Here is a 112,615-nt window from a genome sequence, read left to right as displayed (position 1 = left end):
CGCGGTCTCCCGTGCCGGGGTGCTCGATACCCAGGCCGAGCGGCAGCTGGCCGAGCGGCAGATCGCTGCCATGCGCATCCGTAGCGCCAGCCCTGCTCAGCCGGTCGGCGAGCTGTCCGGCGGCAACCAGCAGAAGGTGGTGATAGGCCGCTGGCTGGAGCGCGACTGCCAGGTACTGATGTTCGACGAACCGACCCGCGGCATCGACGTCGGCGCCAAGTTCGACATTTACGGCCTGCTGGCCGAACTGGCGCGCCAGGGCAAGGCCCTCGTGGTGGTCTCCAGCGACCTGCGCGAATTGATGCTGATCTGCGACCGCATTGCGGTGCTGTCTGCCGGCCGCCTGATCGAAACCTTCGACCGCGACGGCTGGAGCCAGGACCAGATCCTCGCGGCCGCCTTCGCCGGTTACCAGAAACGTGACGCACTGCTGCACGATGCAGCTCCCAGGATGGACGCATGAAGACTCCCACCCTCGATCCCGTCGGCAACAAGCCGGCCCGCCGCTCCGGTACCTACTTCGGCCTGGGCACCTACCTGGGGCTGGCCGGGGCCTTGCTGGCGATGATCGTGCTGTTCTCATCGCTCAGCAGCCACTTTCTGTCCTACGCCACCTTCAGCACCTTGGCCAACCAGATTCCCGATCTGATGGTGCTGGCGGTGGGCATGACCTTCGTGCTGATCATTGGTGGCATCGATCTTTCGGTGGGCTCGGTACTGGCCCTGGCAGCGTCCACTGTCAGCGTGGCGATCCTCGGTTGGGGCTGGAGCGTGCTGCCGGCCGCCTTGCTGGGCATGGCCGTCGCCGCACTGGCCGGCAGTATCACCGGGGCAGTGACCGTGGCCTGGCGTATCCCGTCGTTCATCGTCTCGCTCGGCGTGCTGGAGATGGCCCGAGGCCTGGCGTACCAGTTCACCGACTCGCGCACCGCCTACATCGGCGACGCATTCGCCTGGTTCTCCGATCCCATTGCCTTCGGCATCTCGCCGGCATTCATCATCGCCTTGCTGGTGATCCTGATCGCGCAGCTGGTGCTCACCCGTACCGTCTTCGGCCGCTACCTGATCGGTATCGGCACCAACGAGGAAGCCGTGCGCCTTGCAGGCATAGATCCGCGCCCGTACAAGGTGCTGGTGTTCGCCCTCATGGGGCTGCTCGCCGGGCTGGCCGCGCTGTTCCAGATCTCGCGCCTGGAGGCTGCCGACCCGAACGCAGGTTCCGGGCTGGAACTGCAGGTGATCGCCGCCGTGGTGATTGGCGGCACCAGCCTGATGGGCGGGCGTGGCTCGATCATCAGTACGTTCTTCGGCGTGCTGATCATCTCGGTACTGGCCGCAGGCCTGGCCCAGATCGGGGCCTCCGAGCCGACCAAACGCATCATCACCGGCGCCGTGATCGTCGTCGCGGTGATCCTCGACACCTACCGTAGCCGGCGTGCGACGCGGCGGAACTGAACCATGGCTACCATCAAAGACGTCGCGGCGCTGGCAGGTATTTCCTACACCACCGTGTCCCATGTGCTGAACAAGACTCGCCCGGTCAGCGAGCCGGTGCGGCTGAAGGTGGAAGCGGCCATCGCCGAACTGGACTACGTGCCCAGCGCCGTGGCGCGCTCACTCAAGGCGCGCAGCACGGCGACCATCGGCCTGCTGGTGCCCAGCAGTGTCAACCCGTATTTCGCCGAGTTGGCCCGCGGTATCGAGGATGGCTGCGAGCGCAATGGTTACTGCGTGATCCTGTGCAACTCCGATGACGACCCCAGGAAGCAGCGCAATTACCTGCGCGTCCTGCTGGAGAAGCGCATCGACGGCCTGATCGTGGCCTCGGTGGGCGAGGAGCGCGACCTGCTGGAAAGCCTGGCCGCGGTACGCACGCCGATGGTCATGGTCGACCGTGCGCTGGCCGGTATCGATGCCGACCTGGTGCGTATCGATCACGAGTTGGGAGCGTTTCTGGCCACCCGCCACCTGCTGGAACTGGGCCACACCGACATCGCCTGCATTGGTGGCCCTGCCGATACGGGCGTCAGCCAGCTGCGCGTCAGCGGTTTTCGCCGGGCCATGGCCGAGGCCGGGCATGAAGTCGATGATCGACGCGTGGTGCACTGCGATTTCACCAGTCCGGGTGGCTACAGGGCGGCGGCGCAGGTGCTCGATGGCGAGCGCCCCACGGCGATCTTCGCCGGCAACGACATGATCGGTTTCGGCGTGCTGCGCGCGGCGGCCGAGCGGGCGGTCGACGTGCCGGGGCAGCTGTCGGTGATCGGTTTCGACGACATCGAGCTGAGCCGGTACGTGTATCCGCCTCTGACCACCGTCGGCCAGTCGATCCGTGAACTGGGCGACAGCGCCGCGCAGCTGCTGCTGTCGCGCATCGCCGTACCGCGCCGTGAAGGCTGCGAGCAACGCATCGTCGCGCCACGCATCGTGCCGCGCCAATCCACCGGGCCGTGCCCGGACCTGTTCAACGATTACCGCTAAGGAACACCCATGCAAGCCAAGGTCGTAGTGGTCGGCAGTCTCAACATGGACCTGGTGGCCCGTGCCGAACGGTTGCCGCGCGGCGGCGAGACGGTCGCCGGGAACGGGTTTTTCACGGCACCCGGAGGCAAGGGCGCCAATCAGGCGGTGGCCGCAGCACGTCTGGGCGCCAGCGTGGCGATGGTCGGCAATGTCGGCGGCGACGCCTACGGTGAACAGCTGCTTCAAGGGTTGCGGGACGAGGGCATCGACTGCCAGGCGGTGGGCGTTTGCGCGGGCGTGTCCAGCGGGCTGGCACTGATCGTGGTGGATGCGTCCAGCCAGAATGCCATCGTCATCATTCCTGGCGGCAATGGCCAGCTCGACATCGACGCCGTGCAGCGCTTCGATGCGCTGCTCGAGCAGGCTGAGGTGATCGTCTGCCAGCTCGAAGTGCCGCCGGCCACCGTGGCCTGGACCCTGGCCCGGGGCCGCGAGCTGGGCAAGACGGTGATTCTCAACCCTGCGCCTGCCACCGGCCAGTTGCCAGTGGACTGGTTCGCCCATATCGACTACCTGATCCCCAACGAGAGCGAGGCCCAGACGCTGACCGGCATCGCGGTGACCGATCAACCCACCGCGCGTCGCGCCGGCGAGCACTTGTGCGCGTTGGGCGCCAGGAACGTGATCGTCACGCTAGGCGCCGAAGGTGCGCTGTTGGTCAGTGCGCACGGTTCCCGTCACTTCCCGGCGAGCCAGGTGCACGCCGTGGACACCACGGCGGCAGGCGACACCTTCGTCGGTGGTTTCGCCGCCGGGCTGGCAGGCGGTCTGGAAGCGCTCGACGCCATCGTACTCGGCCAGCGCGCGGCGGCCATCTCGGTCACTCGCGCCGGTGCCCAGCCCTCGATTCCGCGCCTCACGGAGCTTGCGTCATGAAGAAAACCGCACTGCTCAATATCGCCCTGTCGCGCACCATCGCAGGCTTGGGGCATGGCGACATTCTGGTGATCGGCGACGCCGGCCTGCCCGTGCCTGCCGGGGTGGAGATCATCGACCTGGCGCTGACACCGGGTATTCCCGATTTCGCCAGTGTGCTGCGTGTGGTACTGACCGAGATGCAGGTCGAGCGCCACGTGCTGGCCGATGAGATGTTCCAGGCGTCACCGCCTGGACTGGTGGCGGTGGAGGAGCAGCATGCCCTGGGGCTGCTGGGAACGCGCGAGCGAATGAGTCACGAAGCCTTCAAGAGGCTGAGCCGGGGCGCGCGCGCCGTGATCCGCAGTGGCGAATGCAAGCCTTACAGCAATATCGCGCTGATTGCCGGTGTGACCTTCTGAGTCGCATCATTGCCTCGGCACGTCCTGTGGTCATGCGTTGTAGCGTGTTCGGTCGCCCGAAGCCGCCTGCACAGGCCATCGCAGAGTTGAGTATCGTGTCACACTCTACGAATCCATCCACCCGCTAATGGAGAGCTGCTGAATGTCATTCGCAAATGTCAGGCGTCTGCTACAGGGAGTCGTGCTCATGTCGACCTTGACCGGCGTCGCCACTGGCGCTGTCGCCACCCCTCGCGATCTGATCATCGACACCGACCCAGGCGCAGACGATGTGGTCGCGCTGTTCCTGGCCATGGCGTCGCCGGACGAATTGAAGATCCGCGCCATCACCACCGTCGCCGGCAACGTGCGCCTGGACAAGACCTCGCGAAACGCACGCCTGGCGCGCGAATGGGCCGGACGCGAGGACATCCCGGTGTATGCCGGCGCGGGGCGGCCGCTGGTGCGCACACCGATCTACGCGGCCAACGTGCATGGCGAAGAAGGGCTGACCGGCGTGCCGGTGCACGAGCCCCGGCAACCCCTGGCTGAGGGCAATGCGGTCCAGTACCTGATCGATACGCTCGACGCCGCGCCGCCCCACAGCATCACCCTGGCCATGCTTGGCCCGCAGACCAACCTGGCCCTGGCACTCATTCAGAAGCCGGAGATCGTCAAGGGCATCAAGGAAGTGGTGGTGATGGGCGGCGCCCACTTCAATGGCGGCAACATCACGCCAGTGGCCGAGTTCAACCTCTTCGCCGACCCCCATGCCGCCGAAGTGGTGCTGGCCAGCGGCGTCAAGCTCACCTACCTGCCGCTGGACGTGACCCACAAGATCATCACCAGCGATGCGCGTCTGAAGCAGCTGGCCGCGGTGGGCAATCAGGCCAGCGGCAAAGTGGTGGACATCCTCAATGCCTACATCCAGTACGACATCGACAAGTACGGCATGACGGGTGGCCCCGTCCACGACGCCACCGTCATCGCCTACCTGCTCAAGCCGGATCTGTTCAGCGGTCGGCAAATCCACATGAGCGTGAACAGCCGCGAAGGCCCCACCTTCGGCCAGACCGTCGCCGACTGGTATGGCGTGCTGGAACAGCCGGCGAATGTCATGTGGATCGAGAATGGCGACGCCCAGGGGTTCTTCGATCTGCTCAGCGCGCGTCTGGCTCGTTTGAAGTGAGCGGCTGCGGTGCGTAACGCTCGAACACCTGATCGATGAAGCTGCGCGCCGCTTCGCCGCCGCGCTCGCGTACCAGCAGGTCGACGGCGATCAGCAGCAGTTCCTCGGGCGTACCCGGGCTGTAGGCGCTCTGGCCCTCAGCCCATTTGACCTTTATGTCGGCGACGATGGTGTGGCTGTTCATGGATGTACTCGATGAAGGTGCGACTGCCGGGATTGAGCGGGGAGGCGGTACGCACCCCATATCGCGTCAGTAGATCATGCCTGTGCAGCACGCGCGCTGCGACCTAAGCATAAGCGCGGCGCACGCCCCGACCAAGCTCGCGATGCAAAATCTCGTCACGATTGCGTTCAGCCCCGGCAGGCTGGATGGGGCAGACTTGTACGGTTTTGCAACGAACTGGGTGCGCAACGGTCGCATGTGCAGTTCCCAAGATCGATTAGGAGGATTCATGTTCCGTATTCGCGCTTCCCTGGCGACTGTGCTGGTGGCTGCGGCTCTGGCCGGTTGCAGCACTGGTGGCTCGTCCGACGCCAGCGCCCCTGCGCCCGCAACAGGTGGCGATGGTCGCTGCAGCGCCGCCGGCGCCGACTTCACCCTCGGCAAACAGGGCACGCCCGAGCTGCTCGACCAGGCGCGCAAGGCGAGCGGGGCGCAGATCGCCCGAATTCTCAAGCCCCATGACGTAGTCACCCTGGAGTACCGCTCCGAACGGCTCAACCTGAACGTCGACGAACAGGGCAAGGTGGTGCGCGCCAATTGTGGCTGAGCCTGCCAGCGCCCATAAAAAAACCCGCCGATTAAGGCGGGTTTTTTTGCGCTGACCAGATTACTCAGGACGAACCTGAGCAGCCTGCATGCCCTTCTGGCCGCGTTCGGCGACGAAGGAAACAGTTTGACCTTCTTTCAGGCTCTTGAAGCCGTCGGATTCGATGGCCTTGAAGTGAACGAACAGGTCGTCGCCGCCGCCTTGTGGGGTGATGAAGCCGAAGCCTTTTTCATCATTGAACCATTTGACGGTGCCGGTTTGGCGGTTGGACATGAGGTGAATCTCCAGAACATTTGATTTTTTTCAGTAGTGCGGTGTGGCCGAAGCTACGAGGCACGTGCACATCATAGTCTAATTCTGCGCATCTAGCGCTGTTTACGATAGCCGGATGTTGATCTGGCGCAAGCGAGGCGCAATCAGGTCGGTGAGGTTATCTCGCCCTTCAGCGGGTGCAGGCCTTCTGGACCACCGTCTGGGCCTTTTGGAGCAGCTGCGGATTGACACCGTTCTTGCTGTCGAGCTCGGCAATTTCGTTGTCGTTGAAATTCTGTTTGATGGCTTGGGCGCCGCAATCGCAATGCTTTTTAGCGGTTGCCTGATCTAGGCCCTTGCCCTGAGCGACCTGCTGGCACTGGGCCGTATAGGCTTGTTCCGCGCCTTCAGGGAACTTGCCCTGCGCCTGCGCGGCCAGTGGCATGAGAAGGCTTGCCGCACAGGCGGCCAGAAGAGACTGAATTCGCATAACCAGACACTCCTTGGTTTGGGTCTCGTCAAGAGTAGAATGCTTCAGGTGGTCTGATAGGGTTTTTTCTGCACAAGTTCACCGCTGTCGCTGGATTTCCAAATATTTCCGCGCGAGGCAGAACCTCCGTGCTAGCATGGCCGGCTTGCAGTTGCCGAGTTCGGCCTGCATTTTTCCAGTCACTCTGGTTCGTCCCTGAATGGCCGAAAGGCTTCTGCCACTGTGAGGCAAGCTTTCCTACGGGAAAGTCAGGTCGGATCTTGTACTGGCTCATCCCAACCCACGTGACCTTTGGTAGGGGTCACCACTAGGAGAGGAGGCGCCATGCCCACCATTACTCTTCCCGATGGCAGTCAACGCTCGTTCGATCAATCCGTGAGCGTGGCCGATGTCGCTGCGTCCATCGGTGCAGGTCTGGCCAAGGCCACCCTGGCCGGCAAGGTCGACGGCAAGCTGGTCGATGCCAGCGACCTGATCGAACATGACGCCACTTTGCAGATCATCACCCCTAAAGACGAAGAGGGACTGGAGATCATCCGTCACTCGTGCGCCCACCTCATCGGCCACGCGGTGAAGCAGCTGTATCCGACCGCCCGCATGGTGATCGGCCCGGTGATCGACGAAGGCTTTTATTACGATATCGCCTACGAGCGGCCCTTCACGCCCGAAGACCTCGCCGCCATCGAACAGCGCATGCAGCAGTTGATCGAAAAGGACTATGACGTCATCAAGAAGATGACGCCGCGTGCCGAGGTTATCGAGGTGTTCACTCGCCGTGGCGAAGACTACAAGCTGCGTCTGGTCGAAGACATGCCGGATGAGCAGGCCATGGGCCTGTACTACCACGAAGAATACGTCGACATGTGCCGCGGCCCGCACGTGCCGAACACGCGTTTCCTCAAGGCGTTCAAGTTGACCAAGCTGTCGGGCGCCTATTGGCGTGGCGATGCCAAGAACGAGCAGCTGCAGCGGGTGTACGGCACTGCCTGGGCCGACAAGAAACAGCTGGCCGCCTACATTCAGCGTATCGAAGAAGCCGAAAAGCGTGACCACCGCAAGATCGGCAAGCAGCTCGACCTGTTCCACCTGCAGGAAGAAGCGCCGGGGATGGTGTTCTGGCACGCCAATGGCTGGACCGTGTACCAGGTGCTCGAGCAGTACATGCGTCAGGTCCAGCGCGAAAACGGCTATCAGGAAATCAAGACTCCGCAGGTCGTCGACCGTATTCTCTGGGAGCGTTCCGGCCACTGGTCGAACTACGCCGAGAACATGTTCACCACCTCATCGGAAAACCGCGACTACGCGGTCAAGCCGATGAACTGCCCTTGCCACGTGCAGGTGTTCAACCAGGGCCTGAAATCCTACCGGGATTTGCCGCTGCGCCTGGCCGAGTTTGGTGCGTGCCATCGCAACGAGCCTTCCGGCGCGCTGCACGGCATCATGCGTGTGCGCGGTTTCGTGCAGGACGATGCCCACATCTTCTGCACCGAAGAGCAGGTGAAGAAGGAGGCGGCCGACTTCATCAAGTTGACCCTGGACGTGTACAAGGACTTCGGTTTCACCGACGTGGCCATGAAGTTGTCCACGCGTCCGGCCAAGCGAGTCGGCTCCGAAGAATTGTGGGACCGCGCCGAAGGTGCACTGGCCGACGCCCTGAACGAGTCAGGCCTGGCCTGGGAGTACCAGCCGGGGGAGGGGGCCTTCTACGGTCCGAAGATCGAGTTCACCCTGCGTGATTGCCTCGGTCGCAACTGGCAGTGCGGCACCTTGCAGTACGATCCGAACCTGCCCGAGCGTCTGGACGCCAGCTATATCGCCGAAGACAACGCGCGCAAGCGTCCGGTCATGCTGCACCGTGCCATTCTCGGATCGTTCGAGCGCTTCATCGGCATGCTCATCGAGCACTATGCCGGTGTGTTCCCGGCCTGGCTCGCGCCGACCCAGGCGGTGATCATGAATATCACCGACAAACAGGCCGATTTCGCGCTCCAGGTCGAGAAATCACTGAACGGAAGCGGATTCCGTGCCAAGTCCGACTTGAGAAATGAGAAGATCGGCTTTAAAATCCGCGAGCATACTTTGCTCAAGGTCCCGTACCTGCTGGTCATAGGGGATCGCGAAGTCGAAACGCAAACCGTCGCTGTACGGACTCGCGATGGCGCAGATCTGGGCTCGATGCCCGTCGCCCAGTTCGCCGAGCTCCTGTCGCAAGCGGTTTCCCGGCGTGGTCGCCATGAAACGGAGTAATGACTATTAAGCGTGAAATGAGAAACGATAAACGAACTGCACCGAAGGCCCCGATCAACGAGAATATCTCGGCACGCGAGGTTCGGTTAATTGGCGCTGACGGCGAGCAGATTGGCATCGTCTCGATTGATGAAGCGCTTCGTATCGCTGATGAAGCGAAGCTGGATCTGGTGGAAATCTCCGCCGACGCGCAACCGCCCGTCTGCAAGGTCATGGACTACGGCAAGCATCTCTTCGAGAAGAAGAAGCAGGCCAACGAAGCCAAGAAGAACCAGAAACAGATCCAGATTAAAGAAATCAAGTTTCGTCCAGGGACGGAAGAAGGGGATTACCAGGTAAAACTACGCAACCTGGTACGTTTCCTTAGCGATGGGGACAAGGCCAAGATCTCTCTGAGATTCCGCGGCCGCGAGATGGCCCACCAGGAGCTGGGCATGGAGCTGTTGAAGCGGGTCGAAGCTGACCTCGTGGAATACGGCACCGTTGAGCAGCATCCGAAGATGGAAGGACGCCAGCTTATGATGGTCATCGCCCCCAAAAAGAAGAAGTAATCTCCCGGGCACGGCAGGCCTGATGATTATTGTGTAATTTTATCGAATGCGGAGTTCCAACATGCCAAAAATGAAAACCAAGAGCGGTGCAGCGAAGCGTTTCCTGAAAACCGCTTCCGGCTTCAAGCACAAGCACGCTTTCAAGAGCCACATCCTGACCAAAATGTCGACCAAGCGTAAGCGTCAACTGCGCGGTGCCAGCTTGCTGCACCCGTCTGACGTGGCAAAAGTCGAGCGCATGCTGCGCGTACGTTAATTTCGGTCAAAGATAGAGGAAGTTACTCATGGCTCGTGTAAAGCGTGGCGTCATCGCTCGTAAGCGTCACAAGAAAATTCTGAAGCTGGCTAAAGGCTATTACGGTGCGCGTTCGCGCGTATTCCGCGTCGCCAAGCAAGCGGTCATCAAGGCAGGCCAGTACGCCTACCGCGACCGTCGCCAGAAGAAGCGTCAGTTCCGCGCCCTGTGGATCGCTCGTATCAACGCCGGTGCCCGCACCAACGGTCTGTCGTACAGCCGTCTGATTGCTGGCCTGAAAAAGGCGTCGATCGAAATCGACCGCAAGGTTCTGGCCGACCTGGCAGTGAACGAAAAAGCGGCGTTTGCTGCGATTGTCGAGAAAGCTAAAGCCGTCCTGGCTTAAGTACCCGCGACAATCACTCGCCGACGCGCAGCGCCGGCGGGTGTAAAACGTCATCGATAGGGGAAGAGCCTTCAAAGCTCTTCCCCTATTTTCGTATCTGGAGTCTGTACATGGAAAACCTGGACGCGTTGGTCTCCCAAGCCCTCGAGGCGGTGGAACGCGCTGAAGACATCAATGCCCTGGAACAGATCCGGGTCCAATTTCTCGGCAAGAAGGGCGAGTTGACCCAGGTGATGAAGACCCTGGGCAACCTGCCGGCCGACGAGCGCCCCAAGGTCGGAGCGCTGATCAACGACGCCAAGGAACGCGTCACCGACGTGCTCAACGCACGCAAGGCCGCCTTCGAAGAGGCCGAGCTCAACGCTCGCCTGGCCGCCGAATGCATTGACGTCACCCTGCCAGGCCGTGGTCAGGCCACTGGGGGGCTGCACCCTATCACCCGTACGCTGGAGCGCATCGAACAGTTCTTCACCCATATTGGCTACGGCATCGCCGAAGGGCCCGAGGTCGAAGACGACTACCACAACTTCGAGGCGCTCAACATCCCCGGCCACCACCCGGCGCGGGCGATGCACGATACTTTCTATTTCAATGCCAACATGCTGCTGCGCACCCACACCTCGCCCGTGCAGGTGCGGACCATGGAAAGCAGCCAGCCGCCGATCCGCATCGTCTGCCCGGGTCGGGTCTACCGGTGCGACTCGGATATCACCCACTCACCGATGTTCCACCAGGTCGAAGGTCTGCTGATCGACCGCGACATCAACTTCGCCGACCTCAAGGGCACTATCGAGGAGTTTCTGCGGGTGTTCTTCGAAAAGCCGCTCGGCGTGCGTTTCCGCCCGTCCTTTTTCCCCTTCACCGAGCCTTCGGCCGAGGTCGACATGGAGTGCGTGATGTGCTCCGGCAAGGGCTGCCGCGTGTGCAAGCAGACTGGCTGGCTGGAAGTGATGGGCTGCGGCATGGTGCATCCCAACGTGCTGCGCATGTCCGGCATCGACCCGGAAGAATTCTCCGGCTTCGCCTTCGGCATGGGCGTGGAGCGCCTGGCCATGCTGCGTTACGGCGTCAACGATCTGCGTCTGTTCTTCGACAACGACCTGCGGTTCCTGGCGCAATTTCGCTAGGCCACACCTCGACGCAATCTTCAGGAGAACAGCATGAAATTCAGTGAACAGTGGCTGCGCGGTTGGGTAAACCCGCAGGTTTCCCGTGACGAACTGGTCGCCCGCCTGTCCATGGCCGGCCTGGAAGTCGACAGTGTCACGCCGGCTGCTGGCCAGTTCAGCGGCATCGTGGTGGGCGAGATTCTCACCACCGAGCAACATCCGGACGCCGACAAGTTGCGCGTCTGCCAGGTCAGCAATGGCCAGGACAGGTTTCAGGTCGTGTGTGGCGCCCCCAATGCGCGCCCGGGGATCAAGATTCCCTTCGCCATGATCGGCGCCGAACTGCCCGGCGACTTCAAGATCAAGAAAGCCAAACTGCGTGGCGTCGAGTCCTTCGGCATGCTGTGCTCGGCGGCCGAGCTGCAGATCAGCGAAGAGAACGACGGCCTTCTGGAACTGGCTGCCGACGCTCCGGTAGGTGAGGACGTGCGCCGCTACCTGGGCCTGGACGATGCCAGCATCGAGATCGGCCTGACTCCCAACCGCGGCGACTGCCTGTCGATAGCGGGCCTGGCACGGGACATAGGCGCGCTGTACGCCACGCCGGTCACCCGCCCGTTGGTGCCAGCGGTAGCTGCTGCCCATGACGAGGTGCGCAGCGTCGAAATCAGCGCGCCGGCCGCCTGCCCGCGCTACCTGGGCCGGGTGATCCGCAACGTCGACCTGAGCAAGCCGACGCCGCTGTGGATGGTCGAGCGCCTGCGCCGCAGTGACGTGCGCAGCATCGATGCTGCTGTGGACGTCACCAACTACGTGATGCTCGAGCTCGGCCAACCGATGCATGCGTTCGATCTCGCCGAGATCAACGGTGGCATTCGCGTGCGCATGGCCGAGGAGGGCGAGAAGCTGGTGCTGCTCGATGGTCAGGAAGTGGCCTTGCGCAGCGACACCCTGGTGATCGCCGACCATGCGCGAGCGCTGGCCATCGCTGGCGTGATGGGGGGCGAGCACAGCGGCGTCGATACCGGGAAGACCCGCGATGTGTTCCTGGAGAGTGCCTTCTTCGAGCCGGTTTCCGTGGCGGGCAAAGCTCGCTCCTATGGCCTGCACACCGATGCCTCGCACCGTTTCGAGCGTGGCGTCGATTCGCAATTGGCGCGCCAGGCCATGGAACGTGCCACTGGTCTGCTGTTGGACATCGTCGGCGGCGAAGCTGGGCCGATCGTGGAAGCGGTCAGTGAGCCGCACCTGCCGAAGGTCGCCCCAGTCACCCTGCGCGCCGAACGCGTGAGCCAGATGCTGGGCATGGACATGCCTGCCACCCAGATCGAGCAGTTGCTCAATGCTCTGGAGCTGAAAACCAGCGCTGCACAGGACGGACAGTGGACGGTCGAGATTCCCAGCCACCGCTTCGACATCAGCCTGGAGGTGGATCTGATCGAAGAGCTGGCGCGTCTGTATGGCTACAACAATCTGCCGGTTCGTTATCCGCAGGCCAGACTCGCGCCCAAGGCCCGCTCCGAAGCGCGTGGCGAGCTGCCGACTCTGCGTCGCCTGCTGGTGGCACGGGGTTACCAGGAAGCGATCACCTATAGCTTCATCGATCCCAAGCTGTTCGAGCTATTCACTCCGGGTGTGGAGCCTCTACTGCTGGCCAACCCGATCTCCAGCGACATGGCTGCGATGCGTGCTTCGCTGTGGCCAGGCCTGCTGAAGGCGCTGCAGCACAACCTCAACCGTCAGCAGGATCGCGTGCGCCTGTTCGAAAGCGGTCTGCGGTTCGTCGGCCAACTGGGCAACCTCGCCCAGCAGCCGATGATCGCCGGTGTCATCACCGGTAGCCGCTTGCCTGAAGGCTGGGCAAATGGACGTGACAGCGTCGACTTCTTCGACGTCAAGGCGGATGTCGAGGCGCTGCTTGGCTACTCGGGCGCGCTGGCCGATTTCACCTTCAGTGCAGGTCAGCATCCAGCCCTGCACCCAGGTCAGACAGCGCGCATCGAGCGTGACGGCAGGGAAGTCGGCTACCTGGGGGCACTGCATCCGGAGCTGGCCAAGACGCTTGGCCTGGATCGTCCGGTATTCGTCTTCGAACTGGTGCTGGCAGACGTGGTCGAAGGTAGGATGCCGGCGTTCAGCGAACTCTCCAAGTTCCCTGAAACCCGTCGTGACCTGGCATTGATCGCAGGGCGTGACGTGGCGGCGAGTGCGGTACTTGAAGTGATTCATGACAATGCAGGAGAGTGGCTCACAGACCTCAGGCTGTTTGACGTCTACCAGGGTAAAGGTATTGATCCTGATAGAAAAAGCCTGGCCGTCGGCTTGACCTGGCAACATCCATCGCGCACTCTTAACGACGATGAGGTGAACGCCAGCTTGCAGAACATCCTCACCTCGCTCGAACACAGGTTGAACACCACGTTAAGGAAATAACGGTATGGGTGCTCTGACGAAAGCTGAGATGGCCGAAAGGCTGTACGAGGAGCTGGGGCTGAACAAGCGCGAGGCCAAGGAGCTGGTCGAGCTGTTTTTCGAAGAAATTCGTCACGCGCTTGAAGAGAACGAGCAGGTCAAGTTGTCCGGATTCGGCAATTTCGATCTTCGCGACAAACGCCAGCGGCCGGGCCGTAACCCCAAAACCGGGGAAGAGATCCCGATCACCGCTCGCCGTGTCGTCACCTTTCGTCCAGGGCAGAAACTGAAAGCCCGGGTTGAGGCCTATGCTGGAACCAAGCCATAACGACGAGCTGCCTCCCATCCCGGGCAAGCGCTACTTCACCATTGGTGAAGTGAGCGAGCTCTGCGCCGTGAAACCACATGTGCTGCGCTACTGGGAGCAGGAGTTTCCGCAGCTGAACCCGGTCAAGCGTCGCGGCAACCGACGGTATTATCAGCGCCAGGACGTGTTGATGATCCGCCAGATCCGCGCCTTGTTGTACGACCAGGGCTTTACCATCGGCGGTGCGCGGTTGCGTCTGTCCAGTGATGAGGCCAAGGACGACACCACCCAGTACAAACAGCTGATCAAGCAGATGATTGTCGAGCTGGAAGATGTCCTGGTGGTGCTGAAGAAATGAGGCACGGTTTGAGTGATGGATTTTTTTGAAAAAAAGCTTCCATTATTCAAACGCTTAGGTTAAATTCTTCTTCGTTCTCAGCGGTATCGAGAATGATGTCGGGGCGTAGCGCAGCCCGGTAGCGCACTTGCATGGGGTGCAAGGGGTCGAGTGTTCGAATCACTCCGTCCCGACCAAAAATCCCTAAAAAATCCAGTCACTTAGCGGTGGCTGGATTTTTTTATGGGCGGTCGTGCGTAAAACCCGCGCGACAGTTTCAAGTGAGATTAGTGATACCGAGGCCTGCATCGACCTCTGATATAACCTCATCCACCTTCTTTCGATCACCTGGTTTGCGGTATGCCCAGACTCCAGCGTGATGCGCAGCCTGCGGCGACCTATCGCGGATCGCTTGCACTCTAGGCTGGCGTCGCTTCCCTTCGATTTCAGGCATCCTGTTGCACGCGTGCGCGTTGCAGTGGCCAGATGTGGTAAAAAAGTGGGTCGAAAGGAGGTCTACATGAGCAGAACAGCCAAACCCTTTTATCTGGCGGCCGCGCCACTCATCGCTACTGGAGCCACTTTCGCCGCTGTGGGTGCCTCCGGGCAACTTGCTTTCGGTTACACAGCCATTGGCCTGCTCGTGCCCGGCCTGGTATTGATTGTTGCCGGCTATCGCCGGCGGTTCGAGTAGATCGTCGGCAGGCGCACGTATTAAGGCGCTGCTGCTTCCAGCGTACCAGTCCATCACGCGCTGCTTACTCAGCCGCTCTATAACGTTCAGGATTGCCCGATGCCGGATCCAACTCTCGCCCGCCCGCTGCTCCGTCTTCACTGCACAGGCTGCAACTGGACCTTGGCGATTCTCGGGCCACATGACGCTGTGATTCGAAAGTGCCCTTGGTGCGGATGCAATGAGTTCGGTGATCATCCACCGATGGCTCGAGGTGCTGGGCAAGTGCTGCGGTGCGATACACATGGCGAGGTCGTGGTACAGGTGCTCGATGACAATATCGAATGCGATGATTTCATGGACAATCTGTATTGCCCGCTCTGTCCGTGAAGGTCACGCGCTGAAGTGGAGCCGCCATAACGGGCGGTCGTTTTCCTGCCATGCCACCAGCAGGTCCAGCTCTGCGGCCGCTCACTCCGGCGACCGTGACCCGCACCTCCGACGGTAGCGTTCGGTCGCAGTCGATGTATTCAATAAAAGCCAGTGGCCAAGCGGTGAAGGTATCGTTTTGGGCTGGCGACCGTAAGATCTGAAAAGTGAGTGTGTTCCATGGTCATGTTTTTGTTGATATCCGGCATGGGTCTTATGGTATCCATGCAGTTGGTCATCTTCGCCCTGGCATTGAAGAAGTCTCCCGGCCAGGCGCTGGTCTGCTTGTTGATTCCGTTTTACGTATACGTGTATGCCAGGAAGGACGCCCAGGCCAGGCCGTTTCTCTGGCTGTGGTACTTCGGCATAGCCTTGTTGGTGGCTGGCGTGATCGCGTCTTCCTGAGCGCGGTCAACCCTGCGCCTGAAAAGCCTGGCCGATTGCAGGCTGTTTCGTGATCGTGCAGTGGACACTGTCTAGTTCGATTCTGCCTGTTTCGATTCGCAAACCCTGCAAACCTTGTCTACGGTGATCTGACACGTCATGAATTCTTCATCACCCGAAAGGAGCAGTACCCATGATCAAACGGACATTGACCCTCGCTGCAGTGGCATTCAGTGCACTAATGGCTGCATCGCTCGTTCAAGCCGAAGGCGACGTCGCCAAGGACGTCAGGGATGGGGTCCGGGATGTCGACCGCGGCGTGGATCATGACGCCAAGGAAGTCGACAAGGGCGTGAAACACGACGACAAGGAGATCGATAAAGGTCTGAAGCATGACGACGAGGAGCGTCACAAGGCGGACAAGCGCATCGATAAAGACGCCAAGAAGCACCTTTGACTGTCCAACCCATTCCGCCAAAAGGGACTTTACATGAACAAGACAGTAGCTCTGCTGTTCTGCGCCATGCTGCTTCCAGGTATCGCCATGGCCGAGGAGGATCGCCACAAGTGCGAGGCCGCTCTGGACAAACTTAAGGATGCCACTGAAGCGAGTTTTACCAAGTCGGGTCATCACGAGCATCAGCAGGCAAAAGCGGCGCATGAGTCTGGTGATTACGAGAAATGCGTCCATCAGGCAGAAAAGGCGGCGTCGCATCAGAAGCAGGGTTGAGCCCTTATTCGCCACTGCTGGCGGATTTTCCCGTGTTTTACCGAAGAGGCTGCCTTGCAGCCTCTTCGCTCCTGTAGTCAGTCTCACTTCAAGATTCCCACCGCCCAGATGAAGAGACGTTCATCGGTCTGCGATGCGCCAGCCGTTGCCTTCGCCGATGACATCCCTATTTGTTGGGCAATGGGCATTTCAATGCTGCCCTCCAAACGTTGAGACGGCGTGGTTGGATTAAACCGCCTTTACCTGCCTTCTTTTGCTTTCGCGTTCGGCTATATTCAGCTTGCAAGAGCCAAAACATACACCCTTCTCAGGAAGTACTGACATGATCAAGAAAACGGTTGCTGCGATTGCGATTGCCCTGACCACCCTCATGACGGTGTCCATGGCACAGGCGGAAGGCGATGTAGCGAAGGGTGTGCGACATGATGTTCGCGAAGTGGACAAGGGTGCAAAACATGATGGCAAAGAAATCGACAAAGGCACTCAGCATCTGAACAAAGAACGCCATAAAGAAGGCAAGCACATCGACAAGACGGTGAAGAAAGACTTGTAGTCCTCAAGTCGAGTCAACCCACCGGGGCGTGACATCGGCCTAAAGGTTGCGCCGGAGTGGGACTGAGCGCGTAAACGGGGGCGGCCGCTCAGCCCCTTCGTTGGTCTGTCACCCCGCTGGCAGACCGACTGGATCTCAAACCTCGCCCACCCAGATTGAACGTTTCAGCTGCCTGTGCCGTCGGTATTTCCATGTGTTCAGCGATGGAGATACCCCTATGAAGTACCGTGCATTGGGCAATACTGGCCTGCTGGTTTCCGAACTGGTGGTCGGTACGGTTCCATTCGGTGGCCGCGGCGCATTCGAGAAAACCGGCAGCGTGGATGTCGAATTGGCCAGGCGGATGTTCGACCTGGCATTCGATGCAGGCGTCAACCTGGTCGACACGGCAGACCTGTATTCCCATGGCCTGGCTGAAGAGATCGTCGGCAAGGCGCTGAGCGACAAGCGTCAGTCGATCATCCTCGCCAGCAAAGCTCGCAGCCCGATGGGCGCAAATCCCAACGACAGTGGAGCATCCCGCTATCACCTGATCCGTGCCTGCGAGGCCAGCCTCAAGCGTCTGGGTACCGACCATATCGATCTTTACCAGATCCACAACTGGGACGGCGTTACGCCTGTCGAAGAGACCCTGGCCGCGCTGGATCATCTGGTGCAGAGCGGCAAGATCCGTTATTTCGGCACTTCCAACTATACCGCCTGGCAAATGATGAAGACGCTGGGCAGCGCCCGGCTCAACGGCTGGCAGCAGCCTGTGTCGCAGCAGATCTATTACACGCCCGAGGCCCGCGAGGCCGAGTACGAATTGCTGCCAATGGCGCTGGACCAAGGCTTCGCCACCCTGGTGTGGGGACCGCTGGGCGAGGGCCTGTTGACCGGCAAGGTGCGTCGCGGGCAGAAGACGCCACAAGGTACGCGCCAGGGCAACGACTGGCCAGAACCCTACGTGCATGACCGCGACCGCGCCTATGACATCATCGAAACCTTGATCGCGGTGGGCGAGCGCCACGGTTGTTCACCCGCACGCGTGTGTCTGGCGTGGCTCAAGGACCGCCCCGGCATCACCAGCGTGATTACCGCCGGTCGTTCGTTCGAGCAGTTGCAGGACAATTTGCAGGCCGCTGATCTGCTACTCGATAATGAGGATCTGGCGCAGATCGAGGAGGCCACCAGGATCGCTCCCCAGTATCCCTACTGGCACCGGATAGCGGCCGAAATGGATCGGATCGATCCGGCCGAGGCCCCCTTCATAGAGCTGTATCGCGAAACGATGAAGCAGCGCGGTGAATGAGTGAAGCGTAAACGGCAGTAGGCTTGCCGCTTGCGCTTCACCTCTCGACCGACACCACACCGACGTCGGCCGCAGCTAGGACGAGACGCCTTCGAACAATGATTCGAAGGCCGTCTTGAACGACGGCAGCGTTTCGATCACCACCTCTGATACTTGTTCCGTCTGCGACCGCACGCCAATCACGGTGCTATGGTCGCTCAAGCTTCGTATGAAAGCCGTATACCCGTTCTCCAGTGGGTGCAGGTACTCGTCGGACCTGTACCCCGGGTAGTTGGGTGTCTGGTGAAAGTCGCTCTTGAGCGCAATCACCGTGACCACCCCCTTGAACGTCGCGCCGAAGTCTTCTGTGGCATAGCCGTAGGCGGTCGTGAGCAGAAAGCAGGCATAAAGGGCGCCAAGGCCGTGAAAGATCATCATATTGCGTGACGGCACAGGCAGGGGCGTGCGCAGCAAGGGGTTGAGCAGCAGGGCCAGCTGCTGCCAGAGCGCTTCGAAGGGCAACGTCAGCAGGGCGATGAACATGATCAGGATTGCGGCGCAGGCCAGCAGAAGCCCCATGACTGCCAGCCATGCCGGGATGTAGAACAGCGCGACCAGGAAGCCCACGGTGAGATCGAAGCTCTGCGGGGGTAGGCCCAGACTGTCGGCGACGGCGAATCGCGCGCAGGCTGTGGCGATCAACAGCGCGAGCAGGTGCAACAGCAGGATCGGGATCTTGGCAAAAGGGCGATGCCAGACCGAGTGAATCCAGCGCATCAGCGGTAGACACCAGAGTGTGAACCCGCACAGGACGAGAAGGCTGGTGAGGCCAGTGAGCAGCGTCAGCGACGGAGAACCCCACCTGAGGCACGCCATCAAGCCAAGTAGATAGACCGTCATCGACGCGAGGTAGAAGCGATGCGGCACCGGGCATTCATGGTAGGCGTTGAGGACTTTGCTCTTGAACGCGTTCATGGGTGGATCAGATTCCCTTTCACTGCGGCCTTTGCATCAGGCAGCGACCTTGGCCATCGTTGGCAATGAATCACTCGGGCATTGTCGGGTAGGGAATCTGCTGCTTCAAGGTTCTGGCTTCCTGACAGGCTGTAGGTGGAATCGCATTGGGTCCTTGACCTCTACAGCGCATCAGTGGCCAGTCACGCTGTCAAGGCACAGTCAGTACACGGCGATGTGCGAGTCTGCCCTGGGCTCGGTACCGCCGCACAGCACGCCGGTGTGTGGATCGCGCACGATGATCTGGCCACGGCCGAAGTCGGTGAGGTCATGGGCAATCTCGATCTGATGGCCGCGTCGCGCCAAGGCGAACGCGAGATCGCGCGAGGCGCCCTGTTCGATTCCCACCTTCATGTCGCCCAGCCACTGCCAGCGCGGCGCATCCAGGGCGGCCTGGGGATTGAGACCGAAGTCCACCAGGTTCATGACCATCTGCACATGGCCCTGGGGCTGCATGTAGCCGCCCATCACGCCGAACGGTCCGATGGGGACGCCGCCTTTGCTCAGAAAGCCCGGAATGATGGTGTGGAAGGTCTGTTTGCCGGGCGCCAGGGCATTGGCGTGCTCGGCGTTCAGGCTGAACTCCGAGCCACGGTTCTGCAGGCCGATGCCGCTGTCCGGCAGCACCACCCCGGAGCCGAAGCCGTGATAGGCGCTCTGGATGAACGAGACCATGTTGCCTTCGCCGTCGGCGGTGGCGATGTACACCGTGCCGCTGGCATCGGGATCGCCGTGCAAGGGCGCCTCGGCGCGCTCGCCGATCTCGGCGCGGCGGCGTGCAGCATACGCCTCGCCCAGCAGTCGGTCGGTGGCCATGCGCATGTGTTCGGGGTCGGTGATGTAGTGCAGGCCGTCGGCGTAGGCCTTTTTCATGGCTTCGAGCTGGCGGTGCCAGGTGAGCTGGCTGTCGCGCTGGTCGAATGCATAGCCCTGGAGAATGTTGAGGGTCATCAGGGCGATCAGGCCCTGGCCGCTGGGCGGAATCTCCCACACGTCGTAGCCTCGGTAGTCGAGCTTGATCGGCTCGACCCACTTGGGGCGGTAGCCTGCCAGGTCCGCAGCGCTCAGGTGGCCGCCGCTGGCGCCGGCATGGGCGGCGATGCGCTGTGCCAGTGGGCCACGGTAGAAACTTTCGCAACGGGTCCGGGCCAGCTCGGCCAGGCTGCGGGCCTGTGCCGGGTTACGGAACAGTTGCCCGGCCTCGGGCGACCGGCCGTCGATCAGGAAAGTGTCGAACCAGGCCTGCAGGGCAGGCTCGCGCGCCAGGCTGGACTGGAACTCGTCCTGGGCGATGCGCCATTGATGGGCGACCACGGGGGAGACCGGAAAGCCTTCCTGGGCGAGGGCGATGGCCGGTTGCAGCAGGTCGGCAAAGGGCAGTGTGCCGAAGCGCTCGGACAGCGCCGCCCAGGCCGCGGGAATGCCAGGGACGGTCACTGGCAACCAGCCATGCACCGGCATCCGCTCGTGGCCGGCAGCCTTCACCGCGTCGATCGACAGCGAGGCCGGGGCGCGGCCACTGGCGTCCAGGCCGTGGAGCTTGTCCTTGACCCAGACCAGTGCGAAGGCGTCACCGCCGATGGCGCAGCCGGTAGGTTCGACCACCGTCAAGGCAGCGGCGGTGGCAATGGCCGCATCGATGGCATTGCCGCCGGCGCGCAGCATGGCAATACCAGCCTCGGCCGCCAGGGGTTGTGAGGTGGCGACCATGCCGTTGCGGGCGAAGACGCTCTGGCGCTGTGAGGGATAGGGGTATTCATGTGCAGAGAACTTCAGCATGTCGGGCTCTTCCTGAAGGGGCATCGGGGCCCGGCACCATGCCGAACCTGGTCTGCGTCACTGGCCGGTCTTGATCCGGGTCCACTCGCGGGTCATCACGCGCTGGATCTTCGGTGGCAGGTCGGTGGAGACGAACAACTTGTCGATCACCGCATCGCTCGGGTAGATGCCGGGGTTATCGCGCACCTTGGGATCAAGCAGGGCGGTAGCATCGCGGTTGGGGTTGGCGTAGCCGACGTAGTCGCTGACCTGGGCGATCACCTCGGGACGCAGCAGATAGTCGATCAGCGCCAAGGCGCCCTTGGAATTCTGCGCATCGCTGGGGATGGCCAGCATGTCGAACCACAGGTTGGCGCCTTCCTTGGGAATCGAATAGCGGATGTCGATGGCCTTGCCGGCCTCCTTGGCGTGGCTCCGGGCCTGCATCACATCGCCCGAGTAGCCGATCGCCACACAGATATCGCCGTTGGCCAGATCCGTGGTGTAACGCGACGAGTGGAAGTAGGTGACCGACGGCGCGAGCTTCTGCAGCAGCTCGGAGGCCTTGCGGTAGTCTTCGGGATTCTGGCTGTTGGGGTCCAGGCCGAGGTAGTGCAGGGCCTGAGGAATGATCTTCACCGGCGCGTCCAGGAAGGCGACGCCGCATTGATGCAGCTTGGCCAGGTTCTCGGGTTTGAACACCAGGTCCCAGGAATCGACCGGTGCATTGTCGCCCAGGACCGCCTTGACCTTGGCGACGTTGTAGCCGATGCCCACGGTTCCCCACATGTACGGCACGGCGAAGCGGTTGCCGGGATCGGCAGCTTCCAGGCGCTGCATCAGCCGCGGGTCCAGGTGGTTCCAGTTGGGCAGTCGCGAGCGGTCCAGCGGCTGGTAGATGCCGGCCTTGATCTGCTTGGTGAGGAACTGGCTGGACGGCACCACCAGGTCGTAGCCCGAGTGCCCCGAGAGCAACTTGGCCTCCAGCATCTCGTTGGTGTCGAAGACATCGTACTGGACCTTCATGCCACTGGCCTGATCGAACGCTTTGAGGGTGTCCCGGCCGATGTAGTCGGACCAGTTGTAGAACCGCACCAGCGGTTGCTCGGCCTGGACGTTGGCACCGCTCAGCAGGCCAAGGGCGGCGAGGGGCAGCAGGGATATGCGCATCGGGGCGACCTCTAGAGAACGCGGCTCAGAAATTCCCGCGTGCGCGGGTGGTGGGGGTTGCCGAACACCTGGTTCGGCGGGCCCTGTTCGATCAGTTCACCTTGGTGCAGTACCACCACACGGTCGGCCACTTCGCGAGCGAAGCCCATTTCGTGGGTCACCACCACCATGGTCATGCCGTCCTCGGCCAGCGCCTTCATCACCTGCAGCACCTCGCCGACGGTCTCCGGGTCCAGCGCGCTGGTCGGTTCGTCGAACAGCATCGCCTGGGGCTTCATGGCCAGGGCGCGGGCGATGGCTACACGTTGCTGCTGGCCACCGGAGAGCTGGGCAGGGTAGTGATCGGCCTTTTCACTCATGCGCACCCGCGCCAACAGAGCCCGGGCCTGCTCGATGGCCTGGCTGCGCGGGACGCCGAGCACGCCAATGGGGGCCTCGATGATGTTCTCCAGCACGGTCATGTGCGCGAACAGGTTGAAACGCTGGAACACCATGCCGATGTCGCGCCGCTGGCGGGCAATGTTCTTTTCCGAGTCACGCACGCGCGTGCCGTCGGCGCGCTCGCGGTAGCCCATCAGCTCGCCGTTGACGCGAATGGTGCCGCGCTGGATGTCCTCCAGCAGGTTGATGCAGCGAATGAAGGTGGTCTTGCCGGAGCCGGAGGCGCCGATCAGCACCACCACTTCGCCCTTGTGCACGTCCAGCGAAACGCCCTTGAGAATCTCTAGCTCGCCGAAGGCTTTGTGCACGTCGCTGGCCTGGATCACCACGGGGTTCAGGTTGGCTGTCATGTCATCGTCCCCTCAGCAATTTCATCGCTTGCAGACCGAACAACCGCCGCGGTGCCGAGGCTGCATGGCCGTCGGCGCGCCCGAAGCGCTTCTCCAGCCAGCGCTGGAACAGGCCCCACAAGGTCGTCAGCAGCAGGAAGTAGATCGCCACGACCAGGTACAGCTCGAACACCCGGAACGTCGCCGAGGTGACCATCTGCGTGCTCAGCAGTAGCTCCTGAACGCCGATCACGCTGACCAGCGTGGTGTTCTTGAGCATCACGTTGAACTCGTTGCCCAGCGGCGGCACGATCACCCTGAAAGCCTGGGGCAGGACGATGCGGCGCATCAGGCGGGGGAAGGTCATGCCCAGCGAGCGACCGGCTTCGTACTGGCCCTTGTCAACTGCGCCGATGCCGGCACGGATGATCTCGGCCATGTACGCGCCTTCGTTCAGACCCAGGGCTATGATCGCTGCCTGAATGTTGCCAGGCAGCACGAACAGGCCCAGGTCCAGGTCCTGGAAGCGGAACAGCCCTGCGGCGGCCAGCGCGGTGTAGAGAAACACGATCTGCACCAGCAGCGGCGTGCCGCGCATCAGCCAGACGTAGACACGTACCGGGTATTGCAGCAGGGGGTTGGACGACAGGCGCATCAAGGCTGCCAACAACCCCAGCAGGCAGCCCAGGAGCATTGCGCTGACGGCGATCACGCAGGTCAGCCACAGGCCGTACAGGTAGATGTCACTGGGGCGTAGCAGGTACTGCCAGAAGATATCCCAACTGAAATTCATGATCGTCGCCTCGGCTCAGTCCAGCTTGTCGCCTTCGATGTGCCACTTCGCTAGCAGCGCCTGGTAGCTGCCGTCGGCCTGCATGTCCTTGAAGATCTGGGCCACCGCTGCGCTCAACTGCGGGTCGTCCTTGCGAAAGCCGAAGCCGGTGAGAATGCGTGCGAAGGCCGGCACGCCGGTCTCGAACAGATCGGCCGCCATGCTCTGGTAATAGCCAGCGGTTTCCAGGGTGGTGCCGTAGGCGTCGGCCTGCTGGATGCGCAGGGCCTGGAAGGCATCGGTGTCGCTGTTGTAGACGACGATCTGCATGGGCGGTTTGCCGGCCTGCTGGAGCTGCGCGTTGTGGGCATCGAGCAGGGTGCGGATGGTCGAGCCGTTGAGTACCGCGACCTTCTTTCCGGACAGGTCGTCCAGGCTGTAGATGCCCTTGGGGTTGCCCTTGGTCACCACCACCGCCTGGCTGGAGTACATGTAGTTGACCATGTCGATCACCTGGCGGCGCTCGGGCTTGTCGAACAGCTGATCGGCGAGCATGTCGCATTGTCCGGCCAGCAGCGCCGGGATCAACCCCGAGAACGGCGTCACACGCCAGTCGATCGGCTTGTCGCCGAGGCGCTTGGCGATGGTCTGGGCCAGCTCGACGGTCACGCCGGCAGGCTTCTGCGCGGCGTCGAAGAAGCCCATCGGCGGGGAGTCCATGGCGCCGCAGAACACCAGTTTGTCAGCGTGCTGCAAACGGTCGGGAATTTTCAGGGTATCGGCCTGCGCGAGCGGCGCAACGAGGCATATGGCGATCAGACACTGCGCGATCCTGCGTACGAACATGGTCAGCTCCAGAAGGTGAGGTTGCCGGGCAGTTCAGTGGTACGTCCGAAGAGCGGGTCTCAGGTGCCCGTTGCTTCGAGGAATTCCAGCAGGGAGGGAACGGTGCCCTCGATGTGTTCGCAGAGCACGCGTTCGGCCACGGCGGCGTCGCCAGTGCGCAGCGCATCGAGGATGACGGCGTGCTCTTCGCGGGCGCTGAGGGGCTTGTCGACGTGTTGTAGCCACAGGCGCAGGTGCGGCTCGATCACCGAATACAAGGCACCGATCTGGCGCAGTAGTCGTGGGCGCTCGGCCAGGCTGCACAGGTAGAGGTGGAAGGCGCGGTGGCGGCCGATCCACTCGGCGCTGTCGTCACGGCATTCGTCCATCTCGTCGAGCAGGCGCTCCAGGCGATTGAGGTGGCGCTCGTTCAGGCGCGGTACCGCCAGACGGATGGCCAGGCCTTCGAGGGCGCTGCGCATCTCGAAGACCTCGCGCATTTCTTCCAGGTTCAGGCCGCTGACGATAGCGCCGCGATTGGGCCGCAGGTTCACCAGGCCTTCGGCTGCCAGCCGGCGAAAGGCTTCGCGCACGGGCATGCGGCTCATGCCGATGTCAGTGGCGATCTCCTCGGCGATCAGCCGGTCGCCGGTGCGAAAGCGGCCCGTGCAGATGGCGTCGAGCAGGAACGCATAGGCTTCTTCTTCGGCCGTGACCGGCGGGCGGGAGTAAGGCGTGGCCAAATGCATGATGGAGTGGCTCCTGGATTTTTGTATCCAATTATCCATGTAGATGCTCATGCAGAGGCCGTGCCACTTTTCTCGAAATTCGACAAGGTCTTGAGATGTCTGGGAAATACTTCCTGTGACAGATCCCATCCCTCGTGCCCGGTGGATGCTATCGTCACCTTCGCGCTCCAAAGTGGGGCGCTCGGAAACGCCTGTAACACCTATGGCGCCACCAGCGCAGTAAGGTGTCGCTCATGCCTGATTTCGACCAACTGCACATCTTCTTCACGATTGTGGGGAACATATGCAAGTGGCTGATTTCTTACGCTCAGACTCAACCGATAGTGCCGTAGACTCCTGATGGTCCGCCTGACATGAACCCACCCAAGGACAGCGATATCCAGTGCGCCAGCGCGCCTGCGCCTGGCTTCCTGATCAATGGCGGCATGATCGCGTCGCTCATCCAGCGCATGGACTGGAGTGCCTCGCCGCTGGGCCACCCACAAGCCTGGTCGCTGAGCCTCAAGACCCTGATGGGCACGCTGCTGCCGGCTCAGGCGCAGATCGTGCTGTTCTGGGGGCCAGAGTACGTGGCGCTGTACAACGATGCCTACGCGCCGACCATCGGTGCCAAGCATCCCCATGCCCTGGGACGTCCGGCCATCGAGTACTGGCGTGAGCTGTGGGACGACCTCGAGCCCCTGCTGCGGCGGGTGCGCGAGACTGGCGAGACCTATGCGGCCAAGGATCGTCCCTTCTATATCCAACGCAGCGGCGTCGGCGAAACGGTGTATTTCGACGTTTCCTATTCGGCCGTGCGCGAGGCCGATGGCAGCATCGGTGGTGTCCTGTGCATCGTCACCGAAACCACCGCGCGGGTGCAGTTCGAGCGGCGTCAGGCCTTCCTGCTGGCATTGGGCAAGGTGCTGCCGGACATCGCCGAGGCCGATGCCATCGAGGCGCATGTGATCGAGCGCTTGGGGGAGGAACTGGGCGCGTCACGGGTGTGGTTCGGCGAAGACCTTGGCGATGAGCAACGCTACCGCATCGCCAGGGACTGGGTCAGTCGCTTGCCGTCGGCCTGCGGCGAGCAGTGCTGGGCGAACGAGGCTCCAGGCCTGCGCGACGGGCTGCAGGCCGGGCATTCGCTGCTCGATGGCGAAATCCTTGGGGTGTTGCCAGCCCGCGGCGCCTGCCTGAAGGTGCCGCTGCTGCGCGGTGGGGCCCTCGAAGCGATGCTGTGCGTGGAGTTCGATCGCCTGCAGGTGTTCGCCGAGGATCACTGCCGCCTGGTCGAGGAGGCGGCCAAGGTGGCCTGGTCGGCGATTCTGCATGCGCGCGCTCAGCATGCGCTGCGCGCGAGTTCGGCGCATCTGGAGGCGACCCTTCAGGAGTTGATGACGCTCAATGCGACCCTGGAAGAGCGGGTCGCCAGCATACTGGCCGAGCGTGAGGCCGATCTCATGCAGTTGCACGAAGCGCGCAAGATGGAGACCGTCGGCCAGTTGACCGGCGGTATCGCCCATGACTTCAACAACATGCTCACGCCGATCATCGCCACGCTCGAACTGATCGCCCGACGACCTCACGACGCGGCACGCGCGACGCGCCTGATCGACGGTGCACTGCAGGCGGCGGACCGCGCGCGCAGTCTGGTCGGTCGGATGCTCAGTTTCGGCCGGCGTCAGACCCTCAAGCCGCAGGCCGTATCGCTGGCGGCGCTGGTCAGCGACATGCACGAGCTGATTACCCGCGCGCTGGGGCCGACCATTGATGTCCAGGTACAGATCGACCCAGGGTTGCCAGCGGTGCTGGTCGATCCGCATCAGCTGGAAGTGGCGCTGCTGAACCTGGTGGTCAATGCCCGTGATGCGATGTGCCAGGGCGGCAAGCTGAAAATCAGTGCCGGTGCCGGCGGCGAGCGCGAGGACCGTCCGGCGGCGCTGGGATCTGGTCCGGTGGTCTGGCTGGACGTCGCCGATACGGGTTGTGGCATGAGCCAGGAAGTCCTCGAGCACTGCTTCGAACCTTTCTATTCGACCAAGGGCATCGGCAAGGGCACTGGCTTGGGATTACCCATGGTGCAAGGGCTGTCGTTGCAATCGGGCGGCGATTTCGCCATCCGTTCGCAGCTGGGCGAGGGCACCGTAGCGACGCTCTGGCTGCCGCTCAGCGATGAGCGGGGTCAGGCGCCCCTGGGTGGCTCAGGAGATTCGCCGATCACGCAGCGTCCGCTGAAGGTACTGTTGGTGGATGACGAAGCGCTGGTTCGGCAGGTGACGGCCATGCAGTTGCGCGATCTGGGTTATCAGGTCACCGAAGCTGGCAGTGCCGCCCAGGCGCTGGAGCTGATCGCGCAGGGCCTGGCGCCGGAGCTGCTGGTCACCGACCAGGTGATGCCCGAACAGACCGGCGTGCAGCTGGCGCGCAGCCTGCGCAAGCGCCTGCCGCAGTTGCCGGTGCTGATCATCACCGGTTACGCCAACCTCACCCCGCGCGAGATCTCCGGTTTCGATATCTTGCGCAAGCCGTTTCGCCGGGCCGAGCTCGCCGAGAGTCTGGCCCGGCTGGCGCCGGTCGACCTGCCGGTGATCTGCGCAGAGGCGTGAGTCACGCCGGGCCCAGTACCGTGTCGAGCATCTGGCACACCTGCTCGGCCGAGTAAGGTTTGGCCAGGAAGGGGAAGCCTTGATGGGCACCCTCGGCGATCGCGTCGCTGTACCCGGACGTAAGGATGATCGGCAGTTGCGGACGGCTCTGGCGCAATTGTCCAGCCAGCGCCAGGCCGCCCATGCCAGGCATCACCACGTCGGAGAACACCACGTCGAAGCCGTCTTCGGTCATGTGCAATTGCGCCAGGGCATCCTCGGCGGAGGTCGCCCAGCTGACCCGATAGCCATTGTCCTTGAGAATCTGCGCAGTGAAGCTGCCCAGGTCACGGTTGTCCTCGACCACCAGGATCCGCCTCGGGCCGTGTTCCACCACCGGCGTCGGGCTGGGCTCGGCCGTCGCCAAGACGGCGCTGGCCGACTCCTGGGGTAGATACAAGGTGAAGGTCGTGCCCTTGCCCGGTTCGCTGGTCACCTGCACGTCGCCGCCAGACTGCTTGACGAAGCCGATCACCTGGGACAGACCGAGGCCGGTGCCATGGCCCGAAGCCTTGGTGGTGAAGAACGGGTCGAATATGCGCTCGAGCAGTGCCTGGGTGATGCCCACGCCATCATCGACCACCGAGATTGCCGCAAACCTCTTGCTCACGTCCGGCTGGCCCCGCTGCGCCGGTAGCGACTGATCGGCTGTCAGACGCAGGCACAGCACACCTTCGCCGTTCATGGCGTCGCGGCCATTGATCATCAGGTTGATGACCGCCGTTTCCAGCTGAGCGAGGTCGGCGCGGATGTAGCAGGGAGTGGCCGGCAGCTCCAGGGAGACTTCCACGCGTGCACCGGTGGCGGTATCGAGCATCTCGGCCATGGCCTGTAACCGCGGGCCCACTTCGAACACCTGCGGGCTGAGCGCCTGGCGACGGGCGAAGGCGAGTAACTGGCCGGTGAGCTTGGCGCCACGGTCGACGGTCTCGGCCACGGTTTTGAGATAGCGCTGGCGACGGTCGTCATCCAGGTTCGGACGCTGGAGAAAGTGCAGCGACGAGCGAATGATCGTCAGCAGGTTGTTGAAATCGTGGGCCACGCCACCGGTGAGCTGACCGATGGCCTCGAGCTTCTGGGTCTGACGCAGCAGTGCTTCGGTGTGCAGCAGCTGCGCGGTACGTTCTTCCACGCGCTGTTCCAGCGTGGCGTTGAGTGCTTCCAGGGCCTTCAAGGTCTCGCGGGCCTCGGTGCTGGCCTGGACCCTCTGGATATGCGCCCAGGAACGCTCGGTGACTTCGCTGATCAGGGCGTGATCGTAGGCGCTCCAGACCCGTGGCGAGCGATCGTTGATGGCCATCAGCGCGGTCAGTCGGCCCTCCTTGACCAGTGGCATGCAAATGGTGGCGCCGACACCCATGGACTGAAACGCGACCGCTTCGTGTGCCGGCACTTCGGCGTCCCGGTCGCTGATCGTCAGCGCCTCGCCGGCACGCAGGCGGCGGTGTGACAGCGCGCCGAAATCGCTCAGCCGATAGTCGCCCAGCAGCGCTGGCAGACCAGGCGCCACCCAGTTGCCGCAGACGGTGAAGCCGTCCTGGTCCGGATGCATGATGGCGTAGGCACAGCTGGAAAGGTTCAGGTGCTCACCCAGCCTGGCGGTGGTGATGGCCAGGATGTCATCGGGCTCGGTGACGTTGGCAACGGCGCGGCCCAGGTCGTCGAGAAACTTCAGACGCTGGTTGGCGACGACGCTGGCGGTGGTCTCGCTGACGGTATCAAGCATGCCGACCACCCGACCTTGATGGTTGCGGATGGGGCTGTAACAGAAGGTGAAGTAGGCGCGCTCCGGACCGTGACTACGGTCGATGATCAGCGGAAAATCCTCGATGTACACGGCCTCACCGTCCATGGCACGACTGGCCAAGACACTGATGTCGCTCCAGGCCTCCTGCCACACCTCGCTGAAAGGACGCCCGAGGGCCAGGGGTTTGTCGCCGAGGATTTCGCAGAACGCGTCATTGTAGAGGGTGATCAGCGCGTCGCCCCAGAGTACGGCCTGCGCGAAGCGCGAGGCCAGGCACAGGGCCACGGTGGTCTTGAGTTCGTCGGGCCAGGCGTGCAGTGGCCCCAGTGGCGTCGCCGCCCAGTCGTGGGCGCGAATGCGCTCGGCCATCTGCCCGCCGCCTTCTAGCCATTTCGCCATGTGTCAAGCCATCGGGATCGCGAGTAGATGCATAGGGTGCACTGCCACGGCAGCCCTGGCGAGCGATTTATACGTGACGCAGTGACGCCGGGGGCGTGCGGGCTGTGCCGCTTGGCCGAGACCGATCAACGGATGAAGTGCACCTTGCCGGTATCGTCGTTGCCCATGTAGATGCCGTACACGCCGGCCTGGCGTTCGAGGATGTAGCGTTCGAGAATCTGCCGGATGGCAGGGTAGTAGATGGCATCCCAGGGAATGTCCTGCGGGGCGAAGAAGCGATAGTCGAGGGTTTCGGCACCGAACTGCCCGGTTTCCTCGGTGGCGACGGCACGGAAGATGATGTACACCTCGCTGATGGTCGGCACGCTGAAGATCGAATAGGGCGACACGATATCGGCGCGCACGCCGGTTTCTTCCCACACCTCGCGCAGGGCTGCCTGCTCGGTGCTTTCGCCGGCTTCCATGAAGCCGGCCGGCAAGGTCCAGGTGCCGGGGCGTGGTGGAATGGCGCGTTGACACAGCAAGTACTGACCCTCGCGCTCGATGATGCACCCGGCGATGATCTTCGGATTGACATAATGCACGAAGCCGCAGGCACGACAGTGCAGGCGTGAGTGTGTATCGCCGCCAGGAACGCCCTGGTCCAGTGCCGTGGTGCAGTGCGGGCAGTAGCGCGGGGCGTTGGGCATGTCAGCGACCTATGCGAGGGTCCTTCAGGGCCAGGGGGGCGACGATGTCGCGCACTGGTGTGTCGTCGTCCTGCTTCTGGCGCAGATACTCCAGGGCTACCTTGGCGGCGGCGCGCACGTGATCGACAGAGGCTTGGTGCGCAGCCTGCGGGTCGCCGCTCTTGATCGCCTCGACCATCTTTTCCATTTCCCGGTTGCTGGCACCGCGACGATTGTGTTGCGACACCGAGGTCGCCCGCAGGTAGCTGATGCGCGCCTGCAACTGGCGTAGCTGGGTGGCGGCGACCTGGTTGCCGGAGCCTTCGAGCAGCACGTCGTAGAAGCCTTGCACCGAATCGATCACCTGTTGCAGCTCGCCTTCTTCAAGTGCCTCGCGGTTCACCTCCAGCGCGCGCTCCAGCGCCCGGATGTCCTTGGCCTTGGCGTTGAGGGTGAACAACTGCACGATCAGCCCCTCCAGCACACAGCGCAGCTCGTAGATGTCGCGCGCGTCCTCGAGGGTGATGATGGCCACGCGTGGCCCCTTGGCGTCGGCGAACTCCACCAGGCCTTCGGATTCCAGGTGGCGCAGCGCCTCGCGCACCGATGTGCGGCTGACCCCCAGGCGATCGCACAGGTCTCGCTCGACCAGCCGATCACCTGGCAGCAGATGGAAATTCATGATCGCGCCGCGCAGCTTGTCGAGCACGATTTCGCGGAGCGTGACGGGGTTGCGATTGACCTTGAAGCTGTCGTCCAGTGGCTGGCGTTTCATCGGGGGAGCTCTGTAGGGGGCCGTTGCACCAGGGGCGGAGCATCCCGAACCCAGGTGCTCCTTGCAGTAGTTCGAACGGCCCGCTGTTAACGGGTGGGCTCCGCGTCGGCTTCGGCGAACGCCTCGCGTGCCAGGCGGAAGCTGTCCACCGCCGCGGGTACGCCGCAATAGATGCCGACCTGGAGCAGGATTTCACGGATCTGTTCCCGGCTCAGCCCATTGCGCAAGGCGCCGCGGATGTGCAGCTTGAGCTCGTGGGGCCGGTTGAGGGCGGAAATCATCGCCAAGTTTATCATGCTGCGCTCTTTGAGCGACAAGCCGTCGCGGCCCCACACATGCCCCCAGCAGTACTCGGTCACCAGTTCCTGCAACGGCTTGGTGAAATCGTCGGCATTCTGTAGCGAGCGATTGACGTACTCCTCGCCGAGCACCTGGGTACGGATCTGCAGGCCTTTCTGATACTTCTCGTCGCTCATCGGCAGCTCTCCTGCTTGAAACGAATGGAAAAAGGGGGCCGAGACGAAGATGAGGGTGACGGCAGAGCCCCCGTAAAGCGGATACGGCCAGGTGGTTGCTCGACGACGCCAGGCTCAGCCCAGGGTCGGCAGAGCGCCCAGCTTGCCCTTGTGATAGACCATCGGCGTCAGCGGCTCGGCCGGCAGTACCAGGTTCTTCACCGCGCCGACGATGATCGCATGATCGCCACCGTCGTACTCGCGCCACAGCTCGCACTCGATGATCGCCGTGGCTCTGGGCAGCAGCGGGTTGCCCAGTTCGCTGAGGTGCCATTCGATGCCCTTGGCCTTGTCCTTGCCTTTGCCGGCGAAAGCATAAGCCTCGGCGGTCTGCCCGGCCGACAGCAAGTGGATCGCGAACTGCTTGCTGTCGCGCAGGATCGGGTAGGTATCGGACGCGTAATTGGGGCAGAACAGCACCAGCGCCGGGTCGATCGACAGCGCGCTGAAAGCGCTGGCGGTGATGCCCACGATACTGCCGGCAGGGTCCAGCGTGGTGACCACGGTCACACCGGAAGGGAAGGAGCCCATCACGTCTTTGTAGATGCCAGGTTCGATCATCGCGTGCTACCTCTTCAACGCATCACAAAAGGGTCGGGCATGGGCGCGGTGGACAGGTTGATCCACACGGTCTTGAGCTCGGTGTAGGCCAGTACCGAGTCGATGCCGCTCTCACGGCCGTAGCCACTGTTCTTGAATCCGCCGATCGGCGCCATGGCCGAGACCGCACGGTAGGTGTTGACCCAGATGATACCCGAGCGTACGTCGCGCGCCAGGCGGTGGGCACGGCCCAGGTCGCGGGTCCAGATACCGGCGGCCAGACCGAACTGTGAATCGTTGGCCATCGCCAGGGCCTGCTCTTCGGTCTTGAAGCGAATCACGGCCGCCACCGGTCCGAACACTTCTTCCTGCATGATGGTCAGCGCATGGCTGTCGCACTCGAACAGTGTGGGCTCGTAGAACCATCCATCGCCTGGAACCTCGGCGCGTTTGCCGCCCATGCGCAGGATGGCACCCTCGGCTTTGGCTGCGGCGACCAGGCCCTCGACCACGGCCAGTTGCTGGGCGGTGGCCATCGGGCCCATTTCGCTGGCGTCATCCTGCGGGTTGCCGATACGAATGCGCTTGGCCCGTTCGATCAAGCGCTCGACGAACTCATCGAAAATCTCGTCCTGCACCAGCAACCGGGAGCCGGCCACGCAGCTCTGCCCGGAAGCGGCATAGATCCCGGCGACCGCACCGTTGATGGCGCTGTCCAGGTCGGCGTCGGCGAAGATGATGTTCGGTGATTTGCCGCCCAGCTCCAGGGACAGCTTGGCGAAATTCTCGGCGCTGCTGCGCACCACGTGCCGCGCCGTGGCGGCGCCGCCGGTGAAGGCGATCTTGCGTACCAGCGGATGGCGGGTGAGGGCGGCACCGGTGCTCGGGCCGAAACCGGTCACCACGTTGACTACGCCGGCCGGGAAGCCGGCTTCGAGCGCCAGGCGCGCCAGTTCCAGGATGGTCGCCGATGCATGCTCGGACGGCTTGAGCACGATGGTATTACCGGCCGCCAGGGCTGGGGCCAGCTTGATCGCGGTCAGGTACAGCGGGCTGTTCCACGGAATGATCCCGGCGACCACGCCGATCGGCTCGTGCACGGTGTAGGCGAACAGGTCGGGCTTGTCCAAGGGCAGGGTGCCGCCTTCGAGCTTGTCGGCCAGCCCGGCGGTGTAATGGAAGAACTCTGGCAGGTAGCCGACCTGGCCACGGGTCTCGCGGATCAGCTTGCCGTTGTCACGGCTTTCCAGCTGCGCCAGGTGCTCCTTGTTCTCGGCGATCAGATCGCCCAGGCGGCGCAGCAACTTGCCCCGTGCGGTGGCGGTGAGGCCGCGCCAGGCCGTGGCCTCGAAAGCGCGTTGGGCCGCCTGCACGGCCAGTTCGACATCCTGCTCGTCGGCATCGGGCAGTCGCGCCCAGGGCTGGGCGGTCGCTGGATCAAGGCTGTCGAAGGTCTTGCCGCTGTGGGCATCGCGCCACTGGCCATCGATGCACATCTGGAAACGAACGAGGGTCATGCGACTATTCCCTTGGCGGATTCGGTGAGTGTGCGGGCTTCTCGCAGGAAGTCCAGCAGCAGGCGATTGACTTCGCGCGGGGCCTCCACGGGCATCATGTGCCGTTGCTCGGCGAGCACCACGCTGCGGGCACCGGGAATGCGCGAAGCGAGCTGGCGGGTCATGGCCGGCGTGGAGCCGGTATCGAGCTCGCCAGTGGCGATCAGCGTCGGCACCTGGATGCTGCCCAGGTCCTGGGCACGGTACATGTCCTGGGTGGCGAACAGTGAATAAGTGGTGTGGTAGCCCTGCGGGTCATTGCTGGCCAGTACCTGGCGGATGGCGGCGATCTGCGCAGGGTTGGCGGCCTTGTACTCGCGGCTGAACCATCGGTCCAGTGCCGCGTCGACGTTGGCATCGGGTCCCAATGCCGCGGCCTGGGCCGCTCGCGCGATCACCCCGGCGCTCTGTTCCGGGCTGCGGTTGAACACGCTGTTGAGCACCACCAGCCCCGACAGGCGCTGTGGATGGTGCAGGGCGAAGGCGCGAGCGACCAGGCCACCCATGGAAAAGCCGATGACCGTGGCCTGGGTGATCTGCAGGTGATCGAGCAGCTCGACCAGTTGCGTGGCATAACCTTGCAGGTCGGTATCGGGGGCCGGCAACGCACTCTGGCCATGGCCGAGCATGTCGTAGGCGATGACCCGATAGTCCGCGGCCAGGCCGACGAACTGCCCGCCCCACATTTCCTTGTTCAGGCCCACGCCGTGGATCAGCACCACGGGTTGGCCCTGGCCCAGGCTCAGGTAGCTGGTCCCGGCAGGTGTACGTTCAGCGACAGGCTGAATCATGGGTGGCGCTCCTTCGGGGCCGATGCGCGCACGCATTGCATCGGCCGCTGTAGGTGATGTTATTGAGCGCTGGCTTTCTCGGCTGCCAGCTCTTGCAGGTCGATGTAGCGGTTGCCGATGCGCGGGTGCAGGCGGCCCCCGTCGGCGGCGCCCAGGACCACGACGATTTCGTCGGCGCGCGGGGCGTCCTCGATCTGCATTTCGAGGGTGATGTAGTGCGAGCGCAGGCCTTCGTCGTCCTTTTGCATCATCGGAATCTGGATCGATGTGCCAGGGCCGCCGCGCTTGTTGGTGAAGCTCAGGTAGCTCTTGGCCTGTACGGCTTCGCGGTAATGGTTACCGAAACGCAGGGTGTGGATCACGGCCGAGGCATGTTCGATCTCACCGTCGGCGCCCACTACCGCAGCCTTGCCGTAGGCTTCGATCTTGTCGGCACCGCCAATGGCGGCGGTCAGGCGCTCGACCATCAGGGCACCGAGTTCGGAGCTGTGCGCGCGGATTTCCGGCTTGAGGTCTTCGACGAAGCCGCGACCGGCCCATGGGTTCTTGATCACCACGGCGAGGCCGACCATGGTCACCGGCTTGTCAGTGGCCTTGCCGCCTTCGATGAGGGTTTCTTCGGAGTAAGTGACGATCTTGCGGATTTCAAAGCTCATGGGGGCTCCTGATAATGGTTTCTGTCTTATGGTATACCATAATACTAGTCGTGTTCCTGCCTGGGCGCAATGAGGCTGCGGGTCTTTGCCAAGGCAGGCTGCAAGGGAACGGGCACACCCTCATCCGCTTGCAGCCCGTGGCTGCCTTCAGGCGAAGGCGGGCATGACTTCGTTGATGAACAGCTCCAGCGACTTGCGTTTCTCGGCATGGGGGAGGCTGTTGTCGCACCAGAAGCTGAACTCGTCCACGCCCAATTCCTGGTAGTAGCGGATGCGCGCGATGATTTCTTCCGGCGTACCGATCATGGTGTTCTTGCGGATATTGTCCAGCTCGAAGGCCGGGACTTCGGCGAACTTCGACTCCGGGCTCGGCTCCAGGAAGCCGTCGACCGGGGTGGTCTTGTTGCCGAACCAGGCATCGAAGGTGCGATAGAAGCGCGAGATGGCCTGGGCCCCCACTTTCCAGCCGTCCGGATCGGCCGGACTGTGCACGTGGGTGTGGCGCAGCACCATCAGTTGCGGCCGCGGCACCTCTGGGTTGTTGTCCAGTGCGGCCTGGAACTTGTTCTTCAGGTCCAGCACTTCTTCGTCACCCTTCATCAGCGGCGTGACCATGACATTGCAGCCATGCTTGACAGCGAAATTGTGCGAATCAGGATCGCGCGCAGCGATCCACATCGGCGGCATGCCCTGCTGAACCGGCTTGGGCACGCTGGTGGAGGTCGGGAAGTTGTAGACCTCGCCCTCATGGGCATAGTCGCCCTGCCACAGGGCTCGCACGGCCGGCACCATTTCGCGTAGCGCCTTGCCACCCTCGGTGGCAGGCATGCCAGCGGCCATGCGGTCGAATTCGAACTGATAGGCACCGCGCGCCAGGCCCACTTCCATACGTCCGTTGCTGATGACATCCAGTAGCGCGCACTCGCCGGCCACGCGGATCGGGTTCCAGAACGGCGCGATGATGGTGCCAGCGCCCAGGCGAATGGTCTCGGTGCGTGCCGCAAGGTAGGCCAGCAGAGGCATCGGGCTGGGAGAAATGGTGTATTCCATGGCGTGGTGTTCGCCGATCCACACGGTGCCGAAACCACCGCGTTCGGCCATCAGGGTCAGCTCGGTCAGATCCTCGAACAGCTGGCGATGGCTGACCTGGTCATCCCAACGTTCCATGTGCACGAACAGCGAAAATTTCATGGGTGTTCCTCGAAGCAGGTGATTGTCGTCTGCCGGCAGTGCGCTGCGCAGGCTGGCTGTGCGGCGACCTGCGTTGGCAGGGGCTCAGGCGAATGCAGGCAGGCTGGCCATCTTGCCGCGGCAATAGACCATGGGGCTGGGGGCGTCGTCGGGCACGATCAGGTTGTGCACCTTGCCGACCATGATGGCGTGATCACCTCCTTCGTATTCGCGCCATAGCTCGCACTCGATGATGGCGGTCGCACCGGCCAGCAATGGATTGCCCAGTGCACTGAGGCTCCACTGCAGGCCCTCGGCCTTGTCCTTGCCTTTTTTCGCGAAGGCATAAGCTTCGGCCTGCTGCTCACCGGACAACAGGTGGATGGCGAAGCGCTTCTGCTTGATCAGCACAGGGTAGGAATCAGAGCTGTAGTTGGGGCAGAACAGCACCAGAGGCGGTTCCATCGACAGGGAGGAAAAGGCGCTGGCAGTGAGGCCGACGACCGAACCGTCGTCGTCCAGGGTGGTGATGACGGTGACGCCGGAAGGGAAGGAGCCCAGGACGTGCTTGTAGAGGGTTGCGTCGATCATGGCGTTACCTCGATGGGGCGTGCGGTGGTCCGCGGTTTTTATCGTTGGTGTGTCTGATGGTATACCGTAATACATATATTGCAAGCGAATTTTTCTGGGTCATTGCCGTTGCGACGAATGGTGAAGGCCCCGGATTCATTGGCCTGGAAGTGACTTCACAAGGTTGGAACTGACGCACTGAGCAGATCAGATGACCCTTGAAAGGGCAGCGCAGAGTTGTCAAAAGCTTGGAATACCATAATATGGTCTTCAGCTGAGAGGCCGCCTCGAGCGGTTTCCTTACAACGATAAAAACGTCCTTTCGAGCTGAAATCCTATGTCCCAACCGTCTTCGCAACACCAGTTTGTCGAGAATCACACGGTCGATCATGTTCCCCCGTCCGAGCGCCATGGGAAGGCGCGCGACCTGTTCACCCTCTGGTTCAGCACCAACATCGCGCCACTGCCGATCGTCACCGGCGCGATGGTGGTCCAGGTGTTTCACCTGAACCTGGTGTGGGGGCTGGTCGCCATCGTGATGGGGCATCTGCTGGGCGGCATCGTCATCGCCCTGGCCTCGGCGCAGGGACCGCAGCTGGGCATTCCGCAAATGGTCCAGAGCAGGGGGCAGTTCGGGCGCTACGGTGCCTTGCTGATCGTGTTCTTCACGGCCTTGATCTATGTCGGCTTCTTCATTTCCAACATCGTGCTGGCGGGCAAGTCGATCCACGGCATCGCGCCGAGCGTGCCGATGCCCACGGCGATCATCATCGGCGCCCTGAGCGCCACGGCCATCGGGGTGATCGGCTATCGCTTCATTCACAGCCTGAACCGTCTCGGCACCTGGGTCATGGGTTCGGCGCTGCTGGCCGGGTTCATCATGATGTTCACCCAGCCGTTGCCGGCCGATTTCTTCGATCGCGGCGCGTTCAACCTGTCGGGCTTCATCGCGACGGTTTCGCTGGGCATCATCTGGCAGATCAGTTTCTCGCCCTACACCTCGGACTATTCGCGCTACCTGCCGAAGGAAATCGGTATCGCCAAGCCCTTCTGGGCCACCTACTTCGGTGCGACCCTGGGCACCATCCTGTGCTTCAGCTTCGGTGCGGTGGCCGTGCTGTGCGTACCTGAAGGCACCGATGCCATGGATGCGGTGAAGCAGGCGACCGGCTGGCTAGGCCCGATCCTGATGGTGCTGTTCCTGCTCAATATCGTCAGCCACAACGCCCTGAATCTGTATGGCGCAGTGCTGTCGATCGTCACCTCGATCCAGACATTCTTCGCCCACTGGACGCCGAGCGTGCGGGTGCGAGTGGTGCTGGCGTCGATCATCCTGCTGGGCTGCGCACTGGTCGCGCTCAATGCCTCTGCCGGATTCATCGGCCAGTTCATCGGCCTGATCCTGGCGCTGCTGCTGGTGCTGGTGCCCTGGGCATCGATCAACCTGGTGGACTTCTACCTGATCAAGAAAGGTGACTACGACATCGCCTCGTTCTTCCGCGCAGACGGCGGCATCTACGGGCGTTACAACCACCATGCCATCGTCGCCTATGTGTGCGGGATCCTGGTGCAACTGCCGTTCGCCAACACGGCGCTGTACGTCGGGCCGTATTCGAACCTCGTCGAAGGCGCCGACTTGTCCTGGCTGTTCGGCCTGATGGTCACGGTGCCGCTGTACTACTGCCTGGCGACACGTGGCCAGCCGGTGAAGGCGGGCAGGGCGGTTACCCTCAACGACTGACCCGGCGGCCCTGCTGCCGGGCGTGAATACGATCCAGGCACAAGGCCCCTCACCTCGCGGTGTCAGGCTAACTGCCGGCTCGCGCTGAGCCGGCCTGGGCCAGCAGGCCCCAGGTCCTGCTTGTTTACACCTTGAACTGCGCCACCATGCCATTGAGTTCCACGGCCAGACGCGACAGATCCTGGGCGGCTGCGCTGGTCTGGTTGGCACCCGCCGAGGTCTGCATGGCCAGGTCGCGGATGTTTACCAGGTTGCGGTCCACTTCCCGGGCCACCTGGGCTTGCTGTTCCGAGGCGCTGGCGATGACCAGGTTGCGCTGGTTGATCGCAGCGATGGCCTCGGCGATCAGCTCCAGGGCTTGACCGGCGGCCTGGGCCACTTCCAGCGTGCCGCTGGCGCGACCCTGGCTGGTGTGCATCGCACCGACCGCGCGCTCGGTGCCGGTCTGGATGCCCCCGATCATCTGTTCGATTTCCGCCGTGGACTGCTGGGTGCGGTGCGCCAATGCACGCACCTCGTCGGCCACCACGGCAAAACCGCGCCCGGCCTCGCCCGCGCGCGCCGCCTCGATGGCGGCGTTGAGGGCCAGCAGATTGGTTTGCCCGGCAATCGAGCCGATCACATCCAGCACCCGGCTGATCTCGTTGGCACTGCTGGCCAAGGCTTCGATCTCGGCGGACGTGCCGGTGACGTCCTCCACCAGATGCCGGATCGAACTCAAGGCCTGGTTGACCTGATCACGACCGTCGCGGGTGGTCTGGTCGGCACCCTTGGAGGCGTCGGCGGTACTGACCGCATTGTTCGCCACCTCCTCGACCGCTGCCGTCATCTGGTTGACGGCCGTGGCGGCCTGATCGATTTCGGCGCTTTGCTGGTGCAAGCCTCGGCTGGTGTCCTCGGTGACGGTATGCAGCTCTTCGGAAGCCGAGGCCAGTTGGTCCGAGGACGCCGCGATCTGACGAAGGGTGTCTCTCAGGCTCTGCTGCATGCGGCTGAGCGCCCTGAGCAGCAAGGCAGGCTCGTCGCGACCGACGATATGGATGTCCTGGGTCAGGTCGCCGGTGGCCACGCGTTCGGCGACCCGCACCGCTTCGCCCAACGGCATGACGATGCTGCGGGTGAGCAGTGCGGCGATCGCCGCCAGGGCGATGAGGATGATCATCAGGGAAGCGACGAGCAGCATGAAGGCTTCGTCATAGGTGTCGCTGCTGCGCTGGGAGGCTTCGTCCGCGCCGTTGGCGTTGTAGCTCATCAGCTCGCCCAGGGCCGTCATCATGCTGTCGGCATAGTCGGCCAGCGGCCCGTTGATTGCGCGCCTGGCGCCGTCGATATCGCCGGCACCAGCGGCCTCGCGCGTGGTTTTCTGCAGGCTGTGGTAGCGCTCGGCCGACTGGGTGAAGGCGGTGAACAGTGCGCGGTCTTTCTGCTCCACGATGGTGGCTTCGTAACGTTTGATCCCCTCTTCGAGCGTCTGGTTGATCTCGCCGATGCGCGACAGGGTAGCCTGGCGCTTGGCGGGGTCGTCCTCGAGAACGCTGCGCAGGGTGAGGGCGCGCGCGCGGCCCAGGTTCGTGCTGATTTCGTTCAGCGCGATGATCGCCGGCATCCAGGTGACCCGCACTTCATCGGTGGCGCTGTCCATACGCTTGGTCTCGTACAGGGCGAGCAGGCCCATGATGAGCACCAGAATGCCCAGCAGTGCGAAGATGCACGCTGCCCGTAGACCGATCTTCATGTTCCTCAACTGCATGGCACTTCTCCTTGAATGCAGCATGCAGGTCTACGGCAGCAGGATCGTCGCCGGACCGGCGCAACTCATCTGACAGCCCGATGACCTGCGGCAAAGTATGCGTTCATCAATCTGTGTAGGATTTTTTTGGCGTCAATAATGCCACGGTGCCACATTTCCCGACCACAGGTTCTATGTAAAAACTATTACAGGCTGGTCTGCCGTTTTCTGACGAAACCCTTAAGTTTTGTGTTTTGCATGACCAGTGAGCCTCGTCTCGCCCGATCCAAGCTGATCCCTGTACGGCGCTCGTGTCCATCCCTGGGCTGGAGCTTTTCGTGCCTCTTGCCATTCCCTCTACAGGATGGAGCCGTTATGGTGCCTGGACATGTCCGACCCTGGCGCGAACGAGTCCATGACTGCACCCTGTTCTTCATCATCTATCGCTTCCCCCTCCATCAGTTCGAGCCTGGTGACCTTGCTGGCGTTCTGCTGTGGCGCGATCGTCGCCAATCTGTATTACGCGCAACCGCTCATCGGCTTGATCGCCCCGGACCTTGGCCTGTCGCCCAAGACAGCCAGCTTGATCGTTTCCCTCACCCAGGCCGGCTATGCGGTGGGGTTGCTCCTGCTGGTGCCACTGGCCGATATTTTCGAGAACCGCCGCCTGGTGATCGCCACCGTCCTGCTGGCCTGTGTCGGTCTGGCGCTGGCCAGCAGCAGTGGCCAAGGCCAAGGGCAGATTTTCCTGGGCTACGCCTTGCTGATCGGCTTCAGTTCCGTTGCGGTACAGATGCTCATTCCACTGGCCGCGAACCTCGCGCCCGAAAGCCAGCGGGGACGGGTGGTGGGCAATATCATGGGTGGCCTGTTGTTGGGCATTCTGCTGGCGCGCCCTGCCGCCAGCCTCATCGCCGACCATTTCGGCTGGCGCATGGTGTTCGTCGTGGCGGCGGCATTGATGGGGGCGATGGTGGTGTTGCTGGCCTTGACCCTGCCGCGCCGGGTGCCGGAGCACAAGGCGAGTTACCCTGCACTGATGGCCTCACTGGTGGGCATGCTGCGGCGTTATCCGACGCTGCGCCAGCGCGCGCTGTACCAGGCGCTGATGTTCGGCGCGTTCAGTCTGTACTGGACGGCTGTACCTTTGGCGTTGGCAGATGAGCATGGCCTCACGCAGAGCCAGATCGCCGTGTTCGCCCTGATCGGTGCCATGGGGCGATTGCCGCACCCGTGGCCGGGCGTCTGGCCGATGCCGGACATGCGCGGCTGGCCACTGTAGCGGCCTTGGTACTGGCTCCGCTGTCTTTGTTGTTTGGATTGACCGAGCCTGGCACCAGTGTGGTAGGGCTGGCGCTCACGGGCGTGCTGATGGATTTCGCCGTGCAGATGAACATGGTGATCGGCCAGCGCGAGGTCTATGCACTGGACCCGATCAGCCGCGGCCGGCTCAACGCGTTGTACATGACCAGTATCTTCGTCGGTGGAGCGCTGGGCTCGGCGGTGGCCAGCGGCCTGTATGCCAGTCACGGCTGGGAGAGCGTGGCGATGGTCGCGGCAGCGTTGCCAGGCCTGGCGCTGGTGGTCTACTTGATCAGCGCACGGCGCGTCTAGTTGCGACACTGCTCGAGCCGCCGCCAGGCGCGCCGCCGTGGTCCATCGCTTCACCAGGCCTGCAACCGCACGATGCTGCCGCGGCCTGTCGAGCGGCAGGGCAGGCCTTTGCGGTCAACCCTCGGCTTGCATCCGATCGATCAAGGCCCACAGGCGAGGATCGTCGTAGTCATCGATCACCAGTCCGGCCCCGGCCTGCAGCAGGCGCTGCGCCGGCTGTGTTGTGGCCAGGGCGACGGTGAAGATGCCGGCGTCCACCGCGGCTTTCACACCGGGCAACGAGTCCTCGAAGGCCAGGGCTCGCTGGGCCTGGGCCGACAGTCGCTGCAATCCGGTCAGGTAGGGCAGGGGATCGGGTTTGGGCCTGGCCAGCTCGTCGGCCACCAGCACGTGGTCGAAACGCTCGGAAACGCCCAGGGCCTTGAGCATGTGTTCGGCATTGAGTCGCGGCGCGTTGGTGACCACGCACATGCCGATGCGCTGTTGCTCGCCGTACGCCAGCAGGCGAAGCAGGCCTGGCATCGGCTCCAGCCGAGGAGACAGCTCGCGGAACAAGGCTTCCTTGCGCTCGGCGAGGGCCTGGCACTGGTCCGCACTCGCCTGGGGGAACAGCTCCTTGAACAGCAGGCCGTTGGAGCGTCCGCTGATCTGTTCGTCGAATTGCGCCTGGGTCAGCTCGCGGCCGTCATGGTCGTGCAGCAGCGTGCGAAAGGCCTGCAAGTGCAAGGTGTCGGTGTCGGTCAAGGTTCCATCGAGGTCGAACAGCAGGGCGGTCAGCATCGGGCATCCTGGCAAGTGAAGAAACAATTCAGCGGTCATCATAACCAATGGGGCGACGAAGGGGGCTGTTCAGTTTTTCACTAAAAGAGTACAAATGTGCTCCATGAACTCATTGACCCCCAAACGCCGTGCGATCCTCGACTTCATCCGTCAGCGCATCGCCGATCACAGCCAGCCCCCGAGCCTGGCGGATATCGCCGAGCGCTTCGCTTTCGCCTCGCGCAGCGTGGCCCGCAAGCACATCACCGCCCTGCAGCAGGCCGGCTTCATCGAAGTCACGCCCAACCAGGCGCGGGGCATCCGTTTGGTTCAAGCCGTGCGGCGACCCGAGTGGCTGGAACTGCCGGTGCTCGGTCGGGTCGCCGCAGGCGCACCCATCGGGCCGGACCTGGACATCCACGAACACGTGTTCATCGATCCCAGCCTGTTCGGCCGCCTGCCCGACTACCTGCTCAAGGTGCGGGGTGACTCGATGATCGGCGACGGTATTCTGGACGGCGATCTGGTCGGCATTCTCCAGCAGGCCGATGCCCGTGACGGGCAGATCGTGGTCGCGCGACTGGACGGCGAAGTCACGATCAAGCGCCTGGAACGCGTCCCCGGTGGATACCGCTTGCTCGCGCGAAATCCGGCCTATCTACCCATCGAAGTGGGTCCCCAGCACGAGTTCTTCATCGAAGGCGTGTTCTGTGGCCTGCTGAGGCGTGACTGATGGGCGCAGTCGTCGATCTGGACGGGCTGCTGGACCAGCGGCATGTCTGGCGTGGGCGCCAGGCGCAACCTCGCAGCCTGGGTTTGCAGCCCACCGGCCATGTTGCCCTGGATGCCCGATTGCCCGAAGGTGGGTGGCCTGCAGCCGCGCTGAGCGAGCTGCTCCTGGCCAGCCCCGGTTGCGGCGAGCTCCAGTTGCTGTGGCCGACGCTGGCTCGATTGACTGGTGAAGGCAACCGGGTGGTGCTGGTATCACCGCCGTTCATTGCCTTCCCCCCCGCCTGGGAGGCTGCGGGCATCGACCTGCGTTGGCTGGTACAGGTCCAGGCCCGGCCGGACGAGACACTCTGGGCGGCCGAGCAATGCCTGCGTTCGGGCAGCTGTGCAGCCGTGCTCTGCTGGCCGGAGCGCGCAGACGATCGCGCGCTGCGCCGCCTGCAGGTGGCCGCCGAAACCGGTGAGGCCATGGCATTTGCCTGCCGCCCTCAGCCTGCGGCGCTCAATCCGTCGCCTGCCGCCTTGCGGATCGCCATCGATACGCGCCCTGCCCAGTGGCGGGTGCTCAAGTGTCGTGGCGGGCTGGTGCCCGCAGCGCCGATCTGCGCGCCCGCACGAGGGTGATGGCACATGCTCTGGGCCTGCATCCTGCTGCCGCAACTGGCGCTGGACACCGTGTTGCGGGGTCGGGACGATGCCGATTCGCCCCTGGTGGTACTGTCCGGCCCTGCACAGCGCCGAGTGCTGCAGGCCGTCAATGCCGCCGCGGCGCAGTTGGGTCTGCGCGCGGGGCAGACCCTCACGGCTGCACGGGCCTTGGCCGAGGGCTTCACCTGTGTGGAAGTCGAAGCGGCGCGCATCGAGCAGGTTGAGCAGTTGCTCGCTGCCTGGGCCTATCGCTTCAGCGCTCAGGTGAGCCTGCACTATCCCCGTGCGGTGTTGCTGGAAGTCGGTTCGAGCCTGCAACTGTTCGGTCCCTGGCCACGCTTCGAAGCGCGTTTGCGTGAAGAGCTCAAAGCCCTGGGACTGCGTCACCGCATCGTGCTGGCGAGCAACCCAGTGGCTGCCCGCATGCTCGCCAATGGCCATGATGGTCTGGCTTCGACCTGTCCCGAGCAGACCCGCGAACTGCTGGCGAACATGCCGCTGGATCGCATCGGCCTGCCCGTCGAGGCGGCGCAGGCGTTGGCGCGCATGGGGCTGCGCAGGCTCGGCGAAATGCTCGCCTTGCCCCGCGATACCCTGGCCCGACGTTTCCCGGCCACTGTGCAGTTGCATGTGGATCGATTGCTTGGCCTGCGCAGTCAGGGCCTGGACTTCTACCAGCCCCCCGACCGTTTCGAGTCGCGCCTGGAGCTCAATTTCGATGTGCAATCGCATCAGGCGCTGCTATTTCCACTGCGTCGCCTGATCAACGACCTCGCGGCGTTTCTGGCCGGGCGCGATTGTGGTGTGCAAAGCTTCGAGCTCCACCTGGAGCACGTGGAGGTGGCCGACACGGTGCTCAGGGTCGGCCTGCTGGCGGCCGAGCGTGAGGCCGCCCTGCTGTTCGAGCTTGCCCGTGGGCGCCTGGAGCCCCTGCGTATTCCTGCGCCGGTGCGTAACCTGCGACTGCTGGCCGACGACCTGCCGCCCTTCGTCCCGCAACACCGCGCGCTGTTCGATCCTCGCGCGCAGCAGGCCCAGCCCTGGGAGCAACTGCGCGAGCGGTTGCGTGCGCGCTTGGGCGAGGGCTCGGTCACGGGGCTATACGCGGTGGCCGATCATCGACCTGAGCAGGCCTGGCTAGCCGAGGAACGCCGTGCGGCAACCCCTCTGCCAGTGCTGCCGGGCAGCCGCCCCGGCTGGCTGCTGGCCCAACCCCAGGCCCTGCCCGAGGGCGGGCTGCACTGGCTGGGGCAGGCCGAGCGAATCGAGTCGGGCTGGTGGGACGGGGGTGATGTGCGCCGTGACTACTACCGCATCGAAACCCGCGAGGGCCTGCGCGGTTGGGCCTACCGCGACCTGGCCGAGCCCGGACACTTGTGGCTGCACGGGTGGTTCGCATGAGCGCGCCCGACTATGCCGAGCTGCATTGCCTGTCCAACTTCAGTTTCCAGCGTGGGGCCTCGAGTGCTGACGAGTTGTTTCGTCGGGCCCGTGAACAGGGCTACCAGGCTTTGGCGATCACCGACGAATGCACCCTGGCGGGGATCGTAAGGGCCTGGCAGGCGGCCCAGGCGCATGGGGTGCGGTTGATCGTCGGCAGTGAGGTTCAGGTGCAGGACGGTCCTCGCCTGGTGCTGTTGGTCGAATGCCTGCGCGGGTATCAAAGCCTCTGCGCGCTGATCACGCAGGCCCGGCGCCGGGCCGAAAAGGGCGATTACCGGTTGCTGCGCGAGGACGTCCAGACCCACGCCGAAGGTTTGCTGGCCCTGTGGGTCGCCGAGGACGGCGACGAGCCGGTTGATTGCGACTGGTTGCAGACCTTGTTCGAGGGGCGCCTGTGGCTGGCGGTGCACCTTCACCGCGGCCCTGACGACCAGCAGCGCCTGCACCGCCTCACGCTGCTGGCCAAGGACCTGCATCTGCCTTTGGTAGCCTGTGGCGACGTGCACATGCATGTGCGCGGGCGCCGTGCGCTTCAGGACTGCATGACCGCCATCCGCAATCATTGCACCGTCGCCGAGGCCGGTGGTCATCTATACGCCAATGGCGAGCGCCATTTGCGCAGCCGCGAGCAACTGGCCGAACTGTACCGCGCGCCGTTGCTGGCAGAAACCCTGACCATCTCCCGGCGCTGTCGCTTCGAACTGAGCGAGCTCAAGTACCAGTATCCCCGCGAACTGGTTCCCGAAGGGCATACGCCGGCCAGTTGGTTGCGTCACCTGTGCCATCAGGGTGTGCCTGGGCGCTGGCCGCAGGGTGCCGGTGAACAGGTCCATCTGGCACTGGAGCGCGAACTGTCCCTGATTCAGGAACTGGCCTACGAAAGCTACTTCCTCACCGTCCACGACATCGTCGATTTTGCCCGTCGCCAAGGCATTCTGTGCCAGGGGCGAGGCTCGGCGGCCAACTCGGTGGTGTGCTTCGTGCTCGGCATCACCGAGCTCGATCCGCTTCGCCATCACCTGTTGTTCGAGCGCTTCCTGTCCCGTGAGCGTAACGAGCCGCCGGATATCGACGTGGATTTCGAGCATGACCGCCGCGAGGAGGTCATCCAGTACGTGTTCCGCCGCTATGGGCGGCACCGCGCCGCACTCACCGCAGTGGTCAGTACCTACCACGCTGCCGGCGCGGTGCGCGACGTGGCGCGAGTGCTGGGCCTGCCGGCCGATCAGATCGATGCTCTGGCCCAGTGCTGTGGGCGCTGGAGCGACCGCATTCCCGATGCGTCGCGGCTGGCGGAGGCGGGTTTCGAGGCGCAGAGCCCAGAACTGCGACGTATCCTCGTGCTGGCAGGCGAGCTGATCGGCTTTCCTCGACACCTGTCCCAGCATCCCGGTGGGTTCGTGATCAGCGAACAGCCGCTCGACCGGCTGGTGCCGGTGGAGAACGCGGCCATGCCCGAGCGCACGGTGATCCAGTGGGACAAGGACGACCTGGACATGGTCGGCCTGCTCAAGGTCGATGTGCTCGCCCTGGGTATGCTCAGCGCCCTGCGCCGCTGTTTCGATCTGCTCAGGCAGCATCGCGGTCGCGAGCTCACCCTGGCCAGCATCCCCCAGGAAGATCCGGACACCTACGAGATGATCAGCCGCGCCGATACCATGGGCGTCTTCCAGATCGAATCGCGGGCGCAGATGGCGATGCTGCCCCGCTTGCAGCCGCGGACCTTCTACGACCTGGTGATCGAGGTGGCCATCGTGCGGCCCGGCCCGATCCAGGGTGACATGGTCCACCCCTACCTGCGCCGGCGCCTGGGCATCGAGCCGATCAGCTATCCCTCGGAAAAACTCGAGGCGGTGTTCAAACGTACCTTGGGCGTGCCACTGTTCCAGGAGCAGGTGATGGAGCTCGCCATGGTCGCTGCCGACTACACACCCGGCGAGGCTGACCAGCTACGGCGCAGCATGGCAGCCTGGAAACGCCATGGAGGCCTGGAGCCGCATCGTGTACGTCTGCTCGAAGGCATGTTGCGCAACGGCTACGAAGTGGCGTTCGCCGAGCGTATCTTCGAGCAGATCAAGGGCTTTGGCAGCTACGGCTTTCCGGAGTCCCACGCCGCCAGTTTCGCCTTGTTGTGTTATGCCAGCAGTTGGCTCAAATGCCATGAGCCGGCGATCTTCACCTGTGCCCTGGTCAATAGCTGGCCCATGGGCTTCTACAGTCCCGACCAGTTGTTGCAGCACGCCCGTCGCCAAGGGATCGAGGTGCGCCCGGTGGATGTCTTCCACAGCGTCTGGGACTGCACGCTGGAGTCCAGGTCCGACGGCACACTGGCCATCCGCTTGGGGTTGCGACAGATCCAGGGCTTCAACGAGGCAGATGCCCGCCGAGTCGAGCAGGCGCGTGAGTACCGTGCCTGGAGCGATGTCGAGGATCTGTGTCTGCGGGCTGGCCTGGACAGCCGTGCCAGGGCCCGATTGGCCGATGCCGGGGCGCTGCGGGGTCTGGCCCGGGATCGGCATCAAGCGCGTTGGCAAGTGGCGGCAGTGCAGACGCAACTGCCACTGTTCGCAGCTCTGGGGCGCGAAGCCGAGGTGGCGGTGACGCTACCTGCGCCTACCGTGGCCGAGGATGTCTTCGCCGACTATGCAACGCTTGGCACGACCCTGGGTCCGCACCCGTTGAGCCTGCTGCGCGCGCGGCTCAGAGCCTTGGGGTGTCGCAGCTCGGCGGAACTGGAAGTGCTGGAGCACGGTGACGAAACCACCGTGGCCGGTATCGTGGTGGGCCGTCAGCGTCCGCAGACGGCCAGCGGGGTGACGTTCGTCACTTTGGAGGACGAGCATGGCCTGCTCAATGTGGTGGTCTGGCGCTCACTCGCCGAGCGCCAGCGAGCCGTGTTGGTGGGTGCCCGGTTGATGAGGGTGCGCGGGCGGCTGGAGCGGGAAAAGGGCGTTCGGCACCTGCTCGCCAAACGCCTCGAGGATTTCAGTGGTCTGCTGGAGGGACTCGAAGTCAGAAGCCGGGATTTTCATTGAAGGGATCGGCTTCAGGGCATGCGCAGAACGCTTAGTGGCGAGGAGTCCAGTGCCCGTCGCGTACCGAATACGGCCGCGCCGCCTACCAGCACAGCGCCTATCACCGGTAGCGCCAGCAGCCAGGGGTGCGGAGCCCAGGCGAGCGCGAACGCGTAGCGATACAGCGCCCAGGTGACCAGCTCGCATCCCAGCGCCGCCAACAGCCCGCTGGCAGCGCCAAGCAAGCCGAATTCGATGCGGCGGGTCTTGATCAGCAATGCGCGTCGGGCACCCAGCGCGCGTAACAGCGCGCCTTGTCGGATGCGTTCGTCCAGGGTCGACTGCAATCCGGCGAACAGCACCGTGACGCCTGCGGCCAGGACGAACAACAACACATATTCCACGGCCAGCGTCACCTGGGCGAGGATGCTGCGCAACTGCTCGAGCAAGGCGTCGACCTGAAGAATGGTCACGGCGGGAAAGGCACGGGACAGTCCGACCGTGTCACGATCGTGTCCTGGTGCAAGATAGAAGCTGGTCAGGTAAGTGCTCGGCAATCCTTGCAGTGTGCCCGGCTGGAAGATCATGTAGAAGTTAGGTTGCAGGCTGTCCCAATGAACGCTGCGCAGACTGCTGATCCGAGCCTGATGTTGTTCTCCGGCGATGTCGAAGGTGAGCACGTCGTCGAGTCCGACGCCGAGGCTCGCGGCCAGCTCCGCCTCCACCGATACCGCGACGGGGCCCCCGTCGGCCGGGCTCGCTTGCCACCAGGTGCCTGCCGTGAGGCTGTTGCCCTGAGGCAGTTCGGCGGACCAGGTGAGGCTCAGGTCGCGCTGCACTGCCCGCTCTCCGGCAGACTCCTTGCTGACCCGTTCCTGTACCGGCTGCCCGTTGATCTGCGTGAGCCGACCTGGCATCACCGGATACAGCGGTGCCGACGTGGCACCGAGTTCGCTCAGGCGCTGGGCAAAGGACTCACGGTCTGCCGGCAGGATATTCAGGGCGAAATGGTTGGGCGCATCCTTGGGCAACTGGGCCTGCCAGTTGTCCAGCAGCTCGCCACGCAGCAGCGCGACCAGCGCCATGGCCATGAGTATCAGGCCAAACGCCAGGGCCTGCCCGGCCGCGGCTACCGGGCGGCGCAGCAGTTGGCCCAGGCCCAGCCGCCAGGGCAGGGGAGCGCGGGCCAGTGAGCGGCGCAGGCTGCGCAGCCCGAACAACAGCAAGCCGCCGAACACGCTTGCGGCAACCAGGCCTGCGCCAAGCAGCGCGAACGTGAGCAGCAGGTCCAGGCTCAGGCGCCACATGATCAGACCAAGCGCGAGCAACGCGGCGCCGTAGACCAGCCAACTGCCAGGCGGCGTGGGCATCAGGTCGCGACGCAGCACACGCAAGGGAGGTACGCGACCCAGTGCCGCCAGCGGCGGCAGGGCGAACCCGGCCAGGGCGACCAGTCCGGTGGCGATGCCCGCCAGCGCCGGTGCGAGCCCTCCGGGCGGCACCGTGCTCGGCAGCAAGCCTTGCAACAGGCCGAACAGGCCCAATTGTGCCAGCCAGCCCACCAGGGCCCCCATCAGCGCGGCCAGCATCCCGAGCATCGCCAGTTGCAGCGCGTACAGGCCCAGCGCTTGCCGGCGCGACAGGCCCAGGCAGCGCAGCAGTGCGCTGGCGTCCAGGCGGCGGGCCGCGTAGCGGCTGGCCGAGAGTGCCACGGCCACGCCCGCCAGCAGCACGGCCACCAGGCTGGCCAGGTTCAGGTAGCGTTCGGCACGACCCAAGGCTCCGCCGATCTGGCGATTGCCGTCACGGGTATCGAGCAGTCGCTGATTGGCCGCCAGATGCGGCTCGATAGCCTGGCGATAGCTGGCCAGCGCGTCGGTGTCGCCCCGCCACAGATCCCGGTAGGTGACGCGACTGCCCGGCTGGATCACCCCCGTGGCTTGCAGGTCGTCGCTGTTGATCAATACGCGCGGGGTCAGGCTGTAGAAGCTGCCGCCGCGGTCTGGCTCATAGGTCAGCACGCGCGTCATGCGCAACGTCTGCCTACCTACATCGATGCTGTCGCCCAGCGACAGGTCCAGCGCCGCCAGCAGTCGACCCTCCACCCATGCCTCGCCAGGGGCGGGCTGGCCACCCGGGCTGTCGACCTCGTCGAGGGTGGCCTTGCTGCGCAACTCCCCGCGCAGCGGGTACGCACCGTCCACGGCCTTGATGCTCGACAGCTGGATCCCGGCATCGGCGGCCACCACACTGCTGAACTCCACCACCCGGGCGTGGGCCAGTCCCCGTGCAGTCCCGGCCTCGATCTGCTCGGCGCGTGCAGGCGAGGAACCTTGCAGTACCAGGTCGGCCGCCAGGAACTCGCTGGCCCGCAGGTGCATGGCACCATTGAGACGGGCGCCGAAGTAGCCGATGGCGGTGCTCGAGGCCACCGCTACCAGCACCGCGAGGAACAGCACGCGCACTTCGCCAGCGCGGGCATCGCGCAGCAGCTGGCGCAGCGCCAGGGTAAACAGGCGTGCAAACGGCAGACGCTTCATCAGGCCTCCTGGGCCGCGACGACGCGACCCGCATCCAGGCGGATCTGGCGCCGGCAACGCTGTGCGAGGCGCTCGTCATGGGTGACCAGCACCAGCGTGGTGCCGCGTTCGCGGTTCAGTTCGAACAACAGGTCGCTGATGCGTGCTCCGGTCTGGCTGTCAAGGTTGCCAGTGGGTTCGTCGGCGAACAGCACCGAGGGCTGTGCGGCAAAGGCCCTGGCGAGCGCCACGCGCTGCTGTTCACCGCCTGAAAGCTGGCGCGGGGTGTGGCTCAAGCGCTGGCCCAGGCCGACACGCTCGAGCAATGCCCGCGCCTGTTCCCGAGCATCGCGACGACCTTCCAGTTCCAGAGGTAGCATCACGTTTTCCAGGGCGTTGAGACTGTCGAGCAACTGGAAAGACTGAAACACGAAGCCCACGTGCTCGGCGCGAACCTGCGCACGCTGGTCCTCGTCCAGCGCCCCCAGATCCGCGCCGGCGAGCAGCACGTTGCCACCGCTGGGGCGGTCGAGGCCGGCGAGCAATCCGAGCAGCGTCGACTTGCCGGAGCCGGAGGCGCCGACGATGGCCAGGCTGTCGCCGCGGCCCAGATCCAGGGTCAGCGGATGGAGGATGGTCAGCTCGCCTTCCTCGCTGGTGACCACTTTGCTAAGGTGCTGCGCAACGAGAATGCTGGGAACCATGGAGAAATCCGATGCGAATGACGTGGTTGAGTGCCGGTCTGGTGCTGTTTTTCATGGCCCAGAGCGCCGTGGCGGGTACCGTACTGATCGTGGGTGATAGTATCAGCGCCGGTTTTGGCCTGGATACCCGCCAGGGCTGGGTAGCGCTCCTGCAGCAACGCCTGCGCGAGAAGGGTTTTGACGACCAGGTGGTCAACGCCTCGATCAGTGGCGATACCAGTGCGGGAGGCCAGGCGCGGCTGCCGGCGCTGCTTGCAGCGCATACGCCGGACCTCGTGGTGCTCGAGCTGGGGGGTAACGACGGGCTGCGAGGTCAACCGCCTGGGCAATTGCAACAAAATCTTGCTTCGATGATCGAGCGCTCCCAGGCTGCCGGTGCCAAGGTGGTACTGCTGGGCATGCGCCTGCCACCCAATTACGGCGTGCGTTACACCACGGCCTTCGCCCAGGTCTACCAAACCCTTTCCAGAGATCGCAACGTGCCTTTGGTGCCCTTCTTTCTCGAAGGGGTGGGCGGCGTGCCGGAGCTGATGCAGGCCGACGGCATCCATCCGGCCCAGGGCGCTCAGCAGCGTCTGCTCGACAATGCCTGGCCGACCATCGAAGCCTCGCTGTGACGCTTTCAACGTCCATCGCTTTCGGCTAAGGTTGCGCCCCCCGTTTCGAGTGCCACCAATGCCGCGCCCCGCCTGGTCCCTTTACGCCTATCAATCGATCGAGCCGGACGAACAGCTCGATCTGTTCGCCTGCCAGCAAGTGCGTATCCATCTGGCGGCACGCCAGCTCGAATTGGGCGCTCCGGTGGATCGCACGCTGTGCGGGGGGCTGCTGCCCGCGCAGCCGCGCTGGTCGTCGGTGGAGCGTGGCGTGTATCGAGACGAGCGCCTCTGCCCCCTGTGCAGGGCGATCCTGGATGCCCAGCGACGAGGCACGCGCCCCGTCTGGCCGCAGCTCTGAGCCCATTTTTCATCATTTGTAATCCTTGCCCACCCCGGCCGTGCCTCCCGCTAGGAGGATGCCGGGTGTACAATCGAGCCTCACGAACCCTCTGTCGAAGGATTTACCGGATGCTGCCGCGCCTTACCGCCGTCACCCGTTGCCTGTCCCTGGCCACCCTGCTGATGACCGGTCCCGCCGTCGCGCTGGAGCTGCCCCTGCCACCGCCCGGAGACGACGTGGTGGGTCAGGTGCGGACCCTCAAGGCCAAGTACGAAGACACCTTCGCGGACATTGGTACCGCCAACGACCTGGGCTACCTGGAAATGATCGCTGCCAATCCGGGCGTGGATCCCTGGCTGCCGGGCGCCGGTACGGAGATCATCCTGCCCACGCGCTACATCCTGCCTCCGGGGCCGCGCGAGGGTATCGTCATCAACCTGGCCGAGTACCGCCTGTACTATTACCCGAAAGGGGAGAGCGTGGTGTACACCTACCCGCTGGGTATCGGGCGCGAAGGCTGGGGTTCGCCAGTGGCCAACACCAAGGTCACCGCCAAGACCCCCAACCCGACCTGGACGCCGCCGGCCTCGATCCGCGCCGAGCACGCCGCTGACGGCGACATCCTGCCTGCCGTGGTGCCAGCCGGCCCGGACAACCCGCTGGGTCCGTTCAAGTTCACGCTGGGCCTGCCGGGCTACCTGATCCACGGTTCGAACAAGAAGTTCGGCATCGGCATGCGTACCAGCCATGGTTGCTTCCGCATGCTGAACAACAACGTGGTGGCTCTTTCCGAGATCGTACCCGTCGGTACGCCGGTTCGGATCATCAACGAGCCCTACAAATTCGGCGTGAGCGGCGGCAAGGTGTACCTGGAGGCGCATACCCCGCTGGACGACCAGGGCAACCCTTCGGTGGTGGACAAGCACACCGCAGTGATCAACGCCCTGCTCAAGCGCGAAGACCTGGCCAACAACCTGCGCATGAATTGGGACATGGTTCGCGATGTGGTTGCCGCTGAAGACGGTATTCCCGTGGAGATCGCCGTTCCTCTAACCCAACAAGCCAGCGGGTCGACAGTTTCCGAGATCCCACCCGAGCTTCAGTAAGCGATCAAGGGTGATCCGGGCCGCACTGACGGCCCCTGGGGCCCCTCGGTGCGGTGGCGTACGAACGCCATGGCCCAGGTCTCTCGAGGCGGGGGCGGACAATAAAAAAGCCGACCCAAACAGGGGTCGGCTTCTCAATAATCCGTGAGGACTATTACTTGCGGCTGGCTTTGTCCAGCATACGCAGAGCGCGCTCATTGGCTTCGTCAGCGGTTTGCTGAGCTTTCTGAGCGGCTGCCAGTGCATCGTCAGCCTTGCGGTAGGCTTCGTCTGCACGAGCCTGGGCGCGAGCGGCTGCGTCTTCAGTCGCAGTCAAGCGAGCTTCGGTTTCTTTGGATACGCTGCTGCAACCGGTAGCCAGAACGGCGGCCAGAGCCAGAGCAGAGAATTTCAGAACGTTGTTCATCGTGTTCCCCTTCAAGGACTTTCTATTAAGTAGCCATCTCTCGGAAAAGAGAAACTGGCCGGCGTACATACTACCCATTACTTGTAGTAAGTAAACTGACAGAGCGCAAGAAGCTCAAAAAAAATGTTGCCAGAAGCCACGGAGCACAGGCTGTGCAGAGGAACTGTACGGACTTGCCAGTCAATCGTTTCCCTGCTTGCGTGGGAAACTTTTCGTTGAACTAAGAGTGACTTCGATGGTCAGCCCGCGTCTAATCCACAAGATGCAATAAGGCCACTAGGGTCTGTGGTCATGAATGAGCATTTATGCGGTGGGCGCCCAGCGCGAGCTGGCGTTACTGGCCAGGTTTATGGTGCGCCGCTGCTTGAGCAATCAGTCCACTCAGGCCTACCATGACGACTGTGCCTGGCGTCGAACGTTTCACAGAGAGTGGCGGTCGAAGTGGCATGGGTGGCGTTGAGTGAGTAGCGCCGGAGAAACCATCGGTCAAGGCCAAGGTCTGCCATAAGACCTGCGAGGAGTAGAGATGAGTGAAATGACCATCCACCATGACCAGGCCGGTCATCAGTTCGAGACCAATGTGGACGGTCATCGTGCCTATCTCACTTACATGGACCTGGGCAAGCAGACCTTGGATATCTACCGTACCTTCGTCCCCAATGCCTTGCGCGGCCGAGGCATTGCTGCCGAACTGACCAAGAAGGCCCTGCAGTACGCTGAGCAGATGGGTTACACGGTGATTCCGTCCTGTTCGTATGTGGAGCGCTACATCGAGCGCCAGCAGCGTCGCTCCGGTCAGGTTTGATCGTCAGGCAGCAATGAAAACGCCGGGCAATTGCCCGGCGTTTTCATTGCTGCTCGGTGAAGGATCAGCTGCGCTGGCGACCAGGCAGTACATCCTTGAGTTTCGCGTGCATGCTGCGCAGGCTTTTCTCGGTGGCGGCCCAGTCGATGCAGGCGTCGGTCACCGACACGCCATACTGCAAATCGTCGAGGTTCTTTGGAATGGCCTGGCAACCCCAGTTCAGGTGACTCTCCACCATCAGGCCGATGATCGACTGATTGCCTTCCAGAATCTGGTTGGCGACGTTGTCCATGACCAGCGGTTGCAGGGCAGGGTCCTTGTTGGAGTTCGCGTGGCTGCAATCGACCATGATGTTGGCCTTGATCCTGGCCTTGGCCAGATCCTGTTCGCACAGCGCGACGCTGACCGAATCGTAGTTGGGCTTGCCGTTGCCGCCGCGCAGCACCACATGGCCGTAGGCGTTGCCCTTGGTGGTGACGATCGACACGCCGCCTTCCTGGTTGATGCCCAGGAAGCGGTGGGGTTTGGAGACCGATTGCAGAGCATTGATCGCCACCGTCAAGCCGCCGTCGGTGCCGTTCTTGAAGCCCACCGCTGAAGACAGGCCCGAGGCCATTTCCCGGTGAGTCTGGGACTCGGTGGTGCGCGCACCGATGGCCGACCAGCTGATCAGATCCTGCAAGTACTGCGGCGAAATCGGATCGAGGGCCTCGGTTGCCGTCGGCAGGCCCATTTCGGCGAGATCCAGCAGCAGCTTGCGCCCGATATGCAGCCCGTCCTGGATCTTGAACGAGTCGTCCAGGTAGGGGTCGTTGATCAGGCCTTTCCAGCCCACAGTGGTCCGAGGCTTCTCGAAATACACCCGCATGACCAGATACAGTGTGTCGGACACTTCTTCGGCGAGCACTTTGAGGCGCTCGGCATATTCATGGGCCGCCTTGATGTCATGGATGGAGCAGGGGCCGATGACGACGAACAGGCGATGATCCTTGCCGTCGAGAATATTGCGCACCACTTCGCGGCCAGCGGTCACCGTTTGCAGGGCCTTGCCACTGAGGGGGACCTCTTTTTTCAGCTGATCAGGGGTGATCAGGGTCTCGTTGGAGGCAACGTTGAGGTCGTCGATCGGTAAATCAGCCATCGTGTTACTCGTCAGGTCACGGGTGCCGGCCGCCAGCTAACCCCGTGCGGCCCAGCAGCAGATTGTTCGCAGCGGGGGAGCCGAACCTTAGCGCGTTACTTCGGGCGCGACAATGGGCAGGAACCTGCCAACGCCGATTAACCTGCCGTACAGCCATCAGCCATCAGCCATCAGCCATCGCAAGCCCAGGGTATAGTTGTATGGATGCAAAGGGTCAGCGCTTTACCGCTATCGCGACCAGGCGTCATTTCACACAGGAGAGCGAGATGGTTTCCCGCGCTACACGCATCGGCGTCATCGGCAGCGGTGCAATCGGTGGCTTCTACGGATCGATGCTGGCTCGTGCCGGGTTCGAGGTGCATTTTCTGCTGCGAAGCGAATACGAGGCGGTGCGTGATCATGGGCTGCGCATCGAAAGCGCCGTGCATGGCCTGCTTCACCAGCAGGTCAGGGCTTATGCCTGTATCAGCGACATGCCGCCGTGCGACTGGTTGCTGATCGGCACCAAGGCGACCCACAACACCGAGCTGGCGCCCCTGATACGCCAGGCGGCCGCGCCGGGTGCGCGGGTGGTACTGCTGCAGAACGGCCTGGGGGTCGAAGAGCAGCTGCGTCTGGCGCTGCGCGACGACCTGCACCTGCTGGGCGGGCTATGTTTCATCTGCGTCAATCGGCAAGCACCGGGGGTGATCCGCCATCAAGCGCTGGGCTTGATCAACCTGGGTTACCACAGTGGTCCGCCGGGCAGCGCTGCACAGGTGATCGCCGCCGAGGGGGCCGCGCTGTTCAATGCGGCAGGCATCGACTCGCAGCCCATGGAGGATGTCGCGCAGGCGCGTTGGCAGAAACTGGTCTGGAACGTGCCGTACAACGGGCTCTCGGTCCTGTTGCAGGCCAGCACGCGTGCGCTGATGAAGGATCCCGCCAGCCGTGCGCTGATTCGCGACTTGATGGACGAGGTGATCCTCGGCGCGCAAGCCTGTGGCCTGGTGCTGCCAGCCGATTGCGCCGATCATCTGTTGCGCGTCACCGACCAGATGCCCGACTACTGGCCCAGTATGCACCACGACCATGTCCACCGTCGGCCCCTGGAGTTGCAGGCGATCTATGCCGAGCCGCTGGCCCGGGCGCAGCGAGCGGGTTGCCACTTGCCGAAAATCGAAGCGCTGTACCAGGCATTGCTGTTCATCGACCAGCGCAATCGCCTGCAATGATCGATCCGCGTCGCATTCTGACGAAGGCGAGGCGTCACGGCGAGGCGCTGCTAAGCTGAATCTTGCTCCGCCCCGGGCAGTCGAGGAGGCCGTATGATCCGATCCATGCTGTATGCCACCGATCTTGGCGTCTACGCGCCTTTCGTCATGCAGCATGCCTTGGCCCTGGCTCGAACGTTTCACGCGCAGCTGTACGTCATCCATGCAGTCGAGCCGATGGGGCAGTTCGCCGAGTCACTGCTGCAGAGCTACCTGGACGAGCAGACCCTGGAGCGGCTGCATGCCCAGGGTGTCGGCACGGTGATGGCGAACATCGAGCAGCGGATGCTGGAGAACTTCCGCGATGACCTCGGCGAAGATGCCGATCTGGCAGTCATCAAGGCAGTGCGTGTGCGCCAGGGTGACCCGTCCCAGGTCATTCTCGAGCAGGCCCAGCGTCTGGCCGTGGATCTGCTGATTTTCGGCAGCCACGCCGAGGGGGCGGGCGTCGATGTGCCGGTGGGTCGGACCGCCATGCGCCTGCTGCAACTGTCGCCGGTGCCGGTTTACATGGTGCCATTGGCTCAGCACTTAGGTCGTAGGAAAAGCTGAAATAGACGGTAGGTTATTTCCGTCAGACGTAACAAAATTGTTCTAGATTTATTCGTCTGACCGCTAATATAGTTATAACTCGTCGCTGCCAGCAGCCGGTGACCTACCGCTGATCCGAGGGAAACCTATGAAGCTTCAACAACTGCGCTACATCTGGGAAGTGGCGCACCACGACCTCAACGTCTCCGCGACTGCACAGAGCCTGTACACGTCCCAGCCCGGAATCAGCAAGCAGATCCGCCTGCTCGAGGACGAGCTCGGCGTCGAAGTCTTCGCCCGCAGCGGCAAGCACCTCACCCGCGTGACCCCGGCGGGCGAGCGTATCATCACCACCGCCGGTGAAATCCTGCGCAAGGTCGAGAGCATCAAGCAGATCGCCCAGGAGTTCTCCAACGAGAAGAAGGGTACGTTGTCCATCGCGACCACCCACACTCAGGCGCGCTACGCGTTGCCGCCGGTCATCAGCTCCTTCATCAAGCAATACCCTGATGTGTCACTGCACATGCATCAAGGCTCGCCCATGCAGATCGCCGAAATGGCGGCCGATGGCACGGTCGATTTCGCCATCGCCACCGAGGCGCTGGAGTTGTTCGGCGACCTGATCATGATGCCGTGCTACAAGTGGAATCGCTGCGTCGTGGTACCGCAGGGGCATCCGCTGACCAAGCTGCCGAAGCTGACCCTCGAAGCGCTCGCCGAATACCCGATCGTCACCTACGTGTTCGGATTCACCGGCCGCTCGAAGCTGGACGAAGCGTTCAACCATCGCGGCCTGACGCCGAAGGTGGTGTTCACCGCAGCCGACGCCGACGTGATCAAGACCTACGTGCGTCTGGGACTGGGTGTGGGCATCGTGGCGAAGATGGCCGTCGACTCGAAGCTTGACAGCGACCTGGTGTGCCTGGACGCCAGCGAGCTGTTCGAAGCCAGCATCACCAAGATCGGCTTCCGCCGAGGCACCTTCCTGCGCGGCTTCATGTGCGATTTCATCGAGAAGTTCGCGCCGCACCTGACGCGTGAAGTGATGGCCAAGGCCATACAGTGCCATAACAAGCAGGAACTCGAGGCCCTGTTCGAGGGCGTGGAACTGCCTGTCCACTGACGATGGCATTCACGGTGCCCGGGCCGGAAGCCGCAAGAACAGGGCAGGGCGTGCGCGTTCTGCTCTTTCTCGCCGCTAGCCGTTGGGAATGAGTGCTGGTCGTCAGGCCTTGCTGATCAAGTTGCCAGCGTGCAGGCCACATTCTTTCTGAGTCGACTCTTCCCACCACCAGCGGCCTTCGCGCTCATGCTGGTTGGGCAGGACAGGACGGGTGCAGGGCTCGCAGCCGATGCTGATGAAACCGCGCTCGTGGAGGCTGTTGTAGGGCAGCTCGAGCATGCGGATGTAGCCCCAGACTTCCTCGCTGGACATCTGTGCCAAGGGGTTGAATTTGTACAGGGTGCGCTCGGCGGTCGAGAATGCCGTGTCGATTTCCAGGGCCGCCACCTGACTGCGGGTCCCCGGACTCTGATCGCGTCGCTGACCGGTGGCCCAGGCGCTGACGCCCGCCAGCTTGCGCCGAAGCGGTTCGATCTTGCGGATGCCGCAGCATTCTGCGTGACCATCCTTGTAGAAACTGAACAGTCCCTTGTCGTTGACGAACGGGTCGAGCTTGGCGCGGTCGGGGCTGAGGATTTCGATTGGCAGCGCATACTGCTCGCGCACCTGCTCGATGAAACGGTAGGTTTCCGGATGCAGGCGACCGGTGTCGAGACTGAAGACCTTGAGCTGCTTGTTCAGCTTCCAGGCCATGTCCACCAGCACCACGTCCTCGGCCCCACTGAAGGAGATCCACAGGTCGTCACCGAAGTGCTCGAAGGCGAGCTTGAGGATGTCCTGCGGGGACTTGCTGGCGTAGGTCGCGGCCAATGCAGCGACGTCGAAGGGTTGGCTCATCAGGCGGTTTCCATCATGGGTATGGCGCTGTGCGCTCGTAGTCCGGCAATGGTAACAAAAAATGGCGCGGCAGACGGCTTCGCATCGGTCAGCAGCGGCGTCGTCACATATCCTGCAGCGTCTGCATCAATACCCGAACCTTGGCCACGGATTCCTCGTACTCCGAGGTCCAGGACGAATCGGCAACCACTGCGCCACCGCCCCAGCAAAAGGCCTGGCCAGTCTTGATCAGCACGCTACGAATGGCGATGGAGCTGTCCATTTCGCCGCGCACGTCGAGGTACAGCAGCGACCCACAGTACAGCGTCCGGCGGGTAGGTTCGAGCTCGTCAATGATCTGCATCGCACGAATCTTCGGCGCGCCGGTGATCGACCCGCCCGGAAAACTCCCGCCGATGAGGTCCAGCGCATCCCTGCCACTGGCCAGGCGACCGGTCACGCTGCTCACCAGGTGGTGGACGTTGGGGTAGCTTTCCAGGCTGAACAACTCGGGCACCTTCACCGACCCGATTTCGCAGGTGCGTCCGATGTCGTTGCGCAGCAGGTCGACGATCATCAGGTTTTCCGAGCGATCCTTGGGACTCGCCAGCAACTCGCTGGCATTGCGTTGGTCCTCGAGCGGATCAGCGGCGCGTGGCCGGGTACCCTTGATCGGGCGCGTCTCTACCTCGGCCTGGCTGACGCGAATGAATCGCTCGGGTGAGAAGCTCAGCAGTGCGCTGTCGTCGGTGAGCTGCTGAAACCCCGAAAAGGGCGTCGGGCAAGCCCGGCGCAGCGCTCTGTACGCCTGCCAGGGGTCGCCCAGGCAGGGTGCGCGAAACCGTTGGGTCAGGTTGATTTGATAGCAATCGCCCGCCTGGATATAGTGCTGGACCTGATCGAAAGCCGCGCGGTATTGCTCGGGCAGAAGATCGCCGCGCATCGGCGCCAGCAGCTTGAAAGGACCGACCGAGGGCGCGTGATCGCCTTCGAACAGGTCGATCAGACGGCGACGTTCGGCCTCGGGCAGGGCTGGATGGAAGATCAGCTGTGACGTACGCAGCCGGTGGTCCGAGCTGAAGGCCCAGGCATACAGGCCCAACTGGGCATCGGCCAGGCCGATATCGTCGGTGGCCTCTTCGGGCAGGTGTTCGAGCCGGCGGCCGAAGTCGTAGCTCAGGTAGCCGATCAGGCCGCCGGCGAAGGGCAGCTCGCTGCCTTCGGGCAGCGTCGCCTCGCCCAGCTCGGCCAGGGCCTGGCGCAGCCGCGCGAGAAACGCCTCACCGCGCTCACCCGCGCCTGGCTGGAGCTGCTGAACCGGCCAGGCGCTGAACAGATCGAACCGCCCTCGCTCGGCCACTGGCCGGGCGCTGTCGAGCAGAATGGCGCCAGGTGCCTGGCGCAGGCGATGGAAATAGTGACCGGGATCGGGCTGATAGGGCAGGGCGTGAAGCGTACAGGTGGGCATCGGCATGGGCAGCGCTGAAGACGAGGAGGCAATTGTAGGCCGCAGGCGGGCGAGTGCCTAGGCTCTGTCGCAGCGCATGGCCTTGCGATCAGGGGCTGGCACCGAGCCGCCGGCGTTGCCGCGCTACTGCTGAAGGACGTGCCCGAACAGGCCCTGAGCGACCTTCACCCGGGTATCGGCATCCTCGCTGACGCCGTCCTTGGCCAGCGCTTCGATGTGGGCCTCGATGGCATGGGTGCGCTGGGTCAGCCCGCAGTCGTTGGCGATCTGGATGTTCAGGCCGGGTCGCGCATTGAGTTCCAGGATCAGCGGGCCTTTTTCCTGGTCCAGCACCATGTCCACGCCGATGTAGCCCAGGCCGCACAGCTCGTAGCAGCTGGCGGCCAGCTTCATGAAGCCATCCCAGTTCGGCAACTGCACCCCGTCCACCGAATTGGTGGTGTCGGGGTGCTTGCTGATGATGCGGTTCAGCCAGGTGCCGCGCAGGGTAACGCCTGTGGCGAGGTCGACGCCCACGCCGATCGCGCCCTGGTGCAGGTTGGCCTTGCCGCCGGATTGCCGGGTGGGCAAACGCAGCATGGCCATGACCGGATACCCCATCAGCACGATGATGCGGATGTCCGGGACGCCTTCGTAGCTGATGCTCTTGAAGATCTGGTCCGGGGTGACCCGGTACTCGATCAGCGCCCGGTCCCGGTGCCCCCCAAGCGAATAGAGTCCGGTGAGAATGCTGGAGATCTGATGCTCGATCTCCTCATGGCTGATGATCTTGCCGGAGACCGTGCGGTAGCGGTCCTCGAAACGATCGGCGACCACCAGGATCCCGTCACCGCCGGCACCCTGGGCTGGCTTGATGACGAAATCGCTACGACCGCCGATGATCTGATCGAGCTTGTCGATGCCCTTTTCGGTTTCGATGATGCCGTACATTTCCGGCACATGAATGCCCGCCGCCAGTGCCCGTTCCTTGGTGATGATCTTGTCATCGACGATCGGGTACAGGTGGCGCTTGTTGTACTTGAGCACGTAGTCGGCGTTGCGCCGGTTGATGCCCATGATGCCGCGGGCCTCCAGGGCCTTCCAGGTCTTGATCAGTCCGAACATCAGGCGTCAGCCTTCTTCAGGAATGCCTTGAAGCGAATCAGCTCGGTCAGGCGGTAGCCACGGTAGCGACCCATCGCCAGCATGAAGCCCACCAGAATCAGCAGCACGGCCGGGAAGGTGAAGACGAAGTACACCGCTTCCGGCACGGTCATCAGCAGGTGCGCCAGCGAGGCGGCGAACAGGGTGCCGATGGCGACTTTCATGGCGTGGCCACCGCCGCGCTCTTCCCAGGTGATCGACAGGCGTTCGATGGTCATGGTCAGGATCACCATCGGGAACAGCGCGACCGACAAACCGCGCTCCAGGCCCAGCTTGTGACTGAACAGGCTGATCGCGGCGATCAGCACCACGACGAAGGTCAGCACCACCGACAGGCGTGGCAGCATCTGCAGCTTGAGGTGCTCGAGGTAGGAGCGCAGTGACAGGCCCAGCGCCGTGATCACCGTGAACAGCACGATGCCGAAGCCCAGCTGCGTCTCGCGGAAGGCCAGGGCGATCAGCACCGGCGTGAAGGTGCCCAGGGTCTGGATGCCGATAAGGTTGCGCAACACCAGGATCACCAGCACGCCGATCGGGATCATGACCATGATCATGAAGGTCTGCTGGGTCTGCAGCGGCAGGCCGTAGAGCGAATATTCGAGAAAGTCGGCGTCGGTGTTCTCGTCGGTCAGCTTGGCCAGGCGGATCGCGTTCATCTCGCTGTTGTTCATGCTGAAGGTGACGGCAGCCTTCTTGCCACCCTCGACGGCGATCAGGTTGTCGTCCCCGGTCCACCACAGCAAACGGTCGGCGGGCAGGCCCTGTTCGCCGGTTTCTGGGTTGAAGTACAGCCAGTCGTTGCCGTTGAAACTGCGTAGCCACAGTTCCGGGCTCTGTGGCGTATCGGCGACCAGGCGCACGGTGTGCACCTTTTCCATCGGCACATGGGCGATGGACAGCAGCAGGTCGATGACCTGGGCCTTTTTCAACGGCGAGTTGTCGCCCGCCAGTAGCAGCTTGGCATTGTCGTCGTTGGCGTTGTTCACCCGCTTGATGGTTTCGCTGACGAAGGTCTCGACGTCGGCCGAGTGCTGGCGGATGGGCGCCATCAGTGCCTCGGCGGCGATCTTCTCGGGGCCTTCGACGGCCAGGCTGTCGCGGAAGGTGGGGCCCTTGATCTTGGCCTTCTCGGTGCTGTAGCGCTTGGTCAGGACCAGCCGATAGTAGAGGGTCTGGTTGCCACTGGCGCGTCGCGCCGACCAGGTCACCTTGCGGTTGCCGTCGGCGCGGTTGACGCTCACGCCGTAGTTGTTGGAGATGAAGCTCTCGTTGAGGCTGACGTAGTCGCGGTTGAGCGGCGGCACGTACATCTGGATCTTGACCGGATCCTTGGGGCTGGCGACGAACTCGACCTTGGCGTCGATGTTCCACAGATCGTCGGTCTCGTCTTCGGTCACCGGGATGCCGAGGACGAAGATCTGATAGCAGGTGACCGTGACGCCCAGTAGCACCAGGATGGTGATCAGGACTTTCAGGTGCAGGGTCAGAGAGCGCATGGAGTTACTCTACTTTGGGAGCTTCGGTGGCGCAGGCAGGTTTGCCGGCCGCGTATTTGAGGCTTGGGTCGACCAGCGCGTCGAAATGCTTGAGTGCCTCGGAGCCGATCAGCAGCGGGAACTGGAACGCGCTGCGGTCGGTGAGGTTGACTTCGATGGTGCGCTGGGCCTGGCCCATGCAGATGTTCAGTTCGATCACCGGGCGGTGGGTGTAGGCCTTGCCCTGCTCGGGGTCGTAGTCGCCGGCGCGTCGCTTGATCTTGCTGACGCGCGCCAGGGGCCGCTCGATGGGGTGTTTGTGCGCGGCATCGATCGCCAGGTAGAAGCGCACCCAGCTTTCACCGTTGCGCTTGAAACGCTTGATGTCGCGGGCGCTGAGCGAGGCGGTCTTGGCGCCGGTGTCCAGCTTGGCCGCCACTTCCAGGTCCAGATCGCCCAGGCGGGCGTACTCGTTCAGGCCGTAGACGGTTTTCTCGGTCGCGTGGCCGAGTGCCGGCAGGGCGGCGAGACAGAACAACAAAGAAGAAAAGATGGGTCTCATAGTCCTGGCGCGGTGCTGTCTGTGTTCGGGGCAGGGCGCGAGCGCCTCGTTCATCTGTCAACGGCATGAAATGATGACAGGCACGCTATCGGTGATCCTTCGGGAGCGCGACATTCTATCACGCCGACGTCTTGACGCCAGCGCGCTGCGATCAGACCGCGGGCAGGGGCGGTAAGTTCGTCGCTTAAATATTGTCGACAATAACTAGATTTTCTTTGACTGATACGCGTATGAGGGCTAATTTCGGTTAGTGATTGACTAAAGGTGTCGACAATATGGATCAAGCTTCACTTGCGGCGAACGAGCTGATCGACGACAGCGAAACCTTGTCCGAGCATGTCTTTCGCCGAATCCAGGCAGCGATCGTCAAGGGTGACATTGCCCCGGGCAGCAAGATTTCCGAGCCTGAGCTGGCACGCACCTACGGCATCAGCCGTGGTCCACTGCGTGAGGCCATCCATCGACTGGAGGGGCAGCGCCTGCTGGTACGCGTTCCCCACGTCGGTGCCCGGGTGGTGTCCCTGGCGCCGGCCGAACTGATCGAGCTGTACGAGATCCGCGAGTCGCTGGAAGGCATGGCCTGTCGCCTGGCCGCCGAACGCATGAGCCAGGCGCAGATCGACGAACTGCGCCAGGTGCTCGACACCCACGAGCGCGATGCCGCCTTTCAGGCCGGTCTCGGCTACTACCAGCAGGAAGGTGATTTCGACTTCCATTACCGGATCATTCAAGGCAGTGGCAACCAGACCCTGGTGAAGATGCTGTGCGGTGAGTTGTACCAGCTGGTGCGCATGTACCGTATCCAGTTCTCGGCGACACCCAATCGACCCCGACAAGCCTTCGCCGAGCACCACCGCATCCTCGATGCGATCGCCGAACGAGATGGCGAACTGGCCGAACTGCTGATGCGTCGCCATATCGCGGCATCGAAGCGCAATGTCGAGCGTCATTTTCAGGATATTCCTACCAACCACGGCGGCGCCGACGACGCCCCACGAGGTGAGTCATGACCCAGAACAGCACCCCCGGCCAACGTTTTCGTGACGCGGTGGCCGCCGAGCACCCTTTGCAAGTGGTCGGGACGATCAATGCCAACCATGCACTGCTGGCCAAGCGCGCCGGCTTCAAGGCCATCTACCTTTCGGGTGGTGGTGTCGCGGCAGGCTCCCTTGGCCTGCCTGACCTGGGCATCAGCGGGTTGGACGATGTGCTCACCGACGTGCGCCGTATCACCGATGTGTGCGACCTGCCGCTGCTGGTCGATGTCGACACCGGCTTCGGTGCCTCGGCTTTCAACGTCGCGCGCACCGTGCGCTCGATGATCAAGGCGGGCGCCGGCGCCCTCCACATCGAGGATCAGGTGGGAGCCAAGCGCTGCGGACACCGACCCAACAAGGAAATCGTTTCCCAGCAGGAGATGGTCGATCGTATCAAGGCTGCGGTCGATGCTCGCAGCGACGACAGCTTCGTGATCATGGCCCGCACCGATGCGCTGGCCGTCGAAGGCCTGCAGGCCGCACTGGACCGGGCAGCCGCGTGCGTGGAAGCCGGTGCCGACATGATATTCCCCGAGGCCATCACCGACCTGCCGATGTACAAGACCTTCGCCGATCGGGTGAAGGCGCCGATCCTGGCCAACATCACCGAGTTCGGCGCCACGCCATTGTTCACCACCGAGGAACTGGCGGGGGTGGACGTTTCGCTGGTGCTGTATCCGCTCTCGGCTTTCCGTGCCATGAACAAGGCGGCGGAGAATGTGTACACCGCGCTGCGGCGAGACGGCACCCAGAAGCACGTGCTCGACACCATGCAGACGCGCATGGAACTCTACGATGCCATCGGCTACCACGCCTTCGAGCAAAGCCTCGATGCATTGTTCGCACAGAAGAAAGGCTAGTTTCCAGCAGTAATCTGGCGCGCCGGCAAGGGCCATGCGCCTCTCTCCACACCGTGTACAGCCAGCAAGACTCGATAACAAATTCAAGAAAGGAGAATTCTCCCATGGCCGAAGCAAAAGTACTCAGTGGCGCTGGCCTGCGTGGCCAGGTCGCCGGGCAGACCGCGTTGTCGACCGTTGGCCAGGCCGGTGCCGGCCTGACCTATCGAGGTTATGACGTGCGTGACCTGGCCGCCGCTGCCGACTTCGAAGAAGTCGCCTATCTGTTGCTCTATGGCGAGCTGCCGAGCCAGGCGCAGCTGGACGACTACAAGCGCACGCTCAGGAGCCTTCGCGATCTGCCTCAGGCGCTCAAGGAGGTGCTCGAGCGTATCCCGCGCGATGCCCATCCCATGGACGTGATGCGCACGGCCTGCTCGGTGCTCGGCACCCTGGAGCCTGAACTGACGTTCGATGCCCAGCACGACAGAACCGATCGGCTGCTCGCGGTCTTCCCGGCCGTGATGTGCTATTGGTATCGCTTCAGCCACCACGGTGTTCGCATCGAGTGCAGCAGCGAGGAAGACACCCTGGGCGGCCATTTCCTGTACCTGCTGCACGGCCGCAAGCCCAGCGAACTGCACGTGAAGGTGATGAACGTGTCGCTGATCCTCTACGCCGAACACGAATTCAACGCCTCCACCTTCACGGCCCGGGTCTGTGCCTCGACCCTGTCGGACCTCTATTCGTGCATCACCGCCGCCATCGGTACGCTGCGTGGTCCGCTGCATGGTGGTGCCAACGAGGCCGCCATGGAGCTGATCGAGCGCTTCCAGAGCCCGCAGGAGGCCAGCGCCGAGTTGCTGCGCATGCTCGAGCGCAAGGACAAGATCATGGGATTCGGCCATGCCATCTACAAGGAGTCCGATCCGCGCAACGAGGTGATCAAGGGCTGGTCGAAACGCCTTGCCGACGAGGCGGGCGACACCGTGCTCTATCCGGTATCCGAAGCGATCGACAAGACCATGTGGGAGCAGAAGCGGCTGTTCCCCAACGCCGATTTCTACCATGCCTCGGCTTATCACTTCATGGGCATCCCCACCAAGCTGTTCACACCGATCTTCGTCTGCTCGCGGCTCACCGGCTGGGCTGCGCACGTGTTCGAGCAGCGTGCCAACAACCGCATCATCCGCCCGAGCGCCGAATACACCGGCGTCGAACAGAGGCCGTTCGTGCCTGTCGAGCAGCGTTGAATACATCGATCACTGGAGGGCAGCGCAGCCGTTGGTGATGCAAGGCCATCCATGCCGCGCCGCGACGCGGTGTGAATGGCCCTGAGCCGCCAACGACACGCGCAGCGCCTGCTGATCGCACCTGCAAGTCGAATACCGTGAGCCTGAGAACGCTATGAACACTGCCTACCGCACCGCCTTGCCAGGCACGGGCCTGGACTACTTCGACGCCCGCGCCGCCGTCGACTCGATCCAGCCCGGCGCCTACGACCGTCTTCCCTACACCTCTCGGGTGCTGGCCGAAAACCTGGTGCGCCGCTGCGAGCCGGCCACCCTGCATGCGTCACTGGGTCAACTGATCGAGCGCAAGCGTGATCTGGACTTTCCCTGGTACCCGGCGCGGGTGGTCTGCCACGACATCCTCGGCCAGACCGCACTGGTGGACCTGGCCGGGCTGCGCGATGCCATCGCCGAGAAAGGCGGTGATCCTGCTCAGGTCAATCCGGTCGTACCCGTGCAACTGATCGTCGACCACTCCCTGGCAGTGGAGTGCGGCGGTTACGATCCGCAGGCCTTCGAGAAGAACCGCGCCATCGAGGATCGGCGCAACGAAGACCGCTTTCACTTCATCAACTGGACCAAGCAGGCGTTCAAGAACGTCGACGTGATCCAGCCGGGCAACGGCATCATGCACCAGATCAACCTGGAGAAGATGTCGCCGGTGATCCACTGCGAGCAGGGCGTGGCATTCCCGGATACCTGTGTCGGTACCGACAGCCATACGCCTCATGTCGACGCGCTCGGGGTGATCGCCATCGGCGTGGGCGGGTTGGAGGCAGAGAACGTCATGCTGGGTCGCGCTTCGTGGATGCGCTTGCCGGAGATCGTCGGCGTGGAACTGACCGGCCGGCTCGCCGAGGGCATCACTGCCACCGATCTGGTGCTGGCGCTCACAGAGTTCCTGCGCAAGCAGAAAGTGGTCGGCGCCTACCTGGAATTTCATGGTCAAGGCGCCCGTGGCCTGACCCTGGGCGATCGCGCCACCATCTCCAACATGGCGCCCGAATATGGCGCCACGGCAGCGATGTTCGCCATCGACCAGCAGACCCTGGACTACCTGCGCCTGACCGGACGCGACGACCAGCAAGTGCAGTTGGTGGAGCGCTACGCCAAGGTCGCCGGCCTGTGGGCCGATAGCCTGGCCAAGGCCGAGTACGAGCGCACCCTGAGCTTCGACCTGGCCAGTGTGGTGCGCAACATGGCTGGCCCTTCCAACCCCCATGCACGGGTCGCGACCCGTGATCTGGCGGCCAAGGGCATCGCCGGTGCGTGGGAGGACGTGCCTGGCCAGATGCCCGACGGGGCGGTGATCATCGCCGCCATCACCAGTTGCACCAACACCAGCAATCCGCGCAACGTGATCGCTGCCGGGCTGCTGGCGCGCAATGCCAATCGGCTGGGGCTGGCACGCAAGCCCTGGGTCAAGTCGTCCCTGGCGCCGGGTTCCAAGGCCGTGCAGCTGTACCTGAAGGAAGCGGGGCTGGAGCAGGAGCTGGAGCGATTGGGCTTCGGTATCGTCGCGTTCGCCTGTACGACCTGCAACGGCATGTCCGGCGCGCTGGACCCGCAGATCCAGCAGGAGATCATCGACCGCGACCTGTACGCCACGGCGGTGCTTTCGGGCAATCGCAACTTCGACGGTCGGATCCATCCCTATGCCAAACAGGCATTCCTGGCTTCGCCGCCGCTGGTGGTGGCTTACGCCATCGCCGGAACCATCCGCTTCGACATCGAAAAGGATGTGCTGGGGGTGGTCAATGGCGAGCCGATCCGGCTGATGGACATCTGGCCCAGCGACGCGGAAATCGACGCCGTGGTGCGGGCCTCGGTCAAGCCGGAGCAGTTCCGCCAGGTCTACATTCCGATGTTCGCCATCGAGGAGCAGGCAGGTCCGAAAGTGGCGCCGCTGTATCAGTGGCGGCCGATGAGTACCTACATCCGACGTCCGCCGTATTGGGAGGGGGCGCTGGCCGGTGAGCGGACCCTGCGCGGCATGCGGGCACTGGCCATTCTGCCGGACAACATCACCACCGATCACCTGTCGCCGTCCAACGCCATCATGGCTGATAGCGCTGCCGGCGAGTACCTGACCAGGATGGGCGTGCCGGAAGAGGACTTCAATTCCTATGCCACCCATCGTGGCGACCATCTGACCGCCCAGCGCGCCACCTTCGCCAACCCGAAGCTGTTCAACGAGATGGTCCGCAACGCCGACGGCAGCGTGCGCCAGGGATCGCTGGCGCGTCTGGAGCCGGAGGGGCGGGTGACGCGCATGTGGGAGGCCATCGAAACCTACATGCAGCGCAAGCAGCCGCTGATCATCGTGGCTGGCGCCGATTACGGCCAGGGCTCATCGCGCGACTGGGCGGCCAAGGGCGTGCGTCTGGCAGGCGTCGAGGCGATCGCCGCAGAGGGCTTCGAGCGCATTCACCGCACCAACCTGATCGGCATGGGCGTATTGCCTCTGGAGTTCCATCCTGGGACCACCCGCCTCACGTTGGGGCTCGACGGTAGCGAAACCTATGACGTACTCGGTGCACGCACGCCTCGAGCCACCCTCACGTTGGTGGTCAACCGCCGAGACGGTGAGCGTCTGGAGGTGCCGGTGACCTGTCGGCTGGACACTGCCGAGGAGGTTTCGATCTACGAGGCGGGCGGTGTGTTGCAGCGCTTCGCCCAGGACTTCCTGGAGGCCGGTGCCTAGTACGCCCCGGCACAGTCAAGCGCCAGCGCGGCTGCCTGGCTGCCCCTGGCTCGTCATCATCATCGACAGGACACCATGACCATGCCACACCCAGCACAGATCCGAATTCCGGCGAGCTACATTCGCGGCGGCACCAGCAAAGGCGTGTTCTTTCGCCTGCAAGACCTGCCCGAGCGCGCCCAGTCAGCCGGTCCGGCACGCGATGCCCTGCTGCTGCGCGTGATCGGCAGCCCCGATCCCTATGCCAAGCAGATCGACGGCATGGGCGGCGCCACTTCGAGTACCAGCAAGACCGTGATCCTGTCGCCGAGCGAGAAGGCCGACCATGACGTCGACTATTTGTTCGGGCAGGTCGCCATCGACCAGGCCTTCGTCGACTGGAGCGGCAACTGCGGCAACCTGTCGGCAGCGGTCGGCCCGTTCGCCATCGCCAATGGCCTGGTGGATCCGGCTAGAATCCCCAGCGACGGCATCGCGACCGTGCGCATCTGGCAGGTCAACATCGGCAAGACAATCGTCGCCCATGTCCCGATCAGCCAAGGTCAGGTCCAGGAAACCGGCGACTTCGAACTCGACGGGGTCACCTTCCCGGCGGCCGAAGTGCAGCTGGAGTTTCTCGACCCTGCCGCCGAGGAAGAAGGCGAGGGTGGCGGCGCCATGTTCCCTACTGGCAATCTGCTGGACGAACTGGTGGTGCCGGGGATCGGCACCTTCGCCGCGACCCTGATCAACGCCGGCATCCCGACCATTTTCGTCAATGCGTCCGACCTCGGTTACACCGGCACGGAGCTGCAAGAGGCGATAAACGGCGATCCCGGTGCGTTGGCGCGCTTCGAGACTCTGCGCGCCCATGGCGCGCTGCGCATGGGCTTGATCGAGCACCTCGACCAGGCAGCCACTCGCCAGCACACGCCTAAGATCGCCTTCGTCGCGCCGGCCACCGCCTACACTGCATCCAGCGGCAAGGCCGTGGCAGCCAGCGACATCGACCTGGTGGTCCGCGCGCTGTCGATGGGCAAGCTGCATCACGCCATGATGGGGACGGCCGCCGTCGCCATCGGCACCGCTGCCGCGATTCCCGGCACGCTGGTCAACCTCGCGGCCGGTGGCGGGGAGCGCACGTCGGTACGCTTCGGTCACCCTTCCGGCACTTTGAAGGTGGGTGCCGAGGCGCAACGCGTCGATGGGCAGTGGACCGTGACCAAGGCCATCATGAGTCGCAGTGCGAGGGTGTTGATGGAAGGTTGGGTGCGTGTTCCGGCGGACAGCTTCTAGTGCCGGCCTGCCGAGCGACCGAGGCCGAAACCCCGCCATCCCAACGAAAAAACCCCGGCATGCCTGCCGGGGTTTTTCTTGTCGCTTAGAGCGCTTAACGTACCGCTGACTTACGCCTGGACCACCGGAATCTGGGCATTGGCCGCCGCTTCACGGAACTCGGCGATCTGGTCGAAGCTCAGGTAGCGGTAGACATCGGCTGCCATGCTGTCGATGTCCCTGGCGTACTGCAGGTATTCCTCGACTGTCGGCAGCTTGCCGAGAATCGAAGCCACTGCCGCCAGCTCCGCCGACGCCAGGTAGACGTTGGTGGCATCGCCCAGACGGTTGGGGAAGTTACGGGTCGAGGTGGACACCACGGTCGAGCCGGTCTGCACCCGTGCCTGGTTGCCCATGCACAGCGAGCAGCCTGGCATCTCCATGCGCGCGCCGGCCTTGCCGTAGATGCCGTAATAGCCTTCCTCGGTCAGCTGGTGGGCATCCATCTTGGTCGGCGGAGCGAGCCACAGACGGGTCGGAATGCCGCCCTTGACCTTGTCCAGCAACTTGCCGGCGGCACGGAAGTGACCGATGTTGGTCATGCACGAGCCGATGAACACTTCGTCGATCTTCTCGCCCTGGACCTGCGACAGCAGGCGAGCGTCGTCCGGGTCGTTCGGTGCGCAGAGCACCGGCTCCTTGACGTCGGCCAGGTCGATCTCGATGATCTCGGCGTACTCGGCATCGGCATCGGCCGACAGCAGCTGCGGATCGGCCAGCCAGGCTTCCATGGCCTGGGCGCGGCGCTCCATGGTGCGGGCATCGCCGTAGCCTTCGCTGATCATCCAGCGCAGCAGGGTGATGTTCGACTGCAGGTACTCGGCGATGGCCTTTTCCGGCAGCTTGATGGTGCAGCCGGCGGCCGAACGCTCAGCCGAGGCATCGGACAGCTCGAACGCCTGTTCGACGGTCAGTTCGTCCAGGCCTTCGATTTCCAGGATGCGACCGGAGAAGGCGTTCTTCTTGCCTTTCTTCTCCACGGTCAGCAGGCCTTGCTGAATGGCGTAGTAAGGAATGGCGTGAACCAGGTCGCGCAGGGTGATGCCCGGCTGCAGCTTGCCCTTGAAGCGCACCAGTACCGACTCAGGCATGTCCAGCGGCATGACGCCGGTGGCGGCGGCGAAGGCCACCAGGCCGGAACCGGCCGGGAACGAAATGCCGATCGGGAAGCGGGTGTGCGAGTCGCCACCGGTGCCGACGGTGTCAGGCAGCAGCATGCGGTTCAGCCAGCTGTGGATGATGCCGTCGCCCGGACGCAGCGAGACGCCACCGCGGGTGCGGATGAAGTCTGGCAGGGTGTGGTGGGTGGTGACGTCGATCGGCTTCGGATAGGCGGCCGTGTGGCAGAACGACTGCATGACCAGGTCGGCGGAGAAGCCCAGGCAGGCCAGGTCCTTGAGCTCGTCGCGGGTCATCGGGCCGGTGGTGTCCTGAGAGCCGACGGTGGTCATCTTCGGCTCGCAGTAGGCGCCTGGGCGAACGCCCTGGCCTTCGGCCAGGCCACAGGCACGGCCGACCATCTTCTGCGCCAGGGTGAAGCCCTTGCCGGTGTCGGCAGGCTGCTCTGGCTTCTTGAACAGGTCCGAAGCGCCCAGGCCCAGTTCGGCGCGCGCTTTTTCGGTCAGGCCACGCCCGACGATCAGCGGAATACGACCACCGGCGCGGACTTCGTCCAGCAGCACTTCGGTCTTCAGGGCGAAGGTGGTGACCAGCTCGCCGCTGTCGTGGCGCTTGACCTCGCCCTTGAACGGATAGACGTCGATCACGTCACCCATGCCCAGGTCGGTGCAGTCGAACTCGATCGGCAGGGCACCGGCATCTTCCATGGTGTTGTAGAAGATCGGCGCGATCTTGGTGCCGAAGCAGAAACCGCCGGCACGCTTGTTCGGTACGTTGGGGATGTCGTCGCCGAAGAACCACAGGACCGAGTTGGTCGCCGATTTGCGCGAGGAGCCGGTGCCGACCACATCACCGACGTAGGCGACCGGATGACCTTTGGCGCGCATCGCTTCGATCTGCTTGAGCGGGCCGACCGAACCTGGCTGCTCGGGCTCGATGCCATCACGGGCCATCTTCAGCATGGCCAGGGCGTGCAGCGGGATGTCGGGACGCGACCAGGCATCGGGCGCCGGGGACAGGTCGTCGGTGTTGGTTTCGCCAGGCACCTTGAACACCGTCAAGGTGTACTTCTCGGCGATGGCAGGACGCGAGGTGAACCACTCGCCCGCGGCCCAGGACTCCAGCACCGCCTTGGCGTGCACGTTACCGGCCTTGGCTTTCTCGGCCACGTCGTGGAAGGCGTCGAACATCAGCAGGGTGTGCTTGAGCTGTTCGGCCGCGACGGCGCCCAGTGCGGCGTCGTCCAGCAGCGCGACCAGCGTTTCGATGTTGTAGCCGCCCTGCATGGTGCCCAGCAGTTCGGTGGCATGCTTGCGGTCGATCAGCGGCGAGTTGGCCTGGCCTTGGGCGATGGCGGACAGGAAGGCGGCCTTGACGTAGGCAGCTTCGTCGACCCCAGGGGGGACGCGGTTGGTGATCAGGTCTACGAGGAAGGCTTCTTCGCCGGCTGGTGGGTTCTTCAGCAGCTCGACCAGGCCTGCGGTCTGTTCGGCGTTCAGCGGCTGGGGCACGATACCCAGGGCGGCACGCTCTTCGATGTGTTTGCGGTAGGCTTCAAGCACAGTTATTACCCTCATCAGTTGTCCCTAAAGGGAGTCCGGGACACTCATCCAGCATTCCCAGCACCCCTGCGCGGTTCACGGCTTCTTGGGCCGTCCAGCCAGGGTCGCGGAGAATCCTTACAGAAGCTGCTTTCAAAGTTTTACGCCTGTAGAACGGAAGGCTGATGAGGGGTTGGCGCGGTCATGCAGGCAGCATGCACCGGGCCAACGCCGTTCTACCGGATCAACTGTGCTCGTGACGCTTTGAAAACAGCTTCCAACGGACATGGTTGCCTTGAAAAGGCGGAGTTATTCTACGGCAAAAAAAGGCGGAAGGTAAGTTGCTGGCCTGGACTTTAACCCGTGACCGCGGTTAGACAAAGGGCTAACATGCCCCGGTGTGCCATCGCCTTCTCGTTGTCCGACATGCCCAATCAGTCCATCAAGACGCCCTGCGTCGGCCTCTGCTCAACCGTCTACGGCGACACCGTGTGCCGTGGCTGCAAGCGCTTTCATCACGAGGTGATTCACTGGAACGGCTATGACGAGGCGCACAAGCGGGCGGTCTGGCTGCGCCTGGAGCAGTTGCTGGTGCAGGTGATGATGGCCAAGCTCGAGGTGTTCGATGCACAGCGCTTGCGTCAGCAGTTGCAGCAGCGCTCGATTCGCTTCCTGGCCCAGCAATCCGAATACTGCTGGGCCTACCAGTTGATCGCTCGCGGTGCGCGCATGATCCGTGATCTGGACGCCTACGGCATCGCCCTGTTGCCGGAATTTCGCGACTGGGAGCTGCCGCAATTGCGCGATGCCATCGATCGGGAATTCTTCATCCTTTCCGAAGCGCATTACCAGCGCTACATCGCCCCGGCTTTTCTGCGAGACGCCCAGGGATAGCGCTTCTCGCTGCCTGTCTGGGGTGTGCGGACCTTATCGTGAAGGCCCAATCGCGTCCAGGGCATCCCCATGAGCACACTTCAGTTCCAACCCGAAATGAGCTTCATCGCCAGCTGTCACTGGCAGCTGCATGACACCCCCGTCACGCTGGAGCAGTGGGACGAAACCAGCGATATGTACCGTTCGTTCTGGGTCGAATTCAACGACTGGAACGGCGACGACGGCTGGCTGCTCACCAGCAACGACTACGACGACAGAGGGCTCGGCTCGTACCTGATCGACGGCGCCACCGGCTCGCAGGTGCGCAAGCGCTACGTCACCCGCAATTTCTGGTTCGGCGTGTACCGCCATGCCGATGGCTACGTCTATGAGATCCGTCCTGCCTACGATGGCCGCAACGCGCACGCCTGGCCCAACCTGGACTACTGGCTGGACGTGAGTCGCAACGGCTACCTGGGCTTCTACCGGGCACTGTCGGCAGCAGGGGTATGCGTGAATGAAAAAGGCAAGGTGACCCTGCGCAATCCCAACGGCACCACGTTCGAGCTGCCCATCGATCCTCCGCTGCGCATCTCGACGCCCTTGTACTCCCTGACCTGCGGTCGGCGCACGCCGCTGTGGCACATTCCGGCGCTGAACCCCACTGCACTGAAGGAGCACGACGTGTTCACCAATCTGGCACTCTATAGCCCCAACGGCTACGTCGTGCGACGTCGGGTGGAACGTGTCGCCTACCTAAACGACAGTTTCGGCGCACGCGGTGCCTTCACGATGGTGATCAGCAACCCTTGCGTGCCACCGCACCCGAGTCCCCAGGCCTGAGGATTCAGTCGCCGGTGTATTCGCACCCGCTGGTGCAGGTTTCGTGAATCCGCACTTTCGACAGCTCTGGCAGCAGCGGTTTGACCTGCTGCCAGATCCACACGGCGATGACCTCGCTGGTCGGGTTCTCCAGGCCTGGAATGTCGTTGAGATAGTTGTGGTCCAGGCGATCGTAGATCGGCTTGAAGATCGCCTTTACTTCGGCGAAGTCGCGAATCCAGCCTGTGTGCGGGTCCAGCGGGCCGCTCAGGTACAGGGCGACCTTGAACGAATGCCCGTGCAGCCGGCCGCACTTGTGTCCGGCGGGCACGTTGGGCAGGCGGTGCGCCGATTCGAAGGTAAATTCCTTGAAGATTTCCACGCGTCGATAACTCTGTCTGAATCGAAGATGCGCGCAGTCTACCAGCATGATCCCTACAAGGCTTGCAGCCGTTCGTGCAGCCGCCCGGTGGCCACCAGTTCGAGCAGTTCGTCGCCCAGGCGCTGGCTCTCGGCGATGGCCTTGTACCAGTAGCGCTTGCGCGTGGCGGCGTCGCCCATGAAGCGCTTGAAGTCGCCGCGGTCTGGAAGCTTGCCGTAGGGTAGGGCGGCCAGGTACTGGGGCGAGGGGGTCATCAGCAGGACATTCTGCAAGCGTGTGGCATCGCCGCGGCGCCAGGGCAGGGCCTTGTCGAACCAGCCAGGGACGACCTTGTCGGTGAAGTGTGGGTACAGCACCAGGTCGTCGCCCCGGTAGGGCAGGTCCAGGTGATAATCCAGCAGGCCGCCGTCGCGGTAAGTGCCCGCTCCGGCGCCGGGCAGGTCTCGCACGCCTTGCATGACCATGGGAATGGAGCCTGAGGCCAGCAGCCCCTGGCGCAGGTTGTCCAGGTCCAGCGGCAGGCATCGCGAGGGGAAGTCCTCAAGCGGATCCAGCGGGGGGGCGCTGCGCGGATCGTGCAGGACGACTCGCTCGAAATGTCGAGCCAGACGCGGTCGACCGAGCAGGTTGCTGGCGATGACCGCCGACAGCCCTATACCGAGCCTGGCCCGATGATCGAAGGCGAGCTGGCCGTGACTCTTGACCACCAGGATGTTCAGGCGGTACTGCGTATTGGCGAGGATCTGCGCGTCGCGTCCTTGCAGCAGGTCGTCGAGCATGCGCTGGCAGCTCTGGGTGATCTGCGCCGGCGTCACCCCTCTGGCGAAATCCTGCTCGGTGTACAGCTCGCCCAGGCGCCGTAACCCTGCGACCGGATCGTCGAGGCAGGCACTGGCGAAACGCCAGGCGCCGATGGAGGCACCGATCAGCGAACGCTGACGGGGCGCCGAAGGCAGGAACTGACCGAACAGGGCCAGGTCCAGGCCCTGAATCCCCAGCGGCTTCGGCCCGCCGGCTGCACCTGGCAGCACGCCTACGTCTGCGGCACGCAAGCCGCGTTCGCGAATCTGAGCGAGGGCACGTTTACCCGCCTTGAAGGTGAGGGCGGGGTTGCGGATGTGGATGGCGGCGTTCATGGCGGTCCCTGGGGCGGCAGGCGCGCAGTATAAGCGTCTTGACTGGGTGTGTGTCGCAGGTTGGGCCAGCCGCGCTATCATGCGGCCAGTTGTTTTCAGGTTGAATTAAGGCCATGGGGTTAACTTCGATTGCGTCAACAACCTGTACCGCACGATGGAGAGACACCATGAAAACCTTGACTGCCCTGTTCACCGCTGCCGCCCTGACCCTCGGTGCCAATGCCGCCTTCGCCAAGGACGTCCAGCCCGATCAAGTGGTGAAGCTGGTCAACGCCAAGACCATCAAGTCGCTGGACGAACTCAAGGCCGCCGCTGTCGCCAAACACCCCGGTGCCACCGTCACCGATTCCGAGCTGGAAGATGAATATGGTCGCTATGTCTACAAGGTCGAGCTGCGCGATGCGCAGAACGTGGAATGGGACGTGGCGCTCGATGCCAAGACCGGTGAAGTGCTGAAGGACGAACGAGACAGCTGATGAACAGCCTGCCGCGAGCCTTGCCCTACCTGGTGATGGCGCTGCTGGTGGCCGGTGCGCCGGCCAGCGCCCGTGACCTGGATCAGGACGAGGCTCTGGCCCTTCGCCAGAAGGGCATCATCCTGCCGCTCGAGCATTTGCTCGAAGCCGCCCTGGGGCGTTACCCCGGGGCGCGCCTGCTGGAAGCGGAGCTCGAGGAAAAACACGACCGCTACGAGTACGAGGTCGAGTTGCTGACCCCGGAGGGCGTAGTGCGGGAAATCAAGTACGACGCGCGCACCGGTGCGTTGCTGAAGGATGAGGAAGACGACTGAATGCGCCTGTTGCTGGTCGAAGACAACGTGCCGCTGGCTGACGAGCTGATCGCCAGCCTGCAGCGCCAGGGCTATGCGGTGGACTGGCTGGCCGATGGTCGCGACGCCGTGTACCAAGGACAGAGCGAGCCCTACGACCTGATCATCCTCGACCTGGGCCTGCCTGGCCTGCCGGGTCTGGAGGTGCTGCAGCAGTGGCGCGCCGCCCAGTTGGCCGTGCCTGTGCTCATCCTTACCGCCCGGGGCTCCTGGGCCGAGCGCATCGAAGGGCTCAAGGCCGGCGCCGACGACTACCTGAGCAAGCCGTTCCATCCCGAAGAGCTGCAACTGCGCATCCAGGCGCTGCTGCGCCGTGCACGGGGGCTGGCCAACCAGCCGCGCCTTGAAGCCGCCGGCCTGCACCTGGACGAGGGTCGACAATGCGTGGTGCGCGAAGGCGTCGACGTGCAGTTGACCGCTGCCGAATTCCGCCTGCTGCGTTACTTCATGCTGCATCCGCGCCAGGTGCTGTCCAAAGGGCATCTGGCCGAGCACCTGTACGACGGCGAAACCGAACGCGACTCCAACGTCCTCGAGGTCCATGTCAATCACCTGCGGCGCAAGCTCGGCCGCACGGTGATCGAGACCCGGCGAGGGCAGGGCTACGTCTATGCCGGGAGCGCCGAGGGGTGAAGTCCATCCAGGCGCGTCTGAGCCTTGGACTGGTCGCGGTGCTGATAGTGGTGGGGGTGGCCGTGGCCCAGGTAACCCTGTGGCTGTTCGAGGCGGGCCTGCAGCGCTACCTGGAGGCCGGTCTGCGCAAGGAAAGCGAGAATCTGCTGGTGGCACTCATGCATGGCCCCAAAGGCCTGCAATTGGACGAGCGCCGGGTATCGGCCGCCTACCATCGGCCCTTTTCAGGCTATTACTTTCGCATCGATTTCGCCCAGGGCACCTGGCGCTCGCGCTCGCTGTGGGACCTCGACATGCCCAAGCCAGGGCGCCCCGGTCTGGACGACCGGCACGAGCTCGGCCCGGAGGGGCAGCAGTTGCTCGCCTACCGGGGCGACTACCGGCGCCTGGGGCAGGACGTGTCGATCAGCGTCGCCCAGGATTATTCGCCCGTGCGCGACGGCTTCAAGCGCCTGCAACAAGTGGGCCTGGGCATGGGCCTGCTGGCGCTGCTGCTGATTCTGGTGCTGCAGCGGATCACCGTGACCCGCGCGCTGCGACCCCTGGAGCGCGCGCGGCAGCAGATCGCCCAGTTGCAGCGCGGACAGCGCTCGCAACTGGATGCGCAGGTGCCTCCCGAGCTGCAGCCTCTGGTCGAACAGATCAACCATCTGCTGGCTCACACCGAGGACAGTCTTCGCCGCTCGCGCAACGCCCTGGGCAACCTTGGCCATGCGCTCAAGACACCCTTGGCGGTGCTGATGAGCCTGGCGGGTAGCGCCCGACTGGCCGACGCACCCGAGCTCCAGGCGCAGTTGCGCGAGCAACTGGAGCAGATCAAGCAACGCCTGGCGCGCGAGCTGAACCGAGCACGGCTGGCCGGCGATGCCTTGCCCGGTGCTCGATTCGATTGCGACGCGGAGTTGCCTGGACTGCTGTCGACCCTGGCCATGGTTCACGGGCCCGGGTTGTCACTGGAAAAAGAGGTGCCTGCGGGCTTGCAGCTACCCTGGGATCGGGAAGACCTGCTGGAGCTGCTGGGCAATCTGTTGGACAACGCCTGCAAGTGGGCCGATGGGGAGGTGCGGCTGAGCATCCAGCCGACCCCGCAGGGGTACCGGCTGTGGGTGGACGATGATGGACCGGGTATCCCGGAAGACGCGCGAGCGCAGGTGCTCGCACGCGGTTCGCGGCTGGACGAGCAGGTGGCCGGTCACGGTCTGGGCCTGGGTATCGTGCGCGACATCGTGGAGGCGTGGCAGGGAAGCATGGCGTTGTCGCAGAGCCCGCTTGGTGGTTTGCGTGTCGACATCGCCCTGACCCGCCGAGGGCCGTGATCACCCGGGGCGTTCACGGCGCGCCAGATACAGCTATGCTCGTTTCAGGACCTGTCCGAGCCCTGCGCCCATGAACGTGCCGCCTCTGCGCCTCGGCCCCGCCAGCGAGGCTGACCGCAACTTCGCCCGTGATCTGACTCGGCGGGCCATGCTTCCCTATTACCAACAGTTCGACCTGCGCTGGGTCGAAGAAGCCTTCGATCAGGCCTGGAGCTGGCGCGAGCAATTTCTGATTCAACGGGGCGATCAGGTGCTGGGCTTCTGTAGCCTCAGTCAGGACACACAGGCGCTGTTCATTCGCGAGCTGCACCTGCTGCCGGCGTTTCGCGGGCAGGGCGTGGGGAGTTGGGCACTCGAAGAATTGGCGAATTGGTCTCGGCAACGTCGTCTGCCTTTGCTGCGCCTGATGGTATTCAGCAGCAATCCCGCCCGTCGGCTGTATACCCGCGCAGGATTCATCGAGATGGGCCAGGACGCCTGCTTCGTACGCATGCAGCGCAACCTGGGCAAACCTCGAACCTAGAGCGCCCGCACCTCGTCCAGACGCCGCAGCGCAAGCTCGGACGGATGGTACCCGCCTGGCTTGTGTTCATTGGATCCAATGGGCATAGTGCCCATTCGAGGGCGGGCCGATCGCCCGCCGCTGTATCCATCCCAGGGATAGTCGATGGAGCCGAAAAGGACAGGCGATGAAAGGATTCGGGCTGAGATTGCGAGAAGAACGTGAGCGGCTGGGCATGACCCAGCGGGTATTCGGCGACATCGGCGGCGTCGAACCCAACGCACAGGGCAAGTACGAAAGCGGCGAGCGCACGCCGCGCATCGATTACCTGGCGGCACTGGCCGACAGAGGCGTCGATGCTCTCTACGTGCTGACCGGCCTGCGCGCGCCGGCCCCCGTGGAATGTCTGAGCGCCGAAGAGAGCCGCCTGTTGTGCGGGCTGCGTCACCTGAGCGCCGATGACCGGGCCGCCGTATGGCATTTGCTGGGGCGCCTGACGCCTGAAGTCAGCTTTACCGGACGCTGGTCGACTCAAGCACGGGTGTCAGACTTGTCCGTGTAATGTGTTGCGTTATGTTCGCCACGAAATTTTTTGTTAAGGTGGTCGGAAACAATCGCCCCACAACGAGGTGTCTGCTTGATTAGGGTACTGGTGGTCGATGACCACGATCTGGTGCGTACCGGCATCACCCGCATGTTGGCCGATATCGATGGCCTGCAGGTGGTGGGCGAAGCAGACTCGGGTGAATCGGCGCTGAAACTTGCGCGCGAGCTCAAGCCCGATGTGATCCTGATGGACGTCAAGATGCCAGGCATCGGCGGCCTGGAAGCCACTCGCAAGCTGTTGCGCAGCGACCCCGATGCCAAGGTGGTGGCGGTTACCGTCTGCGAAGAAGACCCGTTCCCGACTCGCTTGCTGCAGGCCGGCGCAGCCGGTTATCTGACCAAGGGTGCCGGGCTCGACGAAATGGTCCAGGCCATTCGCCTGGCCTTCGCCGGACAGCGCTACATCAGTCCGCAGATCGCCCAGCAACTGGCGCTCAAGTCGTTCCAGCCCCAGGGCTCGCCGTTCGACGCCCTGTCGGAGCGGGAAATCCAGATCGCCTTGATGATCGTCGGTTGCCAGAAAGTGCAGGTCATCTCCGACAAGTTGTGTCTGTCCCCCAAGACCGTCAATACTTACCGGTATCGGATCTTTGAAAAACTCTCGGTCACCAGCGACGTCGAATTGACCTTGCTGGCCGTTCGCCACGGTATGGTTGACGCAAGCCTGTAATCCCTCATGTCCCAACTCTTTGATGCCAGCGCGTTCCTGGCGACCTGCAGTGGTCGCCCGGGCGTGTACCGAATGTTCGATGCCGATTCGCGGCTGCTCTACGTGGGCAAGGCGAAGAACCTCAAGAAGCGCCTGGCCAGCTATTTTCGCAAGGCCGGCCTGGCGCCGAAGACGGCTGCCCTGGTGGGGCGCATCGCCCAGGTGGAAACCACCATCACCGCCAACGAGACGGCCGCGCTGCTGCTCGAGCAGACGCTGATCAAGGAATGGCGTCCGCCCTATAACATCCTGCTGCGTGACGACAAGTCCTACCCCTATGTGTTTCTCTCCGACGGTGAGTTTCCGCGGCTGGGCATCCATCGCGGCGCCAAGAAGGCGAAGGGCCGTTATTTCGGCCCGTACCCCAGTGCCGGTGCCATCCGCGAGAGCCTGAGCCTGCTGCAGAAGGCGTTCTCGGTGCGCCAGTGCGAGGACAGCTACTACGCCAACCGTACCCGACCTTGCCTGCAGTATCAGATCAAACGGTGCAAGGGACCGTGCGTCGGCCTGGTCGAGCCTTCGGTGTATGCCGAGGACGTCCGCCACTCGGTGATGTTCCTGGAAGGACGCAGCCAGCAATTGGGCAACGAGCTCAATGCCGAGATGGAGCGCGCCGCCATGGCCCTGAATTTCGAAAAGGCGGCCGAGCTGCGCGATCAGATCGCTTTGTTGCGGCGGGTGCAGGATCAGCAGCACATGGAGGGAGGATCGGGCGATGTGGATGTCGTGGCGGCCTTCATCAACCCGGGCGGCGCCTGCGTACACCTCATCAGCGTGCGGGGAGGGCGCGTGCTCGGCAGCAAGAACTACTTCCCGCAGGTGGGTATCGAAGAGGACGTCTCCGAAGTGATGGCGGCGTTCCTGTCCCAGTACTACGTGGGCAATGCCGAACGCGAGATGCCGGGCGAGCTGATCGTCAACGTGGTGCACGAGGACTTCGAGGCGATCAGCGAAGCGGTGCAGAGCCTGCGCGGTCGCGAGCTGACCATCAGCCACCGGGTGCGCGGTACGCGGGCGCGCTGGCAGCAACTGGCGGTCACCAATGCCGAGCAGGCGCTCAATGCGCGCCTGGCCAACCGTCAGCACATGGCGGCGCGGTTCGAGGCGCTGGCGCAGGTACTCGAGCTGCCGGAGGTTCCCCAGCGTCTGGAATGCTACGACATCAGTCACTCCAGCGGTGAGGCCACCGTGGCGTCCTGCGTGGTGTTCGGGCCTGAGGGCCCGATCAAGTCCGATTATCGTCGGTTCAACATCGAGGGGGTAACGGCTGGCGACGACTATGCGGCGATGCAACAGGCCCTGACGCGCCGCTTCGGTCGTATCAGGGACGGCGAAGGCAAGCTGCCCGACGTGCTCCTGGTGGACGGCGGCAAGGGCCAGTTGAACATGGCCCGCGAGGTCATGCAGGAGCTCGCGTTCAGCGACCTCACGCTGCTCGGGGTCGCCAAGGGCGTGACTCGCAAGGCCGGTTTCGAAACGCTGTACCTCAACGATGTGGCCCACGAGTTCACCCTCAAGGGCGACTCTCCAGCGCTGCACCTGATTCAGCAGATCCGCGACGAGGCTCACCGTTTCGCCATCACGGGACACCGAGCCCGGCGTGGCAAGGCACGTCGTACGTCGAGCCTGGAGGAGGTCGCGGGCGTCGGGCCGAAGCGCCGCCGCGAGCTGCTGAAACATTTCGGCGGCCTGCAGGAACTGAACCGGGCGAGCGTGGATGAAATCGCCAAGGCGCCGGGGATCAGCAAAAAGCTGGCCGAGTCGATTTATGCGAGCCTGCATAGCGAGTAGAATGCGAGGCTCAACCTGCGGCCAGTCGTACCGATGAATATTCCAAACCTGCTCACCGTTCTGCGCGTCCTGCTCATCCCGATCTTCATCCTGCTGTTCTACGTGCCTTATCACTGGAGCTATGCAGCCGCCAGTACGGTGTTCGCGATTGCCGCCGCGACCGATTGGCTGGACGGCTATCTGGCGCGCCGCCTGCAACAGAGCACGCCGTTCGGCGCGTTCCTGGATCCGGTGGCCGACAAGTTGATGGTCGCGGTGGCCCTGGTGCTGCTGGTGCAGGTGCACGCCAACTTCTGGCTGACACTGCCGGCCGCGGTGATCATCGGCCGCGAGATCGTGGTGTCGGCACTGCGCGAATGGATGGCCGAGCTGGGGGCCAGGGCGCACGTGGCGGTCTCGAACCTGGGCAAATGGAAAACCGCCGCGCAGATGCTCGCGCTGGTGATTCTGCTGGGCAATCCACCTGTGCTGACGTTCTGGGTCGGGCTGGGCTATGCATTGTTGCTGGTGTCGGCGGGCTTGACCCTGGTATCGATGGTGCACTACCTGGTCGCAGCCTGGCCACACTTGCGCGAAGGTTCGGAGCAGAAGTAAAAGTTTTTTTGAATCAAGGGGTTGACCTTCTCTGGCAGGTCGCTAGAATGGCAGCCATCACCCCGCGGGAATAGCTCAGTTGGTAGAGCACGACCTTGCCAAGGTCGGGGTCGCGAGTTCGAGTCTCGTTTCCCGCTCCAAGTTATGATCTACAGACTTCTACTGACGTCTGTAAGTTGTTGAAAAGAGGGGCTTCGGCCCCTTTTTTCATTCCAGCGAGCGCCACGGAAATCTACCCACAGCTACCGTTTTTGAGTGACCAATTGAGGCACAAGAATACGGGTGGGACGGCTACCGGATAGTTGCTGGGGCAGAGCGGGAAGCATGACGAGAATAGGGCCTAAGTCATAACTTAGGAGCCTCGAAATGGCACTCTCTGATCTGACCGTCCGGCAGGCAAGGACTACCGGCAAACGCTATACCCTCTCCGACAACGACTGCCTGGGCCTGATGGTCTCTGCCGCAGGCGGCAAATCGTGGATCTTCCGCTTTTACTGGCTGGGCAAGCAGAAGCGCTTGTCCCTCGGCGGCTATCCCGCGCTCAGCCTGCGTGAGGCCCGCGCCGAGCGGGACAAGGCCCAAGCCCTGCTCGCCATGGGGATCAATCCCCAAATCGAGCGCGATAAGCGTCGGCACGCGGCCAAGCTGGCGGGCGAATACACCTTCAGGAACGTCTTTGATGCCTGGGTTGAGCATCGCCGCAAGGAACTCAAGGAAGGCCGTCAAAGCACGCTTTCGCAGATTCTGCGCATCTTCAACAAAGACGTGCTGCCCACCCTGGGGAAGATGTCGATCTACGACATTCGCCGGCCCCAGCTCGTGGGCGTCGTGGCGGCGATCGAGAAGCGCAAGGCGTTCACCACCGCCGAGAAAGTGCGCACCTGGTTCAACCAGATGTTTCGCTATGCCCTGGTCGTTGCCGAGGGGCTCGAAGTCAACCCGGCAGCGGACCTGGACGTGGTGGCCGAGCCCAAGCCTCCGGTGGCGCACAACCCCTACCTGCACCTTCCCGAGTTGCCCGAGTTCCTTCAGAAGCTTCGGCTCTACAACCCTCGCGGCTGGCAGACCCAGCTTGGCGTCCGGCTGCTGTTCCTGACGGGGGTGCGCACGGGCGAGCTGCGGCTGGCCGAACTAGAGCAGTTCGACCTCGACCGGGGCTTGTGGATCATCCCGCCGCAGGTCGTCAAGCAGCTCCAGGACGAAATGCGCAAGGCCGGCAAGCGGCCGCAGGACGTGCCGCCCTACATCGTGCCGCTATCCCTGCAGGCCATCGAGATCGTGCGCTATCTCCTGGGCGTGATGCGGCCGGCGCAGAAGTATCTGCTGTCGCATCGCAGCGAACTCAAGAAGCGCATCAGCGAGAACACCCTCAACAAGGCCGTGCAGCTCATGGGCTATGAGGGGCGCCTGACCGGCCACGGTATCCGCGGCACCATCTCGACCGCACTCAACGAGATCGGATACCCGAAGATTTGGGTGGACGCGCAGCTTTCGCACTCCGACCCGAACAAGGTCAGCTCGGCCTACAACCATGCCAAGTACGTGGAGCCGCGACGCCGCATGATGCAGGACTGGGCAGACCGTCTCGACCTGCTCGAACAGGGCGAAGTCGAAGCCGCGAGCGCGCACCTGACCATTCGCATCGACGGGGTGCCGGCGATGGCGGAAGTGGAGGAAGCGGTGGGCTCGGTCCCCGCAGTGGCCGAGCCTGCTGTCGCTGGTGTGCCGCCTGTGGTGGCCGCGCCCATCGTCGTGACCCCGAACAGGGGCGGAATCACGTTCCAGCGGCTGTCGCAAGTGCCACCGGCTCCGGTGCATGCCCCGGAGCCCGAAGTGTCCGCGATCCAGCGCGAGCGCGAGGTAATGCTGACCATCTACGAGTCGCCGATTAATCTGCCGGTTCCTCTGTTCGGCAAGTTGGCCGGCAAGTCTAAGGACCAGATCAACCGCGAGCTGAAGGCGGGCAAGCTGCTGTCGATCAGCCTCGGCAACCGGGGGCAGCGAGTTCCCGACTGGCAACTGCTGCCGCTCAAGCACAAGCTGACCCAGGTGCTCATGAACCAGTGCCCGGACGCGGATTCGTGGGACCTGTACCGCATGCTGACCCAGCAGCACCCCGACCTGGGGGATCGTGCGGCCATTGATGTGGTCACGCCGACCAACGTGCCCGCGATCATCCGGGTCATCATGGGCGACTACCAGCGCCACGAGGATGCGCACGAAGCCATTGCCATGCGGCCCATCCCCGAGGATGTGCGGCTGAGTGTCCGTCGGCTGGTGGATAGCGCCGCGGTACTTGAGGGGGCTTAACCCCCCGATTCAACTACGGCCGGGTCATGGCCTCGGCCGTAGGGGGTGTTATCACGTGGCATCAGCCCCGGTGACTTGCATCGCTCTGCGCTCGAACCGCTCCGAAACGGAATCGGCTCGCGCGTGGGGTCGCTGCAGGTAGGTCACGATTTCATAGGGGCCATCGGCCAGCGGTCGCACGGTGATTCCCCATCCATGGGCGCGCTCGATGCGCGATCGCGCAGACAACCCGACGCCATAGCCGGCCGCTACCCACAGCGCCATCATCTCGAAGGAAGACAACTTCTGGCTGCTCTCCTGATCCCGCGGCATGAGCGAGGCCAGCATCTCATCCAGTAGAGGGCACGCCTCGGCCTGCCAGCGGTAGATGGGGCAGTCCTGGAGGTCGGCGATGGTGAGGTTTGCTCGATCGAGTAGATGGAATCGCGGCGGCATGGCAACCGCCAGGTTCTCGGTCCACAAAGGTTGCGTCTTGAGCGCCGGATCGCTGGCCCCCTGAAGCGACAGCCCTGCGTCGTAGCGGCCTTCACGAAGCCCCTGAAGCAGGACGTCACCTGCAACCTCGAAAAACGCGAGCGCGACGTCTGGTTTTTCCGCGCGTTGTCGCGCGAGAAGCGCCGAAAGGTGAGGTGACGGTACGCCCGGTGCTACGGCAAGTCTGATACGGGGGGACCGACTGGCGGCGTCGTGCATAAGAGCCCCCAAGAAGAGAATTGGTTAAGAAAATAACTCGACATGATACCCATGAGTTAAATTTAACGTGGTTAAATTCTAGTGACTGCTCGACGCTTCTGCTAATGCAGAAGCGTACTGTTCAACGAGGCCGTCCCCCAGGCACTACACGATATGAAGCCGAGCCAGCCCTGGCTTTCGGAAAGGCCGTGCGCGCGTCTCGTATGGACCAGGGCGTTGCTCAGGAGGAACTGGCTTCGATGGCCGGGATTGAGCGCTCGCACATGGGCAAGATCGAGCGAGGGGAGCATTTGCCCTCGCTGGCCGTGATCTTGAAAGTTGCCGCAGCGCTCAAAATGAGTGGCACCGAGCTGATGGCTGCAACGGAACGCAATCTTCATGCCGATGCAGGCTAACGCCAAATAGACTTCTATCCGTCCGCCTGCGAGCGCAGGCGGGTAATGAAACGCTCCAATGCAGGGCATGGGGTGTCACTGCTGGGCCGAAGTAGGTAGGTGGTGATCACGGCTGAATCCGCGACCAGAGGGCGTGCAATGACATCCGCGCGTTGGCTGACTGCAAATCTAGTCGCGGTCGTGAAGCCGAGACCATATCCAGCCCCGACCAACGTGAGCATCATGTCCAGCGAGGATGCGTGCTCGACCACATTCGGTTCTCGCTTCAATGGCCGCAGCAGCCGTGTCAGTTCGCGGCAATAGCCTTCGCATACCTGCGGATCGCACAGCACGAGCGGATAGGAAGCGAGCTCTGGAAGCGGCACTTCCTTGTGAGCGAGCAGCGGATGTCGCGCGGGTACTGCCAAGATCAACGGGTCATGCCATATCGGCTCCGCGATGATTTCCTCACCAACCTCTGCGGTGTGGGCGAACCCGATGGTGAAGTCGCCCGATCGAAGTCCACGCAATTGCCCGGAGAGAGGAACCTCGACCAGTCGAATTTCAATCTCAGGTTCCTCCTCGCGGCAGAGGGCGAGGAAGGCCGACAGGCGCCGGTCAACGGTGCCATCGGATATGGCGATACGCAGACTGCCTTGCAAACCTGCGGCGATAGCCTTGACGTTCTCCCGGCCTTGCTTCAGCGCCGCGAATACCCTTCGCACGTCTTGCAGGAATGCTGATCCGGCTGGGGTCAGGCGGGTTCCTCTCCGATCCCTGTCGAAGAGTGTTGCGCCCAGTTCATCCTCCAGTTCCTTGATGGCTCGGGAAAGCGGCGGCTGCTCGATGTGCAGGCGCTCAGCCGCTCTCGTGAAGTGCAACTCCTCGGCCAAGACAACAAAGCATCGAAGATGTCGCAATTCCATGAGCCGCGCTCCCATTGAAATCTCGAAAGTGTTCTGCGTATGCCAATCTCTCTACGCAATAGCGCCTCCCACCGCCATACGAGGCGATAGGAACTCTGCCGAAACACGCCGTGGAAGGACGGCTGGGCTTGCCCTGGAACCGGCGCCTGAGCGGAAACGCAGGCGTCACCAGGCATATGCCTTCGGTGCTCCGCCTCCCGGGCCCGGCCATATCTGGTCCAGCTTGGCCAGCGTTTCGCCTGAGAGGTTCAGGGAAAGTGCCCTGATGTTCTCCCGGATCTGCTCCACGGTGCGCGGTCCGCTGATAGCAGCGGTCATGACTGGGTTGTGGATCACCCAGGCGAGCGCCACGACGGCGGGTGGTTGGCCCAGCTCTCGGCACGGCGCCTCGTAGGCTTCCAGCTGCGGGCGGAACTTCGGGATCTGCGCCTGTAGGCCTGGCGTTGCACGACGCCCTTCGGTGATCTTGCCCAGCACGCCACCCAGCAGTCCCATGCCGATAGGACTCCAGGGGACCAAGCCGATGCCGAGTTCGCGCACGGCCGGAATCACTTCCAGCTCGATGGTGCGCTGGGTCAGGTTGTAGAGACTCTGCTCCGACACCAGCCCCAGGAAGTTGCGCGATTCGGCCACGCCCTGCGCCCTGGCGATGTCCCACGCCGCAAAGTTGCTGCTGCCGACGTAGGTGATCTTGCCCTCGCGGACCAATTGCTCCATCGCCTGCCAGATTTCCTGCCACGGCGTCGAGCGATCGACGTGGTGCATATGGTAGAGATCGATGTGGTCGGTCTTTAGGCGCTTGAGGCTGGCCTCGCAGGCGCGGCGAATGTGATACGCCGACAAGTACTTGTCGTTCGGCCCCGTGCCCATCGGCTGGTACACCTTGGTCGCCAGCACGATCTTGTCACGGCGGGACTTGTCCTGGGCCAGCCAGCGGCCGATGTACTCCTCGGAGATGCCAAAGCCTTGCTCCATGTCCGGCGCCTGCGGGCCGCCATAGACGTCAGCGGTGTCGAAGAGATTGACGCCCGAATCCAGCGCTTTGCTCATGACCCTGAAGCTGTTCGCCTCGTCGGTCAGCTCCCCGAAGTTCATGCAACCCAGCGCTATGCGGCTGACCTTGAGGCCGGTACGGCCAAGGTGCTTGTAGTTGCCCGAGCCGATCGCTCGGCCAGGCGCTGCGGTCTGCGCCCGTGCGGCACCGGCCGACAGGGAAGCGATCAGCGGAGCAGCGGCAAGACTGGCCATGCCCATGCCTGCGAGTTTCAGCAACCGACGCCGTCCCAATTCGGGAGCGCTGGAACTGTTACCGATGTTCGTTCGGTTGGTTGAACTAAGCATTCTGCGCCTCATGGTGGGCAGGAATGAACAAGTCCGGCCTATGCGGAACCCGCGCCCTAGAGTGAACCGACTGTAAGTCGGTAATACGTCATTATTGAACCATTAGTCGGTTTCATCAACAAAAACGCCCACGCAGTCGAGCCATCTCTGCTGGCTCGACTGCGTGGGCGCGTTTACGCTTGCCGGAACACAATTATCTGGACGAAGCTCAATCGGGCGGCGCGGCTTGCTGACGCCGGCAGGCAATCAGCAACTTACCAGGCGTAAACCTGAGGCGCTTCGCCGCCTGGACCCGGCCAGATCTCGTCCAGTTTCGTCAGGGTTTCGTCGGAGAGCTTGACCGACAGCGCGTTGAGGTTCTGCTGCAACTGCTCGACGGTCCGTGGGCCGCTGATGGCAGCGGTCACGACCGGGTTGTGCAGCAGCCATGCAAGCGCCACGTCGGCGGGCGTCTGGCCCAGTTCATCGCACAAGGCTTCATAGGCTTCGAGCTGTGGACGCAGCTTGTCGATCTGCGCCTGCAGTCCGGGCGTGGCACGACGGCCGCTGGCGATCTTCTTGAGCACCCCGCCCATAAGCCCCATGCCGATCGGGCTCCATGGGATCAGACCGATACCGAAATGGCGCAACGCCGGAATGACCTCCAGTTCGATGGTCCGCTGGGTCAGGTTGTAGAGGCTCTGCTCCGAGGCCAGTCCCAGCAGGTTGCGTGAGGCGGCCGTGCATTGGGCGGTGGCGATGTCCCAGCCAGCGAAGTTGCTGGAGCCCACATAGGTTATCTTGCCTTCGCGGATGAGCTGCTCGAAGGCCTGCCAGATTTCTTCCCAGGGCGTGGCCCGGTCGACGTGGTGCATCTGGTACAGGTCGATGTGGTCGGTCTTCAGGCGCTTCAGGCTCGCCTCGCAGGCGCGACGGATGTGATAAGCCGATAGATACTTATCGTTGGGGCCGGTTTCCATCGGCTGATAGACCTTGGTGCCCAGCACGATCTTGTCGCGACGGGACTTGTCCTGCGCCAGCCAGTTGCCAATGATCTCTTCGGACGTGCCGTAGCCTTTGGCCATGTCCGGCGACTGCGGACCGCCATAGACGTCGGCGGTGTCGAAGAAATTAAGGCCTGCGTCCAGCGCCGCATCCATGATCTTGAAGCTGGTCGCTTCGTCGGTCAGCTCGCTAAAATTCATAGTGCCCAGTGCAATGCGGCTGACTCTGAGGCCGGTGCGGCCAAGATGGGAATAGTTCATTTCATTTCACTCCTGTAGTCTCGCGATCCCAGCGCTGAACTGAGCGGGACGCGGGGATGATGCTATCTTATTCCTTCGGCGGTGGGGCGAGGGGGCCGTACGCCGGGCGCTTTAACAGATGCTCGCCTGCTGTCTCGATGCCGGGGCCATGGACATGCTGCTTCCGATCCTGCATCGGCACACACGCCGCTGGAATCGAGGCCCAGCATGTCCATCATGGTGGCGGCCAGCTGATCGGCTAGTTTCACTTCGAGGACTGGCTTAGGCCTTCGGCGATCTTGACGATGATGTGCGGCATGCTCTGGCTGCCCGATAACGGAACGATGTAGCCGCCATCGACTGTGAGGCCTTCGCCGATGATATAGCTGCCACCGGGGCTCCACAGCCACAGCACGGCCGAACGAACCTCCTCGGGACGGCCGGCGCGGACGATAGGTGCGCTCGCGACCAGCTTGGCGAAGGCTTCGTCGTTGCCCGCCAGCCACGTCGCGGGCGATCTGCGAGTCAATCATTCCAGGGTTGACCGCTTTCACGCGGATGCCCTGCTCGCAGTACTCCAACGCGGCGCGGGTCAGGCCTAGCACGTCGTGCTTGAAAGCGATGTAGGCGCCGATGTCGACGTCGCGAGTAAGCTCACCGACCGAGGCATTGTTGACGATGGCGCCGCTACCCGGCGCTCTACCTGTTGCAGTTCGTATTGCATGCACAGCCACACGCCCCGCAGGTTGATGCCAATCACTCGGTCAATTTTTCGCTGGTGGCCTCAGTGAAGGTGGAGATCTTGGCCATGACACCGGAGTTGTGAAACGCGAAGTCCAGACGGCCATATTCGGCGACGGTCTTCTCGACCAGAGCAGCGACCTGCGCCTCGTCGCTGAGGTCGCAGGCCAGACCGATGGCAGTGCGGCCTCCAGCGACGATAACCGCCGCTTCCTCGCCGGAGCGCTCGCCGTCGCGGTCGGCCAGCACCACCGATGCGCCGTCATGGGCAAAGCCGCGGGCAGTCGTCAGGCCCATGCCGGCGACTGCACCCGTTGCCTTAGCTACTTGGCCCTTGAAGTCATAAATTGCATTCATATTCCAGATTTCTAATATCGTTGATAACCCGATGCAGCAAAGTGCCTGTTAGACCGTAATTCAAGCGATTGTAGCAATGCTGCTTATATATGGATTGTTACAGAAACCGGCCTGCCTAACTACTTGATGAGTGCTTAACATGCCTATTAGCTTGGCTAATCAATGAGATCATTTTTTGGTAACTCCAAATGGCGATCATGGACCTGATCACTGACTGGTCGCGGTTGTGCATGATCAGGCGCGTGCTCCAGCCCTTAAGCCGTCTCTGCAGCAGGCCAGCGCTGTTGGCAGTGCGACGAGGATCAGCGGCAGCATTGAAGCTGGCAGGACGCTCGCTCCGCCGCACGCAATACTCAGTGCGCCCAGTGCGTTCCCGGCAGCGATGCGTGCGTTTCATACCGTGATGAGCATCGCTCACATGACGTCAACACCTTCACCAGCGGTGTCGGATGTGGCGTCTGGGTCGAGTTCGCAGCGCCGCCAAAACTCGCTCCCTACAACATCGTTGAGGGAACGGCGATCAGCGCGGCCGAGGATGGGCTGGCCAGACCAAGGTCACCGCTACCGATGACAGCCACGCCGAAGGCTGGCAGCAGCAGGTTCATGTTTGCGCTCCGCCCCAGTGTGCCGGCTAAAACGGCGATGTAGGTGTAGAGCATGTGCTGCGCCGTGACCCAGGCCAGAGCCGTGAACAGGATCGAGCGCCCGCCTGCGGAGCTGACTACGCTGCAGATGGAGATGCGCCTCTCGGGTGGCTGGCTTGGTACGTCGGGCATCTGCTACGACATCGCGGCGAGCAGCAGCGCGGCCACCACGCGCAGAGAGACAAAGGCGCCGCGCAAGCCGATAATGCTGCCAGTGAACGTGTCCAGCGGGACGCCGATTGACAGCGCTAGGAGTGTGCCGACCATTGCCACCGCGAGCGCGCGGCCCGTGAGACGGTCTATCACCATGCGTCGCGCGTAACTGCCAAGCAGCCCCCAGGACAGCCCTGCCGATACGCCGGCCAGTAACCTCGCAACCAAGGTCAGGGCGAACCATGGCGAGAACGCGGTCACGAGATTGAAGAAGAGAAAACCCGTGATCGCTAGCATAAGCACCGGCCTGCGTCGCCGGACTTGCGTCAAGTTGACCAGCGGAATGGCGGCAAGCACCAATTCCCCTCCGCGTAACCGATCATTATTTGGTCGGTCGCCGTCGCCGGTATGTTAAAATCTTGGCGATCTGCTGAAGCGGCCCGACCGGCAGGGTTTCGGTTTCGGTTTCGGTTTCGGTGTCGATGGTGATGGTGATGAAGCTGGTCATTGCCATCATGAAAGATTCTGGTCGGCAGCGTGTCGGCCTCCGCAGATGATTTCCTACAACGGAGTCTGTCACTCCGCATCTTGGCCAGAAGCCGAGGGTGATACCTGGCAGTGCAAAGGTGTCGGCGGCGTCTGTGATGTGAACGAAAGCGGAGCCGGATACGCTGATGAAGCGGGTGCTTGCACCTGACAACCTCGGACGTGCGTATCAACGTGTAGTCAGCAACAGAGGTGTGCTGGGTGCCGATGGCATGGCGGTCGCTGACTTGGCAGGCTACGTGAAGCAGTTCTGGCCAATCCTGAAGGCCAGCTTGCTGGCCGGCGAATACCATCCCCAGGCAGTGCGGGCTCTTGAAATTCCAAGCCGGCGGGCGGTACACGGCAACTGGGGATTCCCAGTGTCATTGATCGGCTAATCCAGCAAGCCTTGCTGCAACAGCTAAGGCTGACTTTCGACCTTTTGTTCTCGGACTACAGCTACGGCTTTCGTCTGGGCAAAAAACGCTCACCAGGCCGTCGAAATGGTCCGCGCCCATGTGGCGGACGGATATCGTTGATAAGTGCAGCCTGATCTTGAAAAGTTCTTTGATCGAGCCTATCACGTCATCTTGATGACCCATGTGCAGCATCACGTCGAAGATGAGCGCGTGCTCAAGCTGATTCGCTGCTACGTTGAAGCCGGGGTCACGTGAGGCGGGATTTTCAGCCCGCGGCAGGAGGGGACACCGCAAGGCGGTCCGCCCACGCCGCTGCTGTCGAACATCCTGCTCAATGAGCTCGACCTTGATCTTGAGCATCCGGGGGCATCGCTTTGTGCGCTATTCCGATGACGCGAACATTTATATGCGCAGCCCCCGCGCGGGTGAGCGAACTATGAGCAGTGTCGTGCGCTTCCTGAATTAGCGACTGAAAATGACGCTGAACCAAGAAAAGAGCCGCGTGGTACGGGCTTGGAAGTGTAGCTACCTGGGCTATGGGATGAGCTGGCATCGTCAGCTGAGGCTCCTAATCATTCTCCTGAGCTTGCGTCGTCTGCGTGATCGGCTCCAGGCAGTGCTGCACGGTGCACGGGGCCGCAAGATGGCAACCGTCATCGAGCGCATTGACCCGGTACTGCATGGTTGGGTGGGCTATTTCAAACTCGCTCAAGGGATGCGAGCCCTAGAGACTATGGATGGGTGGGTACGTCACGCTCTTCGCTGCATGCTCTGGCGACAGTGGAAAGCATCCTCGACGAGTGCTCGTAAATTGATGCGCTTAGGTGTGGATAATAAATGCGCTTGGAAATCGACAGTCAATGGTCGATACCCCATGATGGAACTCCGGGGGAGTCCCGCATGAATCAGGCGCTGCCGAAGAAGCTATGGGACACTCGGCCCGGTTCTCGATACTGGATACGATCATCCGGCTTAGCCGCGTAATTTGAATCGCCATGTCCGGAACCGTACGCACGGTGGTGAGAGAGGGCAGCGGGCGTCAATCCGCCTCCTACTCGACTGCTATGCCATCAATGCTTTTCCACTGATTCTGTGGATATGCAATGTCTAGACGGCGACTAGATAGCGGTTGAACTGTCTCGCCTGTCGAACGCCTCGCGCGCAGCTTCAACACGGGGTTGATTCTGCGCGACCCAATCGCCAAGGCCCATGAGGGGTGCTCGCAACGAATGGCCCAATTCTGTTAGCTCGTAGTCCACGCGCGGCGGGATCGTTGGAAATTGAGTGCGCGTCACCAGCCCGTCGCGCTCCAAGTGGCGCAGAGTCAGCGTCAGCATCCGCTGGGAAATGCCCTTGACGTTGCGCTTGAGTTCGTTGAATCGGATACGACCTTTGGCCAGTTCCATGATCGTGAGCACGCTCCATTTGTCGCCGATCCGCGCCAGCGTTTCCAGTATGGCGGCACGGCAGCCATGTTCCTCAGTTACCGCTATGGATTGTGGTATCAAAGCTGTGCCTCCTTGTGTAGTTCCGAGTTTAACCCTAGCATTCTATTAATACCAATCATCGTCCGGAAACCATCATGACGAAGCTGTTACATATCGACTCAAGCATTCTCGGCCAGAACTCCACCAGCCGTCAGATTTCGGCCGACATAGTCGCGAAGTTCATGGCGATTCATCCTGCAATTTCCGTAAAGTACCGCGACCTCGCTGCCAATCCTGTCCCCCATCTTTCGGGAGCGTATCTGTCAGCGGCTAGTGGCTCAGCAGTCGGACATGACGTTGCTTTGCAGCACGACTTAGCCTTGAGCAGCGATCTGCTCGATGAGTTTCTTTCCGCGAATATAGTTGTCATCAGTGTAGCCCTCTACAACTTCACGATTCCCAGCCAACTCAAGGCGTGGGTTGACCGCATTGTCATCAATGGCAAAACCTTCCGCTATACCGAGGCAGGCCCTCAAGGGTTGGTCGGGGACAAAAAGGTCGTGTTGGCTGTCGCGCGCGGCGGTCTCTACGGGGCAGGTTCGCCTGTCGCCGCTTGGGAACATGCTGAATCCTACCTGCGTGCAATCTTCGGTTTCATCGGCGTTACTGATCTTCAAGTTGTGGTCGCGGAGGGTTTGAATGCGGGGCCGGAGCAGCGCACGCAGGCACTGGAATCGGCTGCCCAGCAGATTGTCGTACTCAAGGTCTGATCGGAGAACTGCTGTGGTTAAGTCGCGAAACGTCAGGCATGTTGATACGCCCAAGATGCTCCCGGGGGGGACAGCCGTTCATCGCAACCGGATGCTCCTCTCACCTGAACTCGCAGAGGAAATCGACCCGTTTCTTGTGCTCATGGAAGATTGGTATTCCCAGGGCGCCTTCCAGAACCATCCGCATCGGGGCATCGAAACAGTCACCTACATGCTGGACGGATACAACTCCCATTACGACAATCACGGGAACAAAGGTGTCATTGGACCTGGCGAGGCGCTGTGGCTGACGGCTGGCAAGGGATTGCTGCACAACGAGGTGCCGGTCGATGACCGGCCTATCCATACCTTGCAGCTTTGGGTAAATTTGCCTCGTACAGACAAGCTGATTCCAGCCAGTTTTCAGGAATTGAAGGATGACCGGGTGCTCAGGCGGAAGCTGCCAGGTGCCGAGATCCTCGTGTTTTCGGGGGCATCAGGTGAACACGTCTCGCCGACCCGCAATCATGCGAAGGTTACGATGGTCGAAGTACGTCTCGAACCTCATTCGTTGATCGAGCAAGAATTGCCGGCGGATTACAACGGTGTCGTTGTTGTGCTGGAAGGCGAAGGCTTCATTGGTGCCAATGCTGCGCCTACGCATAGCGGGCAAATCGCCAGGCTTCAATATGAGGTGGAGGAAAGCAAGGTTGCCTTTGCCACGAAGAATAAGAGCTTGCGCGCCATTTTGTTCGCAGGAAAACCGCTCAGGGAGCCGATTATATCACGCGGCCCCTTCGTCATGAATACCGAAGAAGAAATCGATCAGGCTTTCGCAGAGTTTCAAAGAATGCGGGACAGGTTCGGCCTGGATGCAGTCTAGTTAAATTTGGTGTGCTTGAGTAAATCAGCATGGTGCTTATGTGCGCACTGCACAGTTGGCTGACCAACCACGAGAAAGTGCAGGACGTGAAGCGGCCTGAAGTTGCCGGGCTGACGGAGAAGCTGGCCTGCAAGCCGGCCGGGGCAAACAACGCCTTGGGCATGCTACGCGAGATGTTCCACCTGACCGAAGTTGGGTTACCGCTTGGACGGCACGAACCCGTGCCCCACTTCCCGATGCACCCGTCCGGCGAGGTAACCTGGCTCATCGTCGGCGACGAGCTAGCGTTGATCTTCCGCCAATTGGAGAAGCTAGAGACGAAAGGATTGGAGAAATACGTTATTCAGCCGGCGATTTGCCTGTAATTCGAGTTCGCCGGCTCCCGCTCCGAAATCTGCAGGCTCGAATGGGATTGGGTCGATCTGGAGAACCGGCGCGTGGTCTGGCCCGACAGCACGGCGGGCGGTCTCTCCAAGCCCATGGGCGGAAGCCTATCAGTTGTTTTCGACGGGACCGCGCCCGTCAAGGCCGCCCCTATGCCCTGCTGCCGCCCAACAACCCGACCGAGCACCTGACGTTTGGCGAGCAGTATGGCGGTTGGAAGGTAAGCGTCCGGCGAACTCATCTTCCCCACTCCCGCTTCAAGGGCGATGGTGTCCGCGTATTTTTAAGCGGACGCGATCCCCCTTATTGCCAAGATTTCAGTGCGCCAACGAAGCTCTTATCCAAAACCATTTAAAGCCCAAGTCGTTTGGGGATGCCTGCAACCTGGCGCAACGGTGTCCAGTATCGCCATCAGCTATAGTATCACTGCTAAGTAATCCGCAAATGGACGCCGCTCTATCGAGACCAATCCGCAGCAACCTCGCTACCGGCATTTGTTCCGTTAAAGGCCGTACCTAAACGGCCAGCCGAAGCGTCAGTGATCATTGAGGTGCCCATGGCCGCGCAAGTAATCACGGTGAAATGGCCAACCTCAGATCCTGAGGGCTGCGCGCAATTTATACGGGCTGTCGCTCAATGATCCGCATCGATGCGATCTGGCTGGTCACCGCGATGGGTATGCGCGCCGGCACCAAAACGGCATTGGCCCGAGTGATCGCGGTGCTCGGTGTGGCGAAACCGCACTGCGCTTATCTCTTCGCCAATCGCTGCGCTAACGGGATGAAAGTTCTGGTGCACGATGGCGTGGGCGTCTGACTTGCCGCACTACGACTGAATTAAGGCAAGTTTTACTGGCCCGGCATTCGTCATGGTCGCGAGGTCGGACTCGACGGCGAACAACTCCTGGCTTTGGTGCTAGGCCTGTCGTGGCTGTGCGTCGGCGCAGGCGGTGTGATCAACATGCTGTAATCGCCGACCATTTGACCGGTCTGCTTGTCGTTGTTTCGGGCCTGCGTCTGTCACAATCGGCGGCATGAATTTCTCGCCCAATCTTGACCAGATGACTCCGGAGCAGCTTCGTGCCTTGGCGGCACAGGAGTTTGCAGTTGCAGTCCGAGGTCAAGGCGATGAGTCGGGAGATCCAGAACGACGAAATCATCATCGAACAATTCAAGTTCGAAATCGCCCTGCTCAAACGCCACAAGCATGCCAAGCGCAGCGCGCAAATCAGCCCGGCGCAAGGCAGCTTGCCGGATGACCTGCTCAATACAGACCTTGAAGCTATCGAGGCCGAGCTGAAACAGCTTCTTCCCGCTTCGTCACAAGCCGAGCCACGGCAATAGCCGAAACGTGCCCCATTGCCGCCGCAGTTTCCACCCACGGAGGTTGGTCACGAACCAGAAAACACCTAATGCGCTTTTGGCTGCCAGCTTCAACGCATCGGTGAAGATATCACCGAAAAACTGTATTACACGCCAGGCGTGTTCAAGGTCGAACAATGTGTGCGTGGCAATTGGGCCTGCCGTAAGTGCGAAACTCTGACTCATGCGCCGGTGCCGGCGCAGGTCATCGACAAAAGTATTCCAACCGCAAGTCTGTTGGCCCACATGATGGTGGCCAAGGTTGCCGATCACTTGCCGCAATACCGGCGAGGGAAAATCTTTGGTCGCGCTGGGCTGACCACCGCTCGCTTGACCTTGGCCCAGGGGGGGGCGGACAAACCGGCGTGTGACTCCAGCCATTGGTCGATGCTCTGCGTGAAGCTATGCTGAAATAGGGTGTGATTCACGCTCACGAAACTCCGGCTCAAATGCTTGCGCCAGGCGATACGAAAACCCATCGGGCCTACATCTGGGCGTACAGCAGCACGCCGTTTTCGGCGCTCAAGCCGTGGTATACGACTTCCGCCCAAGCCGTGCGGGCGAACATGCGCGCAACATTCTGGGCGACTGGAGCGGCAAGTTGGTCTGCGATGACTCCGCTGGCTAGAAAGCTGGCTTTGAGCAAGGCATCACTCAAATCGGCTGCATGGCCGACGCCCGTCGCAAGTTTTGCGATCTGCATGTCGCGAACAACAGCCAGTTGGCCGGACAGGCGTTGCACTCGATCAGTGGGCTGTATGAGGTCGAACGACAGGCGCGGGACATGAGGGACGAAGGTCGGGGGCGAATACGTCAGGAACTGGCGGTACCAATCAGCAACACACTTAATGAGTGGATGCTGGCCCAGCGTGACCTGGTGCCCAACGGATCAGCCACGGTCAAAGCCCTCGACTCCAGCCTGAAACGCTGGGTAGCGCTGACGCGCTACCTCGACGATGGATCTGTGCCCATCGACAACAATCAGGTCGAGAATCAGGTACGGCCGTAGGCACTCGGGCTCTCGAACTGGTTGTTTGCCGGGTCGCTGCGCAGTGGTGAACGAGCGGCTGGAATCATGAGTTTGATCCAGTCGGCGCGCATGAACGAGCATGATCCGTATGACTATCTCAAAGATGTGGTGACGCGGTTGCCGACACAGCGAGCCAGTGAGACCGGTCAATTGCTGCCGCACCCATGGATGCCAGCCTGACTTACGTAAGGTGAGTTCGCTGGGCGCTTACCCACCATCGCCTTAATCGATGGCATCAGAAAGGTGTGTTGCCCAGAAGGTTATGTCATGGCGTAACGTCAATTAGCTACGTCGGATATACACAACGATTCGGCCGAGGTAAGTACCCTCCAATGGCTGCGAATTTTCTGCAATTAGCGCCCCAATTTCTGGGTCGTAGGGGATGAAGCATTAGTGGGGCGATTTCCATGAGGCTCACCCCCTTGTTGAGCTCGAAATTGAGGTTGCGCGTAGCGACGACATCATCACTTCGTTACTTTAAAAAACGGCTACTGCAGGTCTCGGGCTTTGCCGAATTCTTCAATCGAAGTTGGAGCAGCGCCATTTACTCGGCCGCAGGTATGAATTTTACTGCGGAGTTCGACGCCGGTTGTTCGCACGCAATGACACGACCTTTCAGGCGATGCGTGGAGAAAACTTTGTGAGCTTCGTCAGCGACCAGTTAGGTGGCAATCTGTCCCCACTTGCAACGTTTCGCGACCAGCATGGGCTCATCGGAGAGATTGTCGGCTTATCCTCAAGCTTCGAAGAAGTTCACCGTCTTGTATGTGCTGGGTTTGGGGTTGGTTGTATGCCAGAGCATCTCCTAGATGAAGACGTAGAGAATGGGCTTCTCTGGCGGTTACCACCGGCTGAAGGCATCGTCGATATCGATCTACATCTGCTGTGGAGTTGAGAGCAGCGGATGACTATGGCAGAAACAGTGTTACTGGAAGGCTTCCAGCATTGTATTGCTCAGGCCTCGCTCGCCTGGGCGTATGATGCAAGCAACGAACGCAGCGGTTGGCTGCGGTCGTGATGCCTGGCTAGTCAACTTCCAGTAGCCGCTGCCGGTTCAGCACGCTGTTTTGCCGGTCATCGTCGTCTAACTCCGACGCACTGAGCATGTCCCCAATACCGGCACCGGCCTCAACTCTCTCCAGCCAATACATCACGGCTTTTTTCATGAACCAGTGAGGGGTTCGATCCAGCAGGCTTGCGGCCTCCTTGATGCGCTCCTTGGTCGGGGCGTCGAGTTTGATGCCAGTCGTTGTTGAGCTCACGATCGCCTCCTCACGAAGCTGCCATGGCTACAGGGGAGGCTGTTTTTGAACTTCGTTGATAGGCCAGCAGTAGGCCGATGTACCAGAACGGCATCACGTACAGCGCTGTTCGAGTATCTGCTTCCAGTGCCAGCAAGCACAGCACGAACACCAGAAACACAAGCGAGAGCACAGCAGTAAACCTGCCGCCAGGGAGCTTGAAAGTTGAGCGCTGGTGAGCTTGTGGGCTAGTGCGTCGGTACGCCAAGTACGAGAACAGGATCAACGACCATGTCACAACCACCATGACTGCTGAGATAGTCGAGACCAGAGTGAACACACCCATTACGTCTTGGATGACAAACAGCAGGGTCAGGGCGATGGTCATGCACAGACCGGAAAACATCAAGGCGCGGGTTGGAGTGCCGGAGCCTGACAAACGGCCGAAAGCTCGTGGTGCTTGTTTGTTGTGAGACAGGCCGTACAGCATTCGTGAGCCGGAGTACACGCCGCTATTGGCGGAGGAGGCGGCGGATGTCATCACAACGAAGTTGATCATCCCTGCCGCAGCGGGCAGGCCACCCAGCAGGAACAGCTCAACAAAAGGGCTGCGGTTTGCTGGGACATGGGCCCAAGAAATTACGCTTATGATGCAAGCGAGCGCTGCGACGTAGAAAAGAAGAATGCGCAGCGGGATGGTGTTGATGGCTTTTGGAAGTGTCTTTTCAGGGTTGTGGGCTTCGGCGGCAGCGGTGCCGATGAGCTCAGTGCCCACGAATGAGAAAATGGCAATTTGGAAGCCGGCTAGGAAGCCCAGCACGCCATGCGGCATCATCACACCCTGCTCTACCAAGTGGCTGAGCGATGCGGTGATACCATCAGGGGATGTGTAAGAGGTCGCCACCATGTAGAGGCCGGTCAGCACCAAAGCTGCGATGGCAACGATCTTAATGAGGCCGAACCAGAACTCCACCTCACCGAAAGCTTTCACAGCCAACATATTCAGGGCAACGAGAAGGAACATGGTTCCGAAGGCCGGTATCCACGTGGGAAGGTCAGGGAACCAGTATTGCAGGAAGCCTGCAACTACTACGACATCGCCCACTGCTACGACCACCCAGCTCAACCAGTACGACCAGGCGAGGATAAAGCCGGCCCGAGGGCCTAGATGATGGTGGACAAGCTCTGCAAACGATCCCATCTCTAGGTTGGCGAGGAGCATTTCGCCCATTGCACGCATGATGCAGAAAACGAAGAAACCGATGATTGCGTAGACGAGAAGAATTGAGGATCCGGACAGGGCGATCATTTTTCCAGAGCCCATGAACAGGCCTGTACCGATTGCGCCGCTAATTGCGATGAGCTGAATATGTCTGTTCTGAAGACGCCGCTTCAGTTCTCGACCATCGCTAGTGGCCGATTCTTGCGAATTGCACATCTGATACATATATCACCTCTTATTTTTTTTTTATGAAAAACCGCTTCCAGCCCTCGAGAAGAAGGTCGAGCCTTAGCGCGATGCTATAAATTATAAGCCCGCTAACAAAGCCGAACGTGGTGGTAAATGCGCAGACTATAAAGGCAAGCTCAAACCGAGCTCATTCACCAAGTTTATGAATTTATAGAGAATCTCACCGCGTTAACCGTTCATCCCTCTGTCTGTATCCGTCCGGATGGGCTGGAATGGTCATTTTGCCAGTCATAGTTGCCAATCGGAACGCTACAAACTGCTAGGCAGAGCAGGTGTACATAGCAAAGTGAATGTCATCTATAGCAATGTGCTAAGTCATAGTGGCGTGGTGCACAACTGACCTCGGAGGCTACATCTTGAAGGTTGATAGCAGGATGCTAGTCTCGGTATTCTCGATGTGCTGGATGGACCGAATTGTGTTGAGGGCTTTGTCGAAGGCTTCCAGGGTGTCTGCGCGGAGCTCCGCCATGAGATCCCAGCGACCGTTCGTGGTGTGGATCGCCACAACGTTCGGGTGGCCGCGCAACGCGTGTTTCACCTCGGCGGCGTGGTGACCACTGATGCTGATGCTGGTTATAGCCCGCACCCCACGTTCTATAGCATCGGACTGAAGCCGGATCGTATAGCCCATGATGATGCCTTGTTCCTCAAGCTTGGCAATGCGGTTTTGAACCGTAGCTCGAGCAACCTTCAGCTTCTTGGCCAGGGTCATAACGGGCGTCCGAGCGTTGTCTCGGAGAAGAGCGATCAGCTCACGGTCGGTGTTATCCATTTGCCTTGTTCCATCCATATTGCTGTTTTTAGTGACCAGATTGTCTAGAAATCTATGAAATCTGGCAACCTGCATGCTTCAAATTGCTTCATTTCTTCATCAAGATTTCGGAGATCAAAAAATTCACAGATAGCGACCGCTTTGCATGCCATCAGGGTGGGAGCACTTTTAAGGTGTATAACAATGACGCATTTCATCGACGTACCTACTATGTCCGACCTGGTAAGTGATATCGGCGTAGTTGACTTTCTGGGTGAGCTTTCGGAAGTCATTCGCGACGACTTCAAGCGCTGGCCTGAATTTGACAAGTCAGCTCGGGTAGCGAGCCACTCGGAAGTTGGCGTTATCGAGTTGATGCCTGTGGCGGACACCAGTCAGTACGCGTTCAAGTACGTGAATGGCCATCCGTCCAATACCTTCAAGGATCTCCATACTGTGATGGCCTTCGGCGTTTTGGCGGACGTCGAGACAGGTTATCCGATGCTGCTTTCCGAGCTGACTATCGCCACTGCGCTGCGTACTGCTGCAACCTCGCTGATGGCCGCCAAAGCGTTGGCCCGTCCGAACTCAAGGAAAATGGCTCTCATCGGCAACGGCGCTCAGAGCGAATTCCAGGCGCTAGCCTTCCACAAGCACCTGGGCATCCAGGAGATCGTTGCCTATGACGTCGACCCTCAGGCGACCGCCAAGCTCGTTCGAAACCTGCAGGAGTACACTGACCTCAAAATCACCCGTGCCCAAAGTGTTGCTGAGGCAGTTCGCGGTGCGGACGTCGTGACCACTGTTACTGCGGACAAGTCTTACGCCACCATCATCACTCCAGAAATGCTCGAGCCTGGTATGCACCTGAATGCCGTGGGCGGCGACTGCCCCGGCAAGACCGAACTGCACGCAGATGTACTGCGTAAATCTCGTGTATTCGTGGAATACGAGCCGCAAACCCGCATCGAGGGTGACATCCAGCAGCTTGAAGCCGACTCTCCTGTTATTGACCTGTGGCGTGTGCTGACCGGTGAGCAGGAAGGGCGCCAAAGCGATGACCAAGTTACCGTCTTCGACTCTGTCGGTTTCGCTCTGGAAGACTATTCGGTGCTGCGTTATGTCCTGGCGCAGGCGCAGAAGCGGGGCGCCGGCACCAAGATCGATCTAGTACCGTGGGTTGAGGACGATCCGAAAGATCTGTTCAGCCATACTCGTGGCCGTTCCGCCAAGAAACGCATCCGACGCGTTGCATAACTACAAGACCAGCACCCAACATCGGTATTTCTGAATGGCATTCCCTACGCGTTCGATTCAAGCGCCTGCAGCAGTGGTAATGGTCAAGCCTCACGCCTTTACCCCTAACCCGGAAACCGCTGCGGACAACTCGTTCCAAAGCTCAAATCCCGACATCGCGGCGCAAGCCCTTGCCGATGTTGCTCGAGATGAGGTGGCCCATGCTGCCGGAAGGCTGGAGGCCGAGGGTGTCCGAGTGCATCTGTTCGAAGACTTTGGCGAGAGCAACACTCCTGATTCGGTCTTCCCGAATAACTGGTTCTCCACTCATCCTGGCGGCCATGTCGCGATCTACTCGATGTACTCTCCCAACCGTCGTCGTGAGCGCCGTGCCGACGTGATTGAAATGCTCAAGCAGGAATACCGAGTTCAGGACGTCATCGACTATTCTGGCCTCGAGCAAGACGAGCTCTTCCTGGAGGGCACTGGTGCAATGGTGTTCGACCACATGTCTCGCGTGGCCTACACCGCCCGTTCCAACCGAGCTGATCCGATTGCCCTGGAGCGCTTTAGCACGCACTTCAATTTCGAGCCGATGGTGTTCGATACGGCGGACGAGAAGGGCGCACCGATTTATCACACCAACGTTCTGATGTGCGTGGCCACCGAGTTCGCACTTGTTGGTTTTGGCACCTTCACGAACAAGGCTCGTGCAGAGGAAGTGCGTATGCGGCTGATGGAGTCGGGCCGCGATGTGATCGACCTGACCAACCAGCAGATCGGCGAGTTTGCCGGCAATGCCATTGAGTTGTCGGGACGTGATGGGCGGATCTTGGCCCTCTCTCGCCGGGCGTTCAACAGCCTGACGCAGGAGCAGAAACAGCGGATTGAGCGCTCGGCCAGGTTGGTGCCTTTGGATGTGCCGACTATAGAAATGGCTGGTGGCTCGGTGCGATGCATGATCGCTGGGATTCACCTCTCTCCTCGCAAGTAGTTCAGTGAAAGTCCCCACCCTTTGAGATGGGGATTTTTTTTCAGCGTGCCAAGCTGTCGAAGCCCTGAAGCGTGTTGACCGCGTTGATGCCGATCTCATCAACCATGTAGCCACCTTCCATCACAAAAAGCGTTGGAATGCCGGCCTTCGCGATGGCCTCGCCCATCTGGATGAAGTTGTTGCTGGTCAGGCGAAAATGACTGATCGGATCATGCTCGAAGGTATCCACGCCCAATGAGATGATCAGGAAGTCGGGCTGGTGAGCCTGTACGCGCTTCAGAGAGTCCGCTAATGCCACACTGAACGTGTCCCACTGTGTGCCTCGAGGCAGCGGGTAGTTAGCATTGAAGCCTTCACCGATACCTACGCCTTTCTCATCTGCGAACCCCGAGAAGTAGGGGTAGGAGACAGAAGGATCACCATGGATAGAGGCGAAGAAGACATCGTTCCGGTCGTAGAAAATGTTCTGTGTTCCGTTCCCGTGATGGAAGTCGACGTCCAGAATGGCTACTCGCTTTGCCCCGCGACGTAGGCAGCGTTCTGCTGCAATTGCGGCGTTGTTTAGATAGCAGTATCCGCCCATATATTCGCGAGCAGCATGATGTCCTGGTGGACGGCACAAAGCGAAAGCGCCTCGCTCACCCTCAATAACCCGCTCCATGCCGGTCAGGGCGACATCAGCGCTACTGCGAACGGCTTCCCAAGTCCCCTGAGTGATAGGTGCGCCGGCGTCCATTGCGTAAAAGCCCAGCTTGCCATCAATGAATCCAGGTTCCTTATCGATGGCCAAGTCACGCACTGGCCATACAAGGGGCAGTGCGTCATGCGTTTTTCCGGTGGCCACCCACTCCTGCCAGGCGTTTTCCAGGAACGTTACGTAACGCTCGCTGTGTGCTGGGACATAGTTGGAACGGTCGAAGCGCTGCTCTGAAATGACATCGCCAAGGCCCTCGCTTTTAACGCGAGCCAGGACGGTGTCTGCTCTTTGCGGATTTTCAAACGACGGTTTCAAGGATCCATCCTTGAGTTCTGTGCCGTGATGAAGCCGGTGGTTGGAGCTAAAGATGGTGATCACTATTTTTGTTCCTAGATCGTATCGTCGGTGACAAAAATATTCCCTCTTCTGATGAAAAATTGCTTTGCTTTAGACTCCCATCACAGGGGGGTAACTGAAATTGTTTTCTAGGGAGTATGAGGTTGTTGAAAAGTTTTTGCTTTTCTACACCTAGTGGCCCGGTTCAATGGGCACATAGTCTTCAGACCCTGATCTTCAGCAGCCGCCAATTACTCAACCGATATGGCTGGTATGGTTGCGAGCAAGCGGTGGGGAAGGGGATAAGTCTCGATATGAGCTTTGAATGCGTCCAGGAACGTTCTCTCTGCTGCAGTCCGTTGAGCATCTTCATGCCATAGAAAATAGAGATTTGCGGTACAGACTCCCTCATCCGGAGGGAGACGCCAGAGCCTACCTTCCTCTAGGTCAGCTTGGACGCTATGTTCTGGAAGACAACCAATGCCGAAGCCAGCTACTAGGAGACGTTTGACCTCATCGTACTGAGAGGAGCTTGCTACTACCGTCCCCGAAAACCCTCGCTGATCCCTGAAGATCGTGAGTGGCGACAAGCTATCGCCAAGTGCATCGCTGGTGAAAGAAACGAAATTCTCACCCAGAAGATCCTCCATCGTGAGGTCAGATTTGCCATAGAGGTCATGGTATTGGCCACAGAACAAGCCGTAGTTCTGCTGCAGGAAAATTTTGTGCTCCAATCGCTTTGGAATCTGCTTGCAAAGGGCGATTCCAGCAGTGGCACCTTTCTGCTGGATGATTTTAACAATTTCACTGCTGGGCATTACCTCAAGCTCAACTTCGATGCGGGGATGAGCCTTATGAAACTTTGCCCAGAACGCGTCGTAGACGGCGGAGTGGATGCGGCTTGCGACCAACACGTTGATCCTGCCCACGGTCTGCTCTTCCGCATCTGAAACGTTGCTCGCCAACTGAGCCACATTGCCATAAATGGTATCGGCGGCGGCCAGCACCTCTTCCCCTGCAGCCGTGAGGTAGAACCGACTATGGTGACGCTCGATCAACCTTCGCCCGAACTGATCCTCAAGCCGGCGTAGCGCCTGGCTTACGGCGGATTGGGTGACGTGCAATTTTACCGCAGCAGAGCTGATGCTTTTCTCTCTCGCGATCACCAGAAAAGTCCGAAGTAGATTCCAGTCAAGGCGATCACTGATACGGTGATTTTTGTCTTTCATCTGCGGCCATCATTTCACTTATTTCCGGGTTGCTATGTAGCAAACCTCATTCAGCGATCCTAGCACAAGACATTAATTTAGCTAATGTTGAGCTTAAGAATACGGAAATTGATCGAATGTCGCGGTGAGCGCATAAATCTCACAACAAATCTAAGAGAGGCCTTCACCATGACCGGGACATCCCATGTGCCGGCTGCAAAACAGCCCGTGCGCGCTGCCACAGCAGCATTCATTGGTACCACAATCGAGTGGTACGATTTTTATATCTATGCGACAGCAGCAGCTTTGGTCTTCGGGAAGGTTTTCTTCCCTACGGGTGATGCGTTCTTGAGCACCATGGCGGCATTCGGCACCTTTGCTGTTGGCTTCCTGGCACGCCCCTTGGGCGGGTTTGTCTTTGGCCACTTGGGCGACCGTGTTGGTCGTAAGAAAGCCCTCATGGCCACTTTGGTCATCATGGGCATTGCGACAGTTGGCATCGGCTTTCTGCCCAGTTATGAACAGGCTGGCATCCTGGCTCCGATCCTCTTGATTGTGTTGCGTCTGGCTCAAGGCTTGGCGGTCGGCGGTGAGTGGGGCGGGGCAGTGCTTATGGCGGGCGAACATGCCTCGGCCAAACGTCGAACCTTCGCTGCCTCTTTTGCGCAGCTGGGTAGCCCGGCTGGCTTGATTCTTTCGTTGCTAGCTTTCCGTATGGTCACCTCCATGGACGAGGCTGATTTCGTTAGCTGGGGTTGGCGCATCCCGTTCTTGATCAGTGCTGTGCTTCTCCTGGTCGGCTACTTCATCCGAATTGGCGTCAGTGAGTCTCCAGATTTCGCCAAAGTGCTGGAGGAAAAAGAGACCACTGAGATTCCTGCACGAGAAGTGTTCCGGACTGCATGGCGCACGCTTCTCCTGTGCATGGGCGTTTGTACCGTGGCGATTGGCGGTATCTACTTCACCAATACCTTCATGCTGTCCTATGCCTCCCAAACGCTGGGACTGGATCGCCGGATGATCCTGGATTGCCTGTTCGTCGTCGCGATCATTCAGTTCTTCATTCAGCCGCTGGCCGCATGGTTTGCTGAAACTGTTGGCACGTCCCGGGTGCTGATCTTCGCTGCTGCAGCATCGGTGGCTGCGCCGTACCCAATGTTCATGCTGGTCAGCCAAGGCACCAGCCTCAGCATCATCGTCGGCATCGCTATTGTTCTTGTCTTAATGGCCGCCATTTATTCGGCTATGGCGGGCTTCATCAGCTCTGCATTCGAGACCCGGATTCGTTACACCGGTATCTCACTTTCCTACCAATTCTGCGGTGCGATTGCTGGTGGCCTGACCCCTTTGATCGGCACCTGGCTGACTCACATTTACCCCAATCAGTGGTTTCCACTGGCCGTTTTCTACTCCGTGCTTTCGGCGATCACCTTGGTTTCCGTGATCGGCCTGTCGATTCACAAGAGGCGTCGTGATCCGCATCTTGGTACTGCGACTGCCCATCGGGCCTGACCCGTTAACCTCTCATAAAAACCAATCTAGGAATCATCCATGACTAGCACTACCGGTCAGAATCAGCTGACGCCTGAACAGGTTCAGCGCATCCTGAAAGCAGTCGATGACAACTTCGACGCTCAATTGCGATTCACCCAAGATCTCGTTCGCATCCCGTCGTTGCGTGAGCAGGAACATACTGCCCAGGACTTCCTTTACGAGGCCATGCACAAGCGCGGCTTTTCGATGGATCGTTGGAAGATCGACGTCGAGGACATTAAGTCCCACCCAGGCTTCGGGCCCGTTACCGTTTCCTACGAAAACGCCTTCAACGTTGTAGGCACCTATCGCCCTGAGCAGCAGACTGGGCGTTCGCTGATCTTGAATGGTCATATCGATGTGGTTCCGACCGGCCCGGTCGAAAACTGGGCCCGCTCTCCTTGGGATCCAGCGATCATCGACGGTTGGCTGTATGGTCGTGGTTCGGCGGACATGAAAGCCGGTCTCGTAGCGAACCTCTTTGCCTACGACGCCATCAAGGCCGCCGGCTATGCACCTGGGGCCCCGATTTACTTCCAGTCGGTGGTCGAGGAAGAATGCACCGGCAATGGTGCTCTTGCAGCGCTGCTTCGTGGTTACAAGGCCGATGCCGTGATCATTCCTGAGCCTGAAGAGAACATGCTGGTTCGGGCCAACGTCGGTGTGCTCTGGTTCAAGGTCAAGGTCAAGGGCCGTCCAACGCACAACCGCGAAATGGAGACTGGCGTTAACGCCATTGATGCTGCCTACGCCGCGATGGAAGCTCTACGCAAGATCGAGTCGAAGTGGAACGGCCAGCACCATTGCCATCGTCACTTCGAGCATTTGGATCATCCGATCAATTTCAACGTCGGCAAGATCGTTGGCGGCGACTGGCCTTCGACTGTACCACCATGGTGCGAATTCGAAGTGCGTGCTGCCATCTACCCTGGCACCACTGCCGATGAAGCCCGTGCCGAGATCGAGGCATGCCTGGCCGAGGCCGCATCTGATCCTCGCCTTGGTGGTCTTGCTCCTGAGGTCACCTTCAACGGCTTCTACGCCGAGGGCTACGTGCTGGAGGAAGGCTCTGACGCTGAAAACACTCTGCGCGATTGCCACCGGATCGCGTTTGAGAGTGAGCTCGAGTCCTTCACCACGCCTGGTTACCTCGATGCTCGTGTTTTCGTGATCTACGGCGACATGCCTACACTCGTTTACGGGCCCAAGTCGCTGGACATCCATGGATTTGATGAGCGTGTGCACATCGAGTCCCTGAGACTGATCACGAAAAGCATCGCATTGTTTATTGCTCAATGGTGCAACCTGCAGGATTGATACGCGCTCTATTGCTCCTAGCCTGGCGGGATGCCAGGCACTTTGGATGGGTCTCACCCTCCTTGCCCCGTCAGGATGACCGCTTGTTGGGGCTTTTTTTAGATTCTGATAGATCGGATCACTTCCGGCGCGATGGAATTAGCACCAACAGTGGACATTATTTCGGCTTATTTTCAGCTTAAATATTAGTAAATTGATTGATCCAATGAAGTTGGCGATAAACCCAACAAGCGCCATTTAGAGCATCTCGCTGCAGTCCAGATATTCCCTGCCTAACAAAAAAAATGAAGGGTACATCATGAAGAGCAAATCACAATCGCGGCGTGCGGCGGCGGCAGCATTTGCCGGCACGACCATCGAATTTTACGACTTCTATATTTACGCTACAGCGGCGGCACTGGTGCTAGGGCAGGTCTTCTTCCCAGGTTCAGATCCGTTACTGAGCACCTTGGCCGCGTTCGGCACGTTCGCAGTCGGCTTCATTGCGCGGCCAACGGCCGGCATGGTCTTCGGGCATTTGGATGATCGACTGGGCCGCAAGAAAATGTTGCTGTTCACGATGGTTTTGATGGGCTTGGCCAAGACCGCTATTGGCCTTCTTCCGAGTTACGCAGCCGTTGGCATGTGGGCACCTATCGGGCTCATCGTCCTGCGATTCATCCAAGGGATCTCCGTCGGTGGTGAGTGGGGCGGTGCGGTTCTTATGGCCAGCGAGCATGCGCCGGCCAAACGCAAGACCTTCTACGCGTCCTTCGCTCAATTGGGGAGTCCAGCAGGTCTTCTCCTCGCACTGATCGCATTCCGGGTGGTATCGACACTGTCACCAGAGGATTTCCTTGCGTGGGGATGGCGCATTCCCTTCCTCATAAGTGGCGTGCTGATGTTGGTGGGCTTGGCTATCCGGTTCGGTGTAGAGGAATCGCCAGAATTTGTTGAGGCCAAATCAAAGAACGAGGTCGTCAAATTCCCTGTTAGCGAAGTCATCCGCACATGCTGGCGACAGATCTTGTTTGCGGCCCTTGCCGTAACAATCGGTTCGGCGGGCTTCTTCTTCACCAACACCTTCATGATCACTTATGTCACCCAATACCAGGGTATTGATAGGGCAACGATCCTCGACTGTCTGTTCATCGTGACAGTTTTCCAGCTCATTTCTCAGCCAGTCAGTGCTATCATCGCTGAGCGAGTGGGAGAGTCGCGGTTTCTGATGTGGGCTGCATTGCTGTCGATTGTGGTTCCGTATCCCATGTTCGTCTTGGTCACCACCCAGAAGTTGGGCCTGATGATCCTTGGCATCACGCTCTGCGTGGTGACCATTTCTGCATTGTATGCAGTCGTGGCAGGCTTCATCGCACAGGCATTTCCATCACACCTTCGCTACTCGGGAAT

Annotated in this window: 110 protein-coding genes, 2 tRNA genes and 5 pseudogenes (2 of these 117 cut by a window edge); 67 read left to right on the top strand and 50 right to left on the bottom strand. The window is 62.0% G+C overall.

Going from position 1 to position 112,615, the window contains the following annotated elements:
• From IAE34_RS02625 to IAE34_RS02600, 6 genes are all read left to right on the top strand, one after another.
• Positions 1-463, top strand: partial view of a sugar ABC transporter ATP-binding protein gene (locus IAE34_RS02625; protein WP_200137281.1) — the final stretch only. The gene continues 1,091 nt to the left of window position 1, outside the view; only the last 463 of its 1,554 coding nucleotides appear in the window; its start codon lies beyond the left edge, outside the window; it ends in the stop codon at positions 461-463.
• A complete protein-coding gene (locus IAE34_RS02620) occupies positions 460-1,455 on the top strand; it encodes an ABC transporter permease (RefSeq protein WP_200137280.1) in 996 nt (331 codons plus the stop codon). Before IAE34_RS02625 ends, IAE34_RS02620 begins: the two co-directional genes overlap by 4 nt.
• Before the next feature lie 3 nt (positions 1,456-1,458).
• A complete protein-coding gene (locus IAE34_RS02615; protein WP_200137279.1) occupies positions 1,459-2,481 on the top strand; it encodes a LacI family DNA-binding transcriptional regulator in 1,023 nt (340 codons plus the stop codon).
• Positions 2,482-2,490: 9 nt separating this feature from the next.
• A complete protein-coding gene (gene rbsK / locus IAE34_RS02610; RefSeq protein WP_200137278.1) occupies positions 2,491-3,399 on the top strand; it encodes a ribokinase in 909 nt (302 codons plus the stop codon).
• On the top strand, positions 3,396-3,800 hold the full coding sequence (rbsD, locus tag IAE34_RS02605) for a D-ribose pyranase (protein ID WP_200137277.1): 405 nt from the start codon (positions 3,396-3,398) through the stop codon (positions 3,798-3,800). Before rbsK ends, rbsD begins: the two co-directional genes overlap by 4 nt.
• 187 nt (positions 3,801-3,987) lie before the next feature.
• Positions 3,988-4,968 carry a nucleoside hydrolase gene (locus IAE34_RS02600; protein WP_233630881.1) on the top strand — a complete coding sequence of 327 codons (981 nt, stop codon included), beginning with the start codon at positions 3,988-3,990 and terminating at the stop codon, positions 4,966-4,968.
• Here the strand turns inward: IAE34_RS02600 and IAE34_RS02595 are convergent.
• A complete protein-coding gene (locus tag IAE34_RS02595) occupies positions 4,940-5,152 on the bottom strand; it encodes a hypothetical protein (RefSeq protein WP_200137275.1) in 213 nt (70 codons plus the stop codon). The two genes, IAE34_RS02600 and IAE34_RS02595, sit on opposite strands and share 29 nt — an antisense overlap.
• A gap of 268 nt (positions 5,153-5,420) precedes the next feature.
• On the opposite strand from IAE34_RS02595, the gene IAE34_RS02590 reads away from it, so the two are divergent.
• A complete protein-coding gene (locus IAE34_RS02590; RefSeq protein ID WP_200137274.1) occupies positions 5,421-5,738 on the top strand; it encodes an I78 family peptidase inhibitor in 318 nt (105 codons plus the stop codon).
• Between the two features lie 60 nt (positions 5,739-5,798).
• Here IAE34_RS02590 and IAE34_RS02585 read toward each other — a convergent pair whose 3' ends face one another.
• Positions 5,799-6,011, bottom strand: coding sequence for a cold-shock protein (locus tag IAE34_RS02585; RefSeq protein ID WP_012273095.1), 213 nt, complete (start codon positions 6,009-6,011; stop codon positions 5,799-5,801).
• Positions 6,012-6,180: 169 nt separating this feature from the next.
• Positions 6,181-6,480: a hypothetical protein gene (locus tag IAE34_RS02580; RefSeq protein ID WP_200137273.1), complete on the bottom strand. Its 300-nt coding sequence runs from the start codon at positions 6,478-6,480 to the stop codon at positions 6,181-6,183.
• Between the two features lie 324 nt (positions 6,481-6,804).
• Between IAE34_RS02580 and thrS the strand changes: the two genes are divergently transcribed.
• The 15 genes from thrS (at position 6,805) to IAE34_RS02505 (ending at position 18,144) form a co-directional block, all read left to right on the top strand.
• Positions 6,805-8,727: a threonine--tRNA ligase gene (thrS, locus tag IAE34_RS02575; RefSeq protein WP_200137272.1), complete on the top strand. Its 1,923-nt coding sequence runs from the start codon at positions 6,805-6,807 to the stop codon at positions 8,725-8,727.
• Entirely contained in the window at positions 8,727-9,278 is a 552-nt protein-coding gene (gene infC, locus IAE34_RS02570; RefSeq protein WP_023629190.1) for a translation initiation factor IF-3, read from the top strand. The genes thrS and infC overlap by 1 nt, the downstream gene beginning before the upstream one ends.
• 61 nt (positions 9,279-9,339) lie before the next feature.
• Positions 9,340-9,534, top strand: coding sequence for a 50S ribosomal protein L35 (gene rpmI / locus IAE34_RS02565; RefSeq protein ID WP_003250667.1), 195 nt, complete (start codon positions 9,340-9,342; stop codon positions 9,532-9,534).
• A gap of 28 nt (positions 9,535-9,562) precedes the next feature.
• Positions 9,563-9,919 carry a 50S ribosomal protein L20 gene (gene rplT / locus IAE34_RS02560; RefSeq protein WP_003250671.1) on the top strand — a complete coding sequence of 119 codons (357 nt, stop codon included), beginning with the start codon at positions 9,563-9,565 and terminating at the stop codon, positions 9,917-9,919.
• Positions 9,920-10,029: 110 nt separating this feature from the next.
• On the top strand, positions 10,030-11,046 hold the full coding sequence (pheS, locus tag IAE34_RS02555) for a phenylalanine--tRNA ligase subunit alpha (protein ID WP_200137271.1): 1,017 nt from the start codon (positions 10,030-10,032) through the stop codon (positions 11,044-11,046).
• Between the two features lie 33 nt (positions 11,047-11,079).
• Positions 11,080-13,461: a phenylalanine--tRNA ligase subunit beta gene (gene pheT, locus IAE34_RS02550; protein WP_200137270.1), complete on the top strand. Its 2,382-nt coding sequence runs from the start codon at positions 11,080-11,082 to the stop codon at positions 13,459-13,461.
• Positions 13,462-13,465: 4 nt separating this feature from the next.
• On the top strand, positions 13,466-13,768 hold the full coding sequence (gene ihfA, locus IAE34_RS02545) for an integration host factor subunit alpha (protein WP_003250679.1): 303 nt from the start codon (positions 13,466-13,468) through the stop codon (positions 13,766-13,768).
• The gene (locus tag IAE34_RS02540) at positions 13,749-14,105 is read left to right on the top strand and encodes a MerR family transcriptional regulator (protein ID WP_200137269.1); all 357 of its coding nucleotides are present in this window, start codon (positions 13,749-13,751) and stop codon (positions 14,103-14,105) included. The genes ihfA and IAE34_RS02540 overlap by 20 nt, the downstream gene beginning before the upstream one ends.
• Positions 14,106-14,204: 99 nt before the next feature.
• A tRNA-Pro gene (locus tag IAE34_RS02535) sits at positions 14,205-14,281 on the top strand.
• A 323-nt stretch (positions 14,282-14,604) separates the two neighbouring features.
• Positions 14,605-14,778 carry a hypothetical protein gene (locus IAE34_RS02530; RefSeq protein ID WP_200137268.1) on the top strand — a complete coding sequence of 58 codons (174 nt, stop codon included), beginning with the start codon at positions 14,605-14,607 and terminating at the stop codon, positions 14,776-14,778.
• 615 nt (positions 14,779-15,393) lie between these two features.
• Positions 15,394-15,591 carry a hypothetical protein gene (locus IAE34_RS02525; protein WP_233630880.1) on the top strand — a complete coding sequence of 66 codons (198 nt, stop codon included), beginning with the start codon at positions 15,394-15,396 and terminating at the stop codon, positions 15,589-15,591.
• Positions 15,592-15,763: 172 nt separating this feature from the next.
• Complete coding sequence (locus IAE34_RS02520) at positions 15,764-16,027, top strand: hypothetical protein (protein ID WP_233630879.1); 264 nt, start codon at positions 15,764-15,766, stop codon at positions 16,025-16,027.
• A 33-nt stretch (positions 16,028-16,060) separates the two neighbouring features.
• Positions 16,061-16,300 carry a hypothetical protein gene (locus tag IAE34_RS02515; RefSeq protein ID WP_200137266.1) on the top strand — a complete coding sequence of 80 codons (240 nt, stop codon included), beginning with the start codon at positions 16,061-16,063 and terminating at the stop codon, positions 16,298-16,300.
• 325 nt (positions 16,301-16,625) lie between these two features.
• The gene (locus tag IAE34_RS02510) at positions 16,626-16,853 is read left to right on the top strand and encodes a hypothetical protein (RefSeq protein ID WP_442793178.1); all 228 of its coding nucleotides are present in this window, start codon (positions 16,626-16,628) and stop codon (positions 16,851-16,853) included.
• Positions 16,854-17,070: 217 nt separating this feature from the next.
• Positions 17,071-18,144, top strand: a complete 1,074-nt coding sequence (locus IAE34_RS02505; protein WP_200137265.1) for an aldo/keto reductase — start codon at positions 17,071-17,073, stop codon at positions 18,142-18,144.
• Positions 18,145-18,219: 75 nt separating this feature from the next.
• On the opposite strand, the gene IAE34_RS02500 is transcribed toward IAE34_RS02505, so the two are convergent.
• The 7 genes from IAE34_RS02500 to IAE34_RS02470 form a co-directional block, all read right to left on the bottom strand.
• Positions 18,220-19,098, bottom strand: a complete 879-nt coding sequence (locus IAE34_RS02500) for a hypothetical protein (protein WP_200137264.1) — start codon at positions 19,096-19,098, stop codon at positions 18,220-18,222.
• Between the two features lie 201 nt (positions 19,099-19,299).
• Complete coding sequence (locus tag IAE34_RS02495; protein WP_200137263.1) at positions 19,300-20,916, bottom strand: gamma-glutamyltransferase family protein; 1,617 nt, start codon at positions 20,914-20,916, stop codon at positions 19,300-19,302.
• Between the two features lie 57 nt (positions 20,917-20,973).
• Complete coding sequence (locus IAE34_RS02490; RefSeq protein WP_200137262.1) at positions 20,974-22,065, bottom strand: polyamine ABC transporter substrate-binding protein; 1,092 nt, start codon at positions 22,063-22,065, stop codon at positions 20,974-20,976.
• Positions 22,066-22,076: 11 nt separating this feature from the next.
• The gene (locus IAE34_RS02485; RefSeq protein WP_200137261.1) at positions 22,077-22,856 is read right to left on the bottom strand and encodes an amino acid ABC transporter ATP-binding protein; all 780 of its coding nucleotides are present in this window, start codon (positions 22,854-22,856) and stop codon (positions 22,077-22,079) included.
• A 1-nt stretch (position 22,857) separates the two neighbouring features.
• On the bottom strand, positions 22,858-23,628 hold the full coding sequence (locus IAE34_RS02480; RefSeq protein WP_200137260.1) for an amino acid ABC transporter permease: 771 nt from the start codon (positions 23,626-23,628) through the stop codon (positions 22,858-22,860).
• 15 nt (positions 23,629-23,643) lie between these two features.
• Entirely contained in the window at positions 23,644-24,453 is an 810-nt protein-coding gene (locus tag IAE34_RS02475) for an ABC transporter substrate-binding protein (RefSeq protein ID WP_200137259.1), read from the bottom strand.
• A 59-nt stretch (positions 24,454-24,512) separates the two neighbouring features.
• The gene (locus IAE34_RS02470) at positions 24,513-25,181 is read right to left on the bottom strand and encodes a GntR family transcriptional regulator (RefSeq protein ID WP_200137258.1); all 669 of its coding nucleotides are present in this window, start codon (positions 25,179-25,181) and stop codon (positions 24,513-24,515) included.
• Positions 25,182-25,534: 353 nt separating this feature from the next.
• Between IAE34_RS02470 and IAE34_RS02465 the strand changes: the two genes are divergently transcribed.
• On the top strand, positions 25,535-27,769 hold the full coding sequence (locus IAE34_RS02465) for an ATP-binding protein (RefSeq protein ID WP_200137257.1): 2,235 nt from the start codon (positions 25,535-25,537) through the stop codon (positions 27,767-27,769).
• A 1-nt stretch (position 27,770) separates the two neighbouring features.
• Here the strand turns inward: IAE34_RS02465 and IAE34_RS02460 are convergent, their stop codons facing one another.
• The 10 genes from IAE34_RS02460 to IAE34_RS02415 all read right to left on the bottom strand — a co-directional run bounded on the left by IAE34_RS02460 (position 27,771) and on the right by IAE34_RS02415 (position 37,216).
• Positions 27,771-29,954 (bottom strand): GAF domain-containing hybrid sensor histidine kinase/response regulator, encoded by a 2,184-nt coding sequence (locus IAE34_RS02460; RefSeq protein ID WP_200137256.1) that lies wholly within the window; start codon positions 29,952-29,954, stop codon positions 27,771-27,773.
• Between the two features lie 125 nt (positions 29,955-30,079).
• A complete protein-coding gene (locus tag IAE34_RS02455) occupies positions 30,080-30,643 on the bottom strand; it encodes an NUDIX hydrolase (protein WP_200137255.1) in 564 nt (187 codons plus the stop codon).
• 1 nt (position 30,644) lies between these two features.
• On the bottom strand, positions 30,645-31,397 hold the full coding sequence (locus tag IAE34_RS02450) for a GntR family transcriptional regulator (RefSeq protein ID WP_200137254.1): 753 nt from the start codon (positions 31,395-31,397) through the stop codon (positions 30,645-30,647).
• An 86-nt stretch (positions 31,398-31,483) separates the two neighbouring features.
• On the bottom strand, positions 31,484-31,873 hold the full coding sequence (locus IAE34_RS02445) for a carboxymuconolactone decarboxylase family protein (RefSeq protein WP_200137253.1): 390 nt from the start codon (positions 31,871-31,873) through the stop codon (positions 31,484-31,486).
• A gap of 114 nt (positions 31,874-31,987) precedes the next feature.
• Entirely contained in the window at positions 31,988-32,473 is a 486-nt protein-coding gene (locus tag IAE34_RS02440) for a flavin reductase family protein (protein ID WP_200137252.1), read from the bottom strand.
• A gap of 14 nt (positions 32,474-32,487) precedes the next feature.
• Positions 32,488-33,969, bottom strand: coding sequence for an aldehyde dehydrogenase (locus tag IAE34_RS02435; protein ID WP_200137251.1), 1,482 nt, complete (start codon positions 33,967-33,969; stop codon positions 32,488-32,490).
• A complete protein-coding gene (locus tag IAE34_RS02430) occupies positions 33,966-34,799 on the bottom strand; it encodes an alpha/beta fold hydrolase (RefSeq protein ID WP_200137250.1) in 834 nt (277 codons plus the stop codon). Before IAE34_RS02430 ends, IAE34_RS02435 begins: the two co-directional genes overlap by 4 nt.
• Before the next feature lie 59 nt (positions 34,800-34,858).
• Positions 34,859-35,455 (bottom strand): amino acid synthesis family protein, encoded by a 597-nt coding sequence (locus tag IAE34_RS02425; RefSeq protein WP_200137249.1) that lies wholly within the window; start codon positions 35,453-35,455, stop codon positions 34,859-34,861.
• Between the two features lie 147 nt (positions 35,456-35,602).
• Positions 35,603-36,646, bottom strand: coding sequence for an LLM class flavin-dependent oxidoreductase (locus IAE34_RS02420; RefSeq protein ID WP_200137248.1), 1,044 nt, complete (start codon positions 36,644-36,646; stop codon positions 35,603-35,605).
• Positions 36,647-36,730: 84 nt separating this feature from the next.
• Entirely contained in the window at positions 36,731-37,216 is a 486-nt protein-coding gene (locus tag IAE34_RS02415; RefSeq protein ID WP_200137247.1) for a flavin reductase family protein, read from the bottom strand.
• Between the two features lie 316 nt (positions 37,217-37,532).
• On the opposite strand from IAE34_RS02415, the gene IAE34_RS02410 reads away from it, so the two are divergent.
• Positions 37,533-38,936, top strand: a complete 1,404-nt coding sequence (locus IAE34_RS02410) for a purine-cytosine permease family protein (RefSeq protein WP_200137246.1) — start codon at positions 37,533-37,535, stop codon at positions 38,934-38,936.
• A 124-nt stretch (positions 38,937-39,060) separates the two neighbouring features.
• Here the strand turns inward: IAE34_RS02410 and IAE34_RS02405 are convergent, their stop codons facing one another.
• Positions 39,061-40,671: a methyl-accepting chemotaxis protein gene (locus tag IAE34_RS02405; protein ID WP_442793254.1), complete on the bottom strand. Its 1,611-nt coding sequence runs from the start codon at positions 40,669-40,671 to the stop codon at positions 39,061-39,063.
• 409 nt (positions 40,672-41,080) lie between these two features.
• On the opposite strand from IAE34_RS02405, the pseudogene IAE34_RS02400 reads away from it, so the two are divergent.
• A pseudogene (locus IAE34_RS02400) lies at positions 41,081-42,279 on the top strand (MFS transporter).
• Positions 42,280-42,393: 114 nt separating this feature from the next.
• On the opposite strand, the gene IAE34_RS02395 reads toward IAE34_RS02400, so the two are convergent.
• Positions 42,394-43,059: an HAD family hydrolase gene (locus IAE34_RS02395; RefSeq protein WP_200137244.1), complete on the bottom strand. Its 666-nt coding sequence runs from the start codon at positions 43,057-43,059 to the stop codon at positions 42,394-42,396.
• 94 nt (positions 43,060-43,153) lie between these two features.
• On the opposite strand from IAE34_RS02395, the gene lexA reads away from it, so the two are divergent.
• Genes lexA through IAE34_RS02375 form a run of 4 tightly spaced genes read left to right on the top strand, consistent with a single transcriptional unit; the run spans position 43,154 to position 48,893 of the window.
• Complete coding sequence (gene lexA / locus IAE34_RS02390; RefSeq protein ID WP_233630877.1) at positions 43,154-43,771, top strand: transcriptional repressor LexA; 618 nt, start codon at positions 43,154-43,156, stop codon at positions 43,769-43,771.
• Positions 43,771-44,391: a translesion DNA synthesis-associated protein ImuA gene (imuA, locus tag IAE34_RS02385; protein ID WP_200137242.1), complete on the top strand. Its 621-nt coding sequence runs from the start codon at positions 43,771-43,773 to the stop codon at positions 44,389-44,391. Before lexA ends, imuA begins: the two co-directional genes overlap by 1 nt.
• Positions 44,392-44,397: 6 nt before the next feature.
• A complete protein-coding gene (locus IAE34_RS02380) occupies positions 44,398-45,816 on the top strand; it encodes a Y-family DNA polymerase (RefSeq protein WP_200137241.1) in 1,419 nt (472 codons plus the stop codon).
• Positions 45,792-48,893 (top strand): error-prone DNA polymerase, encoded by a 3,102-nt coding sequence (locus IAE34_RS02375; protein WP_325100961.1) that lies wholly within the window; start codon positions 45,792-45,794, stop codon positions 48,891-48,893. Before IAE34_RS02380 ends, IAE34_RS02375 begins: the two co-directional genes overlap by 25 nt.
• Before the next feature lie 11 nt (positions 48,894-48,904).
• Here IAE34_RS02375 and IAE34_RS02370 read toward each other — a convergent pair whose 3' ends face one another.
• On the bottom strand, positions 48,905-51,412 hold the full coding sequence (locus IAE34_RS02370) for an ABC transporter permease (protein ID WP_200137239.1): 2,508 nt from the start codon (positions 51,410-51,412) through the stop codon (positions 48,905-48,907).
• The gene (locus tag IAE34_RS02365; protein WP_200137238.1) at positions 51,412-52,095 is read right to left on the bottom strand and encodes an ABC transporter ATP-binding protein; all 684 of its coding nucleotides are present in this window, start codon (positions 52,093-52,095) and stop codon (positions 51,412-51,414) included. The genes IAE34_RS02370 and IAE34_RS02365 overlap by 1 nt, the downstream gene beginning before the upstream one ends.
• 11 nt (positions 52,096-52,106) lie before the next feature.
• Here IAE34_RS02365 and IAE34_RS02360 point away from each other — a divergent pair, with 11 nt between their 5' ends.
• The 3 genes from IAE34_RS02360 (at position 52,107) to IAE34_RS02350 (ending at position 54,140) form a co-directional block, all read left to right on the top strand.
• Positions 52,107-52,712 (top strand): arylesterase, encoded by a 606-nt coding sequence (locus tag IAE34_RS02360; RefSeq protein ID WP_200137237.1) that lies wholly within the window; start codon positions 52,107-52,109, stop codon positions 52,710-52,712.
• 58 nt (positions 52,713-52,770) lie between these two features.
• On the top strand, positions 52,771-53,052 hold the full coding sequence (locus IAE34_RS02355; RefSeq protein ID WP_200137236.1) for a hypothetical protein: 282 nt from the start codon (positions 52,771-52,773) through the stop codon (positions 53,050-53,052).
• 110 nt (positions 53,053-53,162) lie between these two features.
• The gene (locus tag IAE34_RS02350) at positions 53,163-54,140 is read left to right on the top strand and encodes a L,D-transpeptidase family protein (RefSeq protein WP_200137235.1); all 978 of its coding nucleotides are present in this window, start codon (positions 53,163-53,165) and stop codon (positions 54,138-54,140) included.
• A gap of 154 nt (positions 54,141-54,294) precedes the next feature.
• On the opposite strand, the gene oprI is transcribed toward IAE34_RS02350, so the two are convergent.
• Positions 54,295-54,546 carry an outer membrane lipoprotei OprI gene (gene oprI, locus IAE34_RS02345; protein ID WP_003259780.1) on the bottom strand — a complete coding sequence of 84 codons (252 nt, stop codon included), beginning with the start codon at positions 54,544-54,546 and terminating at the stop codon, positions 54,295-54,297.
• A 526-nt stretch (positions 54,547-55,072) separates the two neighbouring features.
• Between oprI and IAE34_RS02340 the strand changes: the two genes are divergently transcribed.
• Positions 55,073-55,351: a GNAT family N-acetyltransferase gene (locus tag IAE34_RS02340; RefSeq protein ID WP_200137234.1), complete on the top strand. Its 279-nt coding sequence runs from the start codon at positions 55,073-55,075 to the stop codon at positions 55,349-55,351.
• Positions 55,352-55,415: 64 nt separating this feature from the next.
• Here the strand turns inward: IAE34_RS02340 and IAE34_RS02335 are convergent, their stop codons facing one another.
• Positions 55,416-56,492 carry a 3-deoxy-7-phosphoheptulonate synthase gene (locus tag IAE34_RS02335; protein WP_200137233.1) on the bottom strand — a complete coding sequence of 359 codons (1,077 nt, stop codon included), beginning with the start codon at positions 56,490-56,492 and terminating at the stop codon, positions 55,416-55,418.
• Between the two features lie 266 nt (positions 56,493-56,758).
• Here IAE34_RS02335 and IAE34_RS02330 point away from each other — a divergent pair, with 266 nt between their 5' ends.
• The 3 genes from IAE34_RS02330 to cysB all read left to right on the top strand — a co-directional run bounded on the left by IAE34_RS02330 (position 56,759) and on the right by cysB (position 59,399).
• Complete coding sequence (locus tag IAE34_RS02330; RefSeq protein ID WP_200137232.1) at positions 56,759-57,706, top strand: putative 2-dehydropantoate 2-reductase; 948 nt, start codon at positions 56,759-56,761, stop codon at positions 57,704-57,706.
• 93 nt (positions 57,707-57,799) lie between these two features.
• Positions 57,800-58,297 (top strand): universal stress protein, encoded by a 498-nt coding sequence (locus IAE34_RS02325; protein WP_200137231.1) that lies wholly within the window; start codon positions 57,800-57,802, stop codon positions 58,295-58,297.
• 127 nt (positions 58,298-58,424) lie between these two features.
• On the top strand, positions 58,425-59,399 hold the full coding sequence (gene cysB, locus IAE34_RS02320) for an HTH-type transcriptional regulator CysB (RefSeq protein ID WP_200137230.1): 975 nt from the start codon (positions 58,425-58,427) through the stop codon (positions 59,397-59,399).
• Between the two features lie 102 nt (positions 59,400-59,501).
• Here the strand turns inward: cysB and IAE34_RS02315 are convergent, their stop codons facing one another.
• The 5 genes from IAE34_RS02315 to rloA all read right to left on the bottom strand — a co-directional run bounded on the left by IAE34_RS02315 (position 59,502) and on the right by rloA (position 64,863).
• Positions 59,502-60,236, bottom strand: a complete 735-nt coding sequence (locus IAE34_RS02315; RefSeq protein ID WP_200137229.1) for a phosphoadenylyl-sulfate reductase — start codon at positions 60,234-60,236, stop codon at positions 59,502-59,504.
• Positions 60,237-60,339: 103 nt separating this feature from the next.
• Positions 60,340-61,683: an aminodeoxychorismate synthase component I gene (gene pabB / locus IAE34_RS02310; RefSeq protein ID WP_200137335.1), complete on the bottom strand. Its 1,344-nt coding sequence runs from the start codon at positions 61,681-61,683 to the stop codon at positions 60,340-60,342.
• A gap of 123 nt (positions 61,684-61,806) precedes the next feature.
• On the bottom strand, positions 61,807-62,787 hold the full coding sequence (locus IAE34_RS02305) for an alpha-L-glutamate ligase-like protein (RefSeq protein ID WP_200137228.1): 981 nt from the start codon (positions 62,785-62,787) through the stop codon (positions 61,807-61,809).
• The gene (gene rloB / locus IAE34_RS02300) at positions 62,787-64,322 is read right to left on the bottom strand and encodes an osmotic stress tolerance membrane protein RloB (protein WP_200137227.1); all 1,536 of its coding nucleotides are present in this window, start codon (positions 64,320-64,322) and stop codon (positions 62,787-62,789) included. The genes IAE34_RS02305 and rloB overlap by 1 nt, the downstream gene beginning before the upstream one ends.
• 4 nt (positions 64,323-64,326) lie before the next feature.
• A complete protein-coding gene (gene rloA, locus IAE34_RS02295) occupies positions 64,327-64,863 on the bottom strand; it encodes a retropepsin-like aspartic peptidase RloA (protein ID WP_200137226.1) in 537 nt (178 codons plus the stop codon).
• Positions 64,864-65,138: 275 nt separating this feature from the next.
• On the opposite strand from rloA, the gene IAE34_RS02290 reads away from it, so the two are divergent.
• The 5 genes from IAE34_RS02290 to prpF all read left to right on the top strand — a co-directional run bounded on the left by IAE34_RS02290 (position 65,139) and on the right by prpF (position 72,010).
• A complete protein-coding gene (locus IAE34_RS02290) occupies positions 65,139-65,873 on the top strand; it encodes a GntR family transcriptional regulator (protein ID WP_200137225.1) in 735 nt (244 codons plus the stop codon).
• On the top strand, positions 65,870-66,760 hold the full coding sequence (gene prpB, locus IAE34_RS02285; RefSeq protein WP_200137224.1) for a methylisocitrate lyase: 891 nt from the start codon (positions 65,870-65,872) through the stop codon (positions 66,758-66,760). The genes IAE34_RS02290 and prpB overlap by 4 nt, the downstream gene beginning before the upstream one ends.
• Positions 66,761-66,864: 104 nt before the next feature.
• On the top strand, positions 66,865-67,992 hold the full coding sequence (prpC, locus tag IAE34_RS02280) for a bifunctional 2-methylcitrate synthase/citrate synthase (RefSeq protein WP_200137223.1): 1,128 nt from the start codon (positions 66,865-66,867) through the stop codon (positions 67,990-67,992).
• Between the two features lie 154 nt (positions 67,993-68,146).
• Positions 68,147-70,735, top strand: a complete 2,589-nt coding sequence (gene acnD / locus IAE34_RS02275; RefSeq protein WP_200137222.1) for a Fe/S-dependent 2-methylisocitrate dehydratase AcnD — start codon at positions 68,147-68,149, stop codon at positions 70,733-70,735.
• Positions 70,736-70,816: 81 nt separating this feature from the next.
• Positions 70,817-72,010 carry a 2-methylaconitate cis-trans isomerase PrpF gene (gene prpF, locus IAE34_RS02270; RefSeq protein WP_200137221.1) on the top strand — a complete coding sequence of 398 codons (1,194 nt, stop codon included), beginning with the start codon at positions 70,817-70,819 and terminating at the stop codon, positions 72,008-72,010.
• Positions 72,011-72,120: 110 nt separating this feature from the next.
• Here the strand turns inward: prpF and acnB are convergent, their stop codons facing one another.
• Complete coding sequence (gene acnB, locus IAE34_RS02265) at positions 72,121-74,730, bottom strand: bifunctional aconitate hydratase 2/2-methylisocitrate dehydratase (protein ID WP_200137334.1); 2,610 nt, start codon at positions 74,728-74,730, stop codon at positions 72,121-72,123.
• A gap of 405 nt (positions 74,731-75,135) precedes the next feature.
• Here acnB and IAE34_RS02260 point away from each other — a divergent pair, with 405 nt between their 5' ends.
• Together IAE34_RS02260 and IAE34_RS02255 are read left to right on the top strand one after the other, a co-directional pair.
• Entirely contained in the window at positions 75,136-75,603 is a 468-nt protein-coding gene (locus IAE34_RS02260) for a DUF1289 domain-containing protein (protein ID WP_200137333.1), read from the top strand.
• A 69-nt stretch (positions 75,604-75,672) separates the two neighbouring features.
• Positions 75,673-76,425 carry a hypothetical protein gene (locus IAE34_RS02255; protein WP_200137220.1) on the top strand — a complete coding sequence of 251 codons (753 nt, stop codon included), beginning with the start codon at positions 75,673-75,675 and terminating at the stop codon, positions 76,423-76,425.
• Between the two features lie 4 nt (positions 76,426-76,429).
• On the opposite strand, the gene queD is transcribed toward IAE34_RS02255, so the two are convergent.
• Positions 76,430-76,786 carry a 6-carboxytetrahydropterin synthase QueD gene (gene queD, locus IAE34_RS02250; RefSeq protein WP_200137219.1) on the bottom strand — a complete coding sequence of 119 codons (357 nt, stop codon included), beginning with the start codon at positions 76,784-76,786 and terminating at the stop codon, positions 76,430-76,432.
• A 53-nt stretch (positions 76,787-76,839) separates the two neighbouring features.
• Positions 76,840-77,922 carry a patatin-like phospholipase family protein gene (locus tag IAE34_RS02245; RefSeq protein WP_200137218.1) on the bottom strand — a complete coding sequence of 361 codons (1,083 nt, stop codon included), beginning with the start codon at positions 77,920-77,922 and terminating at the stop codon, positions 76,840-76,842.
• Positions 77,923-78,089: 167 nt separating this feature from the next.
• Between IAE34_RS02245 and IAE34_RS02240 the strand changes: the two genes are divergently transcribed.
• The 11 genes from IAE34_RS02240 to IAE34_RS02190 all read left to right on the top strand — a co-directional run bounded on the left by IAE34_RS02240 (position 78,090) and on the right by IAE34_RS02190 (position 87,212).
• Entirely contained in the window at positions 78,090-78,398 is a 309-nt protein-coding gene (locus IAE34_RS02240; protein WP_200137217.1) for a PepSY domain-containing protein, read from the top strand.
• A gap of 35 nt (positions 78,399-78,433) precedes the next feature.
• Positions 78,434-78,712, top strand: a complete 279-nt coding sequence (locus IAE34_RS02235) for a PepSY domain-containing protein (RefSeq protein ID WP_442793179.1) — start codon at positions 78,434-78,436, stop codon at positions 78,710-78,712.
• Positions 78,713-79,384, top strand: coding sequence for a response regulator transcription factor (locus IAE34_RS02230; protein WP_200137215.1), 672 nt, complete (start codon positions 78,713-78,715; stop codon positions 79,382-79,384).
• Positions 79,381-80,700, top strand: a complete 1,320-nt coding sequence (locus tag IAE34_RS02225; protein ID WP_200137214.1) for a sensor histidine kinase — start codon at positions 79,381-79,383, stop codon at positions 80,698-80,700. Before IAE34_RS02230 ends, IAE34_RS02225 begins: the two co-directional genes overlap by 4 nt.
• Before the next feature lie 70 nt (positions 80,701-80,770).
• Positions 80,771-81,223, top strand: a complete 453-nt coding sequence (locus IAE34_RS02220; protein WP_200137213.1) for a GNAT family N-acetyltransferase — start codon at positions 80,771-80,773, stop codon at positions 81,221-81,223.
• Between the two features lie 166 nt (positions 81,224-81,389).
• Complete coding sequence (locus IAE34_RS02215) at positions 81,390-81,764, top strand: helix-turn-helix domain-containing protein (RefSeq protein WP_200137212.1); 375 nt, start codon at positions 81,390-81,392, stop codon at positions 81,762-81,764.
• Between the two features lie 75 nt (positions 81,765-81,839).
• Positions 81,840-82,478, top strand: coding sequence for a response regulator transcription factor GacA (gene gacA / locus IAE34_RS02210; RefSeq protein ID WP_200137211.1), 639 nt, complete (start codon positions 81,840-81,842; stop codon positions 82,476-82,478).
• Positions 82,479-82,484: 6 nt separating this feature from the next.
• A complete protein-coding gene (uvrC, locus tag IAE34_RS02205; protein ID WP_200137210.1) occupies positions 82,485-84,308 on the top strand; it encodes an excinuclease ABC subunit UvrC in 1,824 nt (607 codons plus the stop codon).
• Positions 84,309-84,341: 33 nt separating this feature from the next.
• Positions 84,342-84,902: a CDP-diacylglycerol--glycerol-3-phosphate 3-phosphatidyltransferase gene (gene pgsA / locus IAE34_RS02200; RefSeq protein WP_200137209.1), complete on the top strand. Its 561-nt coding sequence runs from the start codon at positions 84,342-84,344 to the stop codon at positions 84,900-84,902.
• Between the two features lie 64 nt (positions 84,903-84,966).
• Positions 84,967-85,042 (top strand) — tRNA-Gly (locus IAE34_RS02195).
• 226 nt (positions 85,043-85,268) lie between these two features.
• The gene (locus tag IAE34_RS02190; RefSeq protein ID WP_200137208.1) at positions 85,269-87,212 is read left to right on the top strand and encodes a tyrosine-type recombinase/integrase; all 1,944 of its coding nucleotides are present in this window, start codon (positions 85,269-85,271) and stop codon (positions 87,210-87,212) included.
• 51 nt (positions 87,213-87,263) lie between these two features.
• Here the strand turns inward: IAE34_RS02190 and IAE34_RS02185 are convergent, their stop codons facing one another.
• Positions 87,264-87,905, bottom strand: coding sequence for a substrate-binding domain-containing protein (locus tag IAE34_RS02185; RefSeq protein ID WP_200137207.1), 642 nt, complete (start codon positions 87,903-87,905; stop codon positions 87,264-87,266).
• A gap of 104 nt (positions 87,906-88,009) precedes the next feature.
• Between IAE34_RS02185 and IAE34_RS02180 the strand changes: the two genes are divergently transcribed.
• Complete coding sequence (locus tag IAE34_RS02180) at positions 88,010-88,300, top strand: helix-turn-helix domain-containing protein (protein WP_200137206.1); 291 nt, start codon at positions 88,010-88,012, stop codon at positions 88,298-88,300.
• A gap of 14 nt (positions 88,301-88,314) precedes the next feature.
• On the opposite strand, the gene IAE34_RS02175 is transcribed toward IAE34_RS02180, so the two are convergent.
• The 9 genes and pseudogenes from IAE34_RS02175 to IAE34_RS24475 form a co-directional block, all read right to left on the bottom strand.
• Entirely contained in the window at positions 88,315-89,205 is an 891-nt protein-coding gene (locus IAE34_RS02175; RefSeq protein WP_200137205.1) for a LysR family transcriptional regulator, read from the bottom strand.
• A gap of 165 nt (positions 89,206-89,370) precedes the next feature.
• A complete protein-coding gene (locus IAE34_RS02170; RefSeq protein ID WP_233630874.1) occupies positions 89,371-90,477 on the bottom strand; it encodes an aldo/keto reductase in 1,107 nt (368 codons plus the stop codon).
• A 323-nt stretch (positions 90,478-90,800) separates the two neighbouring features.
• On the bottom strand, positions 90,801-91,790 hold the full coding sequence (locus IAE34_RS02165) for an aldo/keto reductase (protein ID WP_200137204.1): 990 nt from the start codon (positions 91,788-91,790) through the stop codon (positions 90,801-90,803).
• Between the two features lie 244 nt (positions 91,791-92,034).
• Positions 92,035-92,298 carry an SDR family oxidoreductase gene (locus IAE34_RS24640; RefSeq protein WP_234478996.1) on the bottom strand — a complete coding sequence of 88 codons (264 nt, stop codon included), beginning with the start codon at positions 92,296-92,298 and terminating at the stop codon, positions 92,035-92,037.
• A 34-nt stretch (positions 92,299-92,332) separates the two neighbouring features.
• A pseudogene (locus IAE34_RS24635) lies at positions 92,333-92,497 on the bottom strand (hypothetical protein); the annotation flags it as partial.
• Between the two features lie 28 nt (positions 92,498-92,525).
• Entirely contained in the window at positions 92,526-92,867 is a 342-nt protein-coding gene (locus IAE34_RS24480; RefSeq protein WP_267908822.1) for an SDR family oxidoreductase, read from the bottom strand.
• A gap of 494 nt (positions 92,868-93,361) precedes the next feature.
• A complete protein-coding gene (locus IAE34_RS02150; RefSeq protein ID WP_200137201.1) occupies positions 93,362-93,526 on the bottom strand; it encodes a hypothetical protein in 165 nt (54 codons plus the stop codon).
• Positions 93,527-93,646: 120 nt separating this feature from the next.
• The gene (locus tag IAE34_RS02145; RefSeq protein WP_200137200.1) at positions 93,647-94,021 is read right to left on the bottom strand and encodes an MFS transporter; all 375 of its coding nucleotides are present in this window, start codon (positions 94,019-94,021) and stop codon (positions 93,647-93,649) included.
• Between the two features lie 25 nt (positions 94,022-94,046).
• Positions 94,047-94,172 (bottom strand): hypothetical protein, encoded by a 126-nt coding sequence (locus IAE34_RS24475; RefSeq protein WP_267908820.1) that lies wholly within the window; start codon positions 94,170-94,172, stop codon positions 94,047-94,049.
• 136 nt (positions 94,173-94,308) lie between these two features.
• On the opposite strand from IAE34_RS24475, the pseudogene ltrA reads away from it, so the two are divergent.
• Positions 94,309-95,597: pseudogene (gene ltrA, locus IAE34_RS02140) on the top strand (group II intron reverse transcriptase/maturase).
• Positions 95,598-95,726: 129 nt separating this feature from the next.
• Here ltrA and IAE34_RS02135 read toward each other — a convergent pair.
• Positions 95,727-96,116: a winged helix-turn-helix transcriptional regulator gene (locus IAE34_RS02135; RefSeq protein ID WP_233630873.1), complete on the bottom strand. Its 390-nt coding sequence runs from the start codon at positions 96,114-96,116 to the stop codon at positions 95,727-95,729.
• Positions 96,117-96,190: 74 nt separating this feature from the next.
• On the opposite strand from IAE34_RS02135, the gene IAE34_RS02130 reads away from it, so the two are divergent.
• The 6 genes and pseudogenes from IAE34_RS02130 to IAE34_RS02105 all read left to right on the top strand — a co-directional run.
• Positions 96,191-96,805, top strand: coding sequence for an FMN-dependent NADH-azoreductase (locus IAE34_RS02130; protein ID WP_200137199.1), 615 nt, complete (start codon positions 96,191-96,193; stop codon positions 96,803-96,805).
• A gap of 91 nt (positions 96,806-96,896) precedes the next feature.
• The gene (locus tag IAE34_RS02125; protein ID WP_200137198.1) at positions 96,897-97,667 is read left to right on the top strand and encodes a pirin family protein; all 771 of its coding nucleotides are present in this window, start codon (positions 96,897-96,899) and stop codon (positions 97,665-97,667) included.
• Positions 97,668-97,696: 29 nt separating this feature from the next.
• A complete protein-coding gene (locus tag IAE34_RS24630; protein WP_442793176.1) occupies positions 97,697-98,032 on the top strand; it encodes a hypothetical protein in 336 nt (111 codons plus the stop codon).
• A 655-nt stretch (positions 98,033-98,687) separates the two neighbouring features.
• Positions 98,688-98,867 carry an IS66 family insertion sequence element accessory protein TnpB gene (locus IAE34_RS02115; RefSeq protein WP_200137197.1) on the top strand — a complete coding sequence of 60 codons (180 nt, stop codon included), beginning with the start codon at positions 98,688-98,690 and terminating at the stop codon, positions 98,865-98,867.
• A 217-nt stretch (positions 98,868-99,084) separates the two neighbouring features.
• A pseudogene (gene tnpC, locus IAE34_RS02110) lies at positions 99,085-100,622 on the top strand (IS66 family transposase).
• Positions 100,623-100,842: 220 nt separating this feature from the next.
• Positions 100,843-101,460: pseudogene (locus IAE34_RS02105) on the top strand (substrate-binding domain-containing protein); the annotation flags it as partial.
• Between the two features lie 7 nt (positions 101,461-101,467).
• Here IAE34_RS02105 and IAE34_RS02100 read toward each other — a convergent pair.
• The 3 genes from IAE34_RS02100 to IAE34_RS02090 form a co-directional block, all read right to left on the bottom strand.
• Positions 101,468-101,704, bottom strand: coding sequence for a transcriptional regulator (locus tag IAE34_RS02100; RefSeq protein ID WP_200137196.1), 237 nt, complete (start codon positions 101,702-101,704; stop codon positions 101,468-101,470).
• Positions 101,705-101,714: 10 nt separating this feature from the next.
• Entirely contained in the window at positions 101,715-103,130 is a 1,416-nt protein-coding gene (locus IAE34_RS02095) for an amino acid permease (RefSeq protein WP_200137195.1), read from the bottom strand.
• A gap of 373 nt (positions 103,131-103,503) precedes the next feature.
• The gene (locus tag IAE34_RS02090; protein WP_200137194.1) at positions 103,504-103,926 is read right to left on the bottom strand and encodes an Lrp/AsnC family transcriptional regulator; all 423 of its coding nucleotides are present in this window, start codon (positions 103,924-103,926) and stop codon (positions 103,504-103,506) included.
• 183 nt (positions 103,927-104,109) lie between these two features.
• Between IAE34_RS02090 and IAE34_RS02085 the strand changes: the two genes are divergently transcribed.
• Both IAE34_RS02085 and ctlX read left to right on the top strand, forming a co-directional pair.
• Positions 104,110-105,162, top strand: a complete 1,053-nt coding sequence (locus tag IAE34_RS02085; RefSeq protein WP_200137193.1) for an ornithine cyclodeaminase — start codon at positions 104,110-104,112, stop codon at positions 105,160-105,162.
• A 79-nt stretch (positions 105,163-105,241) separates the two neighbouring features.
• The gene (ctlX, locus tag IAE34_RS02080) at positions 105,242-106,135 is read left to right on the top strand and encodes a citrulline utilization hydrolase CtlX (protein ID WP_200137192.1); all 894 of its coding nucleotides are present in this window, start codon (positions 105,242-105,244) and stop codon (positions 106,133-106,135) included.
• Between the two features lie 40 nt (positions 106,136-106,175).
• Here ctlX and IAE34_RS02075 read toward each other — a convergent pair whose 3' ends face one another.
• Together IAE34_RS02075 and IAE34_RS02070 are read right to left on the bottom strand one after the other, a co-directional pair.
• Positions 106,176-107,210 carry a histone deacetylase family protein gene (locus IAE34_RS02075; protein WP_200137191.1) on the bottom strand — a complete coding sequence of 345 codons (1,035 nt, stop codon included), beginning with the start codon at positions 107,208-107,210 and terminating at the stop codon, positions 106,176-106,178.
• Positions 107,211-107,419: 209 nt separating this feature from the next.
• A complete protein-coding gene (locus IAE34_RS02070) occupies positions 107,420-108,397 on the bottom strand; it encodes a LysR family transcriptional regulator (RefSeq protein WP_200137190.1) in 978 nt (325 codons plus the stop codon).
• A gap of 168 nt (positions 108,398-108,565) precedes the next feature.
• On the opposite strand from IAE34_RS02070, the gene IAE34_RS02065 reads away from it, so the two are divergent.
• The 3 genes from IAE34_RS02065 to IAE34_RS02055 form a co-directional block, all read left to right on the top strand.
• On the top strand, positions 108,566-109,888 hold the full coding sequence (locus IAE34_RS02065) for an MFS transporter (RefSeq protein WP_200137189.1): 1,323 nt from the start codon (positions 108,566-108,568) through the stop codon (positions 109,886-109,888).
• 39 nt (positions 109,889-109,927) lie between these two features.
• Positions 109,928-111,226, top strand: coding sequence for an ArgE/DapE family deacylase (locus IAE34_RS02060; protein ID WP_200137188.1), 1,299 nt, complete (start codon positions 109,928-109,930; stop codon positions 111,224-111,226).
• Positions 111,227-111,524: 298 nt separating this feature from the next.
• Positions 111,525-112,615 carry the 5' portion of an MFS transporter gene (locus IAE34_RS02055; RefSeq protein ID WP_200137187.1) on the top strand. The gene runs 202 nt beyond the window's last position, so 1,091 of the gene's 1,293 nt are visible here — the first part of the coding sequence; it begins with the start codon at positions 111,525-111,527; its stop codon lies beyond the right edge, outside the window.

The organism is Pseudomonas sp. S30 (genome assembly GCF_016518545.1).
Classification (GTDB): domain Bacteria; phylum Pseudomonadota; class Gammaproteobacteria; order Pseudomonadales; family Pseudomonadaceae; genus Aquipseudomonas.
This window is presented reverse-complemented; position numbering and strand designations above follow the sequence as displayed.

Bases quoted from the DNA above. Each gene is read 5' to 3' on its own strand.
- IAE34_RS02150 (WP_200137201.1), bottom strand. From the start codon at position 93,526: ATGCTCTACACCTACATCGCCGTTTTAGCCGGCACACTGGGGCGGAGC.
- IAE34_RS02600 (WP_233630881.1), top strand. From the start codon at position 3,988: ATGTCGACCTTGACCGGCGTCGCCACTGGCGCTGTCGCCACCCCTCGC.
- IAE34_RS02460 (WP_200137256.1), bottom strand. From the start codon at position 29,954: ATGGCGAAATGGCTAGAAGGCGGCGGGCAGATGGCCGAGCGCATTCGC.
- infC (WP_023629190.1), top strand. From the start codon at position 8,727: ATGACTATTAAGCGTGAAATGAGAAACGATAAACGAACTGCACCGAAG.
- ihfA (WP_003250679.1), top strand. From the start codon at position 13,466: ATGGGTGCTCTGACGAAAGCTGAGATGGCCGAAAGGCTGTACGAGGAG.
- IAE34_RS02590 (WP_200137274.1), top strand. From the start codon at position 5,421: ATGTTCCGTATTCGCGCTTCCCTGGCGACTGTGCTGGTGGCTGCGGCT.
- uvrC (WP_200137210.1), top strand. From the start codon at position 82,485: ATGTCCCAACTCTTTGATGCCAGCGCGTTCCTGGCGACCTGCAGTGGT.
- IAE34_RS02255 (WP_200137220.1), top strand. From the start codon at position 75,673: ATGAGCACACTTCAGTTCCAACCCGAAATGAGCTTCATCGCCAGCTGT.
- IAE34_RS02315 (WP_200137229.1), bottom strand. From the start codon at position 60,236: ATGAGCCAACCCTTCGACGTCGCTGCATTGGCCGCGACCTACGCCAGC.
- IAE34_RS02290 (WP_200137225.1), top strand. From the start codon at position 65,139: ATGGATCAAGCTTCACTTGCGGCGAACGAGCTGATCGACGACAGCGAA.
- pheS (WP_200137271.1), top strand. From the start codon at position 10,030: ATGGAAAACCTGGACGCGTTGGTCTCCCAAGCCCTCGAGGCGGTGGAA.
- IAE34_RS02305 (WP_200137228.1), bottom strand. From the start codon at position 62,787: ATGTTCGGACTGATCAAGACCTGGAAGGCCCTGGAGGCCCGCGGCATC.
- IAE34_RS24475 (WP_267908820.1), bottom strand. From the start codon at position 94,172: ATGACCAGCTTCATCACCATCACCATCGACACCGAAACCGAAACCGAA.
- IAE34_RS02220 (WP_200137213.1), top strand. From the start codon at position 80,771: ATGAACGTGCCGCCTCTGCGCCTCGGCCCCGCCAGCGAGGCTGACCGC.
- IAE34_RS02335 (WP_200137233.1), bottom strand. From the start codon at position 56,492: ATGGCTGATTTACCGATCGACGACCTCAACGTTGCCTCCAACGAGACC.
- IAE34_RS02440 (WP_200137252.1), bottom strand. From the start codon at position 32,473: ATGATCGAACCTGGCATCTACAAAGACGTGATGGGCTCCTTCCCTTCC.
- IAE34_RS02450 (WP_200137254.1), bottom strand. From the start codon at position 31,397: ATGAAACGCCAGCCACTGGACGACAGCTTCAAGGTCAATCGCAACCCC.
- oprI (WP_003259780.1), bottom strand. From the start codon at position 54,546: ATGAACAACGTTCTGAAATTCTCTGCTCTGGCTCTGGCCGCCGTTCTG.
- IAE34_RS02245 (WP_200137218.1), bottom strand. From the start codon at position 77,922: ATGAACGCCGCCATCCACATCCGCAACCCCGCCCTCACCTTCAAGGCG.
- IAE34_RS02415 (WP_200137247.1), bottom strand. From the start codon at position 37,216: ATGATCGACGCAACCCTCTACAAGCACGTCCTGGGCTCCTTCCCTTCC.
- pgsA (WP_200137209.1), top strand. From the start codon at position 84,342: ATGAATATTCCAAACCTGCTCACCGTTCTGCGCGTCCTGCTCATCCCG.
- IAE34_RS02490 (WP_200137262.1), bottom strand. From the start codon at position 22,065: ATGCGCATATCCCTGCTGCCCCTCGCCGCCCTTGGCCTGCTGAGCGGT.
- IAE34_RS02475 (WP_200137259.1), bottom strand. From the start codon at position 24,453: ATGTTCGTACGCAGGATCGCGCAGTGTCTGATCGCCATATGCCTCGTT.
- ctlX (WP_200137192.1), top strand. From the start codon at position 105,242: ATGGTCAAGCCTCACGCCTTTACCCCTAACCCGGAAACCGCTGCGGAC.
- rplT (WP_003250671.1), top strand. From the start codon at position 9,563: ATGGCTCGTGTAAAGCGTGGCGTCATCGCTCGTAAGCGTCACAAGAAA.
- IAE34_RS02445 (WP_200137253.1), bottom strand. From the start codon at position 31,873: ATGAGCGACGAGAAGTATCAGAAAGGCCTGCAGATCCGTACCCAGGTG.
- IAE34_RS02070 (WP_200137190.1), bottom strand. From the start codon at position 108,397: ATGAAAGACAAAAATCACCGTATCAGTGATCGCCTTGACTGGAATCTA.
- IAE34_RS02585 (WP_012273095.1), bottom strand. From the start codon at position 6,011: ATGTCCAACCGCCAAACCGGCACCGTCAAATGGTTCAATGATGAAAAA.
- IAE34_RS24630 (WP_442793176.1), top strand. From the start codon at position 97,697: ATGGTGCTTATGTGCGCACTGCACAGTTGGCTGACCAACCACGAGAAA.
- IAE34_RS02090 (WP_200137194.1), bottom strand. From the start codon at position 103,926: ATGGATAACACCGACCGTGAGCTGATCGCTCTTCTCCGAGACAACGCT.
- pheT (WP_200137270.1), top strand. From the start codon at position 11,080: ATGAAATTCAGTGAACAGTGGCTGCGCGGTTGGGTAAACCCGCAGGTT.
- prpC (WP_200137223.1), top strand. From the start codon at position 66,865: ATGGCCGAAGCAAAAGTACTCAGTGGCGCTGGCCTGCGTGGCCAGGTC.
- IAE34_RS02185 (WP_200137207.1), bottom strand. From the start codon at position 87,905: ATGCACGACGCCGCCAGTCGGTCCCCCCGTATCAGACTTGCCGTAGCA.
- prpF (WP_200137221.1), top strand. From the start codon at position 70,817: ATGCCACACCCAGCACAGATCCGAATTCCGGCGAGCTACATTCGCGGC.
- IAE34_RS02505 (WP_200137265.1), top strand. From the start codon at position 17,071: ATGAAGTACCGTGCATTGGGCAATACTGGCCTGCTGGTTTCCGAACTG.
- IAE34_RS02435 (WP_200137251.1), bottom strand. From the start codon at position 33,969: ATGACCCTCGTTCGTTTCCAGATGTGCATCGATGGCCAGTGGCGCGAT.
- rloA (WP_200137226.1), bottom strand. From the start codon at position 64,863: ATGAGACCCATCTTTTCTTCTTTGTTGTTCTGTCTCGCCGCCCTGCCG.
- IAE34_RS24480 (WP_267908822.1), bottom strand. From the start codon at position 92,867: ATGAATGCAATTTATGACTTCAAGGGCCAAGTAGCTAAGGCAACGGGT.
- prpB (WP_200137224.1), top strand. From the start codon at position 65,870: ATGACCCAGAACAGCACCCCCGGCCAACGTTTTCGTGACGCGGTGGCC.
- IAE34_RS02405 (WP_442793254.1), bottom strand. From the start codon at position 40,671: ATGAAGATCGGTCTACGGGCAGCGTGCATCTTCGCACTGCTGGGCATT.
- IAE34_RS02095 (WP_200137195.1), bottom strand. From the start codon at position 103,130: ATGTATCAGATGTGCAATTCGCAAGAATCGGCCACTAGCGATGGTCGA.
- rloB (WP_200137227.1), bottom strand. From the start codon at position 64,322: ATGCGCTCTCTGACCCTGCACCTGAAAGTCCTGATCACCATCCTGGTG.
- IAE34_RS02190 (WP_200137208.1), top strand. From the start codon at position 85,269: ATGGCACTCTCTGATCTGACCGTCCGGCAGGCAAGGACTACCGGCAAA.
- IAE34_RS02530 (WP_200137268.1), top strand. From the start codon at position 14,605: ATGAGCAGAACAGCCAAACCCTTTTATCTGGCGGCCGCGCCACTCATC.
- IAE34_RS02470 (WP_200137258.1), bottom strand. From the start codon at position 25,181: ATGCATTTGGCCACGCCTTACTCCCGCCCGCCGGTCACGGCCGAAGAA.
- rbsK (WP_200137278.1), top strand. From the start codon at position 2,491: ATGCAAGCCAAGGTCGTAGTGGTCGGCAGTCTCAACATGGACCTGGTG.
- IAE34_RS02370 (WP_200137239.1), bottom strand. From the start codon at position 51,412: ATGAAGCGTCTGCCGTTTGCACGCCTGTTTACCCTGGCGCTGCGCCAG.
- IAE34_RS02330 (WP_200137232.1), top strand. From the start codon at position 56,759: ATGGTTTCCCGCGCTACACGCATCGGCGTCATCGGCAGCGGTGCAATC.
- IAE34_RS02165 (WP_200137204.1), bottom strand. From the start codon at position 91,790: ATGAACTATTCCCATCTTGGCCGCACCGGCCTCAGAGTCAGCCGCATT.
- thrS (WP_200137272.1), top strand. From the start codon at position 6,805: ATGCCCACCATTACTCTTCCCGATGGCAGTCAACGCTCGTTCGATCAA.
- IAE34_RS02060 (WP_200137188.1), top strand. From the start codon at position 109,928: ATGACTAGCACTACCGGTCAGAATCAGCTGACGCCTGAACAGGTTCAG.
- IAE34_RS02365 (WP_200137238.1), bottom strand. From the start codon at position 52,095: ATGGTTCCCAGCATTCTCGTTGCGCAGCACCTTAGCAAAGTGGTCACC.
- IAE34_RS02500 (WP_200137264.1), bottom strand. From the start codon at position 19,098: ATGAACGCGTTCAAGAGCAAAGTCCTCAACGCCTACCATGAATGCCCG.
- rbsD (WP_200137277.1), top strand. From the start codon at position 3,396: ATGAAGAAAACCGCACTGCTCAATATCGCCCTGTCGCGCACCATCGCA.
- imuA (WP_200137242.1), top strand. From the start codon at position 43,771: ATGGGCGCAGTCGTCGATCTGGACGGGCTGCTGGACCAGCGGCATGTC.
- IAE34_RS02175 (WP_200137205.1), bottom strand. From the start codon at position 89,205: ATGGAATTGCGACATCTTCGATGCTTTGTTGTCTTGGCCGAGGAGTTG.
- IAE34_RS02465 (WP_200137257.1), top strand. From the start codon at position 25,535: ATGAACCCACCCAAGGACAGCGATATCCAGTGCGCCAGCGCGCCTGCG.
- IAE34_RS02125 (WP_200137198.1), top strand. From the start codon at position 96,897: ATGCTCCTCTCACCTGAACTCGCAGAGGAAATCGACCCGTTTCTTGTG.
- IAE34_RS02540 (WP_200137269.1), top strand. From the start codon at position 13,749: ATGCTGGAACCAAGCCATAACGACGAGCTGCCTCCCATCCCGGGCAAG.
- IAE34_RS02350 (WP_200137235.1), top strand. From the start codon at position 53,163: ATGCTGCCGCGCCTTACCGCCGTCACCCGTTGCCTGTCCCTGGCCACC.
- IAE34_RS02085 (WP_200137193.1), top strand. From the start codon at position 104,110: ATGACGCATTTCATCGACGTACCTACTATGTCCGACCTGGTAAGTGAT.
- acnD (WP_200137222.1), top strand. From the start codon at position 68,147: ATGAACACTGCCTACCGCACCGCCTTGCCAGGCACGGGCCTGGACTAC.
- IAE34_RS02620 (WP_200137280.1), top strand. From the start codon at position 460: ATGAAGACTCCCACCCTCGATCCCGTCGGCAACAAGCCGGCCCGCCGC.
- IAE34_RS02340 (WP_200137234.1), top strand. From the start codon at position 55,073: ATGAGTGAAATGACCATCCACCATGACCAGGCCGGTCATCAGTTCGAG.
- IAE34_RS02430 (WP_200137250.1), bottom strand. From the start codon at position 34,799: ATGATTCAGCCTGTCGCTGAACGTACACCTGCCGGGACCAGCTACCTG.
- IAE34_RS02065 (WP_200137189.1), top strand. From the start codon at position 108,566: ATGACCGGGACATCCCATGTGCCGGCTGCAAAACAGCCCGTGCGCGCT.
- IAE34_RS02360 (WP_200137237.1), top strand. From the start codon at position 52,107: ATGCGAATGACGTGGTTGAGTGCCGGTCTGGTGCTGTTTTTCATGGCC.
- IAE34_RS02485 (WP_200137261.1), bottom strand. From the start codon at position 22,856: ATGACAGCCAACCTGAACCCCGTGGTGATCCAGGCCAGCGACGTGCAC.
- IAE34_RS02580 (WP_200137273.1), bottom strand. From the start codon at position 6,480: ATGCGAATTCAGTCTCTTCTGGCCGCCTGTGCGGCAAGCCTTCTCATG.
- IAE34_RS02115 (WP_200137197.1), top strand. From the start codon at position 98,688: ATGATCCGCATCGATGCGATCTGGCTGGTCACCGCGATGGGTATGCGC.
- IAE34_RS02455 (WP_200137255.1), bottom strand. From the start codon at position 30,643: ATGCCCAACGCCCCGCGCTACTGCCCGCACTGCACCACGGCACTGGAC.
- IAE34_RS02230 (WP_200137215.1), top strand. From the start codon at position 78,713: ATGCGCCTGTTGCTGGTCGAAGACAACGTGCCGCTGGCTGACGAGCTG.
- IAE34_RS02480 (WP_200137260.1), bottom strand. From the start codon at position 23,628: ATGAATTTCAGTTGGGATATCTTCTGGCAGTACCTGCTACGCCCCAGT.
- IAE34_RS02235 (WP_442793179.1), top strand. From the start codon at position 78,434: ATGGCGCTGCTGGTGGCCGGTGCGCCGGCCAGCGCCCGTGACCTGGAT.
- IAE34_RS02325 (WP_200137231.1), top strand. From the start codon at position 57,800: ATGATCCGATCCATGCTGTATGCCACCGATCTTGGCGTCTACGCGCCT.
- IAE34_RS02240 (WP_200137217.1), top strand. From the start codon at position 78,090: ATGAAAACCTTGACTGCCCTGTTCACCGCTGCCGCCCTGACCCTCGGT.
- IAE34_RS02395 (WP_200137244.1), bottom strand. From the start codon at position 43,059: ATGCTGACCGCCCTGCTGTTCGACCTCGATGGAACCTTGACCGACACC.
- cysB (WP_200137230.1), top strand. From the start codon at position 58,425: ATGAAGCTTCAACAACTGCGCTACATCTGGGAAGTGGCGCACCACGAC.
- IAE34_RS02425 (WP_200137249.1), bottom strand. From the start codon at position 35,455: ATGAGCTTTGAAATCCGCAAGATCGTCACTTACTCCGAAGAAACCCTC.
- IAE34_RS02615 (WP_200137279.1), top strand. From the start codon at position 1,459: ATGGCTACCATCAAAGACGTCGCGGCGCTGGCAGGTATTTCCTACACC.
- IAE34_RS02215 (WP_200137212.1), top strand. From the start codon at position 81,390: ATGAAAGGATTCGGGCTGAGATTGCGAGAAGAACGTGAGCGGCTGGGC.
- IAE34_RS02525 (WP_233630880.1), top strand. From the start codon at position 15,394: ATGGGTCTTATGGTATCCATGCAGTTGGTCATCTTCGCCCTGGCATTG.
- IAE34_RS02410 (WP_200137246.1), top strand. From the start codon at position 37,533: ATGTCCCAACCGTCTTCGCAACACCAGTTTGTCGAGAATCACACGGTC.
- IAE34_RS02130 (WP_200137199.1), top strand. From the start codon at position 96,191: ATGACGAAGCTGTTACATATCGACTCAAGCATTCTCGGCCAGAACTCC.
- IAE34_RS02520 (WP_233630879.1), top strand. From the start codon at position 15,764: ATGATCAAACGGACATTGACCCTCGCTGCAGTGGCATTCAGTGCACTA.
- IAE34_RS02420 (WP_200137248.1), bottom strand. From the start codon at position 36,646: ATGAAATTTTCGCTGTTCGTGCACATGGAACGTTGGGATGACCAGGTC.
- lexA (WP_233630877.1), top strand. From the start codon at position 43,154: ATGTGCTCCATGAACTCATTGACCCCCAAACGCCGTGCGATCCTCGAC.
- IAE34_RS02495 (WP_200137263.1), bottom strand. From the start codon at position 20,916: ATGCTGAAGTTCTCTGCACATGAATACCCCTATCCCTCACAGCGCCAG.
- rpmI (WP_003250667.1), top strand. From the start codon at position 9,340: ATGCCAAAAATGAAAACCAAGAGCGGTGCAGCGAAGCGTTTCCTGAAA.
- IAE34_RS02595 (WP_200137275.1), bottom strand. From the start codon at position 5,152: ATGAACAGCCACACCATCGTCGCCGACATAAAGGTCAAATGGGCTGAG.
- IAE34_RS02380 (WP_200137241.1), top strand. From the start codon at position 44,398: ATGCTCTGGGCCTGCATCCTGCTGCCGCAACTGGCGCTGGACACCGTG.
- IAE34_RS02180 (WP_200137206.1), top strand. From the start codon at position 88,010: ATGCAGAAGCGTACTGTTCAACGAGGCCGTCCCCCAGGCACTACACGA.
- IAE34_RS02355 (WP_200137236.1), top strand. From the start codon at position 52,771: ATGCCGCGCCCCGCCTGGTCCCTTTACGCCTATCAATCGATCGAGCCG.
- pabB (WP_200137335.1), bottom strand. From the start codon at position 61,683: ATGCCCACCTGTACGCTTCACGCCCTGCCCTATCAGCCCGATCCCGGT.
- IAE34_RS02260 (WP_200137333.1), top strand. From the start codon at position 75,136: ATGCCCAATCAGTCCATCAAGACGCCCTGCGTCGGCCTCTGCTCAACC.
- IAE34_RS02515 (WP_200137266.1), top strand. From the start codon at position 16,061: ATGAACAAGACAGTAGCTCTGCTGTTCTGCGCCATGCTGCTTCCAGGT.